The following is a 111,113-nucleotide window of genomic DNA, read 5'->3' as shown; positions in this document are numbered from 1 at the left end:
TGAAGAAGGGTCTTGCCCGCGCGCTGACCAAGTTCGACGCCTATCAGCTCGCCAAGTGGGACCGCGACGGCGCGGTGCGGATCAGGGACGTTCTGTTCCTGGTGCACGCCAAGCCGAAAGACGCCGATCAGGCGAAGGTGTGGAAGCAGCTCGTCGATGGCGAGCTCGCCTCCCCCGACACCTGGGAGGTTTCGCTCTCGGCCGGCAAGAACAAGCGCGAGACCTTCGAGCGGCTGATCGCCGAGCGAAAGCTCGGCGGCCTGGCGCTACTGCGCAATCTGCGCCTGATGCAGAATGCGCAGGTCCCGCGCGAGACCATCGCAGGCGCGATCGAGGCGATGCGGACGGATCGTATCCTGCCCTATCGCTTCATCACGGCGGCGCGCTATGCGCCGGACTTCGAGCCCGAGCTCGAGGCTGCGATGCTCAAGTCGATCAAGGACCATGTGCGGCTTCCGGGCCGCACCCGGCTCCTGATCGACGTGTCCGGCTCGATGTTCGCAACGCTCTCCGCGCAGTCGGAAATGACGCGCGCGGAGGCGGCGTGTGGCCTTGCCATTCTCGCCCGCGAGATCTGCGACGAGGTCGAGATCTTCACCTTCTCCAACGAGGTCGTGAAGGTCCCTCCCCGCCGCGGTTTCGCGCTGCGGGATGCGATCATCAACTCGCAGCCGCATGGCGGAACCTATCTCGGCAAGGCGGTGACGGAGATCGACTGCAAGGGCGATCGCCTCATCGTCTTCACCGACGAGCAGAGCCACGACCAGGTGCCCGAGCCGAGGGCGCGCGGCACCATGGTCAACGTGGCCTCGTATCAGCACGGCGTCGGTCACGGCGCCTGGACCCGCGTCAACGGCTTCTCCGAGGCCGTGGTCGCGTGGATCGCGGCGTCCGAGACGGCGTTGACCTGATGCGCAACAACAATGGCCCCGGACGCGAGATGCGCCCGGGGCCAACGAAATCTCTGAAATGATCCGCCCGCCCCCGTTATGGTGCGCGCGGAATGACAAGGATCTACGACCATGCGACGACCCGATCCCTACATGGAACGCGCCCGCGAGCTCTGCCTCGCCGCCGGTGTCGATCCCGACTCGCGCGTCGGCGAAGGCCGCGGCCAGCCGGCCTGGTGCCTGTACAAGGACGCAGCGCGCAAGGAGCATCTTGCCCGCGAGGCCAATGCGACCGCGAGCTCGATTGCCGCGTTCCGGACGCAGGACGCCCGCTTCCAGAATGCGCCGCTGAAGGTGTTCGGCCCGCATGAGGAGGCGACGATCGCGCAGATGCGCAATTGCATGGCCATCGGCAATGTCGTCTCCGGCGTGATCTGCGCCGACGGCCATCTCGGCTATGCGCAGCCGGTCGGCGGGGTGATCGCCTATGAGAAGCAGATCAGCATCTCCGGCGTCGGCTTCGACATTGGCTGCGGCAACATGGCGGCTCGGCTCGACACGCGCTTCGACGACATCGCGGGGATCGCTCCCACGATCATCCGCGACGTCGCCAAGGTGATCTCGTTCGGCGTCGGCCGCGCCAACGCGGAACGGGCCGAGCACGACCTGTTCGACGACGGCGACGCCTGGCGCGAAAGCGATATGGAGGACTATCGTCAGAAGGCGGTGAAGCAGCTCGGCACGGTCGGATCGGGCAACCACTATGTCGACCTCATGCGCGACGAGGAAGGCTTCGTCTGGATCGGCGTCCACTTCGGAAGCCGCGGCCTCGGACACACCTCCGCGACGCGCTACCTCAAGGCCGCCGGCGGCAAGGACGGCATGAACGTCCCGCCCGCCGTGGTCGACGAGGACAGCGAGCTCGGCCGCCGCTACATCGCGGCGATGCAGCTCGCAGGGCGTTATGCCTATGCGGGCCGCGAGTGGGTGGTCGAGCGCGTCCGCCGGATCATCGGCGGCAGCGTGACCGAGAGCGTGCACAACCACCACAATTATGCCTGGCGTGAGACCCACGACGGCAAGGATTTGTGGGTGGTGCGCAAGGGCGCGACACCGGCGTTTCCCGGCCAGAAGGGGTTCGTCGGCGGCTCGATGGGCGACGACGCCGTCATCCTCGAAGGCGTCGACAGCCCGGAAGCCAAGGCCTCGCTCTACTCGACCGTGCACGGCGCCGGCCGCCTGTTCGGACGACGGGAGGCGAAGCGGCGCTTCTCGCGCGACGAGATGGACCGTTGGCTGAACGAGCGCGGCGTCACCTTGATCGGTGCCGACCTCGACGAGAGCCCGATGGCCTATCGCCGCCTGCCGGACGTGCTGGCCCAGCACGCCGGCACCGTGCGGGTGCTGCACACGCTGCGGCCGTTCGCCGTCGCCATGGCCGGCGAAGGCGAGTTCGATCCGTGGAAGGACTGACGCGAATTTGCAGGCGGGAGGCCACGCCTCTCGCCTGCATCCGTGCTTCACTCATCTCGTCAGATATTCGCGCATCAACGCGCGGGCGCGATGCAACCGCGCCTTCACGGTCTGCCTGGTCGCGCCGAGCGCAGCGGCAATCTCATCGATCGTCATCTCCTTGACGTCGCGCATCAGCGCGACGTCGCGATAGTGCGGCGGCAGCGCCTCGAACGCCGCGGCGACGTCGAGCCGCAGATCGGCCTCGGGGCGCAGCAGCAACGCGGCCTCCGCCTCGCCGCCATCGACAGCCGGCACGAGGCCGGCCCGGCGCGCGAGCCGCAGGCATTCGCGCCGGACCACGCTGAACAGCCAGGCCGACAACGCCAGCAGCGAACGGATCGTGCCGACGTGGCGGAACAGGATCCACATCGCCTCCTGCGTCGCATCCTCGGCGTCCGCCGAGCTGCGGCAGGTCGCGCGCGCATAGCGACGGATATCCGGCTGCGTCGTCTCGAGCAGACGCGCGATCGCCGCGGCATCGCCGAGCCGCGCGGCCTCGAACAGATTTGGCGAGATCGCCGCCGCGCTCACGACGCCCCTCCCCTGCCGATGCCCGCCATCGCGCACATCGGGCAATAACCGACGAGACCGGTCAGTGCGAAACCGGCGCCACCGAGCGCGACCAGCCATACCGTCGCGCCGGCAAGATAGACGAACGCCGCAGCCGCCACCGCAATACCCAGAACGACCCGCACCGCCTGATGCAGTCCGCCGATGTTCTTTCTATAGAATCCCATCACATCCTCCGATATGGGCCGAGACCGATTGCCTCGACCAACAAGAGGACGCGACGGCCAAGAAGGATTCGCGCTGACCGAAGATTTTTTTGATCAGCCTCCGACCGCCTGATAGGCCAGGCGCTTGAACTCGAAGAAGAACGGATTCCAGAAGCCCATGTAGCGCTGGGCCATCAGGACGCCCGCCGTGTTGGCTTCCGGACAGATCCACCAATGGGTCCCGGCCAGGCCGCCCCATTGGAATTCGCCGATCGAATTCGGCGGGTCGAACGGCGTCGGCGCGAAGGTGACGGCGCCGCCGAGGCCAAAGCCCTTGCCGGGAATCGGCCCGAGATTGGCGAAGCGGATGGTCTGGCCTGCGGGCAGCTGGTTCGTCATCATCTGCCGCAGCGTCTCCGGCTTCAGCAGCGCATCTGACCCGGGCAGCAGCGCACGCAGCAGTGTGAGCATGTCCGGCAAGGTCGAAACCAGACCGCCGCCGCCCGAGAGCCGCGGCAGCGGCCGCCGATAGGCTTGCGGGTAAGGCAGATGGTCGGCCCGCGTGAGGCCGGGCTTCATGGGGTCGAGCACGTCGGCGCCGTTGTAGAGCGCGACCAGCCTGCCCTGCTGGGCCTCGGGGACATAAAAGCCGGTATCTATCATGCCGAGGGAATCGAAGATGCGCGCCTTCAGGAAGGCGTCGAGCGGTTGGCCCGAGACGACCTCGACCACACGGCCGAGCACGTCGGTCGCCACCGAATATTCCCAGGCCGTGCCAGGGTGATAGGACAGCGGCAGGTCGGCGAGCTTGTCGATCATGTCGCTGAGCGGCGTCAGCGGATTGAGCACGCGCGCCTCGTTGTACCCCTTGAACAGCACAGTGCCGGGATCGAAGATGCCGTAGCTGAGGCCGGAGGTGTGGGTCAGCAGCTGGCGGATCGTGATCGGACTCTTCGCCGGCTCGACATCGGCAAGGCTCGAAGCGCCCTGCTTCAGCACCTTGCGGTTGCCGAGCTGCGGCAGGAATTTTTCGACTGCGTCATCGAGGCCGATGCGGCCTTGCTCGACCAGCAGCATGATCGCGCAGGTGACGAAGATCTTGGTGTTGGAAAACGCGCGGAAGATGTGGTCGGGCCGCAGCGCAGTGCTGGCCTCGCGGTCGGCAAAGCCGACGCATTGCTGATCGACCACCTCGCGGCCGCGCAGCACGGCCCAGGATACGCCGGGAACGATCTCCTGATCGACGTAGCGTTGCATCGCCGTCCGTACGGCGGAAAAATCAGGCGTTCTGGCGTCCATGTGCTCCCCCCAATTGTGGTTGGAATCGATATAGCGCGATTTCGCAGGATATGAAGCCCACAGTGCAGCTCATCCCTGCTTCATCAGCACGGTGACCTGCAGGCGGCGCCGAATCCGCATGCCCTGCCGCTGGTACAGCGCAATGGCAGACGTATTGCTCGAGAACACGTGCAGGAACGGAATTTCGCCGCGCGCCTCGAGCTGGCGCGCGATGGCGGCGAGCAACGCCTGTGCGTAACCGCGACCGCGATGATCGGGATGCACGCAGACCGCCGTCATCTCGGTGAAATTGCCGGGCTTCATCCGCTCGCCGGCCATCGCGACCAGCTCGCCGCGGGCACGGATGCCGAGGAAGGTGCCGAGCTCGTGCGTCCGCGCCGCGAACGGCCCGGGCTTGGTCAGCTCGGTCAGCGCCATCATGGCGGGAACGTCAGTCGCGCCGAGGCGGACGATCTCGGCATCGCGCGGCGAGGTGTCGGCGGGCGAGCCGATCAACTGCTCGCCGGGCTCGGCGAGCAGCACCTTGAAGCCGGCGGGAACTTCGATCGGCTCGGGCGTGAACAGCACCGCGACTTGCGAGCCCGACATGAGATCGCCGAGCGCCGCAAAACTTGCCGCGGACATGTCCGCCATATCGGCAAACGGCGTCATGTCCACGGGATAGCGCAGAGCCCGCGGGCCGCCCTCGGCCAGATGCTTCTGGCTCGTCGTCAACGCGCTCCAGATCGGGCGATCCAGCAGCGCCTCATCGCTCGCGGACATCGGCCTAATCCTTGTCGAAGCTGACGATGACGGCGGCATTGGCGATCAGGATGGGATCGTTGGCCACTTCCGTGGCCGAGGGGATCTCCAGCCCGCCCTTGACCGCGGTGACGGTCACGGTGCCGTAAGGCAGCTCCTTGGCGACGGCTTCCTTGTCGACGGCTTCTGGATTCGGCACGCCGATCGTGACGTCCACGAACATGTCGTTCGCGGTCTTGCCGATCATCCGGAAGAAGCCGAGGCTGGAATGCCTGATGGCATCGGAGACCGCGCGCTTGGCCGCCTTGGTGGCGTCCCTGCCGTGGACGTCGACGCCCATGCCCATCTCGGTGACACAACGAACGCGAGGCATGCTTTATTCCTGTGGCTGGTTGGGTAGTGGAGAGTTTCGACGATCGGCACGCCCAACACAAGTGTGGTTGTCATGTTGAACCGAGACGTGCGCCACAGGCTCCGTCATTGCGAGCGCAGCGAAGCAATCCAGAATCTTTCCGCGGTGACAGTCTGGATTGCTTCGTCGCAAGGGCTCCTCGCAATGACGAACGGTGAGAGCGTCGCACAAAATTCACGCCTTCACCTTCTCGTGCGCCCGCAGCTCGTCGACCAGCACCCGCACGTTCTCCGAATAATCGATCGGGACCACGACCAGATGCACGCCGCCCTCCCTGAAGGCGGCATCGAGCGTCGTGCCGAAGCTGTCGATGCTTTCGATGCGATGACCCTTGGCGCCATAAGCCTTGGCGTATAGTGCAAAATCCGGATTGCCAAACGTCATGCCGTAATCGGCAAAGCGGTCGACGGCCTGCTTCCAGCGGATCATGCCGTAGGCCTTGTCCTCCAGCACCAGCACGACCAGGTTGAGCTTGAGGCGGACCGCCGTCTCCATCTCCTGGCTGTTCATCATGAAGCCGCCGTCGCCGGCAACCGCAAGCACGCGGCGGTCGGGATAGAGCATCGCGGCCATCATCGCCGACGGCAGGCCGGCGCCCATGGTCGCCAGCGCATTGTCGAGCAGCAGCGTGTTGGCGACGCGGGTGCGGTAGTTGCGCGCAAACCAGATCTTGTACATGCCGTTGTCGAGGGCGACGATGCCGTTCTCCGGAATCACCTGGCGGATGTCGTGCACGATGCGCTGCGGCGTCGGCGGCCAGCGCGCTTCGGTGGCGCGGTCGGCGATGTGCTTCAGTATCTCTTCGCGCAGCGGCAGCAGCGCCCCGGCCTGCGGCAGCTTGCCTTCGAGTCGATCCGCCAGCAGCTCCAGGCTCGGGCCGACGTCCCCTACGACCTCGGCATCGGGGAAATAGACCTGCTCGACGCTCGCCGGCGTGTAGCTGACGTGAATGACCTTCGGGCCCGAGGGCCCCATGATGAAGGGCGGTTTCTCGATCGGGTCGTGACCGATCGCAACGATCAGGTCGGCAGCGTCAATGGCATCATGCACATAGTCGCGCTCGGATAAGGCGGCAGTGCCCATGTAGAGATTGGTGCCGCCGGGCACGGTGCCCTTGCCCATCTGAGTCGTGAAGAACGGAATGCCGGTCCGCCGCACGAAGCTTGCGATGCCGTGTGTCGACCGCGGCCGGCTGGTCGCAGCGCCCATCATCACCAGCGGGCGCCTGGCGGCCATGATCATCTCGGCGGCGCGGTCGAGCGCGGCGCGATGGGCGACCGGGATTTCGATCGGATGGACCGGGATCACGGGGACCGCAGGCACCTCGTCCCCGGCAACGTCCTCGGGCAGTTCGAGATGCACCGGCCCGGGCCGCTCCTCCATCGCGACGCGAAAGGCGTCGCGCACCACGGTCGGGATGCTGGAGGCGCTGACGATCTGCCGCGACAGTTTCGTGAGCGGCTTCATGGTCGCCACCACGTCCACGATCTGAAAGCGGGCCTGCCGGCTGCTCATGATCGGCTTTTGACCGGTGATCAGGATCATCGGCATGGCACCGAGATGCGCATAGGCGGCGCCCGTCGACAGGTTGAGAGCACCCGGGCCGAGCGTCGACAGACAAACGCCGGGCTTGCCGGTCAGCCGCCCGTGGGTGGCGGCCATGAAGGCCGCGGCCTGCTCGTGGCGGGTCAGGATCAGCTCGATCCTCGAAGCACGCAGCGATTCGACCAGATCGAGATTCTCTTCGCCGGGGATGCCGAAGATGCGGTCAACACCCTCATTCTCCAACGCCGCGACAAACAGGTCCGATCCCTTCGCTTTGCGTTCCATCCCGCCCAATGCCGCCTCCGCTCGTTGTGAATTCAGACTCCCCGGGCGGCCGCATGGTAACGGCTCCCGACACGGGAACAACTCACAAAGAGGCGCGCAACTGCAACTCGATCAGCTCTCGCACGATTGACAAGCCGCGATATCTGACTAAAGTCAGATATCATGCTCAATCCCGTCTCCCGCGTTCGCCGCTTCAACCGCGCCGTCACCTCTGCGGTCGGAGCACTCGATACGTCGTTTCTCGGGCGCGGCCGGCCGCTGGGTGCCGCGCGCGTGCTCAATGCGATCGGGCACGGGCGATCGGACGTGGCGGAGATCCGCGACTATCTCGGTCTCGATTCCGGGCTGATGAGCCGGTTGCTCCGCAGCCTCGAGGACGAAGGGCTGATCGAGACCGCCGCACGCGAGGACGATGCGCGGCGACGCATGGCAACGCTCACACGGGCGGGCCGGCGCGAGTTCGCAGCCTACGAGGCGCTGTCCAACGCGCAGGCCGAAGGCCTCCTCGCGCAACATTCGCAACGCGAGGCGTTGCTGGCGGCGATGGACCTGATCGCCTCCGCGCTGACGCGCGAGCGCGTCGCGCTGGAGGAGACGGATCCGCGCTGCGAGCAAGCGCGCTACTGCCTCGGCGAGTACTATGCCGAGCTCGGCCGCCGCTTCAGCCAGGGCTTTGAGGTCTCGCTGTCACGCGACCCCGACGCCAAGGACATGCGCCGGCCGCGCGGCACATTCCTCGTTGCGATGTCGGATACGCTGCCGATCGGCTGCGTCGGCTTGAAGGGCACCGATCACGGCTACGCCGAGATCAAGCGGCTGTGGGTCGCGCCCGCCGCGCGCGGGCTGCGGCTCGGCCGCCGCCTGATGGATGCGGCCGAGAGCGCCGCGCGCGAGCTCGGCATCGCACTGCTGCGGCTCGACACCAACAGCGCACTGCCCGAAGCCGGTCAGCTCTATCGCAGCACGGGCTGGCGCGAGATCCCGCGGTTCAACGACGATCCCTATCCGGACCTCTTCTTCGAAAAGCGCCTCTGACGCTGGACCGGTTCGCGGTCCTCGCGCGTTGGTCGAGGCCGTGGGAGCTTCGATATGATGAGAGACGACCTCGCCGACATCTACCGCGCCTACATCGCTTGCCTGAATCGGCGGGATTGGCCGGCACTCGGACAATTCGTGCATGAGGAGGCCACCCACAACGCGCGGCCCCTTGGGCTTGCGGGCTATCGCGCGATGCTGGAACAGGATGTTTGGGAGATCCCCGATCTGCAGTTCCAGATCGAGATGCTGATCTCCGATGCTCCCCGCATCGCCGCCCGATTGAAGTTCGACTGCACACCAGTCGGGACATTCCTCGGTCTTGCCGTCGACGGGCGGCGCGTGTCCTTCTGCGAAAACGTGTTCTACGAATTTCACGACGGCAAGATCCGGCAGGTCTGGTCGGTGATCGACAAGGCCGCGATCGAGGCGCAGCTGCGACGCCGCGCCTCGATCTCAATTTACGCTGCCGCCGGCGCCACCTCGCCTTGCGGCTTTGCGAAGGGGCGGAACGTCATGGCCATCAGGAAGGCCCCTAAGCCCATCGCCCAGGAGGCGATGTAGAGCCAGGCATAGCTAGAGAAGGCATCGTAGATCAGGCCGCCGGCGAGCGGGCCGGTCGCCATGCCGAGGCTGCCGGCCATCGCCGTGCCGCCGATCACCGTGCCCATCATCTTGAGCGGGAAGTTCTCGCGGATCAAAACGGCATAGAGCGGCATGGTGCCGGCATAGATGAAGCCGAAGATCGCGCCGACCGCATAGAACGTCGTGAGCTGTTGCGCGAAGACATAGGCGAGCGCGCCGAAGGCCTGCAGCAGCAGGCCCGAGACCAGCACGCGCTTGGCGCCGAAGCGGTCGCCCATCAGGCCGAAGGCGATGCGCCCGCCGAGGCCGGCAAATCCCTCGATGCTGTAGATCGTCACCGCTGCGACAAGCGGGATGCCGCAACTCACGGCATAGCTGACGGTGTGGATGATCGGGCCGGAATGCGTCGCGCAGCAGAAGAAGTTGGTGGCGAGGAGGATCAGGAATTGCGGCGAGCGCAACGCCTCGCCCATCGACATCTCGTTTTGTCCGGCGGTTTCGCCGGCGGGCGCGGCCGGACCTTGCGCGAGTGCCGGCGGACGGCGCACCAGGAACGAGACCGGGATCATGATGGCGCCGACCACGAGCGCTATGATCTGCATCGAGGTGCGCCAGTCGTGGCCGGAGACGAGCCAGGCCGCTAGCGGCGACATCGTCATCGGCGCCATGCCCATGCCGGCGGAGACCAGCGACACGGCGAGGCCGCGATTGGTGTCGAACCAGCCCGTGACGGTCGCCATCATCGGCGCGAAGATCGCAGCGCAAGCGGCGCCGACCAGCAGGCCGAACACGATCTGGAACACGAGAAGCGAGGTGGCGTAGCTCGCCGCAAACAGGCTGAGCGCCAGCACGACTGATCCCGTCAGCACCACCGGCAGCGGCCCGAACCGGTCGGACAGCGTGCCCCAAGCCATGCTGGTGAAGGCCATGGCCAGAAAGCCGATCGTCATCGCGCTGGAGATGCCGGTCACCGACCAGCCGGTGTCCTTGGTGATCGGCTGGAGGAACACCGGCAGCGAAAACATGCCGCCGATCGCGACGCAGCCAAGCACGCCGCCGGCGGCGACGATCACCCAGCGATAGTTGGACGAAGTCATTTCAGTCTCCCGTCAAGTCTGTCTCGCGTGAAAGACGAACGGGAACTGCGCCCGCCGACAGGCCGACGTCATTTTTGCCGCACGCTTTCGTGAGCGGCCAGCAAAACTCGAAAAACAACCCCATGCACAGTAGCCGGCGCTAGCGGGATCAATGACTTACCTACCAGGAACGACAGCTCAGCGGCTCCCTGTCCTCGCGCGACATCATCACAGATCGGTTTGACACGTCGGGCAAAACAGCCGCAGAATGACAGCATCCCACACATATTGATCTGGTCCGCGATGTTCATCGTGATGATGCTTCGCGCCGCCGGTCTGTTGGTGGATTGCAGGGAGTCCTACATGCCAAAGATCGACGTCGCCACCGTGCCGGCTCGCAAGGGCTCCGGCTATCCGGCGCCTTTCAATGCGCCTTGCGCCGAGCGCATTCGCAAGCGGCTCGGCGATGCCGGAGGCTTGTCGGATTTCGGCGTCAACCTGATGCGCCTGCCGCCGGGCACCTGGTCGAGCCAGCGGCACTGGCATTCGCACGAGGACGAGTTCGTCTACATTCTCGAAGGCGAAGTGACGCTGATCGAGGATGGCGGCGAAACCGTGCTGCACGCCGGCGATTGCGCCGCCTTCCCCAAGGCCAGCGGCAACGGCCATCACATGATCAACAGGTCGAGCGTGACGGCGGTCTATCTCGAGATCGGCTCACGCTCGCCAGCCGACCTCATCACCTGCTCCGACATCGACATGATGAGCCCGGCATCGGACGGCCGCTTCCTGCACAAGGACGGCACGCCCTATCTGTAAGTGACATTGCGGCTCACAGGGCCGCACTACGGCGCCAGTCGCCGACCGTGAGCCAGACCGCCGAGACCAGGAAGTAGATCGCGCCGACGGCGGCATAGCCCGCGACATTCGCAATCGACGGCACCGCAGGCGTCGCGGCCTGGAAGATGAAGAAGCCGCCCGCCAGGGCCGACTGGCCACCGCTGAGCACCATGGCCCATTGCGCGCCGAGACGCTTCCAGCGCCGCACGGCCGTGCCGAGCTGGAGCAGTCCGGACAGGATCGCCCAGGCTCCGAAGATTCCGAGCACCCAGTTCATACTGACCTGCAAGGCCAGGATGACCGCAATGGTGGTGGCGAGGCTGACCAGCACGTTCAGGCCCTGCGTGCGGTTCTGGTTCAAGCCACCGCTCCAGAGCGCGTCGAGATAATTGGCGGCAGCGTCCCAGGCCGGATAGGCAACGAGCAACGTCGCTGCGATCACTGCCGACGACGGCGCGATCGCGAGGGCCGCAATGACCCAAGCGACGGAAAACGCGGCACGCATGAAGTAGTACTGCTTCAGCCATTGCGTCTGGTCGGCGCCCAAAGCCATCTCGCTGGTTCTCATTTTCTGCTCCTTACCTACTAGTTGGTAGTTTACGTACGACGCCGAAGCACCGCCCTGCCCGGCCTGTGCCGATCTCGTCAGTGCCTGGTGGAAAGCCGCTCCAGCAGCGGCCGGGTGATTGTCCCGAAGATTTTTGGATCGCCATAGGCCCGCGCCGACAGCATCGCGCCGTGAACGGTTGCCATGAATCCCTCCGCCTCGGCCCGCGCGGTGCCGGAGAGATGGAGCCGGCCTTGCCGCTTGCCGCGCTCCATCACCGAAGCCAGCCACGACGACACGGAGCGGAAATGCGCGCGGACTTCGAGCGCCACTTCCTCGGGCAGAATCGGAAGCTCACTGGCAAGGAGCGCGCAGACGCAGAAGGGAGCCGTCGCATCCTTGATGCACGCCTCCCAATAGGCGATGTAGCTTTTGAGCTGCTCGGCGGGGTCGGCGACATTGCGCTCGAGCGCCGACAGCCCTGCCTGGGCCTCCTCGCGATAGCGCGACACCAGGGTGCGGACCAGATCGACCTTGCTGGCAAAGTGGTGGTGGATGCTCGGCTTGCGGATGCCGACGACATCGGCGATGTCGGCGTAACTGAAGCCGTTGTAGCCGCCCGCGATGATCAGCGTGCGGGCGCAGCCAAGAATGTCGTCGGCGGTCGAGGAAGCGGTGCTCATGCGCTTAGCTACCTTCCAGTAGGTAGGCGGTCAAGCGAGGATGCTTCAATGATCCGTGAGTGAGTGAGTGGTAGGAGCCCTGCATGACCATCCGCCCGATCGTGCGCTATCCCGACCGCCGGCTCGCGCTGCCGGCCCGCCCCGTCACCGCGTTCGACCATTCCTTGCGCGAGCTCGCGCAGGATCTGCTCGACACAATGCGCGCCGCGCCCGGCATCGGCATCACCGCGCCGCATATCGGCGTGCCCTTGCGCGTCGTGGTGCTGGAGCTCGATGCGAAGGACGGCCCGCAGACCTACGTCAATCCGGAGATCACATGGGTCTCGCCGGAGATGATCATGCACCGCGAAGGCAGCGTCTCGATGCCGGGGATCAACGACGAGGTGCAGCGACACGCGCGGGTGCGGATCAGCTATCGGGATCTCGACGGCAACATGCACACCGAGGAGTCCGAAGCCCTGCGAGCTGTCTGCCATCAGCACGAGATCGACCAGCTCGACGGCATGTTCTGGATTCAGCGGCTGTCGCGGCTGAAGCGGGAGCGGCTGGTGAAGAAGTTCGAGAAGATGTCGCGGAATTCGTAGGGTGGATTAGCGCAGCGTAATCCACCTGAGTACGACAAATGAGAGAGATGGTGGATTACGCCGCCCGCTGCGCTTCGCGGCGGCCTGCTAATCCACCCTACGCTACTGCCTGTGTGGGACACCCCGGATTACGCTGCGCTCCATCCAGGCTACGGAGCCCGATTACGCCCTCTTCCCACCCCGCTTGATGATCGGCGCCTTGCGACGCTCGCGCTTGCCGCGCGCGATCTCGGTGGCGAGCGCGTCCAGCTTCGGCTCCCAGAAAATCCTGAACTGGCCGACCCAGGCATCGACCGCTTGCAGCCCGGCGGCGTCGACCGAATAGAGGCGCCTTTGCGCCTCCGCCCGGACGCTCGCAAAGCCGCTCTCGCGCAGCACCTTGAGGTGCTGCGAGACGGCCGCCTGGGTGATGCCGAACTCGGCCCCGATGACTTCGACGACCTCGCCGGACGCCATCTCCTTGAGGCCGAGCAGCTCGAGGATGCGGCGGCGCACGGGATCGGCGAGGACCTCGAAGGCGTGCATCAGCTTCCGGTGCCGGGATGAACGATGTCGGGCGGCATCTCGCCGCGATAGAATGCGATGGTGCGGTCCGAGCGCTGCTTCGCCTCGTCAGGATCGACCCCGCTTGCGACATGCGCCGCACGCCAATATTCGCCGCTCGTCGTCATGAAGTCCTTGCCCTCGGGCGAGACCATCCACGCCTCCGCCGTTTCATGATCGACCGATGCCCCGGTCGCAAGATATCGCTCAAGTCCCGCAAGCGCGAGGTCCCAACCGATACCGACCGCACCCGGACCGAACTGATTCCAATGATCCTCGATGATCGCGGTGTGCTCAAGCGTCAGGCGCGCCTGGCTCCGCTCGGCTTTCAGGCTGACGTCGATCCAGCTCGTGGCGCCGCCGAATTCCCAGGTCGCGGCGAAATGGGTGGGCGGCGTGCAGGACGTGATGGTGCCGCCGGCATTGCCCTTGACCTGGTAGCGTCCGCCGAGCCGGAGGTCGCCCTCGACCGGCGCAAACCAGCGCGGGATCCGCTCCCTGCTGGTCACGGCGTCCCAGAGATCGTCGACGCTGGTGTCGTAGAGCCGCGTTAGCGTCACCGCGCTAGCCGGCTTGCCGTCTCTCTCCAAGCTCCTCACCGAGCGCGTCACAAGCCCCAAGACCCTGGCGACGTCGATCTGCATTTTCGGTTCTCCCTGTGGTTCATCCGCCGAACAAATATCGATCGCCACTAATATAAGTCAATACTTATATTGCGCGACGTTCCGCTGCGTCAAACCGCCCGCGAGGCGGAACCAAACAACGGCCACGGAGTCTATCGGTGCCCTCCCCCAGCCCCACAAGACGGAATGACCTCATGAAAGTTCGCAAATTCGCCATCGCCGACGCCTCGCTCGAGCGCTCACCGGGACAGGACGGCGATATTTTCGTCGCCAACATGGTCGACCAGCGCCAGGGCGGACCTATCACGATCGGCTTCGGCCGCTACGCGCCGAACCAAAATCTCAAGGAGACGATGAAGGTCGACGATGTCATGATCGTCCTCGAAGGGAAGCTGTCGGTCACGAGCGACGGCAGCACCGTGACCGCGGGGCCCGGCGAGATCGTCCATATGCCGAAGGGCGAGACGGTCACGATCCGCTCGCACGAGCAAGGCGCCGTCACCGCCTATGTCACCTATCCGCATTGGCAGGAGGCGCATGAGTGAGGCACGAGCTGCGACGCCCTACCCGCCGGGCATCAGCGCCTTCGCCGGCTCGTAGGGCGGATTAGCCGAAGGCGTAATCCGCCATTGCCGACACGGCGCGGCGAGAGATGGTGGATTACGCCGGCGGACTGCGCTTCGCGCAGCCGCAGGCCAATCCACCCTACGCACCGACCACTAGCGCTTTGGCTAGCGCCCTGTAGGCCGGCAGCGTCACGGGATCGTTGGCGGCGTTGCCTGCCATGGGATGCGAGGCGTAGCGTGCGATCACCATTTCGGCCTTGGGATCGATGTAGATGCCCTGGCCGTAGACGCCGCGCGCCATGTAGGCGCCGTGCTCATTGTGCGTGATCCACCATTGATTGCGGTAGGAGGCGCCCGGCAGTGTGGTGTAGCCGGCCGGCTTGAATTTTTCGGGATCGCCGCCGCGCGCGATGTCCTCGACCACCTGCGACGGCACGATCTGGCGGCCGTTGAAGCGGCCGTGGTTGCGCATGGTCTCGCCAAAGCGAGCGAGATCGCGCAATGTCGTGGAGAGACCGCCGCCGCCGCTCTCGGTGCCTATGCGGTCGACGTGATAATGCGCGTCCTCCTCAGCGCCCATCGGCTGCCAGATCCGCTCGGACAGGAGCTCGGACAGCGTCAGGCCGCTGGCGCGCCTGATGATCCACGCGAGCACGTCGGTGTTGACGGTCTTGTAGGCAAAGGCCTTGCCGTGCTCGCCTTGCTTCTTCTGCGCGATGAGGAAATCGAAGATGGTGGTGGGGCCGTCATAGCCCGGAGGGATCGGCGCCATGCCGTTGGCGCGCCGCAGGCCCCACACGTCGGAATTCTTGTCGGTGTAGATTTCGGTGTAGGCGAGCCCCGTGGTCATATCCATGACCTCGTGCACACGCGCATCGCCGAACGCGCTTGGCTTCAGCTCCGGCACATAGTCCGTGACGGGCGCCTGCGGGTCGATCCTGCCCTCGGCGACCAGAATCCCCGCGAGCACGCCGGTGAACGACTTCGTCACGGACATCGCGATATGCGGCTTGTGCGGCTTCAACGCGCCGAAATAGCGCTCATAGATCAGCTTGCCCCGGTGCAGCACCGCGATGCCGTCGGTGTAGGTCTCCTCCAGCATCTTCTCGAAGGTCATGGGACGCCCGTCCATCGTGGTCGAGGCGACCGCGCCGATGTCATGCTCCGCGCGCGGCAGCACCGATGCCGGCCCCGCCCCGCGCCAGACGTTCACGGTTGGCACCAGCTGGCGGATGTTGCTCCAGGCCCAGCGCAACTCGGGGAAGCTGCGGAACGAGCCGTCCTGGAAGGTGATGAGGCGGTCGGGGGATGGCGGGAAGCCGCGCATATAGCCGAGGGTTTCGGGGTCGGTTTCAGCGGCAGCAGGCTGCTGGCTGGCGGCAGTCGCGACGGACATTAAGCGGGCTCCTTGGAGACGATGCGGATGTCGTATCACGGGAGCAGAGGTCGGGCATCCGACGTTTGTGCCGGGGAGCTACGCACAGTCGGGATGACGTGGCCAAGCATGGCACGCGAGGGGCTCGCAGCGCCGCACTATGCCGAGAGGAGTGGCAGCCTGCCGATCCTGCCCGCTCCGGATTCCTCATCCCGCCTTGAGCAACCACCGGATCGGCAATGCGATCACGAAGAGCGTGGTGACACCTGCAGCCCACAGCGTCGCGAACCATAGCAGCTGCCTCCAAGTCCGCGATGCGCGCAGCATCAGTGATACCCCTCGCCGTGCCGCACCTTGCCGCGGAAGATCCAATAGACGTAGCCGGTATAGACAAGGATCACCGGTACCAGCACCGCCGCGCCGACGAGCAGGAACAACTGGCTGCTGGGATGCGTGGCTGCCTGCCAGATCGTAATCGAGGGCGGCACGATCATCGGCCACATGCTAATGCCCAGCCCGGCATAGGACAGCAGGAAAAAGCCCAGCGCGCACAGGAACGGCATCCCATCCTCGCCCTTTGCGAGCGCGCGGTGAAAGCGCCATGCCAACAGGGCCAAGAGAACTGGCACAGGCGCTGCGTAAAGCATGTTCGGCAGCGTCAGCCATCGCTCCCGGAACGCAGGGCTTTGGATGACCATCATCAGTGATATGAGGGCGATGAAGCCGAGTGTCGCAAATCCGAGAACGCGTGCGTAGTTGCGGCAGCGTGCCTGAAGCGCGCCGTCGGTCTTCCAGATCAGCCAGCATGCGCCGAGCAGGCCGTAGCCGACGACAAGGGCAATACCGGTCAAAACCGAGAAAGGCGTCAGCCAGTCCCACCACCCGCCGGCGTAAGCACGCCCCTCCACGCGGATGCCCTGCACGATGGCACCAAGGCAAACGCCCTGGAGCAATGCGGCCGCAAAGCTGCCCCACGAGAAGGCGCGGTCCCACCATATTTCACCAGCCGACGTCCGCGCTCGAAACCGCATTTCGAAGGCTACTCCGCGGAACACCAGCGCCAGCAGCATCAGAATGAGCGGCATATAAAGCGCAGGAAAAATCGTCGCGTAGGCCAGTGGAAACACGGCGAACAATCCGCCGCCACCGAGGACGAGCCAGGTTTCGTTGCCGTCCCAGACCGGTGCCACCGAGTTGACCATGACATCGCGATCGGGCCTCGCCACCTCGGCCGGAAACAGGATGCCGACGCCGAGGTCGAAGCCGTCCATCACGACGTAGAGCAGCACGGCCGTGGCGATCAGCAGCGCCCAAATCAATGTGAGGTCGATGCTCATGGCCGGATCCCCGCTTGCCGCGGCTCTGCTCTGTGCGTGTCTGACCCTGCTATCAAGGCTGGCGCCGGCGTGATGCCGGCCGTGCGGACCGGCTGGCCTTGTGGCGGTCCGTGCTCGCCGGCTTCAGGGGTCTGGCGGAAGAGGTGAAACAGATAAGCAATCCCCGCGCCGAACACGACAAAGTACACGACAACGAATGCCGCCAGAGACGCGGCCACCGCCGGCGCTGCGATCGGCGCCACGCTATCGGCGGTCCTCAGCAGTCCATAAACCGTGAATGGCTGGCGTCCCGCTTCCGTCACTGTCCATCCAGCCGTCACAGCGATCAGCCCCGACGGCCCCATGGCCACGGCAAAGCGGTGCAGCCATGGCCTGTCGTACAGAGCGTCGCGCCAACGCAGAACGAGCGAGGCCATGCCGAGCACGATCATCAGAATCCCCAAGCCGACCATGATGCGGAACGCCCAGAAGACGAGCGGAATGTTGGTCGGCCAGGTGTCTTTCGGGAAAGCCTTGAGCCCCTTGACCTCTCCATCAAGGCTATGCGTGAGATAGAGGCTCGCAAAGCCAGGAATGGCAATTTGGCCGCGCGTCACCCCGGCTTCGGCGTCCGGCATTCCGAACAGGATGGAAGGCGCGCGGCGCTCGGTCTCGAAGTGACCCTCCATGGCGGCGACCTTGGTGGGCTGGTGGTGATACGAATTCACCCCATGCAGATCGCCGATCAGAAGCTGTAGCGGGGCCACGATCGCGGCCATCCACATCGCCATTGAGAACATGATGCGAGCGCGTTCGTTCATCCTGTTCCGCAGCAGGTGCCAGGCGCCCACGGCTCCCACGATCATCGCGGTGGTCAGGTAAGCCGCGGTGACCGTATGGGCGAACCGATAGGGGAACGACGGATTGAAGATGATCGCGAGCCAGCTCTCGGGGATGAATTGGCCGTCCGCTCCCATCGCGTGTCCTGCCGGCGTCTGCATCCAGGAATTTGCGGCTAGAATCCAGAAGGCCGAGAGCAAGGTGCCGCCCGCGACGAAACAGGTCGCGACGAAATGCAGGCGCGGGCCAACGCGTCCCAGGCCGAAGAGCATGACTCCAAGGAAGCCGGCCTCGAGAAAGAATGCCGTCAGCACCTCGTAGCCGAGGAGCGGCCCGAGCACCGGGGATGTCTTGTCGGCAAACACCGACCAATTCGTGCCGAACTGGTATGACATGACCAAGCCCGACACCACGCCCATGGCGAAAGCGACGGCGAAAATCTTCAGCCAATAGCGGTAGGTATCTAGATAGGCGCCGCGGCCCGTCCACAGCCACAGCCCTTCGAGCACGGCAAGATAGCTCGCCAGCCCGATGGTGAAGGCCGGAAATAGGAAGTGCCAGACCACCGTGAAGGCAAACTGGAAGCGCGCGAGATCCAACGCGCTGGGTAATAAGTCGGACATAGCTCCGCCCCCGACATCAAGTGCGGCCCGCAGCTAACGCTTTCAACCTACGCTTGTTCCAGCTGCCTCGAACATCCGATGTCGAGGGTTTTGAGCATTCTGCGGGCGCTGTCCTTGAAGGCTATCCTCGGCACATTACCATCTCAATATGCCGGAATGTCCTACCCCGCGCACGGCCTGCAACGGACGAGTTGCGGTTGACGCGCTGCCGTTGGGCAAGCCTCACAAGAGGCCATTGTCCTTGAGCAGTTGAACTTCATCACCCGTAATCCAGCCGAAAACCTTCAGCAGCCCATCATTCTGCTCAAGCAGATAGGCATTGGTAAAAGGCACGTCGATACGCCTGCCATCTTTCTCGAATTCGCTGCTCCAGCCCACGTGGACGAGGCAATGTGTTTCATCGATCGAATGCATCTCGATCTCGGAGACGGTGACCGCCTTGTTTCCGATCTGACGGTAGCGCTCGTATCCTTTTGAAATCCGCTCGACAAAAGCGTGATCGTTGTCCCCTGCCATGACACCCTTTGGTCCTGCAGCGATATATTGGTTGAAAAAAAGCGAACGAAAAAACTCCTCATCAAGAGTACCGTCCAAGCCATCTCTGAAGGCTTGGGCATATCGTTCAAAGAACTGTTCCACTTCGCTTGTCGAGATGGTCATCGCAACTCCTCCTTCGACTTCGAGAAAATGTTGCCAGATCCGCCGCAAGCTGACGGTGCGCTACCTATCGATCTTGGCAAAGATGGACCCTGTGCCAGCGACGCGAGTCTTGCCGGCGCTCGCAAGCACCAGCTTGAAAACGAAGAAGCCCGCATCTCTGCGGGCGTTCCAGGGTTTCACCTTTCTGGTTCCGGGCCGTGCCAACCAACCAGATCACTCCCACTCGATCGTCCCCGGCGGCTTGCTGGTCACATCATACACCACGCGGTTCACGCCCTTCACCTCGTTGATGATCCGCGTCGCGGTCTCCCCTAAGAACTTCATGTCGAACTGGTAGAAGTCCGCGGTCATTCCGTCGGTCGAGGTCACGGCGCGCAGGCCAACGACGTAATCGTAAGTGCGGCCGTCGCCCATGACGCCGACGGTCTTCACGGGAAGCAGCACGGCGAACGCCTGCCAGATTTCGTCGTAGAGGCCGTGCTTGCGGATCTGGTCGATGTAGACGGCGTCGGCTTTGCGCAGGATGTCGAGCTTGTCCCTGGTGATGTCGCCGGGGCAGCGGATGGCAAGGCCCGGGCCCGGGAACGGATGGCGGCCGACGAAAATTTCGGGCAGGCCGAGCTCACGGCCGAGCTTGCGCACCTCGTCCTTGAACAGCTCGCGCAGGGGCTCGACGAGCTTCATGTTCATGCGCTCAGGAAGGCCGCCGACATTGTGGTGCGACTTGATGGTGACGGAAGGTCCGCCGGTGAAGGAGACGCTCTCGATCACATCAGGATAGAGCGTGCCTTGCGCCAGGAAATCGGCGCCGCCGATCTTCTTGGCCTCAGCCTCGAACACCTCGATGAAGAGGCGGCCGATGGTCTTGCGCTTGGCTTCGGGGTCGGTGACGCCCTCTAACTCGCCGAGGAATTGCTTGGAGGCGTCCACGTGCACGAGCGGGATGTTGTAATGGTGGCGGAAGAGGTCGACGACCTGCTCGGCCTCGTTGAGGCGCATCAAGCCGTGATCGACGAACACACACGTCAGCTGATCGCCAATGGCCTCGTGGATCAAGACGGCCGCAACGGCCGAATCGACGCCGCCGGAGAGGCCGCAGATCACCCTGCCCTTGCCGACCTGCTGGCGGATCTTTGCAATCTCCTCCTCGCGGAAGGCGCGCATGGTCCAGTCGCCGGTGAGGCCGGCGATCTTGCGCACGAAGTTGCGGATGAGCTTTGCGCCGTCGGGCGTGTGCACCACTTCGGGGTGGAACATCAGGCCGTAATATTTGCGCTTCTCGTCCTGGATGATTGCGAAGGGCGCATTCGGCGAGGTGCCGGCGACGGAGAAGCCCGGCGGCATCCTGGTGATGCGGTCGCCATGGCTCATCCAGACCTGGTTCTTGCTGCCTGACGACCAGACGTCTGCGAACAGCTGGCTCTCGGCCTTCACCTCGACATCGGCGCGGCCGAATTCGCGGTGATGGCCGCCCTCGACCTCGCCCCCTAACTGGGCCGCCATGGTCATCTGGCCGTAGCAGATGCCCATCACCGGCACGCCGGAATCGAAGATGAGTTGCGGGGCGCGGGGCGAGCCGGCCTCGTGCACCGATTCCGGGCCGCCGGACAGGATCACCGCTTTCGGCTTCATCTCCTCGAAGGCGGCCTCCGCCTTGTTGAACGGGACGATCTCGCAATAGACGCCGTCCTCGCGCACGCGGCGCGCGATCAGCTGCGTCACCTGGCTGCCGAAGTCGACGATGAGAATCTTGTCGTGCGCCGAGGCCACCGAGGGCGTCGACGCGGAGCGGTCGTTCTGTGCTGCTGTCATGGCCAGCCAATACGCTGGCGGCGCGCGGGCCGCAACCGCGGTGGTGGCGCGCCCACATGCTTCTTTGGGCATAGACACGAGGCGCTTAGGTAAGTGATATTTACCTAATTTGGTCAACGCAAACGTCGTCGCAACGCCAACGAGCGCTCCAAGAAAAAGCGGCCACATCGGGGCGACGATCAACGCCTCGCGCCCGCAATGACGGAGGCAACAGCGTGCGCTAACAAAAGCGGCGCCGGCTCCGAGACAGGATCGCCCCCATGAAACTCCCCACCTCCCCCTTCACCGTCACCGACTGGAGCAAGGTTGAGCCGACCACGCATCCCGGCGAGAGCGGCGAGGCCACATGGCGCACGCTCAACATCGGCGAACTCCGCGTGCGGATGGTGGAGTACTCGCCGGGCTATCTCGCCGATCACTGGTGCGATCGCGGCCACGTGCTCTATGTGCTGAAGGGCGAGCTCGACTCTGAGTTGCGCGACGGGCGCAAATTCAAGCTCACGGCGGGGATGAGCTACCAGGTATCGGACTTCGGCGACGCCGCGCACCGGTCCTCGACGACGACGGGGGCGACGCTCTTCATCGTCGACTGAAGCGCGCCGACGGTTAATTTGCACCGCGAAATAGCAAAGTGGCGGGACGTTTCGGGCCACGGGTGGTGCCTTGAAGTGGCCCCAAATTCTCGCTATATTGTGATCATCGATACTTGGCCGAACGACTGGGCCGCTTCGCTTCGTTGCTGACGGGCGCGCACGCTTCAGATGAATTCTCCAAACATCGACTCATCAGGGACTATGGGCGCAATGCTGCGTACCGGTCTGCGTGCGTACCTCTCTAACTAAACAAGGAAATTCCCATGGCTATGGGCACCGTGAAGTGGTTCAATACCCAAAAGGGTTATGGTTTCATCCAGCCGGATGACGGCCAGAAGGACGTGTTCGTTCACATCAGCGCCGTCGAGCGCGCTGGCCTCTCCTCCCTCAACGAGGGTCAGAAGGTCTCGTTCGACATCGTCGCCGACCGCCGCAGCGGCAAGTCGTCGGCTGACAATCTCCGCGTCGGCTAACGCCCTCGCACCGTTCTGACCGCGGACGTACCGGCAGAACGTTGGAACTCGAAAGCCCCGCGACCGGGATCGGTCTGCGGGGCTTTTGTTTTTGATGTCATTCCGGGGCGCCCGCAGGGCGAACCCGGAATCGATGGATCCGCGGCCGCCGCTCGATGGATTCCGGGCTCGCGCTACGCGCGCCCCGGAATGACAACGTCGATCAGCCCGTCTTTTTCAGCACCGACACGAAAAACCCATCCGTCCCGGTCCGGCGCGACGTCATCAGCCAGCCCTCGGCTGACTGCAGCGCAGCCTCGCCAAAGGCTTCCGCCTTGTCCCAGAGCACGCTTGCGGTCTGCTCGGGCGGGACAACCGAGAACTCGCCGTGTCGGCCGACGAACGCCCTCACCTGCTCGCCGTTCTCCTCCGCCAGCACCGAACAGGTGATGTAGGCGATGCGGCCGCCCGGCTTGACCAGCGGAACCGCGCGCTCCAGCACCTCGGCCTGGTCACGCAGGCGGATCTCCAGCGCACCGGGGCGCATGCGCCATTTGGCATCGGGGTTGCGGCGCCAGGTGCCGGTTCCGGTGCAGGGCGCGTCGATCACGACGAGGTCGGCGGTGCTGCGGATGTCGGCAAGCGAATCGGCCTCGCCCTTGGGCGTGCGGATTTCGGCGTTGTGGACGCCGGCCCGCGACAGCCGCTCATGGATCGGCGCGAGCTGGCGCTTGTCGCGGTCGGTCGCGATCAGCCGGCCCTTGCCCTGCATCAGGGCGGCCAGCGCCAGCGTCTTGCCGCCGGCGCCGGCGCAGAGATCGATCACCTGCTCGCCGGGTTTTGCCGCTGTAAACTGGGCCGCAAGCTGCGATCCCTCATCCTGCACTTCAATCGCGCCCTTGATGAAATCCTCCTCCGCCTGGATGCCGGGGTTGCGCGCATCGGCCGAAAGCTCGATGCGCAGGCCGGTTGCGGACCAGGGCGTCGGTTTTGCATGAAGATGAGAAAGCGCCTTCAGCGCCTTGTCGCGGTTGGATTTTAGCGTGTTGACGCGCAGGTCCAGCGGCGCCCGGCTCGCCATCGCGGCCGCCTCCGCGGCGCGATCCTCGCCGAACACTTTTGCAAGGTGCGGGTCGAGCCATTCCGGGTAGTCCCCGGCGACGGCGGCAGGTGCGTCCTGGAGGGAGCGCGAGGCGAGCGCAGCCTGCTCGGCCTCGGTCAGCGGCGCCGGCGCAAAGCGGCTGCCGTCGAACAAGGCGCCCATGGTCGCCGTGTCCATGTTGCGCTCGAGGCGGAGCATGCCGATCAGCCGGGCCCGCGCGGTATCGGAATCCATCAGCCAGGCGCTCGAGGCGTAGCGGCGCAGCACATCCCAGACGAGGCCGGCGATGGCGGCGCGGTCGCCGGAACCGGCGAAGCGGTGCGCGGTGCCCCACTCCTTCAGCGCCTTCGCCGCGGGCACGCGGTCCCTCTCGATGGTGTCGATCAGTTCGATGGCTGCGGACAGCCGGGCAGCGGGGGTCATTTGGGTTCTTTCAAGTGGTGCGCAGCGCCTAGATCAGCAGCAAAAGCTTCAGCGCGAAGTAAATCCACATCGCGAGCAGCACCAGCACGCCGGCGAGCCAGACCGTGGAGCGGCGGCCGAGATCGTTGGAGGAAACGAACACGCCGGCATGGGCAAAGCGCGTCACCACGAACACCCAGGACATCAGCACGATGAAGAGATCGGCGCGGCGCAAGGGCAATGCCAGCGCAATCAGGACATAGAACAGCACCGGCAGCTCGAACTGGTTGCGGTAGCAATTGGCGATTTGTGTGGCGCCCTTCGGCCAGTTCGGCTCGCCGAGCGCAATGTCACGGATCTTGGTCTCGCCGGAGACCAAGGTCTTGCGGCGCGCCAGGACCATGCCGATCAGCAGCGCGAAGGTGAGAGCGACCTGCACGAAGACCGGCAGCAGGACCATTTGAACGGACATCGGAACTTTCCCGGGAGGCGAAATGCCGCCGACGTCATTAGCCGCGACTTTTGGCGCTGACAATGAACGACTTGAACCGGCATTCCCGCTTCCCCGACCAACCCCAGATTGTTGAAGCGATTTCGGCCCCTTGGGCCCCGAGGCGAGACAGCCATGAATTCCTTGTCCAGCTTGTTCAGCGAAGCCGCCGCGGGCCAGCTCGGCCTCCTGATGTCGGCACTGTCGGGGATCGCGGCAGCGCTCGCGGTCGCGTTGGCCATGACGGTCTACTTCCGCCTGAGCTATCGGACCTGGCGGGACGTCGCCCGGCATGGCCTGGCGACCTTGGCCGCGCTCGCGCTGTTCGCCTTTGCCGCCTACGACATGCGTCACGCGGCGCTCGCCTATCTCGGTCTCAACCCCTCCAAGCCTGCCGTCGAGTTCGAGATCCGCATGCCCCGGGAGATGCTGGCGGCGGTGGGCGACAGCCAGATCGAGCTGCACACCGACCGCAACCAGACATTGGCGCTGGTGGACGGCGTGCGCGACCTCTCGGACGGCCGGGCCGTGCTGCGCGGCGCAGTGGTGCTTAACCACCGCACGGCCGATCGCGTTCTGGTCGTGAACCTCTCAGGCAAGGGCGTCTTCGAGTTCCGCCTCCGCCTGCCGGCCGAGCCGCATCGCTCCGGCCAGTTCGGCCCCTGGCACCTCGCCGACCGCATCGCTTCCCCGCTCGCCGCTGCCGTCGCCCCGCAGGACGGCTACACCATCCGCTATCGCGTGCTTTAAACTTTGTTCGTTGCGATCCATGCCCGGCCCGTCATCGTTCCGACGCGCGGCGACGGGTAGGATGATCGCATGCCCGAATTTCGTCTCACGCAGATTTCCGACACCCATCTCGGCCGGCGCTTTCCCGGCCTGATCGCCAACTTCCATCGCATCAGCGAGCACATCGGCGCCGGCAGACCCGATCTCGTCGTCAACACCGGCGACGTCTCATTCGACGGGCCGACCAGCCGCGACGACCTTGAATTCGCGAAAGGCCTGCACGACGCCCTGCCGGTCACCTGCCGCTATCTCCCCGGCAATCACGATATCGGGGACAATCCGACCGCGATCGGGCCGGCGCCGAAGCCGCCGGTCAGCGAGACCCACCGCCGGCAGTTCTGCGACATCATCGGCGAAGACCATTGGTCGTTCGAGGCCGCAGGCTGGTGCTTCATCGGCCTCAATTCGCTGGTGATGAATTCGGGCCTCGCCTTCGAGGCCGAGCAGTTCGACTGGCTGTCTGGCGAGATCGCGCGCACGAACGGCAAGCCGATCGCGCTGTTCCTGCACAAGCCGCTGTTTCTCAACCTGCCCGACGATCCCGAGACGCCGGAGACGTCGATCCGCTACGTGCCGCAGCCGGCGCGGGCGCGGCTGATCGAGATGTTCGGCAAGGTCGACCTGCGTCTCATCGCCAGCGGGCACGTGCACCAGCGCCGCGACTTCACCTTCCGCCACACCCGCCACGTCTGGGCGCCGTCAGCGGGCTTCGTCATCAACGATCAGCGCCAGGACCGGATCGCGATCAAGGAAGTCGGCCTGGTCGAATACCGCTTCCAGGCCGACAGTCTCGAGGTCCGCCACATCAGGGCGGCCGGCCAGGTCGATGTCGATATCGAGGAGCTGCTCATCCAGATGGGCGACGGGCACTGATAAAATCGGCTGCGTGCAGTAGGCGCGCTTGATGTCCGCCTGTCACTCAACACCTAGCGCAGAGCCGGACACGCGTGCTCCACATCCCGACCCCGTAAGCGAGGCCTGTCTCGTGGTTCTGGAGCTTCGGCTTGCGACCAACAGGAACATCGCTGGCTCCGCGCGCATTGAAGGACGATCAGACTACGTCGATGGAGGCCCCATGACCAGGACAACGCTGAATGAAGCGAGGCTGACCAATTTGGCCACGGCTTGCGCGGCCTTGGCACTCGTCCTCACGATGGTTCCGGCAACGGCGCAGGAGGCTGGGCGCTCGAGAGTCGGCACACTCACGTGCAACATATCGCCCGGAGTCGGCATGATTGTTGCGGGACAACGGCAGCTGAGCTGCATCTATGCATCGGCACGAGGCAGGGCGCGCGAGGCTTACGAAGGCACCGTCAGCACGCTTGGTCTCGACATAGGAGCCACGTCCGGCGGTCAGCTCGTTTGGACCGTGTTTGCGCCAACGACAGTTCGCCGGGCAGCCTTGGCCGGAACTTATGCGGGCGCGACCGCCGGCGGCACTGTCGGCGCCGGAGTTGGTGCCAACCTCCTGGTGGGCGGCTCGGATCGTACGATCGCCTTGCAGCCGGTGTCCGTCCAGGCGCAGACAGGTGTGAACGTCGCAGCAGGCATATCAAGAATGGAATTGCGGCCGGTTGCTGCGCCTGCACGCGGCAAGGCCCAGTGACGGCCGTCGCTGCCGATCTCAGGAGTTCGTCATTGAGTTGACGACCTCCACGATGGCGGCGGGGTCTGCGTACGTGACCATGTGCCCGGCATTTGGAACAAGGTGAAGATCGGACCGAGGCAGTGCTTGATGTAAATCCTGCGCTTGTCTGAATTCGATCACTTGGTCCTCTGTTCCGTGGAATATCTGCACTCGCTCGCCGATGGCTGGATAATAAGCTTGGAATTGTGTTGCAGTTGGAATGAGGAGTGCACTTTCCTCCGCAGCCGCCCTCAACTGTGTGGGCCTGAGCACCAAAGACGCTGGAAATTCATTCCTGAACGTCTGCGGGACAGAACGGGGCGCAAAGATCTTGCGGAGAGCTCCTGGCAGGACGGCCCACGAAACGATCGGCGCGACAGTGTAACTGACCAGGTCGCCCAGGACCGGTATGGCTGGACCTGACATCAGCCACACGTCCAATCGGCCGGTCGGGAAATAGTACCCTGACGCAAGCACAAGACCCTGGGTCGGATAATCCTTTCGCACGGCGAGAGCGATAGCGACCAAGGCGCCCCAAGAATGGCCGAGCACAACCGGATTGCGGATTCCAAGTTGATTGAGCGCCTTCGCCAACAGAGCGGCTTGAGCTGCCGCGGTCCATATTCGGAGCCGCGGCCGCTGACTATAGCCAAAGCCTGGGCGATCGAAGCACACCACGCGATTGGTGCGGGCAAGAAGATCGACCAGACCGCTGATCGTGAAGTCCTGGATCATGGATCCGTTGCCATGGAGCAGCACGACGCAAGGAGCGGCCGGATCCCCTCGATCGACATAGTGGAGCACTACGCCGTCGCATTCGAGGAACTTGCCGATTGGTGGGTTCCTCCACTCGGCCAGTTTGGAGAAGCCGATGTTACCGACGATGAGAAGCGCCAATAACAAGGCAGCGATGAGCAACACGGTTTCAGCGGTGGTCATTACTGACCCTTGATGATCGAGGGTATGAACATGAGACCCGCGGTGCCAAGCAAGTGAACCAATCCATGGAGTAATTGGAAGTTGAAGCGCTCGTTCCTGCGCGCGATCGCGGAGGATTGATTAAAAATCACGTGCCCCGGAACGGTCCAGAAATGCCCACGTTGGCCGCTAAGGATCGCACCTGTGACGGAGAGGATCCGACGTCACCAACAATAATCAAGGAGCAACAGATGGCTAATCCACGCCAGGAGGAAAAGTCTACGCAAAGCCCTGAGGACACAATGCGCCGCGCCGCCGAAAGGACCGCTGAGCAAACCAGACGGATCGGCTTAGCTACCGCTGAGGCCAGCGAGGAGGTGGCCCAAGCCAGCAGTCACCTGCTGCAACAGAATGCCGAGATGTTGCAAAACAGTTGGCGCTTCGGCGTCGACATGGCCACTGTGATGTTGGGCCGGTCTGCTGATCAGCTTGGTCGCACGTTCGGTGTGACGGGCAATGAAACGGAGCAGGCAACAGAACGATCGGTCCGCAACGCTGAAGCAATCATGTACTCTACAACCGCGGTCGTCAAAGGAATGAACGGCGTCTCACGCGAGTACTTCGATTTCGTTCGACAGCAGATCGAGAGGACCATGGACCGTATGAATGAACTCTGGCGCTGCCGAACTCCGCAGGATTTGGCGGCTGTGCAGACCGATCTGATGCGCGATTCGATCAGAAGCGCCCTCGATACCAGCCGCCGGATGGCGGACATGTCTTTGAAGGTCGCTGACGATGCAGGAAACCATATTACTCAGAGTATCGAACGCATGCGGCACGCCGCCTAAAGCGCGATGCGACTAAGATGAATCGTCATCGCGCTTTGGGTTACTGTTTGAGCATGAGCTTTTCGGAAAACCGCTACCCACTTTTCCGAATCATGCTGTAGCGGGCTGTCACAGCCATGGCGCACATGTGCGGCTGAACCTCAGCCGCTCTTGTGTTGCGGCCTCGCGGAAGACTCAAGCCACGCTTTTGAGATCCTGCTGGATCGCGGCGAGCAGCGATTGCAGCGCGGCGCTGTTCACCGGCTTGGCCTCGGTGCTGGCTGGCTGGGCAGCGGGGCGCTGCGCAGCTTTCACGGGACGCTTCGGGAATGGCGGAGGCGCAGGCATTGCGGCCGGGGCGAATTCGCCCTCGTCCTCGGCGTGAACGAACTTGCCATGGATGACGTCGTCGCGACGGCCCATGATGAACATGGTCGCCCAATAGCCGACGGCCAGGAGGATGACGCAGAAAATACCAATCTCTAACATCGCAGCACCTAAAATATGCGCGATGATTCAATGCCTTCGTCCGGCCGTCAATGAACCGGCGGTCACACCTGCGGCTTTTGCGGACAGGTGTGACCATTTGGTGACTCTTTGTTAACTATCCCCACGCGGCGTGTGCCCGCGGGGCCACGTAAGGCCCAGTCCCTGTCGCCTAAAGCGCGATGAATGCGCTCGCGCTTTAGGTTGTTGTTTTGGCATGATCTTTCCGGAAAACCGCTTCGCACTTTTCCGGATCATGCCTAGGCCTTGTCCGGCCCGACCCGGACCAGCTGCTTGCCGAAATTGGCCCCCTTCAGCAGGCCTATGAAGGCGCCGGGGGCGCTTTCCAGGCCCTCGGTGACGAACTCCTTGTACTTGACCTTGCCGTCGCGAACCCAGCCGGACATGTCGCGCAGGAAGTCTCCGTGGCGGGCGGCGAAGTCGGAGACGATGAAGCCGCGGAAGGTCAGCCGCTTGGTCAGCGTGGCGCGCATCAGGCTGGCGGCCCATTTCGGCGGCTTGGCCTCGGTGTCGTTGTAATGGGCGATCAGGCCGCACACCGGCACGCGCGCAAACGGGTTGAGCAGCGGGAACACCGCCTCGAACACGGCACCGCCCACATTTTCGAAATAGACGTCGATACCCCCAGGGCAGGCGTCCTTCAGCTTGGCGGCGAGAGCGGGATCGCGATGATCGATGCAGGCATCGAAGCCGAGCTCCTTCATCACGTAGTCGCACTTGTCCTTGCCGCCGGCGATGCCGACCGCACGGGCGCCCTTGATCTTGGCGATCTGCCCCACCGCCGAGCCGACCGCGCCGGAGGCACCGGCAACGACGACGGTCTCGCCCTGTTGCGGCTTGCCGATGTCGAGCAGGCCCGTATAGGCGGTCATGCCGGGCATGCCGAGCACACCGATCGAGGTCGAGATCGGCCCGAGCTTGGGGTCCACCTTAATCAGGCCCTTGCCGTTCGAGATCGCATGAGTCTGCCAGCCGGAGCGGATGCGCACGATGTCGCCGACCGCGAAATCAGGATTGTTTGAGGCCGCGACCTCGCTGACCGCCTCGCCTTCCATCACGCCGCCGACCGGCACCGGAGCTGCGTAGGACGGCCCTTCGCTCATGCGCCCGCGCATATAGGGATCGAGCGACAGCCAGATCGTGCGCAGCAGGACTTCGCCCTGCCCTGGCGTCGGAACGGCGAATTCCTCCAGGCGAAAATCAGACGGCTTGGGTTCGCCGACGGGACGCGCGGCGAGAACGATGCGTTTGGCTTGGGCCATGGCTTCCTCCTTTTGTCTTTCGATACGGACGGAAGCGGAGGCAGCGAGGCGCGTCAACACAAAAGCGGTGAGCGGTTGGCCCCTCGGAGCCGAGGGCGCGTCGGCGTCTAATCAAGGCCTATCGCCGATCAAGCCTGTTCAGATCTGTTGTCGCCGTTTCCAGCACTTGTGCCGACACGGCGTCCTTCATTCGGGTAGCCCGGCCATCCGCATGCCCTCCGAGGCGAGCGCGAAATCCTGCGGGCGGCGGACAAGCAGCCAATCGTCCAAAACGCCGACCCGTAAAGTCGGATCCAGCCTGCGGACGTGGGCCATCGCTTCACGGGCTTCGTCCATCCGCCCGGCCAGCGCGTGGCTCGCCGCCATGAAGGCGGCCACCCGCAGGACGTTCGGCATCTGCCGCGATGCCCGCTGCAGTGACGCCACCGCCTCGTCGAAGCGGCGGCAATACAGATGTCCCATCGCGATCCCGGTCTGCATCTGAAATATCTCGGGGTCGAGCGGGCTGAGCCGCATGGCGCGATTGAAATAGTCGATCGCGCTGTCGTGTTCGCCCATCGAGATTCGTTGATACCCGCCGAGATACCAGATCGTCGACGAATTCGGATTGAGCACCAGCGCGCGGTCTACATGGGCGACGCAGGTGTCCAGATCGCCGCCGAAATGGGGCCATGCGTGGCCGCCACGGCACAATGCAACTGCGTCGTTCTTGTTCAGCGTCACCGCGCGCTGGCACAACCGCGCCGCCTCGGCGCCATCGGCGGCGCGGTCTGCGAGCCAGCGATTCATCTTGCGCCAGTAAAAGCACCACGCCGCCATGCCATAAGCCGCAGCAAAGTCCGGATCGCGATCGATCGCCCCGTAGAACAGTGGCAACGCCGCATCGATTCCGTCGCGGGTCGCGGTGTGGAATTGCGCCAGCCCGCGGAGATAATAGTCGTAGGCATCGAGGCTTTCGGTCGGCTTGCGCTTGGCGCGTTCGATTTCGGCGAGCTCAAGCTGCGGCGCAATCGCGCCGACGACGCTGGCGGTGATCTGGTCCTGCAGTTCGAAGATGTCGTCCATCGCGCTCTCGAACCGCTCAGCCCACAGATGAGCGCCGGTAGAGGCGTCGATCAATTGTCCGGTGATGCGCACGCGGCCAGCGGAGCGGCGCACGCTGCCTTCCAGGACGTAGCGCACGCCCAGTTCGCGGCCAATTTGCTTCACATCGACCGCGCGGCCCTTGTAGGTGAAGCTGGAATTGCGGGCGATCACGAACAGCCAGCGGATTCGCGACAGACCGAAGATGATGTCTTCGACGACGCCGTCGGCGAAGTAGTCCTGAGCGGGGTCCCCGCTCAGGTTCAGAAACGGCAGCACTGCGATCGAGGGCCGGTCGGGCAGGTCGAGCGCGGCAACCGGCTTCTCCGCCGACGGCACGATCGCGATGCGCTGATCGCCCGCTACGTGCACCTCGCCGACGAAGCGGAACCCCTTGCGCGGAACGGTTCGAATCAGCCGCTGTCCCTCTCCACTGTCTTCCAGCGCCCTGCGCACAGCGTTGATGTGGCTGGCCAGCGTCGATTCCGAGACGATCCGCCCGCCCCAGACCCTGTCGAACAGATCATTCTTGCTGACGACGTGGCCGCGGTTGCGCACCAGATACAGCAGCAGATCGAAAGCCTGCGGCGTGAGGCTGACCGCCTCGGAGTCCCGCCGCAACTCCCGCCGGTCCTCATCGAGGACATAGGCTTCGAAGGTGAACCGCACCACAAAGACCCTGATTGAAACCCGAGCGGCATCCCGCTCTCGGCGCACCCCAGCCGAGGCTGCTGCGCCCTGTTTGGACGAAACTCCAAGTAGATTTCAAGCGAAAACCAAGGGCGCTGCACGTCCATACCAAGGTCTTGGGCCGGATTCCGGCGCATCCTGCCGCATCTGGAGCGAACGAGACGCGAGGGCACAATGAAGATCGTGGTGATCGGCGGCAGCGGCCTGATCGGAAGCAATGTGGTGCGCAGGCTTCAGGCCAAAGGCCACCAGGTGGTCGCGGCCTCGCCCTCCTCCGGCGTCAACACATTGACCCGCGAGGGCCTCGCCGAAGCAGTCGACGGTGCACAAGTCGTAATCGACGTCTCGAATTCGCCCGCCTTCGACGACAAGAACGCGATGGATTTTTTCCGGACCTCGGGCCGCAACCTGCTGGCGGCCGAAACCGCCGCCGAGGTGAAGCATCATCTCGCGCTGTCGGTGGTGGGTACCGACCGACTGCAGACGAGCGGCTATTTTCGCGCAAAGCTTGTGCAAGAGGAGCTCATCCAAGCATCAAGCCTTCCATACACCATCCTGCGCGCGACCCAGTTCTTCGAATTCATCGACGCGATCATCGCAGGCGGCGCCGAGGGCGACGTGATCCGGCTGTCGCCTGCGCATCTCCAGCCCGTCGCTGCCGACGACGTCGCGGCCACACTGACCGAATTGGCGCTTGGTCCGCCTCGCAACCGCATAATCGAGATCGCTGGTCCCGAAAGGCGTGGCCTCGATGAGTTTGCACAGCAGGTTCTGGCCGCCAGGGGCGACACACGCCGAGTGATCCCCGATATCCGGGCGGACTATTTCGGCCTGCCCCTGAACGATCAGTCGCTGACGCCGGGCGACGAGCCACAGCTCGGGCGGACCCGGCTCGCCGACTGGCTCCACAACCCTCTCCTCACCCCAAAGGACGCAAAACGATGAGCACGATCACCACCAAGGACGGCACCGAGATCTATTACAAGGACTGGGGCCAAGGCCCCGTCGTGACCTTCTCGCACGGCTGGCCGCTGAATGCAGACGCCTGGGACGGCCAGATGCTGTTCCTTGCCCAGCACGGCTTTCGCGTCGTCGCGCACGACCGGCGCGGTCATGGTCGCTCCAGCCAGGCCTCGGAGCACAACGACATGAACGGCTATGCGGACGATCTCGCCGCGGTGATCGAAGCGCTTGATTTACGCGACGCCACGCTGATCGGCCATTCCACCGGCGGTGGCGAGGTCGCACGCTATATCGGCCGCCATGGTACCGGTCGCGTCGCCAAGGCGGTACTGATCGCGGCGGTGCCGCCGATCATGCTGAAGACCGAAGCCAACCCGGAGGGACTTCCGATCGAGGTGTTCGACGCCATTCGTGCAGGCGTCGCCGGCGACCGGTCGCAATACTACGAGGATCTGGCGATTGCCTTCTACGGCGCAAACCGGCCTGGTGCAAAAGTCTCGCAGGGCACGCTCGACCAGTTTTGGCTGTGGAGCATGCAGGCAGGCGCCAAGAATGCCTATGAGAGTGTCAAAGCCTTTTCGGAAACTGATTTCACCGAGGATCTGAAGAAGTTCGATGTGCCGACCCTAGTCCTGCACGGCGAGGACGACCAGATCGTGCCGGTCAAGGACTCCGCGCGCAAATCGGCGAAGCTCATCAAGGGCGCCAAAGACGTCTACTACCCGGGGGCCCCGCACGGCCTGACGGCCACCCATCAGGATCAGATCAACGCCGAGCTGCTGAAATTCATCCGGAGCTAGCGATCTCGTTCACCTGAATTGCAGATCTCAACGAGAAAGACAGCAGCATGGACAAACCTGCCCACCGCACCCTCGCGGGCGTCGTCGTTCCCGACGCTCCCATAGTCGATGCCGCAATCGAACATGCGCGGCAGCACTGCGCGCCGTATCTGTTCAACCACGTCGTCCGCTCGTGGCTGTTCGCGGCAAGGCTCGGACAATTGCAGAACGTGGTGCACGATGAGGAGGTGCTCGCGGTCGGCACCCTGCTGCACGACATCACGCTGAATGAAAGCTTCGCCGGACCGCGCCGCTTCGAGGTCGAAGGCGCGGACCAGGCGCGGCACTTTGCCGCCGAGCGCGGCTTCGACCGGCGCCGCGCCCAGCTGATCTGGGACAGCGTCGCGCTGAACTCGACCCCGTCGATCGCTCTCTACAAAGAGAGCGAGGTTGCACTCGCCACAGCCGGCATCTGCTTCGACGTCATCGGGCTGCAATACGACGTCATTCCCGCCGCCGAAGTGTCGCGGATCGTCGCCGAATTCCCGCGAATGCAGATCAAGCGGCAATTCCGCCGCTGCTTCTGCCATATTGCAAGCACCAGGCCGGAAACAAGCTACGACAATTTCATCCGGGATTTCGGCGAACGCTTTGTCGAAGGATACAGCGCGCCTTCGGTGGTTGATCTGGTGGATGCAGCGCCATTCGCCGAGTAGGATTGCATCTCAACCTTACCTGAGCGACAGCGACGACGAGCTTATCCGAAATCCGGTCGCGGGCCGCTCCGATCGAATTAAGCACGGCAGTATCTTATCGCGCGCAAAACGCGCGCGCGACCGAAGCGCCTAACCCCCGCCCGGATAGTTCGGGCTCTCGCGCGTGATGGTGACGTCGTGGACGTGGCTTTCGCGCAAGCCCGCACCGGTGATGCGGACGAACTGGGCCTTGTCGTGCAGCTCCTTCATGTCGCGTGCGCCGACATAGCCCATCGCGGCGCGCAAGCCGCCGGCGAGCTGGTGCATGACGTTGCCGACCGGGCCCTTGTAGGGCACCTGCCCCTCGATGCCCTCGGGCACGAGCTTGAGCGTGTCCTTGATGTCCTGCTGGAAGTAGCGGTCGGCAGATCCCCGCGCCATCGCGCCGACCGAGCCCATGCCGCGATAGGCCTTGTAGGAACGGCCCTGCCACAAAAACACTTCGCCGGGCGTCTCGTCGGTGCCGGCGAGCAGCGAGCCGACCATGGCAATGTCGGCGCCGGCCGCGAGCGCTTTCGCAAGGTCGCCGGAAAATTTGATGCCGCCATCGGCGATGACGGGGATGTCGGCCTTCTTCGCCGCTTCGACCGCATCCATGATCGCGGTGAGCTGGGGCACGCCGACGCCGGCGACGATGCGCGTGGTGCAGATCGAGCCCGGGCCGATGCCGACCTTGATGCAATCCGCGCCCGCATCGATCAGCGCCTGCGCGCCTTCCGTGGTGGCAACGTTGCCGGCGACGACCTGCACCGAATTGGACAGGCGCTTGATGCGGTTCACCGCCTGCAGCACGTGACGGGAATGGCCGTGCGCGGTGTCGACGACGACAAGGTCGACGCCGGCATCGATCAGCCGCTCGGTGCGCTCGAATCCGGTATCGCCGACCGTGGTGGCGGCAGCGACGCGAAGACGCCCCTGCCCGTCCTTGCAGGCGAGCGGATGAGCAACCGCCTTCTCCATGTCCTTCACGGTGATGAGCCCGACGCAGCGATATTGATCGTCGACCACCAGCAGCTTCTCGATGCGGTGCTGGTGCAGCATCCGCCGCGCCTCATCCTGGTTGACATTCTCACGGACCGTGACGAGCCCTTCACGGGTCATCAGCTCGGAGACTTTTTGCCGGCGGTCGGTGGCAAAGCGCACGTCGCGGTTGGTGAGGATGCCGACCAGCTTGCCGGGCGTGTTCTTGCCGGCGCCGGTGACGACGGGAATGCCGGAGATGCCGTGATCGCTCATCAGCTTGAGCGCGTCGTCGAGCGTGGCGTCGGGGCTGATGGTGAGCGGGTTCACCACCATGCCGGACTCGTAGCGCTTGACCTGCCGCACCTGGGCGGCCTGCCCTTCGGGATCGAAATTGCGGTGGATGACGCCAAGGCCGCCGGCCTGCGCCATGGCGATCGCCATGCGGGCCTCGGTGACGGTGTCCATGGCCGAGGCCATGATCGGGATGTTGAGCGGAATGGCGCGGGTGACGCGAGAGCGAATGTCGACCTCGCCCGGCATGACGTCGGACAGGCCCGGCTTCAACAGCACGTCGTCGAACGTAAAGGCTTCGCGGATGCCCTGAAGTTGCACCGTGGCCATCTGCCAACTCCTTCCTGCGGCCCTGCCGCAAATGGTAATGGATGAGCGCCGCCCTCGGCGTCCCTTGCGGCAACGCCTTGAGAATCGGAGCCCATCGGTGGGGTTGACGCGGGTCGATAGCACGGCCGCGTGACGAATCAAAGCAATTCGGGCCGCTGGCCAGCCATGCACAGGGGTTTTTTGGTCGATTCAGCGGGGTTGGGCTCGGTACGCCGTCCCTCCACCGGTCATTCCGGGGCGCGACGAAGTCGCGAGCCCGGAATCCATCGCGCAGCGGATGCTGCGGTCCGATGGATTCCGGCTTCGCGCCAAGTGGGCGCGCCCCGGAATGACGAAAGACGGTCACACCGTTGTTACGCGGGATTTAGGTGCCATGCATGGATCCGCAATGGTCGGCGGCGGACGGCGGTGATAAGCCGCAACTCCACTCCTCCTTCCGATTTCATTGCCCTCATGGTCGACAAGCAACGCGTCATTCCGCTGATCGTGGCCACGGCTCTCTTTATGGAGAACATGGATTCGACCGTGATCGCCACCTCGCTGCCGGCGATTGCGGCCGACATCGGCACCAGCCCGCTGACGCTGAAGCTCGCGATCACCTCCTATCTGCTGTCGCTCGCGGTGTTCATTCCGGCGAGCGGCTGGACCGCCGACCGGTTTGGCGCGCGGATGGTGTTCGCGATCGCCGTCGGCGTGTTCATGGTCGGCTCGGTCGGCTGCGCGCTCTCGACCTCGGTCACCGACTTCGTGTTCGCGCGCATCCTGCAAGGCATGGGCGGCGCCATGATGACGCCGGTCGGGCGCCTCGTGCTGCTGCGTTCGGTCGATAAGAGCGCGCTGGTCAACGCCATGGCTTGGGTGACGGTCCCTGCCCTGATCGGTCCCGTGATCGGCCCGCCGCTCGGCGGCTTCATCACGACCTATGCGTCCTGGCACTGGATCTTCCTGATCAACATCCCGATCGGGCTGCTCGGGATCTTCATGGCGCTGAAGTACATCGACCCGATCAAGAGCGAGGAACGCGAGCCGTTCGATCTCTACGGCATGGTGCTCTCTGGGCTGGGGCTCGCAGGCATCGCCTTCGGCCTTTCCGTCGCCGGCCTCAACCTGCTGCCGTGGAGCACCGTCGCCGCGTTGATCGTGGGCGGTGCGATCTCGATGACGCTCTACGTCATCCATGCGCGGCGGACCGGATCGCCGGTGCTGGACTTCTCGCTCCTGAAGCTGCCGACGCTGCGCGCCGCCGTGTTCGGCGGCTTCCTGTTCCGGCTTGGCATCGGCGCGCTGCCGTTCCTGCTGCCGCTCCTGATGCAGATCGGCTTCGGCCTGTCGCCGTTCCATTCCGGCCTCGTCACCTTTGCCTCCTCGCTCGGGGCGATGGGCATGAAGACGCTGGCGGCGCGCATCATCCGCACCTTCGGCTTCCGCAATTTGATGACGGTGAACGCGATCGTCAGCGCGTTCTTTCTCGGGGTCTGCGCGCTGTTCACGGTGACGACGCCGCTGCTCATCATCATGGTGATCCTGGTGGTCGGCGGCTTCTTCCGCTCGCTGCAGTTCACCGCGATCAACACGGTCGCCTATGCCGACGTCGAGACCGCGCAAATGAGCCGCGCCACAACCCTCGTCAGCGTCAACCAGCAGCTCGCGATCTCGGCCGGCGTCGCCGTCGGCGCGGCCTGTGTCGAGACGACGATGTGGTTCAGCCACGTCAGCGAGCTCAACGCCACGGTGTTCGCGCCCGCCTTCGTCGTGGTGGCGCTGACCTCGGCGGCCTCGAGCTGGTTCTTCTGGCAGATGCCCGCGGACGCAGGCCACGAGATTTCGGGGCGCAAGGCGGTGGAGATCGCGAGCCGCAAGGGCGCCGGCAAGGGCGCAGAGAAGGCCGCGGTCAAGGCGGCGTCCGAGGATACGCAGGACGTGCGGGATCAGCGGCTGGGGTGAATACCTCCTCGGTCATTCCGGGGCGATGCGCAGCATCGAACTATGATGCGCAATTGCGCATCTGAGAATCCATCGCACCGCGGAACGCGTCGAGACATGGATTCCGGGCTCGCCTCTTCGAGGCGCCCCGGAATGACGGAGTGCGAGGCTACGCCGCTCCCCCGCCGCGAAATCCCGTCGCCAGCACGTAGCGTTCCGAGGAATCCTGCCGGCTCGCCGCCGGCTTGACGTGACGCACGGTGGCGAAGTCGCGCTTGAGCTGGGCCAGCAGCTCAGCGTCGGCGCCGCTCTGGAACGTTTTCGCCAGGAACGTGCCGCCGGGTTTGAGCACGTCGCAGGCAAAGGCCGCCGCCGTCTCGACCAGGCCGACGATGCGGAGCTGGTCGGTCTTGCGGTGGCCGGTGGTGTTGGCGGCCATGTCGGACATCACGACGTCGGCCTTGCCGCCCAGCATCGCGGTGAGCTTCTCCGGCGCGTCGTTGTCCATGAAGTCGAGCTGCGCGAAATCCACGCCCGGAATCTCGGGCATCTCCAACAGATCGATGGCGACGACCTTGCCCTTGCCTTCCAATGATCCGACGCGCTTGGCGGCAATCTGGCTCCAGCCGCCGGGCGCCGCGCCGAGATCGACCACGGCCATGCCAGGCTTCAGAAGCCGGAACTTGTCGTCGATCTCCAGCAGCTTGAACGCGGCGCGGGAGCGATAGCCCGCCGCCTTGGCTTTGGCGACGTAGGGATCGTTGAGCTGCCGCTCCAGCCACAGCTTCGACGACAATTTGCGCTTGCCGCCGGTCTTGACCTGAACGTGCAAGCGGCCGGTGGTGTCCTTGGCCATACTCACCAGCTCCTGAGCGCACCGTCCTCGCGCATCATCTCGACCAGCATGCCCTCGCGCAAGCCGCGGTCGGCGACGCGCAGGCGCGGCAGCGGAAAGGCGCGGCGGATAGCGTCGAGGATGGCGCAGCCCGCCAGGACGAGATCGGCGCGCTCGACGCTGATGCAGCTGTTGGCGGCACGCTCCTCGTAGCTCATGCCGAGCAGCTTGTTGATGGTCGCGGTGATGTCGGCATCGTTCATCCAGATGCTGTCGATGCGGCGGCGGTCATAGCGCGCGAGGTTGAGATGGATGCCGGCCAGCGTCGTCACCGTGCCCGACGTGCCGAGCAGGTGCATGTCGGCGAGATCGCGGCCGTGCTCCTCGGCGAATGGCGCGACGTGGCTTGCGACCTCCTGCTCCATGGCGGCATAGATCTCTGGCGTGACGTCGCGTCCGCCGAACTGCTCAGCGAGCGTGACCACACCATAGGGAATCGACATCCAGGCTTTTATGCGCGGCTCCGGATTGGTGGCGTCGCGCTCGATCCGCACCAGCTCGGTGGAGCCGCCGCCGATGTCGAACAGGATCGCGCCCCGCCCCCTGGGGTCGACCAGCGGCGAGCAACCCAGCACGGCGAGCGCGGCCTCGGTCTCGCGGTCGATCACCTCGAGCTCGATGCCGGTCTCGGCCGCAACGCGGCTGCGGAAACCTTCCGCGTTCGAAGCCGCGCGGCAGGCTTCGGTCGCGATCAGCCGCAGCCGCCGTGCCTTCCGCAGATTGATCTTGTCGCGGCAGATGCTGAGCGCGGCGATGGCGCGCTCGATCGCGGCGTCGCTGATGCACCCGGTCGCCGAGACGCCCTCCCCGAGCCGGATGATGCGCGAGAAGGAATCGACCACACGAAAGCCGTCCTGAGTCGGACAGGCGATCAGCAGCCTGCAATTGTTGGTGCCGAGGTCCAGCGCCGCATAGACGCCGGTTCCCGGCGCCTGCGCGCCGACGGCCGGATTGGTGGCCAACGCCACCGCCGCCATCGACCCCTCCAGCTCGCTATGCGGCGCATGGCCGTCGCGGAGCCGCGTGTGGTCATTCATACAAACTGTCTTTCCGCGGCCGGTCGGGCCGGTCTGGAATTGATTATTCGCCTGAAACATTAGCAGCGCGGCAGGCCTGCGCAACAACGCATCACATGGGACCATGTCCAATCGTGCGTTGTCGTGAACGGGGGTGGTGGGTTATTTGAGGGAGTCCGGTGCTCCGCTGCCGCGAAAATGCGCAAATGCCGGCTTTTCAGGTCAATTCCCATGCAAGAACACACCAAATCGTCGACGCTCGAGAACGCTATTGCACTGCAAAAGTATGGCGTCGGGCAACCGGTCCGCCGCAAGGAGGATGATACGCTGGTGCGCGGCAAGGGCCGCTACACCGACGATTTCAACCTGCCGAACCAGGCCTATGCCGTGATCGTCCGCTCGACCCATGCCCATGGATTCATCCGCAGCATCGGCCTCGATGCCGCCAAGGCCATGCCGGGCGTGCTGGGGGCGTGGTCCGGGAAGGATCTTGATGCCGCCGGCTATGGCCCCTTCACCTGCGGCCTGCCGCTGAAGAGCCGCGACGGCTCGCCCCTGCTCCAGACCAACCGCCAGCCCCTGGCGACCGACAAGGTCCGCTTCGTCGGCGATCCCGTCGCCTTCGTGGTGGCCGAGACGCTGGCTCAGGCGCGCGACGCGGCCGAGGCGGTCGAGCTCGACATCGAGCCGCTGCCGGCGGTGACGGACCCGGAGCAAGCCGCCAAGCCCGGCGCGCCGCAGCTCTATGACCACATTCCTGGTAACGTCGCGCTCGACTACCACTATGGCGACATGGACAAGGTGAACGCCGCCTTCGCCGGCGCCGCTCATGTGACCAAGCTCGACATCGAGAACACCCGCGTTGCCGTGGTCTCGATGGAGCCGCGCGTGGGGCTTGCCTCCTACGACAAGAAGACCGAGCGCTACACGCTTCAGGTGCCGACGCAGGGCGTTGCCGGCAACCGCGCCAATCTCGCCAAGAACCTGAAAGTGCCGAACGAGAAGGTGCGCATTCTCACCGCCAATGTCGGCGGCTCCTTCGGCATGAAGAACATCAACTATCCCGAGTACATGTGCATTCTGTATGCGGCGAAGGCACTGGGACGCCCGGTGAAGTGGCTCGACGAGCGCTCCACCAGCTTCCTCTCCGACAGTCACGGCCGCGCGCAGAAGATCCATGCCGAGCTCGCGCTCGATGCCGAGGGGCACTTCCTCGCCGCAAAGCTGTCCGGCTACGGCAATCTCGGCGCCTACATCACCGGAGTCGCGCCGGGGCCGCTTTCACTCAATACCGGCAAGAACTTCTCCAGCGTCTATCGCACGCCGCTGATGGCGGTCGACATCAAGGTGGTACTGACCAACACCACGCTGATGGGGGCCTATCGCGGCGCCGGCCGGCCCGAGGCGAACTATTACATGGAGCGGCTGATCGACCGCGCCGCCGACGAGATGGGCATCAACCGGCTGACCTTGCGCAAGCGCAACTTCATCAAGCCGAACCAGATCCCGTTCGCGGCCTCCTCCGGCGTCACCTATGACAGCGGCGACTTCCAGGCCGTGTTCAACAAGGCGCTCGAAATCTCCGACCACGAGAACTTCGCCAAGCGCAAGAAGGAGAGCAAGAAGGCCGGCAAGCTGCGCGGCATTGCGGTCGGCTCCTACCTCGAGGTCACGGCGCCGCCGAGCCCCGAGCTCGGCAAGATCGTGTTCGATCCTGACGGCACCGTGCAGCTCATCACCGGCACGCTCGATTACGGCCAGGGCCATGCCACCCCGTTCGCGCAGGTGCTGTGCGAGCAGCTCGGCGTCCCCTTCGAGAGCGTGAAGCTCGTGCAGGGCGACAGCGACATCGTCCACACCGGCAACGGCACCGGCGGCTCGCGCTCGATCACTGCGAGCGGCCAGGCCATTGTGGGCGCCGCAAAGCTCGTCATCGAGAAAGGCAAGCGCGCCGCTGCACATATGCTGGAGGCGTCCGAGGCCGATATCGAGTTTGCCGACGGCAGCTTTACGATCGCCGGCACCGATCGCAGCATCGACATCATGGAGCTTGCGAAGAAGCTGCATGACGGCAAGGTGCCGGAGGGCGTGCCTGACAGCCTCGATGTCGACCACACCAGCGAACCGGTCGCCTCGGCGTTCCCGAACGGCTGCCACGTCGCCGAGGTCGAGATCGACCCGGACACCGGTGTGGTGCAGATCGTGCGCTACAGCGCGGTCAACGATTTCGGCACGGTGATCAACCCGATGCTGGTCGCGGGCCAGCTCCATGGCGGCGTGGTCCAGGGCATCGGCCAGGCCCTGATGGAGCACATTCGCTACGACGACAATGGCCAGCCGATCACGGGCTCGCTGATGGACTACGCCCTGCCCCGCGCGGAGGACGTCCCCAACATGACGGTCGGCGACCACCCGGTGCCCGCCACCACCAACCCGCTCGGCAGCAAGGGCTGCGGCGAGGCCGGCTGCGCCGGCAGCCTGTCGACAGTGGTGAACGCGGTGCTCGATGCGCTGTCGGAGTACGGCATCAAGCACATCGACATGCCGCTGACCCCCGAGCGGGTGTGGCGCGCGATCCAGGAGGCGAAGGCCAAGGCGGCGTAAGGGGCACTATCGTCGCCACAAACTCTACTGTCATCGCCCGGCTTGACCGGGCGATCCAGTACTCCGAGACGGCAGCGATTGACCGAGAAGCTGCGGCGTACTGGATTCCCCGCCTTCGCGGGGAATGACGACGTCCTTGATTGACGGGCGTGGGCTTTCCCAACTGTCCGCTACGCCGCCGCCTGCTCGCGCGGCTGGTAGATCGCGGTGTGCTGGCAATGCGCGAGCGGCGTCGTGCCGTTGGCGACGACCAGCGCGTCGAACTCGACGAAGCGGTGGCCCTTCTTCTCGTAATTCGCAGTGACCTTGGCCCGCGCCGTGATCTCGTCGCCGGCGCGCGCCGCGGACAGCAGCTGCATGCGGCTGCCCACGTGGATCCAGGGACCCAGGATGGTGTTGTCCACCAGGACGCGGTTCATGACGCGCTGGATCAGGCCGGGATGGCCGAGGCTCTCGCGGGCAAAAATCGGATCGGCCTCCCTGACGTCAGTGAGATAGTCGGCCGCATCCTGCCCGGCCCACCGGCGCGGCGTCGTGCCCAGCCATTTGCCCAGCTCGAATGTCGCAGGACTGACAGGCTTGCGCTCGGCGGCGGCGGGGACTTCGACATAGTCGCTCAACGACAATGCCGGCACCGCCGCCGGCAGCGACGCCGTTCCCGTGGCACACAGCTCGGTGCGACTGAACACCTCGATGGTCAGCAGGCCGTTGTGCTCGGTGGCATCGACATCGGCGGTCTCGCCGTCATAGACCGGCTTGATGAAGCGGGCCTCGACCAGCCCGCGCGACAGGAAGTCCCGCCCCCAGCGCGCGATCGGCACGTGCATCATGTAGGCGAAGACGTCGACGCCGGGGACCAGCCCGCCGGAAAAGCCGAAGCGGCGGGCCACATTGTCGTCGTGCATCTTGTTTTCGGACTGCCTGGCGGTGTTGTAGGCCTCGACGCGGTAGGTTTCGAGCCGGTTCGGCATGACTGGCCTTTCCCTGTTCTTGTTGTTTCGGGAGCGATCGTAGGGCCTGAGGAACTGGGGTCAATCCCCTCGCCTTTGCGACCCGAATGCGGTACCACGCGGCGGAATGACCGAGACCCCGACCCGCATCTATGTCGACGCCGACGCCTGTCCGGTGAAGGACGAAATCTATCGCGTGGCGCTCCGGCACGGCGTGCCCGTGAGCGTGGTCGCCGGCAATTTCATCCGCGTGCCGCAGGACCCTCTGATCGAGCGCATCGCCGCGGGCAGCGGCATGGACGCCGCGGACGACTGGATCGCCGAGCGCGCCAGGCCCGGCGACGTGGTTGTGACCTCGGACATTCCGCTGGCGAGCCGCTGTGTGAAGGCGGGCGCCGACGTGATCGCGCCGAACGGCAAGCCGTTCACCGAAGAATCGATCGGGATGACGCTGGCGGTGCGCAATCTGATGACGGACCTGCGATCGGCCGGCGAAGTCACCGGCGGCCCGCGCTCGTTCTCGCCGCGAGACCGCTCCAGCTTCCTCTCGGCGCTCGACCAGACACTGCGCCGGATCCAGCGCCGCCGCGCAGATCAGGCCGCAACGAGCCAAAGTTAGCCATGGCCCCGCCGCTGATCCAACTCAAAGACATCAGGCTGACCTTCGGCGGCACGCCGCTGCTGTCGGGCGTCGAGCTCAACGTCGCGCCATCCGAACGGGTCTGCCTGATCGGCCGCAACGGCTCCGGCAAATCGACCCTGCTGAAGATCGCGGCCGGCCTGGTCGAGCCTGACGCCGGCACACGCTTCGTGCAGCCCGGCGCAACGGTGCGCTACCTGCCGCAGGAGCCGGATTTCGGCGCGCACAAGAGCACGCTCGCCTATGTCGAGTCCGGGCTCGCGCCGGGGGACGACCAGCACCAGGCGCGCTATCTCCTGGAGCAGCTCGGCCTCACCGGCGAGGAGAACCCGCACAACCTCTCCGGTGGCGAGGCGCGCCGCGCGGCGCTGGCCTTCGTGCTGGCGCCCTCGCCCGACATCCTGCTGCTGGACGAGCCGACCAACCATCTCGATCTCGCCACCATCGAATGGCTGGAGCAGGAGCTCGACTCCAGGCGCAGCGCGCTCGTCATCATCAGCCACGACCGTCGCTTCCTGACCAATCTCTCGCGCTCCACCGCTTGGCTCGATCGCGGCCGGATCAAGCAGATCGATCGCGGCTTTGCCTCGTTCGAGAGCTGGCGCGACGAGGTGCTGGCCGAGGAGGAGCGCGACCAGCACAAGCTCGACCGCAAGATCGTCGACGAGGAGCACTGGCTGCGCCACGGCGTCTCCGGCCGCCGCAAGCGCAACGTCAAGCGGCTCGCCAATCTGCATGCGCTGCGCGCCCAGCGCCGCAACTATCGCGGCACCGCCGGCAGCGCCAACCTCGCAGCCAGCGAAGCCGAGCAGTCCGGCAAGCTGGTGATCGAGGCCAAGGGCATCACGAAATCCTACGGCGAGCGCAAGATCGTCGAGAATTTCTCCACCCGCATCCAGCGCGGCGACCGGCTCGGCATCATCGGGCCGAACGGCGCCGGCAAGACCACGCTGGTCAACCTGCTCACCGGCGGCATGCAGCCGGATTCCGGGACGATACGTCTCGGCGCCAATCTGGAGATGGCGACGCTCGACCAGCATCGCGAAAGCCTCGATCCGAAATCGACACTGGCGGAAGCGCTCACAGGCGGCCGCGGCGATCAAATCATGGTCGGCGGCAAGCCGAAGCACGTCGTCGGCTACATGAAGGACTTCCTGTTCGCGCAGGAGCAACGCGGCACACCGCTGGAGGTACTCTCGGGCGGGGAGCGCGGCCGGCTGATGCTGGCGCGGGCGCTGGCAAAGCCGTCGAACCTCCTGGTGCTGGACGAGCCGACCAATGATCTTGATCTCGAAACGCTCGACGTGCTCGAGGAGATGCTTGGCGACTACGAGGGCACCGTCATCCTCATCAGCCACGACCGCGACTTCCTCGACCGCGTCGTCACCTCCGTGATCGCGCCCGAGGGGAACGGCAAGTGGATCGAATATGCCGGCGGCTACAGCGACATGCTGAGCCAACGCGGTGCGGACCTCAAGCGCGAGACAGCGAAGGCGCAAGCTCCCGTGGAGAAGAAAGAGGAGCGCGCCGCGGCCCCCTCGTCCGCGCCCAAGCGCAAGCTCAGCTTCAACGAGAAGCACGCGCTGGAAACGCTGCCGAAGAAGATAGAAACGCTGCACTCCGATATCGCAAAATTGCAGCGTGTGCTCGACGACCCCGGTCTCTATGCGAAAGATCGCAAAAAATTCGACGACACCTCGGCTGCCATCGCCAAGGCGCACGAAGAACTGTCCGCCGCCGAAGAGCGCTGGCTCGAACTCGAAATGCTCCGCGAAGAGATTGAACAGGCATAACTCATGACAACAACTCTTGCAGCCAAGATCGCCCGCGAATACGGCACACCCTGTGCCGTCATCGACATGGACAGGGTCGAGCGCAACATCGCGCGGATCCAGAAGGCCTGCGACGACGCCGGAATCGCCAATCGCCCCCACATCAAGACGCACAAGAACCCGACCATTGCCAAGATGCAGGTCGCGGCCGGCGCCAAGGGCATCACCTGCCAGAAACTGGGCGAAGCCGAGATCATGGCCAATGCCGGCATCGACGACATCCTGATCAGCTACAATCTGCTGGGCGATGAGAAGATGGCGCGGCTCGGCGCGCTGCAGGCGAAGGCCAACATGACGGTGGCGGCCGACAATTCGACCGTCGTCGCCGGCCTGCCTAAGGCGGCTGCGGCGTCAGGCCGCCCGCTCTCGGTCGTGGTCGAATGCGATACCGGGCGCAAGCGCGCAGGCGTCGAGACCCCGGCCGAGGCCATTGCGCTGGCGCGCGAGATCACGGCCTCCAAGGGCCTCGAGTTCGCCGGCTTCATGCTGTATCCGACCGAGACCGGCTGGGCTGAGGCCCAAAAGTTCTACGACGAGGCGCTGGCTGGCGTGCGCGCGCACGGGCTCGACGCCAAGATCGTCTCGACCGGCGGCACGCCGAACCTCGTCAATATCGGCAAGCTCAAGGGCGGCACCGAGCACCGCTTCGGCACCTACATCTACAACGATCGCATGCAGGTCGCCGCGGGCTCGGCGACCTGGGACGATTGCGCACTGCACATCTATTCGACCGTGGTCAGCCGCGCCGCGCCCGAGCGCGGCATTCTCGATGCCGGCTCGAAGACGCTGACCACGGATACCGGCGGGCTCGACGGCCACGGCCTGATCCTGGAGCATCCCGAAGCCAGAATCGCCAAATTCGCCGAGGAGCACGGCTTCCTCGATCTCTCCCGCAGCAATACCCGGCCCAATGTCGGCGATGTCGTCCGCATCGTGCCGAACCATGTCTGCGTCGTCGTCAACATGATGGACGAGGTGGTGATGGTGCGCGGCGAGGAGATCATCGGCACGCTGCCGGTGGCCGCGCGTGGGAAGCTGCGGTAGGTGTACGCGCGCCGTTGCCACGGCCGTCATTGCGAGGAGCTCTTGCGACGAAGCAATCCAGACTTCCGCGGAGGAGGGATTCTGGATTGCTTCGCTGCGCTCGCAATGACGGGGTTAGCGTTTGAGCCACTCCAGCACGCCCCTGCCCGCGGCAGCCCCAGTCGCGAAGGACGCCTGCAAGAGATAGCCGCCGGTTGGCGCCTCCCAATCCAGCATCTCGCCGGCGGCGAACACACCTTGCAATTTGCGCAGCATGAATTGCTCGTCGAGCTCGTCGAACATAATTCCACCCGCGGTCGAGATCGCGCGATCGATCGGCGCCACTCCGGTGAGCTGAACTGGAATGGCATTGATCAGCCCTGCGAGCTCCGCCGGCGAGTACGATGCGAGCGGGCGGCTGGAGGCGATGGCGGCCTCCTGCATGAGGCCGATGCCGACCGGCGACAGCTGCGCCGCCTTGCGCAGGAAGTTCGCCAGCGATTGCTTGCCGCGCGTGCCTGATAGCCGCGTGATCAGCGCGGTGGCGTCGAGATCGGGCCGCAACACGATCATCAGCGTCGCCTGCCCGAGATTCAGCACAGCCTCGCGCAGTTCCGCCGACAACGAGTAAATCGCGCCGCCTTCGATGCCGCTGCGGGTGATCATCGCCTCTCCGCGCACCGTGTGTGCGCCGATCGTCAACGCCACGCCCTTGAGCGGCTGGCCCTCGAACCGGTCGCGGAACAGTTTGGACCAAGCGACCGTGAAGCCGGAATTGGCCGGCCGCAGTTTTGAGACGGCAATGCCCTTTGCGGCGAGGATGTCGACCCAATGTCCGTCCGAGCCCAGGCGTGGCCAGCTTGCGCCGCCGAGCGCGAGCAGCGTGGCGTTCACTTCAATAGCGGAGACGCCCTTCGGCGTCTGAAAGATCAACTGGCCCTCGCCGTCCCAGCCGATCCAGCGATGGCGAAACGCAAAGCGGACACCCGCGGCATCGAGCCGCCGCAGCCAGGCGCGCAGCAAGGGCGAGGCCTTGAACGCGTTGGGAAACACGCGTCCGCTGCTGCCGACGAAGGTGGGCTCGCCCAGCGCCGCGCTCCAGTCGCGCAGTGCGTCGGGCGAAAATGCCTCGACCGCCGCCTGCAGCTTCGGTGCGGCCTCGCGATAGCGCGCCATGAATTGGGACAGCGGTTCGCTGTGAGTGAGATTGAGCCCGCCGCGGCCGGCCATCAGGAATTTGCGTCCCGCTGATGGCATCGCGTCATAGACGGTGACGGGGGCGCCGCCTTGCGCCAGCACTTCCGCCGCCATCAGCCCGGCGGGACCGGCGCCGATCACGGCGATATGGGGGGCGGTAATGGTCATGGCGTGAGTTTAGGCCGAGCCGCGTGCCAAACCAAAGGTCGTCATGCCCGGGGCTTGTCCCGGGCATCCACGAGAGCGATGTTCGCGGATACGAAGACGTGGATGGCCGGGTCAAGCCCGGCCATGACGACTGAGACTGAGATTATGCCGCGCTTAAAGCTTGATCCCCGCCCGCGCCGCGGCCTGGGCGACGTATTTCTGCGTCTGCTCGAACGCGCCCTGCAGCGCCCTGGCCTTCGACATGTCGCTGATCTCGGCGAAATGCGCGGCGATCGCATCCGGCGTCCACTCGCTCTCCGGCAGGTTGATGCCTTCGCTCTCCAAAATCTTGATCACCGCAAACGAGCCGGCACCGGCGCCCATGATGGTGCGGCTCGGCGCATCCTCGCTCAGCATGTACTCGACCGCGGGGGTGATCGCGTTCGGCTTCATCAGCTGCAGCGCCTGCGGCGGCAGCAGCTCTTCGGTCATGCGCGTCGCCGCGGTCGGCGAGATGATGTTGACGCGAATGTCGTTCTTGCGGCCCTCCTCAGCGAGCACGTTCATCAAGCCGACCATGCCGGATTTCGCGGCGCCGTAATTGGCCTGGCCGAAATTGCCGTAGAGGCCGGAGGACGACGTCGTCAGCACGATACGGCCGTAATTGCGGTCGCGCATGCCGGCCCAGGCTGCCTTGCAGCAATAGAAGGTGCCGACGAGATGCACGTCGAGCACCTTCTGGAAATCGGCCACCTCCATCTTGCCGAACGACTTGTCGCGCAGGATGCCGGCATTGGCGCACAAGAGATCGACGCTGCCCCACTCCTTGGTAGCGCGCTCGACCATGGCGGTGACCTGCTCGAAATTGGAGACGTCGGCGCCGTCGGCCATCGCGGTGCCGCCGGCCTTGCGGATCTCCTCGACCACGGCCTCGGCCGGCGACAGCGAGCCGCCGGTGCCGTCGCGCGCGCCACCGAAATCGTTGACCACGACCTTGGCGCCGCGGCTCGCCAGCCCCAGCGCATGCGCGCGTCCGAGACCATTGCCCGCGCCGGTGACGATGGCGACGCGTCCGTCGAACCTGATTGGCATGAGTAAAGTCCTTGTTCTTCCTTCTCCCCTTGTGGGAGAAGGTGGCATAGGCGGCCTACGGCCGCCGTACCTAAAATGGACGCCGACGCGTAGCGTCGGCTACGGCGCCGGATGAGGGGTTTGCTTCTACAAGCGAGTCCGCGGAGAGAAACCCCTCACCCGGCTTCGCTTCGCGAAGCCACCCTCTCCCACAAGGGGAGAGGGTGACACCGCACTTTGGGTGGCTTTTTGAGCAGCGATGGGTTGCCGGGTCAAGCCCGGCAACGACGCCTCAGATCAAGCGAAATAGATCAACCCAAGCCAGTCCGCGACCAGCGCCGGCTTGTCCTCGCCCTCGATCTCCACCGTAACGTTGGTGCGGGACTGCAATTCGTTCGGCTTGCGGAGCTTGGCTTCCGCCAGCACGAAGCGGCCGCGCACGCGCTTGCCCGAGCGCACCGGCGAGATGAAGCGCAGCCTGTCGAAGCCGTAATTCACGCCCATCGTGGTGCCCGCAATCACGGGCATCACCTCGTAGGACATGATCGACAGCAGCGACATCGTGAGAAAACCATGCGCAATGGTAGTGCCGAACGCGGTTTCCTTCTTCGCGCGTTCCGGATCGACGTGGATGAACTGGTGATCTTCGATCACGTCGGCATAGCTGTCGATGCGGGGCTGATCGATCAGGTGCCACGACGATACGCCGATCTCCTTGCCGATCATGGCCTGATAGGCCTCGAGCGTAACAGGCGGCTTCTTCCAGACTTCGTTCACTTAGGTCTCACTCCGTGTCTTCGCCAGCTCCGGAAAATCCTCCTCACGGAATTCCCGGCCGCGCAAGGGATCGCTGCGATCGTCGTCGCGTTCGAGCCGTCGTAGCTGGACGCGGCGGATCTTTCCAGAGATCGTCTTCGGCAGCTCGGTGACGATTTCGAGGCGGCGGATGCGCTTGAACGGGGCCAGACGCGCGTGCAGGTGCTTGAAGATCGATAGCGCGGTTTCCGGCGAGCGTTCTGCACCCGCGGTCAGCAGCACGAACGCCTTGGGGATCGCGAGCCGGATTGGATCCGGGCTCGGCACCACCGCAGCTTCCGCGACCAGCTCGTGCTCGAGCAGGACGCTCTCCAGTTCGAACGGGCTGATGCGATAATCGGAGGATTTGAAGACGTCGTCAGAGCGGCCGACGAAGGTCAAGTAGCCGTCCTCATCCGCGAATACGACGTCGCCACTGCGATAGAGCGCGCCTGCGGCGCCGGACAATTTGCCGTCGTCGCCCTGATAGCCCTGCATCAGGCCGGCGGGGCGGTCGGCGCCGAGCACCAGCGTCACCTCGCCCTCCTTTGCGGGATGGCCGTCGGCATCGCTGATCTGTACGCGATAGCCCGGCAACGGACGGCCCATCGAGCCGATCTTGATCGGCTGGCCCGGCGAATTGCCGGCGAGCGCCGTGGTCTCGGTCTGGCCGTAGCCGTCGCGAATGGTGAGGCCCCAGGCCGCCTGCACCTGATCAATCACCTCGGGATTGAGCGGCTCGCCGGCGCCGCAGACCTCGCGAAGCGCCACCTTGAACGAGGCGAGGTTCTCCTGGATGAACAGCCGCCACACCGTCGGCGGCGCGCACAGCGTGGTGACGCCGCAGCGGCCGATGGTGGCAAGCAGCGACTTGGCATCAAAGCGCGGCTGGTTGACCACGAACACGGTCGCACCCGCATTCCACGGCGCGAAGAAGCAGCTCCAGGCATGCTTGGCCCAGCCGGGCGAGGAGATGTTGAGATGGACGTCGCCGGGCTTCAGCCCGATCCAGTACATCGTCGAGAGATGGCCGACGGGATAGCTGCGCTGACTGTGTCGCACCAATTTTGGTTTTGCTGTCGTACCCGAGGTGAAATACAGCAGCATCGGATCGTCGGCATTGGTCGGACCATCAGGCGCGAAGCTTTCGGAAGCTTTTGCTGCTTCGTCATATGCCAGCCAACCGTCGGAGGCCGCGCCGACGACGATGCGAACGACATTCTCGGCGCCTAGGCTCGTGAATTTCGCGACCTGGTCCTGCGCGGCGACCACTGCCCTTGCCTTGCCGCGATCGAGCCGGTCGCGCAGCTCGTCGGCGGTCAGCAGCGTCGTGGCGGGAATGACGACCACGCCGAGCTTCATCGCGGCAAGCATCGTCTCCCACAGCGGAACCACGTTGCCGAGCAGCAGCAGGAGATGGTCGCCGCGCCGGAGGCCCTGCGCGCGGAGGAAGTTGGCGACCTGGTTGGAGCGGCGCGACAGCGCCGCGAAGGACAGCTTCGTCTGCTTGTCCTGGGCGGCATCGACGATCCAGAGCGCGGGCCGATCCTTGCTGTCCGCATTGGCCGCGAGCTCGGCGTCGAACCAGTCGAGCGCCCAGTTGAAAGGAACCGGATCAGGCCAGCGGAAATCTTTGACCGCAGCCTCGTAATCCGTGCGATGTTGCAGAAGGAACGCGCGTGCTTCCTGGAATGTGGTCATCAAGCTTTCCCGGCTAAACTCCTAACGTGCTTGATAATTCCGGAAAAATCCACCCCGCCCTGGCCGGCTGCGTCGAAAGACTGATAGATCTCCTGCGCATGCTTGCCGAGCGGCGTCGCCGCGCCCGCAGCCTTGGCCGCATCCTGCGCCAGGGTGAGGTCCTTCACCATCAGCGCCGAGGCAAAGCCCGGCTTGTAATCGTTGTTGGCCGGCGAGGTCGGCACCGGGCCCGGCACCGGGCAATAGGTGGTCAGCGACCAGCACTGGCCGGACGAGGTCGAGGCCACATCGAACAGCGCCTGATGCGAGAGCCCGAGCTTTTCACCGAGCGCAAAGGCCTCGCTCACCGCGATCATGGAAATGCCGAGGATCATGTTGTTGCAGATCTTTGCGGCCTGGCCGGCACCGGCGCCGCCGCAATGCACGATCTTCTTGCCCATATTCTCGAGCACGGGCTTTGCCGCGGCAAATGCCTTCTCCTCGCCGCCGCACATGAAGGTGAGAGTCGCACCCTTGGCACCGCCCGTGCCGCCGGAGACCGGCGCATCGACCGAGAGCACGCCGTGCTTGGCGGCGAGCGCATGCGCGGCCCGCGCGCTTTCGACATCGATGGTGGAGCTGTCGATGATCAGCGCACTCTTGGTCATGGCGGGCACGACCTCGTTCCAGACGCCGAGCACGTGCTTGCCTGCGGGCAGCATGGTGACGACGACATCGGCGCCCTTCACCGCGGCCGGGGCGCTGTCGGCGATGCTGGCGCCATCGGCCTTGGCCTGATTGCGCGAGGCTTCGACAAGATCGAACGCCACCACCTTGTGGCCGGCCTTGACGAGGTTGGCCGCCATCGGGCCGCCCATGTTGCCGAGACCGATGAATGCGATCGTCGCCATTGTCGTTTCCTCCGCTACAGCGTTGTTAATTGAACTTCAATTCGTCCGCGCCGATCTCGGCGAGATAGGGCGCAAGCATCTCCGGCGTCACATCCTCGATCCGCGGCGGCGACCAGGTCGGGTTGCGGTCCTTGTCGATCACGGCGGCGCGCACGCCCTCGCGAAAATCATCGCTCCGAAACACCTCCAGCGCGGCGCGGTATTCGCGAACCAGGCACTCTTCCAGGCTCGATCCGCGCGCAAGGCGCAGTAGCTTCAGCGTGACCACCATGCCGCGCGGCGATTTTTCGTTCAGCGTCTTCAGCGTGGCCAGCGCGAACTCGGAACCATCGCGCTTCAGCGCAGCGACAATGTCCTCCATGCGGTCGAAGCCGAACAACGCATCGATGACCGGCTCCCTGGCGGCGACCGGCCCCGCAGTCTCGCCGGAGGCGAAGCCGTCGATGAGCTTGCTGACATCGGCTGCGGTCGCACCGGACCGCAGCTTGGTCAGCGCCTCGCGCAGCTCCGGCAATCTCACGGCCGGCACCACCCAATCGGCAAACTTCGCGTAGATCGCGTCCGGCCCGTTCATGGTCTGGCCGGTCAGCCCGAAATAGGTGCCGATCTCGCCCGGCGAATGCGACAGCAGATAGGTGCCGCCGACATCGGGGAAGAAGCCGAGGCCGACTTCGGGCATCGCGAGCTTCGTCCGATCGGTGACGATACGGTGGCTGGCATGGGCGGACAGACCGACACCGCCGCCCATCACGATGCCGTCCATGAAGGCGACATAGGGTTTTGGAAATTTCTTGATCCGGGCATTGAGGATGTACTCCTCGCGCCACAGGATCTTGCCGAGGTTGCCATTGACTTTCGAGCTTTCCCAGAGCGCGCGGATGTCGCCACCGGCGCAGAGGCCGCGCTCGCCGGCGCCTTCCAGCAGGATCACGGCAATTGCAGGATCAGCCTCGAAGCGGTCGAGCGCCTTGTCGATGTCGCGAAACATCTCCAGCGTCACGGCGTTGATCGCCTTGGGACGATTGAGCCTGATGATGCCGGCCGCGCCTTCGACGCGCGCGACCAGATCGCCCTCTTCCGCTCCGCTCATCGCGCGCCCTCGATCAGTTTGCGCGCCACGATGAGCCGCATGATTTCATTGGTGCCTTCGAGGATCTGGTGCACGCGTAAGTCGCGCACGATCTTCTCGATGCCGTATTCGCTGAGGTAGCCGTAGCCGCCGTGGAGTTGCAGCGCATGGTTGGCAACCTCGAACCCGACATCGGTGCCGAAGCGTTTAGCCATGGCGCAGAGCATGGTGGCGTCGGGGTCTTTGCGATCGAGCGCCGCGGCGGCGCGCCACAGGAAGGTGCGCGCGGCCTCCAACTCGATCGCCATGTCGGCGAGACGGAATTGCAGCGCCTGGAATTCGTCGAGCCGCTTCCCGAACGCCTTGCGCTCCTTCATGTAGGCGCGCGCCTTGTCGAGTGCTGCTTGCGCGCCGCCGAGCGAGCACGCCGTAATGTTGAGACGGCCGCCGTCGAGGCCGGCCATCGCGATCTTGAAGCCTGTGCCCTCCTCGCTCAGGCGATTGGCCACAGGCACGCGGGCGTTCTCGAATATCACCGCGCGGGTCGGCTGCGCGTTCCAGCCCATCTTGCGTTCATTGGCGCCGAAGGAGACACCCGGCGCCTTGCCGTCGATCACGAGCGTCGAGATGCCGCCGGGACCGTCGCCACCGGTACGTACCATCGCGACCAGAATATCCGTTCCGCCAGCGCCGGAGATGAATTGCTTCTGGCCGTTTAGGACGTAGTGGTCGCCGTCGCGCACGGCGCGCGTGCGCAGCGCCGCGGCGTCCGAGCCGGCACCCGGCTCGGTCAGGCAGTAGCTTGCGATCAGCTCCATGGTGCAGAGCTTCGGCAGCCATTGGTGGCGCTGGGTGTCGCTGCCGAAGGCATCGATCATCCAGCTCGCCATGTTGTGGATGGAGATGAAGGCCGAGGTGGTCGGGCAGCCCGTCGCCAGCGCCTCGAAGATCAGCGCTGCGTCGAACCGCGTCATGGCGGAGCCGCCAACATCGTCGCGGATATAGATGCCGCCCATGCCGAGCTTGGCGGCTTCGCGCATCACCTCGACTGGAAAATACTTCTCCTCGTCCCAACGCAGCGCGTGCGGCGCGATCCTTTCCGCCGCAAACGCCAGCGCCATGTCGCGAAGGACGACCTGATCCTCGTTCAGAGCGAACTGCATGCTGGGCTGCTCACTATTCTCGTCATTGCGAGGAGCGAAGCGACGAAGCAATCCAGAGTAGTTCCGCAGTGACAGTCTGGATTGCTTCGCTGCGCTCGCAATGACAGGCTGGGCTACAGCCTTACTTCATCAGCGGGATCGAGAACTCCGCGCCTTCCTTGACGCCGGACGGCCAGCGCGAGGTCACCGTCTTGGTCTTGGTGTAGAAGCGGATCGAATCCGGTCCGTGCTGGTTGAGATCGCCGAAGCCCGATTTCTTCCAGCCGCCGAAGGTGTAATAAGCGATCGGCACCGGGATCGGCACGTTGATGCCGACCATGCCGACGTTGACCCTGGCCGCGAAGTCGCGCGCGGCATCGCCGTCGCGGGTGAAGATGGCAACGCCGTTGCCGTAATCGTGGTCGGACGGCAGCGCCAGCGCCTCCTTGTAGTCGTGCGCGCGCACCACCGAGAGCACCGGGCCAAAGATCTCTTCCTTGTAGATCCGCATGTCCTTGGTGACGTTGTCGAACAGCGAGCCGCCGAGATAGAAGCCGTTCTCGTAGCCCTGCATCTTGAAGCCGCGGCCGTCGACGGCGAGCGTCGCGCCTTCCTTGACGCCGATGTCGATGTAGCTCTTGACCTTCTCGACCGCCTCGCGGGTCACGAGCGGACCGTAGTCGGCCGACGGATCGATCGAGGTGCCGATCTTGAGCGACTCGACGCGCGGGATCAGCTTTTCCATCAGGCGGTCGGCGGTGGACTTGCCGACGGGGACCGCGACGGAAACGGCCATGCAGCGCTCCCCGGCCGAGCCGTAGCCGGCGCCGATCAGCGCGTCCACGGCCTGGTCCATGTCGGCGTCGGGCATGACGATGGCGTGGTTCTTGGCGCCGCCGAAGCACTGGCAGCGCTTGCCGGTCTGCGCGGCGCGCTCGTAGATGTATTGCGCGATCGGCGTCGAGCCGACGAAGCCGATGGCCTTGATGTCGGGATCGTCGAGGATGGCGTCGACCGCCTCCTTGTCGCCGTTGACGACGTTGAGGATGCCGGCCGGCAGGCCCGCTTCCATCATGAGTTCAGCGAGCAGCATCGGCACGCCGGGGTCGCGCTCCGAGGGCTTGAGGATGAAAGCGTTGCCGCAGGCGATCGCCGGCGCAAACTTCCACATCGGGATCATCGCCGGGAAATTGAACGGCGTAATGCCTGCGACGACGCCGAGCGGCTGACGCATCGAATAGATGTCGATGCCGGGGCCAGCGCCTTCGGTGTACTCGCCCTTCATCAGATGCGGAATGCCGCAAGCGAATTCCGCGACTTCTAGGCCGCGCTGGATGTCGCCCTTGGCGTCGGGGACGGTCTTGCCGTGCTCGCGCGCGAGCAGCTCGGCGAGCTTGTCGTAATCGCGCTGTACCAGTTCAACAAATTTCATCATGACGCGGGCGCGGCGCTGCGGGTTGGTCGCGGCCCATTCGGGCTGTGCGGCGCGCGCGTTCTCGACGGCGGCGCGGACCTCGGCCTTGGACGCCAGCGCCACCTTGGCCTGAACGTCACCGGTCATCGGCTCGAAAACGTCGGCGGTGCGGCCAGAGGTGCCCTTGACCTCCTTGCCACCGATGAAATGTCCGATTGAACGCATGGAATGGTCTCCTTCAGGCCGAGCGTGGTCGCTTTGACAAATCCTATTGACCTGCATTTTATAGGATTCAAGTCTGAGATAATGCACCATAGATGTGCGAAAATGCTGGATCAAGGCGCTATCGATTGGGACGACTTTCGCTTCGTGCTGGCCATCGTGCGGGGCGGCTCGGTGTCGGCTGCGGCAAAACAGCTGGGGGTCGACCATGCCACCGTGATCCGCCGCGTCGACCGGCTGGAGAAGCACCTCTCGGCCAAGCTGTTCGACCGGCGCAAGACCGGCTACCTCCTCACCGAGGCCGGCCAGCGCGTCGCCGACAGCGCCGAAGCCATGGAATCGACCATCGTCGCCAACCAGGAGCAGGTCGGCGGCTCCGTGGCGCGGCTGACCGGCACGGTGCGGATCGGCGCGCCTGATGGGTTCGGCACCGCCTTCCTGGCGCCGCGGCTGACGCCTTTCGCGGACCGCTATCCCGATCTCGACTTGCAACTTGTAGCAACCGCGCGGCTGTTCAGCCTCTCCAAGCGCGAGGCCGACATCGCCATCAGCCTGACCATGCCCAAGGAAGGCCGCATCGTCGGCCGCAAGCTGCTCGACTATCGCCTTGGGCTCTACGCGGCCCCCGCCTATCTGGACCGCTTCCCGAAAATCGCCTCGCGGCAGGATCTGACGCAGCACCGCTTCGTCGGTTACATCGAGGAACTCCTGTTCACGCCGGAGCTCGACTATCTGCCACAGGTGTCGCCGCGAATCTCGGCGCGCTTCCGCAGCGCCAATCTGATCGCCCAGCTCAACGCCACGCTCTCAGGCTTCGGCATCGCGGTGCTGCCGCATTTCATGGCGAGCGACTATCCGCAGCTCGTCGCCGTGCTGCCCGACGAAATCTCGATCACGCGGACGTTCTGGATGCTGATGCACGCCGACAGCAAGGACCTGGCGCGGATCAGGGCCGTGGCGGATTACATCTCGGAGATTGTCGAGCGCGAGCGGGCGTTGTTTGCTGGGCGGTGAACGGCGGTCTCTTAGGGGTCTCGTAGGGTGGGTTAGCCGAAGGCGTAACCCACCTCTTCCGTCTCCGCGGACGAACACAGTGGTGGGTTACGCCAAGCGAATACGCTTCGCGCAATCGCATGGCTAACCCACCCTACACGGCATTTCGCCTAGTTCTGTTTCGCCTTCTTCGCGGCCGCCACCTTCGACTCACGCTTCGCTCCCTCGAGCGCGTGGTCCCGGCCGGCCTTCAGCATCTCGTCGGACAATTCGCTCGAGCCGGCGATGCGCGCCAGCAGCATGGTTCCGGCCATCGTCGCGAGCGTCGCGATCGCCTGCTTGCGTGCCGCCTTGCGGGGCATGTTCGGGATGGTGTCGGTCAGCGCCTCGATCATCTCGTCCAGCTTGCCGGCAAAGGCCTTGCGTGTCTTCGGGCTCTCGCGGGCGATCTCGGCTCCCAGCGCGGGAATCGAGCAGCCGTGACCGGGATTGTCGCGATGGAGCGTGGACAAATAGCTTTCCGCGATCAGCGCCAGCCGCTTTTCCGGAGCGACCTCGCCGGTGAGCTTGCGCCAGTGTTCCATCGAACGGTCCATCGCGTAGGCAAAAGCCTCGATCACCAGCGCCTCGCGGGAATCGAAATGCGCGTAAAAGCCGCCGTGGGTCAGGCCCGCCTCCTTCATGAGGTCGGCGACGCCGATACCGTGGGCGCCCTTCTCCCGCAGCCGCACCGAGGCCTTCTTCACGATGCGATCGTGGGTTTCCTGCTTGTGTTCCCGGGAATAGCGCATGCGGATCTCATTGAATGTCGGAGATCATCTCATAACACGCAAATGCCGCGATGGGTGCATTAATTCATGTCAAGTTGCTTCCGATCATGGAGAACGTTGCAGTTGCGTGCACCGCGAGGGCCCCCTTCCCGTCGCGAACGAAACCCTCGGTATAGCTGGTCTGCCGCCCCAGCTTGATGATCTTGCCCTCGGCCGAGATCAGCCCCGAGCGAACCGACAGGGGGCGGAGAAACGTCAGCTTCAGATCGAGGGTCACCGAGCTTTGTCCGGCCTCAAGCCGGGTCGAGATGGCACATCCCATCGCGGTATCGAGCAGCGCCGCGGCGGTCGCGCCGTGGAGAAGACCGATGGTGTTTTCGAGATCCTCGCGCGGCTGCAGTTCCATGACGATACGGCCCGGCTCGACCACGGCCATGATGAACCCGATCAGCTTGGCGAAGGGCGGCGGCGGCAGGCGGCCGTCACGGATGCCCAGCATGGCATCCATGCCCGACAGGCCCATCGCCGCCCGCGCCACCGGCGCAGGCACCTGCCAGTCCACTACGCGTTCCCGCCTCTGCGCGGGCGAAAACAGGTCGGGTTGATCGTCACCGGTCATGGCAGCCTCTTTAGATGATATTCGTCATACTATGCCACGGACTTCACGCTGGCAACCCGCCCTCCCCGCCGCTTGACAAGACGTACGTTTCGGCCCGGAAGTGATCCCGACCGGCGCGCCCCGCGCATGTCCACGAAACCTTTCGAGATCCCACGATGGAAATGCTCAACAATCATTGCGGCGTGACGCGCGATGCGCGCGGCGTCGTTCATGTCGCGATCTGCAACGCCGGCCCGCTCAACATCCTCGGCTCGCCCGTGACCGACGCCGTGCGCGAAGGCCTGCAGCAGCTCGCATCCGACCGCAGCATCCGCGTCGTGGTGCTGCGCGGACAGAGCGAGAAGAGCCTGATCGGCGGAGCCGACATCAAGGAGATGGCCGGGCTCGACCAGACATCCGCCGAGGCATTCATCAGCCGCCTGCGCGATCTCTGCGAGGCGGTGCGCGCCTTCCCTGCCCCGATCATCGCACGCATGCCGGGCTGGTGCCTCGGCGGCGGGCTCGAAGTGGCGGCGGCCTGCGACTTCCGCGTCGCCGCGCATGATGCCCATTTCGGCATGCCCGAGGTGCGTGTCGGCATCCCCTCGGTGATCCATGCCGCGCTGTTGCCGCGCCTGATCAGTTGGGCCCGCGCGCGCTGGCTGGTGATGACGGCGGAGAACATCAATGCAGCCACGGCGCTGGCATGGGGCCTGGTCGACAAGGTCGCTGCGCCCGGCGAGCTCGATGCCGAGGTCGAGCATCTAGTGAAGGCCTTGCTCGAATGCGGCCCCGAGGCGCTGCGCTCGCAAAAGGCGCTGCTGCGGCAATGGGAGGAACTGCCGCTGACCGAGTCGGTGAATTTGAGCGTGAAAGTGTTCGGCGAGTCATTCCTGACGGACGAGCCGACGCGGCTGATGGGCGCGTTTGTCAACCGGAAGCGGTAGGATGCAGGTTGCCGTGCCCCGGACGCAGCGCAGCGCCCGCTTGGCGGTGCGCTGCTGAGCCGGGGCCCATGCACCGATGAGGTCGGCGCGATCTGGGTCCCGGCTCTGCGTCGCAACGTTGCACGTCGCGCCGCGTCCGGGACACGGACGAGGGAGTGACCAAATCTCATCCGACCCACGACATTTTCTCATCCCAACCGCGGTTGCATTTTTTGCGCCGCATCATATGATGTTCATCATCTTACACGTCATCGCCAGGGAGTTCTCGTCATGGCCGAAGCCGCCGATCCCGTCGTCATCGTCTCCGCCGCACGCACCCCGCTCGGCCGCTTCATGGGCGAGTTGTCGCCGCTCCCGGCCCACAAGCTCGGCTCACACGTAATCGGGGCGGTGCTCGAACGCGCCAAGCTCGCGCCCGCGAAGGTCGACGAGGTCTTCATGGGCTGCGTGCTGCCGGCAGGCCAAGGCCAGGCGCCGGCGCGCCAGGCCGCACGCAGCGCCGGTCTGCCTGATGCGACCGGTGCCACCACCGTCAACAAGGTCTGCGGTTCCGGCATGAAGGCGACCATGCTGGCGCACGACATCATCCGCGCCGGCTCGGCCGACATCGTCGTCTCCGGCGGCATGGAGAGCATGAGCAACGCGCCCTACCTGCTCGCCAAGGCGCGCGGCGGCTATCGCGTCGGCCACGACCGCATCATCGACCACATGATGATGGACGGCCTGGAGGACGCCTACGAGACCGGCCGTTCCATGGGCGATTTCGGCGAAGCCACGGCGGAAGCCTATCAATTCACCCGCAAGGATCAGGACGCCTATGCGATGGAGACGCTGAGCCGCGCCCGCAAGGCCGTCGAGGGCGGCGCGTTCAAGGCCGAGATTGCGCCGATCACGCTGACCGAAAAGGCCGGACCGCGCGTGATCGCCAATGACGAGCATCCGCTCAAGGTCGACCCCGCCAAGATCCCCGGATTGAAGCCGGCATTCCGCGCCAACGGCACCATCACGCCGGCCGCCTCCTCCGCCAATGCCGACGGCGCCGCCGCGCTGGTGCTGACGAAGCGCGCGCTTGCCGACCGGGGCGGCCTGCCTGTTCTCGCCGAGATCAAGGGCCACGCCACCCATAGCCAGGAGCCGCAATGGTTCACCACGGCGCCGATCCCGGCGATCCGCAAGCTGCTGGACAAGGTCGGCTGGAGCGCGGGCGACGTCGACCTGTTCGAGATCAACGAGGCCTTTGCCGTGGTGGCGATGGCGGCGCAGCGCGACCTCGGCATTCCCCGCGACAAGCTGAACGTCAATGGCGGCGCCTGCGCGCTGGGCCACCCGATCGGCGCCACCGGCGCGCGGCTGATCGTGACGCTGCTGCATGCGCTGGAGGCCAACAACCTCAAGCGCGGCATCGCCGCACTCTGCATCGGCGGCGGTGAAGCCACGGCCATCGCGGTGGAACGCCGCTGACGCGGACGTCCGGAAACGAGGGAACTCTGTCATTTGCGACAGATACATCCCGTGTCATTCTCTAGACTGACGCAGGTCTGTCTCGGCCTGCCCATCAATGTTGAGGCCCAATGATCTCGAACTGGCTCGCGGCAGCACTGTCCCGCCGTAACATTCATTACGGTTGGGTGATGGTCGGCGTGACTTTCCTCACCGCGCTGATCAGCGCCGGCACGGTCGGCGCGCCCGGCGTGTTCATCGTTCCCCTGCAGAAGGAGTTCGGCTGGAGCACGGCGGAGATCTCGTCCGCGCTGTCGATCCGCTTCATCCTGTTCGGACTGATGGCGCCGTTCGCGGCCGCCCTGCTCAACCGCTATGGCCTGCGCAACGTCACGCTGGCCGCCCAGCTGATCGTGGTCTCGGCGCTCGTGCTCTCGCTCGGCATGACGGAGGTCTGGCAGCTCATTGCCCTCTGGGGCGTGGTGATCGGGATCGGCACCGGCATGACGGCCTTGGTGCTCGGCGCGACCATCGCCACGCGCTGGTTCGCGGCACGACGCGGCCTCGTCATCGGCATCATGACGGCGAGCGTTGCCACCGGCCAGCTCGTGTTCCTGCCGCTGCTGGCAAGCCTCACCGAGCGCTATGGCTGGCGCCTCGCGCTCGGCCTCGTCTGCATCATGCTCGGTGTTTCCGCGCTGGCCGTGCTGCTCGCGATGCGTGACCGCCCCAGCGACGTCGGCCTGCGGCCGTTCGGCGACGAAGGCACCGCACCCTTGCCCGCGCCGCCCGTCAGCCACGGCTCGATCACGGGCGTTGCACTCGGCACGCTGCGCGACGCCTCGACGTCGATGACGTTCTGGATCCTGTTCGCGACCTTCTTCATCTGCGGCGCCTCCACCAACGGGCTGGTGCAGGTGCACCTGATCCCGATGTGCCTCGATTTCGGCATCCCGCAGGTGCAGGCGGCGAGCCTGCTGGCGGCGATGGGCATCTTCGACTTCTTCGGCACGATCATGTCGGGCTGGCTGTCCGACCGCTACGACAATCGCTGGCTCCTGTTCTGGTACTACGGCCTGCGCGGGCTCTCGCTGATCTTCCTGCCGTTCAGCGATTTCTCCTTCTACGGCCTCTCGGTCTTCGCGATGTTCTATGGTCTCGACTGGATCGCGACGGTGCCGCCGACGGTGCGGCTCACCGCGCAAAAGTTCGGGCCCGAGCGCGCCAATCTGGTGTTCGGCTGGATCTTCGCCGGCCATCAGCTCGGCGCCGGCGCCGCGGCGTTCGGCGCGGGGTTCTCGCGCACAGTCTACCAGAGCTACCTGCCCGCCTTCTTCATCGCCGGCGCGCTCTGCGTGTTCGCGGCCCTGATCGTGCTGGCGCTGTCGCGGCAGCCGAAGCCGCAAGTGGCGATGGCGTGAGAAGGAACCACGTCTTCTGCCTTCCGGTTTGACAGAAGAAACAGAGCCCCGCAGTGTCGTGAAGGCGGGCCAAATCGTTCCGACATGACCACGCCGCAAAGATGCCTCCTATGCTGTGGCGATGACAGACAGGCCTGGACGGACGCGCAAGCATGCCCTTCGGATTGGCACGGCGGGATGGAACGTGCCGTCCCAGCATGCGGATGCGTTCAAGGCCGAGGGCTCCCACCTTGAGCGCTACGCCTCAGTGCTGAACTGCACCGAGATCAACACGTCGTTCTATCGTCCGCATCGGCGCACGACATATGAGCGATGGAGCGCTGCGGTGCCGGCCGGCTTCCGTTTTGCGGTCAAGGTCCCGCAATCGATCAGCCATGCGCCGGAGCTGAGGTTCGATCGCGCGGACGTCGATCGGTTCTGCGAGGAGATTTCCGGCCTTGGGCAAAAGCTCGGCGTGCTGCTGCTGCAATTGCCTTCGTCGACAATCTTCGCAAGGCGCGGCGCCGGGAAGCTCGTAATAGCGCTGCAGAAAGGGGGGCAGGTGCCGGTGGTTTGCGAGCCACGGCACGCGAGCTGGTTCACCAGGCCGGCCGACGACTGGCTGGCGCAACGAGGCGTCGCGCGGGTGGCCGCGGATCCACCGCGTGCCGCCAATGGCGCTGCGCCCGGCGGCTGGACCGGGCTGGCCTATTTTCGGCTTCACGGTTCACCGAGGGTCTATTATTCCAGCTATGACGCGGCTGCCTTGGCGGCGCTCAAGGTGCGGCTGGCCGGATGCGCGGCGGCCTCGGTCTGGTGCATTTTCGACAACACCGCTTCGGGCGCAGCCATGGCCAATGCCCGCCAGCTGGTTGAAGCCCGATAGCGCCAGACCGTTCGCTCGCGGATTACTCCGTGAAAGTCTTTGAGGATTCTTCGGCATTTGCGCCGGCGTCGTTTGATAATTCGCGCTCGGCTTCTCGCCAGAACTCGTCCTGGCGGCCCTCCGGCTTGCCTGCGAGTTCCCAAAGCTGGTGGGCTCTCACCCGGATGGGCTCCTCGTCAACCTTCGCCATGCGGCTCTCCTGTTGTGCCGAGAAGCAAACGTCGTGCTGCTGCGGACCGTTCCAAGCGGTCAGGCCGACCCAAACTCCCCACACGCGTGGCGCATTGCCGTTAGACTCGGCAGCGTAAACGTGGACAATGGCTGCGGCGCTTCGCGCGCTCAGTACACACAAAGATGTGCCAGAGGAAACAAATGCCGCTCCCGACGTCCCTGCCCACCATCCCGACCGCTCCCGTGACCGAACCATTGCGCGATGCGTTGCGCGCGATCGTCGGCGACAAAGGCCTGATCGAGGACGAGCATGGCAAGCAGCCGTTTGTGACGGATTGGCGGGGATTGCTGGTCGGCAACGCCGGAGCCGTCGTTCGCCCTGGCAGCACCGAGGAGGTCTCGAAAGTGGTCCGGCTCTGCCACGAGCACGGCGTCGCGATCGTGCCGCAGGGCGGCAACACCGGCCTGATGGGCGGGGCGACGCCCTGGCCTGCGCACACCGGCATCGTGCTGTCGCTCGGCCGGATGAACCGCGTGCTGGATGTCGATCCCGTCGGCTATTCGATGACGGTCGAGGCCGGCTGCGTGTTACAGACACTTCAGGAGACCGCAAGCGAGCACGACCGCTTCCTGCCGCTGAGCCTCGGTGCCCAGGGCTCCTGCATGATCGGCGGCAATCTCTCCACCAACGCCGGCGGCGTGCAGGTGCTGCGCTACGGCAATGCCCGCAATCTCGTGCTGGGGCTCGAGGTCGTGCTGCCGAATGGCGAGGTCTGGGACGGATTGCGCGCGCTCAAGAAGGACAACACCGGCTACGACCTCAAGCACCTGTTCATGGGCGCCGAGGGGACGCTGGGCATCATCACCAAGGCCGTGCTCAAGCTGTGGCCGGCACCGAAGGACGTCTGCACGGCGTGGCTGGCGATCCGCGATCCCCGCGCGGCGCTGGAAATCCTGTCCGAGGCGCACGCGGCATCCGAGGACAATGTCGGCTCCTGCGAGCTGCTCAGCCGGGCGGCCATCGACCTTTCCCTGCGCCACATTCCCGGCACGCAGGATCCGCTGAAGGCGGATACGCCCTGGTACCTGCTGCTGGAATGGTCGTCGGCGCGCCCGCGGCAGGACGGAACCGAGGGCATGTCCGGCAAGATGGAGCAGTTTCTCACCGATCAGCTCGAAGCCGGCCGCGTGCTGGATGCGACGATCGCGCACACATTCGGTCAATCGCGCAACATGTGGCGCATCCGCGAAGCCATGGCGGAGGCCTCCCGCGCCGAGGGACCGGGGATCAGTTTCGACGTGTCGGTGGCGATCTCCAGAATCCCGGAGTTCATCGACAAGGGCCTCAAGGCCGTGCTCGACATTCTCCCGACCATTCGGCCCTATCCGCTCGGCCATATCGGCGACGGCAATCTGCACTTTTCGTTCATGGGGCCGAAGGGCATGGACCAGCAGACGCTAAACCAATACGCGGCCGCCATCACGCGCGCTGTGAACGATCTCGTCACCTCCATGGGCGGCTCGATCTCGGCGGAGCACGGCATTGGCATCGACAAGCTCGACGAGCTCAGCCACTACCGCTCGAAGACCGAGCTCGACATCATGCGCACCATCAAACGCGCGCTCGATCCGCACAACATCATGAATCCCGGCAAGGTGCTCCGGCTGTGATCGGCTCGGCGTTCGGCGTTGGCGGGTCGCAAAGATGTTGCGACCCGTCCGCCGTTTTTGGAGTGCTATCCGCTGGCCTCAAGCCACCGAGCCACCGCGCGGGTTGACAATCGTATACCCTCGCAGCGAACGCGCGTGGATTCGCGTCGCGCGCCCACCCGAGTTGGCGTCATAGGCCATCCAGACGTCGCCTCCGAGGTGCTGCTCAAGGACGAACACGTGTCCTCGTCGCGCAGCAACCATTCCCGGTGCGGGTGTTGTCCGCGGAAAGCGGAGCCAATTGGACGCAAGATTTAATTCCGGCACGATACGGCCGAACACGCGCAGAGCCGCGCCGCAGCCGCAGAACGACGAAGGGCAACCGGCCGGACGGCCACCGACAATGCGAGTGCCGTGGGCACCGGAGACGGCCGCCGGCGTGGTCGTGCTCCCAGCATCAGTCACCGTCAGTTGTGTCGAGCGATACGCTTGCAGTGAGGGCCTGGAAATCAACGAAGATCTGGAAGCCAGTGAGGGCCTGGCAGCCCGCTCGCGTCGCGTCTGCGAATAGGAGAAGTCGCAGGGCATGGTGACGTTGCATTCGGGAGCTTGATGAATGCGATAAGGGCGCGCTTCCGAAGCGACAGAACCCAGGGCAACGAAGACGCACGCAGAAAATACGCGCTTGAACATTGCAGGACTCCAAATGAGAGACCCTGCCCCGGGCAAAGAGACCAATAACAGTTTGGCTGAAATGGGCCTAAAGCGCGGCTGAAACTGGCTGCGATCGCGCGCCACGACTGCACGATCTCATAGCCTACACGTAGCGCCTGAGATGATTAACTCGCAGCGCTCGAATGCGCGATTAGCGCGTCAAGCTGGCGGCATGCAACCAAGTCGGACCGCGCGAGGCAAGTATCCATCAGCGCTCCTCCTCCCCGCACTGCCAGGATCGCCAGAACTCGCTGCCGCTCATTGCATCATTGCGGCCGCGATCTTCTCCGCTGACATCAACACCGGAAAGTTGGTGTTGGCGCATGGCACCACCGGGAAGATCGAGGCATCGACGACGCGCAGGCCCTGCACGCCCTTGACGCGGCCCTGATTGTCGACCACCGCCATCGGATCCTCAGTGCGGCCCATGCGGCACGAGCACGAGGCGTGCCAGACGCCGATCGTCGCCTTGCGCACGAAGGCTTCCAGCGCCTCGTCGTCGTTCATCACCTGATCGAAGGTGAAGCCTTCGACGACGAAATTGTCGATCATGTAGTGACGCAGCGCCGCCGGCCCGTCCATCAAGGTCGCGGCGATCGTGGTGAGAATCTTGTTCCTGGTGTTGACCACGCCGATCTTGCGGACGCGATCGGTATAGGCGGCCGGAAACGGCTTGTCCGTCACCTTCCTGACCACCTCGCTCATCTGGATCGCCGCCATCTTGCGGAAACCGCTCATCAGGCGATCGAGATCGCGGCGGTCGGACAGCAGGTTGAACTCGACGATCGGCTCTGCCGAGGGATCGCGCGAGGCGAGCTTGACCTGTCCGGTCTCGGAATAGGTCTTGTTGACGAAGGTCAGGAGCGAGCCGATCTGCGCGCCGACGGCGTGCCAGGCCGATTTGCTGATGACGACGACGAACATGTCGCCCTTGGGCACATCAGGCAGCCCGGAGGAGTACCGCAGACCGAGCTGCATGTGACGCCTGGTGTGCTCGTTCATGCGCGCGCCGCGGCGGACAAACGACGACAGCGAGATCGAGGGATGGTCCATCAGGCGCTGGCCGACGCCCGGCAAGGCCGCCAGCACGGGAATGCCCAGATCCTTGAGGTGACCGACGGGGCCGATGCCGGCGCGGAGCAGATGCGCCGGCGAATGAATGGCGCCGCTGGAGAGGATGATCTCGCGCCCGCGGAATTCCTGCTCACGTCCGTCGACCATCGCCTTTACGCCGACGCAGCGCGTGCCTTCGAACAGCAGCTCTCGCACCTGCGTGTTGGTCGAAATCGCAAGGTTCGCACGCGCGCGGGTGTCGCGATCGAGATACCCCATCGCGGCCGAGACGCGCTGCTCGGCCTGATTGGAATGCGTCACCGGGAAAAAGCCGTCGACGAATTCGCCGTTCTGGTCGGCCACGAATTGATGGCCGGCCTGCTGGAAGGCCTGCGCGAACGCCTCCGAATGCCGCGTCCAGTGCTCGCGCGGGATGCGGCGGACAGGGATCCTTCCGTCCTTGCCGTGATACGGTCCGTCGAAATCGAGGTCGCGCTCCACCTTCTTGAAGAACGGCAGCACGTCGGCCCACGACCACCCCTCGGCGCCGCGCGCCTCCCATTCGTCGTAGTCGGTTGGGGCGCCGCGGTTGGCCATCTGCCCGTTGATCGACGAGCCGCCGCCCAGCACGCGTGCCTGCTCGTATTTGCGCAAGGGCGGCCGCGATTCCTCGGGATTGTTGTGGCTGACGACCTGGGTCGTCACCTTGAGCTCGGTCCAGTGAAAGCGCGGATCGAAATAGGCGGTGCCGGGATAGCTGTCCCTGATCTCGGCTGGCTCGTTGCCGGGTGGCGTGTCCTGACCGGCTTCGCAGAGCAGGACCCTATTGGCGCTCCTGGCGGAGAGTCGGTGGGCCAGCACGGACCCCGCCGAGCCGCCGCCCACGATGATGAAGTCGTACACGATTGGCGCTTCCTCTTGTTCTTGTTGGGGGAACGTAGCGCGTTCCTGTTGTGAGGTCACGCCATCGCTGCCGCGACAAGATTGTCGCGGCAGTCGGATGATGGCCGATATCAAGGCCTGATCGTCATATTCTCCGGCGGCCCCGGCTTTCGCAGCGGCTCCGCCAGCCGGGCGAACTCGCACAGCAGCGAGCGCGTCTTCCTGGGATCGATGATCTCCTCGACCCAGAATTTTTCGGCCGAGCGGAACGGCGAGCGGAGCTTGTTGAGCCGCTCCTCGATCTCCTTCAGCTTAGCCGCCTTGTCTTCCGCCGCGTCGATGTCGGCGCGGTAGGCGGCTTCGATGCCGCCTTCGAGCGGCAGCGAGCCCCAATAGGCCGAGGGCCAGGCATAGCGGATCGAGAAGCGGTCGGCCGGCTGGTGCACGACACCGGCGACGCCGAACGCGTTGCGCAGGATCACGGTGCACCAGGGCACGGTGGTCTGGTTCACCGCCGCCATGGCACGCACGCCGTGGCGAATGGTGGCCGCCTTCTCCGCATCGAGGCCGATCATGAAGCCGGGGCAATCCATGAGATAGACGACCGGCAGGTGGAAGGTCTCGGCGAAGTCGACCCAGCGCACCACTTTCTGGCAGGCATCCGCGGTCCAGGATCCGCCATAGTGGAAGCTATCGCTGGCGAGCAGCAGCACCGCCCTGCCCTCGAGCCGCGCGAGGCCGACGATGATCGGCTTGCCGAAGTTTTTTGCGACCTCGAAGAACGAGCCCTTGTCGACGACGGACTCGATGATGGGCCGCATCTTGTAGACCTGCTTGCGGTTGCGCGGCACCGCGTTCATCAGCGCTTCGTCGCTGCGTTCAGGACTGTCCGTGCAGGGCAAGGTCGGCGGCAGCTCGTAGACCGATGACGGCAGGTAGGAGAGGAAGCGCCGCGCGCAGGCGAACGCCTCCTCCTCGGTGTCGACCGCATGATCCACCGCGCCGGCGCGGGTCTGGATATCGGCGCCGCCGAGCTCCTCCTTGGTAAGGTCCTGCCCCAGCGCCTTCACCACCGGCGGACCCGCGACGAACATCGCGGACTTCCGCGTCATGATGGAATAGTGGCTGGCGGCAAGACGCGCGGCGCCCAGGCCTGCTACCGAGCCGAGGCCGAGCGCGACCACCGGCACGCGCGACAGATTCTCCGTCGTGAAGCGATACCAGCGCGTGCCGCCGATGCCGCCGGGCAGATTGGCCGCGCCCTTGGTCTCGATGGTCTTGACCGAGCCGCCGCCGCCGGAGCCTTCGATGATGCGGACGATGGGCAGCCGGAAATCGTGCGCCATCTCCTCCGCCATCAGCGGCTTGGCCGAGATCGACGCATCCGCCGAGCCGCCGCGCACGGTGAAATCGTCGCCGACCACGACCAATGTGCGGCCGTCGACGCGCGCGCGGCCAAACACGCAATTGGCCGGCGTGAGCTTCTTCAGATCGCCGCTGGAATCGTACTCGCCGATGCCGGAGACGGCACCGATCTCGTGAAAGCTGCCTTTGTCGATCAGCTTGTCGATACGCTCCCGAACAGTCAGCCGGCCCTGGTCATGCTGTCGCTTGACCTTGTCAACGCCGCCCATCTCCCGCGCGAAGGCTTCGCGCCGGGCGAGCTCGTCGAGTTCCGGCTTCCAGTTCATTCACTCCCTCCGAATGGATCGGCTTGTTATTGTTGTGCACGGCCATGGCGACCGGCTTACGCGAGATACGGTTGTTGAAGGCGTCGCCTTCCGCGCCTTCCATCAGGCTGCCGAGCGAGCGGCCAAGCTGGAGCATCATCGGCGCGACTTCCTCGTGCAGACGCTGCTCGTCATACATCGCCGACAGAAGACCGATCGTGATGACCACGAAGGTCTGGTACTGCGGCGACCAGATCGGCACCGCGAGACCGTTGATGTGCGGGCTCCAGAGGCCGCAGGCGACGACATAGCCGCGCTCGCGCAACATCTGCCGGTTGGCCTCGATGCGGGGCTTGAGAATCTTCGCAGCTTCGGGGGCTTCCCGCTCCATGTCCGCGACGAAGGCATCACCGACTTCCGGCGCGAGCGCCGCGGTGTAGGCCGCGCCCGCGGCGGTCGAGGCCATCGAGATGCGGCTGCCGGTGCCCTCGTGCAAGCCGAGCGCCGTCGCCGAACGCGCGAACTGGAGATAGACGAGATGGAAGCGGTCGGGGACGACGAAGCCGACCGTGCCCGGCAGCTGCTCGGCGACTTCCTGCAGCCGCTGGCGAATCATGCTGCGCAGCTGCGCGCCCTTCATCATCGAAGCACTCATCGCCACCGCGCTGGGGCCGATGCGATACTTCTGGTCGCGCGGGAGATACACGAGCTGGCCCATGCGGGTCAGCGTATGCGTGAGCCGCGATACCGTCGAGCGCGGCAGACCGCAGCGATTTGAAATCTCGAGATTGCCGAGTCGCGCCTCGTGGCCCTCGAAGCATCGCAATACGTCGAACGCGCGCGACACCACCTGGATCACATCACCCTCACCGGCTTCGCCAGCGAGCGCACCTTGCCTGCTCAACCGCTCCGAACGTCGTCCCATGATCCCTACCGTTGTGTTCCGCTGTGCGGAATTAAATTCCACTTGCAGACGACGCTACCTCAGGCATTTTGCGACGACAACAAAAAGGCGATGGCATGCCAGAAATTAAGATCGTCACGGAGGTCGCGGGACGCATCTGCGCAACTCCCGTGCAAGTTGGAGGAACCGTCGCGGATGGCGATGACGTTGTGGTGGTCGAAGCGATGAAGATGGAGATCCCAGTGCCCTCGCCCGCAAACGGCACCATCACATCGCTTCTGGTAAAGGTCGATGACGTCGTTGCGGAGGGACAGGCGATAGCGATCGTCGCGAACTGAGCGTCTTATCCGGTCTTTTCCGCGACAATGTGTCAGTCGCATTCCCACGCGCGCTGTATGGCGTTGCCATCGCTTGATCGCGGTGACATGATCGGTTTCAAACAAAACGTTGTTTCAACAAAGAATGAAAATCTTCGCGGCAAAGCGAAGATCATTGGAGGGAAACATGCTTCGTGGGCTGCTCGTGCTCGCGCCTGCTCTGGTGGCGGGCATTTCTTTTGCGTCTACACGCTATTCGTTCGCCGAAGACATCAAGCTGCCGGCGACATTGACCTTCACCGCCTATGACACCGGCACCGCCGGATTCAACATCGCGGTCGGCGTCGGCAAGATGATGAAGGACAAGTACGGCACCGACGTGCGCGTGCTCCCCGCAGGCAACGACGTCGCGCGCCTCGCGCCGCTGCGCGCCAAGCGCGCGGTTTCCGCGGCGATGGGGTCGGGCACCTACTTCGCGCAGGAAGGCGTGTTCGAGTTCGGCTCGAAGGAATGGGGTCCGCAGCCGCTGCAGACCCTGCTCTCGACCGTCGACTGCAATTGCGCCTCGCTTGCGGTGGCCGCCGACACCGGCGTGAAGGAGCTGAAGGACCTCAAGGGCAAGCGCGTCGGCTTCGTGGTCGGCTCACCCGCGCTGAACCAGAACTCGCTCGCGGTGCTCGCCTTCGCCGGGCTGACGCAGAAGGACGTCAAGGCTGTCGAATTCGCCAGCTACGGCGCGATGTGGAAAGGGCTGATCAACAACGACGTCGATGCCGCCTTCGGCACCACCATCACCGGTCCCGCCAAGGAGGCCGAGGCTTCGCCGCGCGGGCTGATCTGGCCGCCGCTGCCCGCCAAGGACGAGGAAGGTTGGGCGCGGATGCAGAAGGTCGGCTCGTTCTTCTTCCCGCAGCTTGCGACTTGCGGTGCCGGCATCTCGCCGGAGAAGCCGATCGAACTCGGCAATTATCCCTACCCGATCTTCGTCGCCTACGCCTCGCAACCGGCCGACCAGGTCTATGCGATCACCAAGGCGATGATCGTCAACTACGACGCTTATAAGGACTCCGCGCCCGGCGCCGGCGGACTCGCGGCCAACCGCCAGACCAAGAACTGGGTGGTGCCGGTGCATCCCGGCGCGGTGAAGGCGTTGAAAGAGGCCGGCCAATGGAGCGACGCTCAGGAGGCACACAACAACCAGCTGATCAAGCGGCAGGAGGTGCTGGCGGCCGCCTGGGCCAATTACGGCAAGTCCAACCCGCCGTCGGACGACAAGGCGTTCCTCGAAGGCTGGACGAAGGCGCGTGCCGCGGCGCTAGCGAAAGCGGGCATGCCGAACGGGTTCGAGGAATAGAGTGAGATGTTGTTAGGCGTGATCGTTGCCTCGCGAGAAGTGCGCCCCCTCTCCCGCTTGCGGGAGAGGGTTGGGGAGAGGGTGCCTCCGCGGTGGGATTCCCCCAGAGGAGAAAGCCCTCACCCGGCGCTTCGCGCCGACCTCTCCCGCACGCGGGAGAGGTTGAGCGCGCGGCCAGAGCGGTTCAAACAACTGCCGTTTGCCTGATTGCGTTCACCAGCCCACGCGCGGGATCGATGATGTCCTCTTCCACTTCCACCGTCCCGCAAGACGAGCCCAAGCGCGTCGTGTTCGATGATCCCCATGGCGCCGCCGGCAACATGCAGGAAGCGGAAGTCACGCGCGTTCGCACGTTGCGCGGCGCGTGGCGCTGGACGCTGATCGTTGCGACCGCGGCGACGATCCTGCTCTGCATCAACCAGCAATTCTCGCTGCGCTTCTTCGTCGGATACACCCAGCTCAACACGGAATATTTCTATCTCCTGATCGCGTTGATGCTGCCGTTCACCTTCCTGATCTTTCCGGGCACCGAACGCGCGCCGCTCGACCGCATGCCCTGGTATGACCTCGTCCTGTTCGTCGTGACCTTCGCGGCGGCGATCATACTGATGGTCAACGTGCGCAAGGCGGCGGAGGCCGGCTGGGAATTCGGTGGCGCGCCCAACACGGTGATCGCCGCAGGCCTCGTGATGTGGGTGATGCTGATGGAAGCGTTGCGCCGCACCGGCGGCTGGAGCCTGCTCCTCAGCGTTCTGCCCTTCACTGTCTATCCCCTGTTCGCCGAAGCCCGCTGGCTCGGGCCGTTTCGTGGCACGCAATCGACGCTCGAACAGGCGACCGCCTATCACGTGCTCTCGGGCGAGAGCCTGCTCGGCATCCCCATCCAGGCCTTCGCCGACACCGTGATCGGCTTTTTGGTGTTCGGCACCGCGCTGATGATGACGGGCGCCGGAAAGTTCTTCATCAACCTGGCCTTCGCGCTGTGCGGCACCTTTCGCGGCGGCGCGGCAAAAGTCTGTATCTTTGCCAGCGGCCTGCTCGGCATGATGTCGGGTTCGATCATCTCCAACGTGCTCACCGCCGGCACCATGACCATCCCGGTGATGAAGAAGAGCGGCTTTCGCGCCTCCTATGCCGCCGCGATCGAGGCCTGCGCCTCGACCGGCGCCGTGCTGGCGCCGCCAGTGATGGGTGCGACCGCTTTCGTGATCGCCCAGTTCCTCAATGTCAGCTACGCCGATGTCGCGCTCGCCGCAATCATTCCGGCCGTGCTCTATTACGCCGGCCTCTTCATGCAGGTCGACGCCTACGCGGCGCGCCACAAGCTGAAAGGTATTCCCCGCGCCGAGCTGCCGCGGATCATGGATACGATCAAGGACGGCTGGTACTACGTCTTCGTCATCGCGCTTCTGATCGTGATGCTGCTCTACTTCAAGCGCGAGAGCCACGCGCCGTTCTACGCCACCGCGCTGCTTCTCGTGCTCAACCAGTTCTTCTCGAAGGACACGCGCTGGACATTTGCGACGATCGGCAAGTTCCTGGAGGTCAACGGCCGCACCTTCGTCGAGTTGGTCGGCATCCTCGCCGGCTGCGGCCTGCTGATCGGCGCGTTCTCGATGACGGGCGTGGTGTCGAGCCTTGCCAACGACCTCCTGCACATCGCCGGCGACAATGCCTTCCTGCTGCTCGGCATGTGCGCCCTCACCAGCCTCATTCTCGGCCTTGGGCTGACGACGACGGCCTGCTACATCTTCCTCGCCATCCTGGTCGCGCCTGCGCTGGAGAAGCTCGGGCTCAACCGCATGGCGGTGCACATGTTCATCTTCTATTGGGGCATGCTGTCGTCGATCACCCCGCCGGTCGCGATCGCTTCCTTCGCAGCTGCCGGCATCGCCGGATCGCCGGCCATGAAGACCGGCTGGGAATCGATGTGGGTCGGCAGCATCATCTATTTCCTGCCGTTCTTCTTCGTGCTCAATCCGGCGCTGGTGCTGCAGGGTTCGAGCCCATACCTCGCCGGGCTCGGCCTGATGGGCCTCGCCGCCTTCGGTACGCTGTTCATCTGCGGCGGCATCCAGGGCTACCAGCCTTTCGTCGGGGACTTGCGCGGCACAGGCAGCCTGGAATGGCCCATTCGCGTGCTGCTCGTGATCGGCGGCTTCGTGGTGGCGACCCCCGGCGGCGGCATCATGCCGTTGTCGCAGATGCAGGTGACGTTGCTCGGCCTTGGCATCCTGCTGCCGACGATCCTGATCGCGCTTCTCTTGGTCCGGCGCCCGCCTGTGATGCCGGACGGGTTGCGCGTGCTCTGATTGCGTTGCACAAGGGAGGCGATGAAACCGCTCTCGCCTCTCGCCACCGCCTGGACCCGCTCGAAGCCGCCCTTGCTGCGGTTCCTGGACAATTGCCTCAGCGAGTTCTCCGCCGAAACGTCGGGCCATGTCGCCGATTACATTCCCGAGCTCGGCAAGGCCGACCCTGCCTATTTCGGCATCAGCCTGGCGACGCTGGACGGCCATGTCTATGAAGTCGGCGACTCCAGGGTGCCCTTCACCATCCAGTCGATGTCGAAACCCTTCGTGTTCGCGCTGGCGCTGGACCTGCTCGGCGCCGGCAAGGTCGAAGGCGCGATCGGCGTCGAGCCCTCCGGCAATCCCTTCAACTCGATCCGGCTCAATTCCGAGAACCATCCGTTCAACCCGATGGTCAATGCCGGCGCGATCGCCTGCACCGGGTTGATCTACGACAGCAAGGGCGCGGAGGCTTTCGAGCAGATCCGCCTTGCACTCAGCCGTTTTGCAGGCCGCGACCTTTCCGTCGACGACGCCGTCTATTCTTCCGAGAGCCAGACCGGCGACCGCAACCGCGCCATCGGCTATCTGCTCAAGACCAACGCGGTGATCTCGGACAACGTAGCCGGCGTGCTCGACGTCTATTTCCGGCAATGCGCCGTGCTGGTGACCGCGCGCGATATCGCGGTGATGGCGGCAACGCTCGCCAATCGCGGCATCAATCCGGTCACCGGCGAGCAGGTGCTGAGCGCCTACGCGATCTCGCGCACACTTTCGGTGATGACGTCGTCGGGCATGTACGACTATGCCGGCGAGTGGATCTACCGCATCGGCATCCCCGCCAAGAGCGGCGTCGGCGGCGGCATCCTGGCCGCGCTCCCTGCCCGCCTCGGCCTCGGCAGCTATTCGCCAAAGCTCGACAAGCACGGCAACAGCGTGCGCGGCATCAAGGTCTGCGAGGCGCTGTCCTCGCATTACGACCTGCACATGCTCAACCGCAGCGACGACGCACGCAACGCCGTCATCGCCGACTACGACATCGGCAAGAGCCCGTCGCGCCGCGTGCGCCGCCCGCAGGAGCGCGAGATCCTGGCGGCCCACCAGCAGGAGGTGCGCATCATCGAACTGGTCGGCACGCTGTCGCTGTCGGCGGTGGATTACGTCTCGCGCCGGCTCGCGGGACGACCGCGGCCGCAATTCGTAATCTTCGACCTGCACCGCGTGACCTCGACTACGCGGGCCGGCGCACGGCTCGTGGCCGAAGCGTTCGAGGAATTGGCCGCGCTGAACGTCACGGTGGTCCTGTCGGGCGTCCGGCGCGCCTCCAAGGAATGGAATACGTTGCGCGAATGGACCGCCGAGCTGAAGAACGTGCGCGACTTCTATCTGCTCGATACCGCGATCGAATGGACCGAAGACCAGATCGTCTATCGCTACGGCGGCTCGATCGATTTTCACGAGACCACCGAGCTTGCCGAACAGCCGCTGCTGACCGGGCTGAGCGAGGAAGAGCTGACGGATCTCGCCTCGCTCTGCACCATCAGGACCTATCAATCCGGCGCGAAGATCCTCACGGCCGGCGACCCCGCCGATGCCCTGTACTTCCTGCGCAGCGGCGCCGTGCACGTCACACTGCCCGACGGTGTCAGGCTGGCGACGCTCACCGCGGGCATGGCCTTCGGCGAGATGGCGCTGCTGGAAAAGACCCGCTCCGCCGACGTGTTCGCCGACATGGCCGCGACGGCATGCGAGGTGCCGCTGAAGGATTTCGAGCGCTTCCGCAGGCGGCACCCCCGCGCCAGCGAATGCATCATGCGTAACCTGGCCCAGCTCCTGGCCGACCGCCTGATCGTCGCCAACGCCAAGGTGGATATTCTGACCTCGACGTGAGCGCAGAGGTCTTCACCTCTCCCCGACGGGAGAGGTGTAACGGCTTCCCTGTCCGCACCTGACCTACCGGCTCGCCGCTTCGCTGATGCGTCGCCTGATCTTGGCGGCACTCGCATCGAGCAACGCTGATGGCTGCTGGCCGGTGGCGGCGCACAGGCAGGCCCAGTAGTAGACGACATCGCCGAGCTCTTCCACGAGACCCGCCTTGTCGAGCCAATCGTCGCGCAAGAGCTTCTTGATGTGCTCGGCGACTTCGCCGGCCTCGCCGGCAAGGCCGAGGCCGAGATAGGACAGCCGCTCGTTGGACGGATGCTCTTCGACTTTCGCAATGGTTGCGGCCCAGGCCGCATATTCGTCGATCGTCATCGGCATCCCTCGCGCCTTGCGTCTGGAGATTCGGTTCTGATTGAATCAGAACCGAATCTCTAGATTCTTGTTTTGACGCGTTTTCTTGACGCGAACCGGTGCCCACTTCGCTCGAAAACGCTTTAGTCAGCCCACCACTTCGGTGACGGGCTGAAGATCGATCTCGAATGTCTCCAGGAACTTCGACGTCATGATGTAGAAGCCGACCGAGAGCTGGAGCTCGACCAGCGCGGCCGGTGTCAGCTTCGATGCGATCGCCTTGAAGGTCGCTTCCGTCGGCTTCTTCAGCTTCACGATCTCGTCGGTGAAGGCGAGCGCGGCGCGCTGCACCTCATCGAAGCAGGATGCGGCCTGCCAATTCTCGAGCGCCTCGTTCTGCTCGTCGGTGACGCCGACATTCTTGCCGATGCGCTTGTGCGCGACGATCTCATAGGGTGCCTCACACAGGATGCCGGTGCGGGTGATCGCAAGCTCGCGCACGATGGGGTCGAGCTCGCCCTTGTGCCTGATCGCGCCGCCGAGGCGGCAATATTGCTCAAAGTAGCTCGGCGAATGCGCCATCATCCGGAAGATGTTGGCATGGCGGTTCTTGTCGAGGATTTCGCGGGTGCGGTCGGATGCCTTGGACGGGTCGCTGTACTGAATGCGGGCCATGATTTTCCTGAAGTTTTCCCTGATCTTTTGATGCTTTTTGTCGCCACTGGCGAAGGTTCCCTAGGACTCTATTCGCGCGGGGACGCAGGAGCAACATCATCGAGTCAAATTGCCGCCGCATTGCTGATCGACCCTGACACAGTCGATATTCGCCGCGGGGGGACAAATCGCGGCGGATACTCGCAAGGGGTGTTCCGAGTCAAAACAATCGGCCGTCGCGTGCGCTTAACCGCGCAACGATGAGACATGCCCAAGTCTAGGGAGAAAACGGCATGAAGGAAGCCACCAAGGGGGCGGCCGCGGAAGCGCTCGCGCATATGCTGGCGGTGACGGCGATGCTCGTCATCGCCAGCATCTTGTTCTACGGGCGCTAGCTAGTTCGAGTTCTAAGAGTTTTCGTCATTCCGGGGTGGCTCTCGCACAGGCCAAGCCCAGAATACCCGTTCCAGGCTCGGTCACATGACCGCCCCCGAATGACGGATCCACACTATTTCAGTTTGGCAAAGAACGGCACCAGCTTGCCGGCAAATGGTTTGAAGCTCGCAATGACCGAATCGCCGATGGCGAGGTCATTCTCGCCATGGGCCATCATGCGAAAACCCTCGGCGCAATCGACCAGCAGGATGTTGTAGGGCACGTGGGCGCGCGTCTCCGGCGTTGCGGCGCGGCAGACCAGCGAGGTCGCGTATACCCTGCCCTTGCCGCTGGCGTGCTGCTCGTGCGGGCCGGGTACACCGCAGGCCGCGCAGAAGGCGCGGTGAAAATACTGCACATGGCCGCACGAGCCGCAGGTCTGGTAGGTGATAGCCTCCTCGCCCTTGGTCCAGTCCGCCAGTCGCTCGCTCATCTGACGCGCTCCAGAAACATGCTGACGTGAGACGACAGCACGCCGCCATCGCCATGCAGCAGCGCAATCGAGGCATCGCGCACCTGGCGGTTCGCCGCCCGCCCCGTCATCTGCAGATGCGCCTCGACCAGATGCGCCATGGCGCCGCCGACGCCGCAATGGCCGTAGCTGAGCAGGCCGCCATGGGTGTTCAGCGGCATCGCGCCGTCGCGGCTGAAATGGCCGGCGCGCACGCGCGCGGCCGCCTCGCCGCGGCCGGCGAGCCCGAGATCTTCCAGAAGCATCGCGAGCGTGATCGTAAAGCTGTCGTAGATCGCGGCATGGCGCACGTCGGAGATCGCGAGACCCGTGGCCGCCTTTGCACGCGCGATGGAGATCTCGGCGCCGAACTCGCTGAGCGCCGGCGCTGCCGTGACGTGCTGATGCGTGTGGGCCTGGGCGCAGCCGCGGATGCGCACGCCCGCTTCCCCGGTTCGCTCGCGGCTGACGACGAACGCCGCGCCGCCGTCGGAGACCGGGCAGCAATCGAGCAGCTTGAGCGGCATCGCCACTGGCTTGGAGGCCATGACGTCGGCGACATTGATGGGATCGTGGAATTGCGCGCCGGGATGAGTGCAGGCGTGGGCACGCATCAGTACCGCGAATTCGGCGAGATCCTCTTCGGTCACGCCGTATTCGTGCATGTATCGGCTGGCGACCAGGCCGTAATAAGCGGGAATGGTCGGTCCTAACGGCACCTCGTAGTCGGGATGGCCGACTTGCGCCAGCGCCTGGATCGAGGCATCGCGGCTCTGCCCGGTGAGCCGGTTCTCGCCGGCAACGACCAGAACGTTGCGGCAGACACCTGACGCGACGAGATGATGTGCGAGCATCGTCATCGCAAGACCCGTGGCGCCGCCGACCTGGACGGCATGGGCGTAGGACGGACGGATGCCGAAATGCTCCGCGAACACGGTCGCCAGCATGATGTGCGGCGAGACGGTGGAATAGCCGCAGAGGATGCCGTCGATGTCGGTGCGCGCGAGGCCGGCATCGTCGAGCGCGGCTTGTGCCGCTTGGCTCATCAGGTCAAGCGAGGAGGAGCCCTCGTGCTTGCCGAACGACGTGAGGCCGACGCCGGTGATGAAGCTCATGGTGCCCCCCTACTCCGGCGCGTCACGCGTGACGCCGTCGCGCACCATGGCGTCGATTTCATCGTCCGAGTATCCGATCTCGCGCAAAATCTCGGCGCCGTGCTCGTTGAGCCGCGGCGCCAGGCGTACCGGCTCGGCTTCGGTCTCGGACCAGGTCGCCGTCACCTTCATGCTGCGGATCGGGCCTTCGGTCGGATGTGTCACCACCGGGAAAAAGCCGGTCGCCTCCAGATGCTCATCGTGCAGGATCGAGGCGAGATCGTGCATCGGCATGACCGGCACGTCGGCTTTCGTCAGCAGGTCGATCCATTCCACCGTGGTCCGCGTCTCGAAGATGCGCGCGAGCTCGGCGTAGACCACATTGATATTGGCGGCGCGGCCGGCGAAGGTCGCGAATTTGGGATCGGCGCGCAGGTCGTCGCGCCCCGTAGCCTTGAAGAAGTTCTCCCACTGCTTGTCGTTGTAGACGATGACGCTGAGATAGCCGTCCGAAGTCTTGTAGGGCCTGCGGTCGCGCGAGAGATGGCGGGCATAGCCGCCCTTGTCGAGCGGCGGCTCGAAGGTGAGCCCGCCCATGTGATCGCCCATGACGAAGCCGGCCATGGTCTCGAACATCGGAATGTCCAGACGCTGGCCGCGGCCGGTGCGGTCGCGGTGCACCAGGCTGGCGCAAATCGCGCCGACCGCGGTGAGGCCGACGATACGATCCACGAGCGCGTTCGGCACGTAGCGCGGCACGCCGTCGCCGGTCTGCGCCATCAGCGCCGGCAGGGCCGTGGCGCCCTGGATCAGGTCATCATAGGCGGGTTTCGCGGCATAGGGCCCGTCCTGTCCGAATCCGAACACGCCGGCATAGACCAGGCGCGGGTTGATGGCGGAGACGACGTCATAGCCGAGCTGAAGCCGCGCCATGGCCTGCGGGCGGACGTTGTAGACCAGGACGTCGGCGTCCTTCAAAAGCCGCAGCACGGCTTCGCGGCCCGCCGGCTTCTTCAGATCGAGGCAGATCGAGCGCTTGCTGCGGTTGGTGTTGAGGAACACTGGCCCCATGCCGGCGTGTCGCATCGGGCCGATCAGGCGGGTGACGTCGCCGTCCAGCGATTCCACCTTGACGACGTCGGCACCGTAATCGCCGAGCATTTGGGTCGCATAAGGGCCCATCAGCACGGTGGTCATGTCGACGACCTTGATGCCTTTCAGCGGCCCCATCGTTCGCTCCCGATTGCGCCGAGCCCAACTGCCCACGCGATTTCGGTCCAGCTAACGGCAGTGCCGCCGCTCGCGCAAGGGCGAGCGGCGTATGGCGGCATGCGCCGCGGGGCGACGTCGGCCGCTATTTCTTCTGACGGGATTCCCGGATCTTCAGGAGCCGGTCGAGTTCGTCATTCTGCTGGTTGATCCGGTCAGCGATGCGCGACTCGTTCTGCTCGCCGGAGGCGGCAGCGGCCTGCTCGATGAGTTGGCGTATATTGTCTTCGAGGATCGCGATACGATCGTTGAGTGCGTCCATCGACAGTGAATCTTCGTAGTTAGTGCTCATGATGCATTTCCCGCAAAATCAATCAGAGCATTAAGGGGGGCCGCGCGAGCCCACCATGATCTAACGCAAAGAAATAAGGCGGGCATGGCGTATGGCGCCTTTGCCCACCCTACAGGATCAAACTACTTCAGCGGCTCCAGGACGGAGACGTAGTTGGCGACGGCCGCGCCACCCATGTTGAAAATGCCGCCGAGCTTGGCGTTCTTGAGCTGCATGCCCTCGGGCGCCTGGCCCGCGAGCTGCATCGCGGTCATCACATGCATGGAGACGCCGGTGGCGCCGATCGGATGGCCCTTGGCCTTGAGGCCGCCGGACGGATTGACCGGCAGCTTGCCGTCCTTGAGCGTCCAGCCTTCTTTGATGGCGCGGGCGCCCTGCCCCTTCGGCGTCAGACCCATCGCTTCGTACTCGATCAGCTCGGCGACGGTGAAGCAGTCATGGGTCTCGACGAAGGAGAGATCGGACAGCGTGACACCGGCCTTCTCCAGCGCCCGCTGCCAGGCGACCGTGCAGCCCTCGAACTGCAGGATGTCGCGCTTACTCATCGGCAGGAAGTCCTGGGCGTGCGCAGTGGCGCGGAAGCCGATCGACTTGGTCATGCCCTTGGCCGTCTCGGCATCGGCCAGCACCAGCGCAGCGGCGCCGTCGGAGACCAGCGAGCAGTCCGTCCGCTTCAGCGGGCCGGCGACATAGGGGTTCTTCTCGCTCTCGGCGCGGCAGAAGTCGAAGCCAAAGTCCTTGCGCATCTGGGCGAAGGGATTGGCGACGCCGTTCTTGTGGTTCTTGGCCGCGATCAGCGCCAGCGCATCGGACTGGTCGCCGTATTTCTGGAAGTAGGAGCTGGCGATCTTGCCGAACACGCCGGCGAAACCGCCGACCGTGTCGCCGTCCTCAGGGAGGTAGGAAGCCTTGAGCAGGTTCTTGCCGATCTCGGCGCTCGGCGTGCGCGTCATCTGCTCGACGCCGACGACCAGCACAATCTTGGCCGCCCCTGCGGCAATCGCGCGCAGGCCCTGATGCACGGCGGCAGATCCCGTGGCGCAGGCGTTCTCGACACGGGTCGCCGGCTTGAAGCGCAGCTTGGGATCGGCCTGCAGTACCAGCGACGCCGTGAAATCCTGCGGCGAGAAGCCGGCGTTGAAATGGCCGAGCACGATCTCGTCGACATCACCGGCCGAGATGCCGGCATCCGCCAGCGCCTCATTGGCGACGCGGGTGACGAGGCTTTCGACGGTTTCGGTGTCGAACTTGCCGAACGGCGTATGCGCCCATCCGACGATGCTGGCGGTCATGGTCATTTCTCCCTGGAGGCCTCTTCCTGAGCTAAGTCTTAGCCCAGGGATGGCAAGACTTCACGCGGCTTTCAGCGCCTTGAGGGTCCGCTCGCAGATGGCAGTTATGCCGGCCCAGTTCCCGGCCCGGATTTCCGCCGTCGGGCACAGCCAGGACCCGCCAACCGCAACGACATTGGGTTCAGCCAGCCACGTCGCGGCATTGGCCTCGCCCACCCCGCCGGTCGGGCAGAACCGCACGTTCGGGAACGGCCCGCCGAGGGCGCGCAGGCCCTTGATGCCGCCGGCCTGCTCCGCCGGAAAGAACTTTGCGACGTCGAAACCGTAGGACAGCGCCATCATCAGTTCCGAGGCCGTGGCAATCCCTGGCGCGAACGGCAAGGAGCTGTCGGTCGCGGCCTTGAGCAGATCGGGGGTCAGGCCCGGGCTGATGCCGAACGCGACGCCGAGCTTCTCGACGCGGCTGAAGTCGGACGGGTTGAGAATGGTCCCGATGCCGACGACCGCCTCGGGGACCTCGGTCATCATCGCGCGCGCCGCCTCGATCGCAACGGGGGTGCGCAAGGTCACCTCCAGCGTGCGGACCCCGCCGGCAACCAGCGCGCGCGCCAGCGGCACCGCATCCTGGATGCGCTCGATGGTGAGGACGGGAATGACAGTCGCAGCCTTGAACAGCGCGACGAGGTGGTTCTGTTGGGCAGCCGTGGTCATGGGTCTCGATTCATTTGGTCGCTGTCTAATTGTTGGCCTGGCGGGACGCCGCCGGCCGGTGCCGCTTCTTCGGCGGCATGGCATAGCCCGGAATGATGGCGCCGGGATAGCAGATCACGAGGCTGGCGAGCCGATGTCCTGATAGGGCCGCCTCCACCGGCTCGGCGCCGGCGAGCCGGGCCGCGATATAGGCCGCGGCGAAGCTGTCGCCGGCGGCGGTGGTATCGACCACGGGCTTGGTCATGGGCTCGGCGCGGACCTCGCTGGCGCCGCCGGGGTAGCGCAACAGGCTCACCGGCTCGGGCAGACGGAACACCAGTTCCGGGGTTGGGATGCGCGCCATCAGCTGGTCGTGACTTTCGCCGGGATGGAGCGCGAGCAGATCCTCGGTCGAGGTCAGCACGATGTCGGCGGCCGCGAAGGCGGTCGCAAACACCTCCCGCGCGATATCGCGGTCGGGCCAGCCGCGCGCGCGGAAATTGGTGTCGAACACGAAGCGAGTGCCGAGCAGGCGCGCGCGCTTGATGGCGCCGAACAGGCGCTCGCGCCCGGCCGCGTCGTAGATCGAGAGCGTGATCGCAGAGAGATAGACGACGTCGTAGCTCATCAGCGAGTTGAGCAGCTCGTCCGTCTCCGGCAGGCTCATCAGCTGGCGCGCGGCCGCACTGTCGCGCCAATGGAAGAACTGGCGCTCGCCCTCCGCATCCGTCTGGATCATGTAGAGGCCGGGCAGCTTGCCCGCGAGCCGCACGACACGCCGCGTGCCGACGCCTTCCGCATTCCAGGCAGCGACCATCTCGTCGCTCAGGGCGTCATCGCCGAGCGCGGTGAGATAATCGACCTTGACGTCCAGCCGCGCCAGATACACCGCCGTGTTGAGGGTGTCGCCGCCGAAGCCGCGTGAGTACAGGCCACCGCCCTGCCCCTGCCCGGCGGACGCGCCGCCCTGGGCCTGCCGCAGCTCGACCATGCATTCGCCGATGCAAGCAACGCTCGCCATCATCAGGGCCCGCTCAGTCCGAGCTCAGGCGACGAAATTGCCGCCGAGCTCGTCTTCGATGTGAATGCGGATGATTTCGTCGAACGTCTTCTCGGCGGTGGTGAAGCCGAGTTCGCGCGACCGCCTGGCATCGAAATTGCGCGGCCAGCCGCCGACGATGCCGACGATGAAGGGATCGGGCTCGCGCTTGATGCGCGCGGCGACCTTCTCGCCCGCAACCCGCTTCAAGGCGGCGATCTGCTCGCCGACCGTGGCCGATAGGCCCGGCATGGTCAGGTTGCGGCGCGGGCCGACAGTGGCGAGATCCATGGTGCCGGCGTGAAGCAGGAAGCCGACGGCCGAGCGAGGCGTCGCGTGCCAGTGGCGGACGTCCTCGGAGACCGGGAGGATCGCTTCCTTGCCGGCGAGCGGTTCGCGCAGAATGTTGGAGAAGAAGCCCGATGCCGCCTTGTTGGGCAGGCCCGGCCGGATGCAGATGGTCGGCAGGCGGATGCCGATGCCGTCAAGGAAGCCGCGGCGGGAATAATCGGCGAGCAGAAGTTCGCCGATCGCCTTCTGCGTGCCGTAGCTGAGCAGCGGGGTATGGAAGAACTCGTCGCCGATCGCATCGGGAAACGGCGCGCCGAACACTGCGATCGAGGACGTGAACACCACGCGCGGCTTGTAGCCGCCGCCCGCAAGGCGGATCGCATCGAGCAGCATCCGCGTGCCGTCGAGATTGATGCGATAGCCCTTGTCGAAGTCGAGCTCGGCCTCGCCGGAGACGATCGCGGCGAGATGGAAGATCACGTCGGGGCGACCTGCGATCAGTTTCTCAGCCGCGCCCGGGACGGCGAAATCGCCCGAGACGGTCTCGACGGCAAAACCGGCCTGCTCCGGCTTCTTCGGCTCGACCACGTCATGCATGGTCAGCTTGGTGATATCGCTCTTGCCGAGCCGGCCGTCGCGCAGCAGCCGTTCACAGAGCTTGCGGCCGACCATGCCGGCGGCGCCGAGAACCAGAATGTGCAAGAGCTCAACTCCTTCTTATTGGCCGGACTTATTGGCCGGAGCGCGCCGCTCTTGAAACCATTGGCGCGCCCTCGGCAAGCCCCGCGATCATTCCTTCACGGCGCCGGTCATCGCCGACACATAATGCTCCACGAAGAAGGCGTAAAGGATCACGAGCGGCAGCGAGCCGGCCAGCGCGCCCGCCATCAGCGAGCCCCAGCGGTAGATGTCACCGTCCACGAACTCGTTCACGATCGCGACCGGCACCGTCTTGTTGCTGGTCGATTGCAGGAAGGTCAGGGCGTAGATGAACTCGTTCCAGCACAGCGTGAAGCAGAAGATGAAGGCCGAGATCAGGCCGGGAATGGCCAGCGGCACGACGATCTTGATCAGGATCTGCCAGCGGCTCGCCCCGTCGATCAGCGCGCATTCCTCGAGCTCGAAGGGGATGGTCTTGAAATAGCCCATCAACAGCCAGGTCGAGAACGGGATCAGGATGGTCGGATAGGTCAGGATCAGCGCCAGCGGCGAATCGAACAGGCCGTACTGATACACGACCGTGGCGAGCGGAATGAACAGGATCGACGGCGGCACCAGATAGGCGAGGAAGATCAGCCCGCCGACGAGATTGGCGCCCTTGTAACGCAAGCGCACGATGGCGTAGGCGGCGAACACCGAGGCGATGATCGAGAGCACCGTCGCGCAGATCGCCACGTACATCGTGTTCCAGAGCCAGTACGGATAGTAGCTCTCGAACAGCAGCTTGTGGAAGTGCTTGAAGGTCGGATTCCAGGTCCAGAACGGATTGTACTTGTCGAGGTCGAGCAGCTGCTCGTCGGGCTTCACCGAGGTCAGCGCCATCCAGTAGAACGGGAACAGCAGGACGACGACGATGATGGCGAGCGGCAGGTACAGCGTCACCAGCCTGCGCGGCACCGACTGCAGATAGCTCATGCCCTCGCTGTGATCATCCTTCGCGACTGTCGGAGCCGAGCTATGCAGGACGGCCTTGAGATCGATCCGCGAGGTGGGGAGATCAGTCATTGTTTTCTCCCTGCTGCCACTTGCGACGCTGCAGGCCGAACCAGGACACCATGATGGCGGCGAGCAGGAACGGGATCATCGCACTGGAGATCGCGGCGCCCTCGCCGAGCTGCCCGGCGATGATCGCACGCTGATAGGACAGGGTCGCCATCAGATGAGTGGCGTTGACCGGGCCGCCACGCGTCATCGCCCAGATCAGCTGGAAGTCGGTGAAGGTGAACAGGACCGAGAAGGTCATCACGACGGCGATGATCGGCGTCAAGAGCGGATAGGTGATGTAGCGGAAATTCTGCCAGCGCGTGGCGCCGTCGAGCGTCGCGGCTTCATAGAGCGACGGCGAGACGGTCTGGAGGCCTGCGAGCAGCGTGATCGCGACGAACGGCACGCCGCGCCAGATATTGGCGAAGATCACGCAAATGCGTGCCCAGGTCGTGTCGCCGAGGAAGTTGATGTTCTGGTTGATCAGGCCGAGCTGCTTCAGCGACCAGGAGATGATCGAGAATTGCGAGTCGAAGATCCACCAGAAGGCGAGCGCGGAGAGCACCGTCGGAACGATGAAGGGGATGAGCACCATCGCGCGCAGCATCGCCTTGAACGGCATGTGCTCGTTGAGCAGCAGCGCGAGGTAAAGGCCGATGCCGAATTTGAAGGCGCTGGCGACGAAGGTGTAGAGCAGCGTGTTGAACACCGACAGCCAGAAGATGGAATCGTCCCACAGCCATTCGTAGTTCTCGAAGGCGATGAACTGTCCGACCCTGCCGATGCGCGTGTCCGTGAAGGACAGCCAGATGCCCAGCCCCAGCGGATAGGCCAGGAAGAAGATCAGGAACACCATGGCCGGCACCATGAACCAGAAGCCGAGCCAATTGCGATTGTGTTTAAGCTGGGCCCAGGCGCCAGCCTCGGTCATCTGAGGCTTGGCCCGGGGAATTGCGACATCAGCCATGCCCGATATCCCTGATCGAAATGTTGACGAGCGGGCGACCCAAGAGCCGCCCGCCCCGTGACTGTTCAGCGATAGATGCGCTTCAGCTGGCGCTCGGCTTCCGCCATCGCGCCCTTCGCATCCTTGGCGCCGGTGCAGTAATTGGCGAACATGTCGACGACGATGAAGTCGGCGATCGCGGTTGCCGCCTTCTCGCCGACGGTGCCGATGCCCGACGCCGGCAGCGTGCGCTTGGAGGCCTGCGAGAACACGGCGTTCTTGGGATCGGCCGTCCAGATCGGCGCCGATTCATAGGCGTTCAGGGTCTGCGTCAGATAGCCCTGCGCGCCGGCCAGCCACTTCTCGTAGTTCTCCTTCTCCAGCATGAAGGCGACGAAGGCCTTTGCCGCATTCGGATATTTGGTGAAGTTGAAGGCGAGGATCGGCAGCGCCAGCTGCAGCTCGGTCGGCTTGCCGACCGGACCGACCGGCCAGAGCGCGTGATAGGTGTCCTCGGTGAGCTCCTTCTTGCTGGGATCGGTCTTGGCGGCGACGTAGATCGAGATGCCGTTCGCCGTGCAATAGAGCTCGCCGGCGAGATACGCCTTGTTGTTGGAGGAATCGTTCCAGGACGCCGTGCCCGGAATGAAGTTGTCGTACAGCGCCTTGCAATATTCCAGCGCCTTCGCCGTCTCCGGCGAATTGATGACGATCTTGTCGTTCTGGTCGACCGTGTAGGCACCGTGGCCCCACAGCACCCAGTGCAGCCAGGAATTGCCGTCGCCCGAGGCGTGACCGAGCGCAAAGCCGGCCGGCGTGTTGTTGGACTTGAGCGCCTTGCACATCTCGAGGAAGCCGGGAAAGTCCTTCGGGAATTCCTTGAAGCCAGCCTTGTCGAGCGCCGACTTGCGGTAGGTCATGTAACCGCCGTTGGTCGCGACGGGAATGCCGAGCCAGTCGTTGCCGAGCTTGCAGGTCTTGGCCGCCGCATCGGTCCAGCCGCCGTATTTGTTGCCGAGATAATCGGCGACATCATTCATCTTCAGCACTTTGGTCGGGAACAGCTGCGGCAGGGTGTGCAGACCCCAGGCGAGATCGAGGCCGGAGCCGGTGTTGGCTGCAACCGAGGCCTTCGGCTGCACGTCCTCGAAGGACTCGCTGAAGGTGTTCATCTCGGTGCCGGTCGCGGCCTTGAACGCCGCCACCATCGCGTTGAACGCATCGTCCTCCGCCGGCACGAAGCGCTTCCAGCGCATCACCGTCAGCTTGGCGCCGGGTTCGGCCTTCCAAGGCGCGCTCTGCGCCCAGGCCTTGGCGAAGTCGAACAGTGCCGGCCCCGTCAGCATGCCGGTCGCAGCCAAAGCGGTGCCGCCTTGAAGCAGAGACCGGCGGGTAAAGTCTTGCATGTTGTCCTCCCTGTGATGCTTTTTTGTTGTCTATGCCTTGTCGTCTGATGCGTTAGGCGTTCATGCGTTTGCCCGTCGCATCGTCGAACAGATGGACCAGCGATGGCTCGGGCTTCAGCCGCACCTTGTCGCCCGGATTGAACTGGTGACGCTCGCGGAAGACCGCGACGACCTGCTCGCCGCCGAGCTTGGCAAACACCTGCGTCTCCGAGCCGGTCGGCTCGACGACGATGATCTCGGCCTCGGCGCCGTCATCGGCGATGGTGAAGTGCTCCGGCCGCACGCCATAGACCGCAGGACGGCCGTCGGAATTGGCGGGCGCGGTCTTGAGCGGGAGCTTGACGCCGTTCGGTCCTTCGAAGCTCGCAACGCCGTTGACGCGCACATGGCCTTTGAGGAAGTTCATGGCAGGCGAGCCGATGAAGCCGGCGACGAACTGGTTGTCGGGCTTGTCGTAGAGCTCGAGCGGGGTGCCCATCTGCTCGACGATGCCGTCATGCATGACAACGATCTTGTCGGCCATGGTCATGGCCTCGATCTGGTCGTGGGTGACGTAGACGGTCGTCGTCTTCAGCCGCTGGTGCAGCTCCTTGATCTCGGTGCGCATGGCCACGCGCAGCTTGGCGTCCAGGTTCGACAACGGCTCGTCGAACAGGAACACCTGCGGATCGCGCACGATGGCGCGGCCCATGGCGACGCGCTGGCGCTGACCGCCGGAGAGCTGTCGCGGATAGCGGTCGAGCAGCGGCGACAGCGCGAGGATCTCGGCGGCGCGCTTGACGCGCTTGTTGATCTCGTCCGAGCTGGCATTCCGCAGCTTGAGCGAGAAGCCCATGTTGTCGGCGACCGTCATGTGCGGATAGAGCGCGTAGTTCTGGAAGACCATCGCAATGTCCCGCTCCTTGGGCTGGACATTGTTGACGACGCGGTCGCCGATCGAGATCGTCCCGGAAGTGATGTTCTCGAGGCCGGCGAGCATGCGCAGAAGCGTCGACTTGCCGCAGCCGGAGGGGCCGACCAGGACGACGAACTGGCCGTCCTCGATCGGAATCGTCACGCCGTGCAGGACTTCAAAATTGCCGAACGATTTCCGCACGTCGCGGATTTGCACAGACGACATCTAGCTCCCTCCTCGAAAGTCCACGGCGCCTCTCGCGCCGCGACCGTCTTGTTTTTCGGACTTTACCGAACCAGGCCCGATATTAGCGGGCAACATTGTCGGTAGTTTGTGCGGTTTTGGCAATTTGTCTTTGGTTAGTCGTTGCTGGTAGCGCTGTCAACGTTCCTTTGTTTGCGGGACTGACTGTGTTAAGAGCAGCAGATGGGTCGAAAACGCACCAAGTCAGGCAAAATCCGGCTGGCCGAAGTGGCCGAGCTCGCCGGCGTCAGCCCGATTACCGCGTCGCGCTTTTTCCGCAATCCGGAGGCCCTGTCGGTCGCCAAGCGGACGCGGGTCGAGAGCGCCGCCAAGGAGCTCGGCTATGTGCCCAACCTTGCCGCGCGCGCCCTCGCCTCGCAACGCACCGAGGTCATCGGTGTCCTGATCCCATCGCTCACCAATAACGTGTTCTCGGACGTGCTGCGCGGCATCTATGACGCCTCCGAAGGCAGCCGCTACTCGATCCAGTTGTCAAACACGCGCTACAGCATTCTCCAGGAAGAGAAGTTGCTGCGTCTGTTTCTGGCGCAGAAGCCGGCCGGGCTGATCGTCACCGGGATCGACCAGACCGCGGAGTCGCGCGCGATGCTTCAGGCCGCGGACTGTCCGATCGTGCAGATCATGGAGATCGGCCCGGACCCGGTCGACATGATGATCGGCTTTTCGCACTATGATGCGGCCCGCGGGGCGATCGCGCATCTGTTCGAGCAAGGTCACCGCAAGGTCGGCTTCGTCGGCGCGCGGATGGATCCCAGGGTGCAGCGGCGGCTGGACGGATATGTCTCGGCCATGAGGGACGCCGGATCGTTCGACCAGCGCCTGGTGGTCACGACGGCGACGCCGACCTCGGTGACGCTCGGCGGCGCCCTGTTCACCGATCTGCTGGCGCGCGAGCCGGACATCGATGCGGTGTTCTGCGCCAACGACGACCTCGCGCTCGGCGTGCTGTTCGAATGCCGGCGCCGGGAGATCGCAGTCCCCGGGCAGATCGCGATCGTCGGCTTCAACGATCTCGAATTCATGGCCGCCGCCGTCCCCACCCTCACCAGCGTCCGCACCAACCGCTATGAGATGGGCAAGACGGCCGCCACCATGCTGATCGACGCGATCGAGGGCCGCCGCCCGGAGCAGCCGGTGCTCGATCTCGGCTTCAAGGTGATCGAGCGGCAAAGCTCGTCGGCGCGACGTTCGGACAGCAGGCCAGCCGTATCAGGCGCGGGCGCGGCGAACAAAATGATAGCGTTACCAAGCAGCCACGACTAGTATCGGAATCGTGAGGAAACGACCCGCCAGCGGGAAGGCAGATCATCGCGCGCGCCGTTGGGCACCGCACATGCCGACACCATGAGACGGACGGTAGTCGCGTTTGCATTGCAGGAGAAACCAATGACAAAGAAACCAACCAACGGGCATGCCGCCGGCAGCAACGGTACCCGCCGCCATCTTCGCTCGCAGGAATGGTTCAACAACCCGCACAATCCGGGCATGACCGCGCTCTATATGGAGCGTTACCTGAATTACGGCCTCACCCGCGCCGAGCTGCAATCCGGCAAGCCGATCATCGGCATCGCCCAGACCGGCAACGATCTGTCCCCCTGCAACCGCCATCATCTCGAGCTCGCGCACCGCGTCCGCGAAGGCATCCGCGAGGCCGGCGGCATCGCCATGGAATTCCCGACCCATCCCATTCAGGAGACCGGCAAGCGACCGACCGCGGCGCTCGACCGTAACCTCGCTTATCTCGGCCTCGTCGAAATTCTCTACGGCTATCCGCTCGACGGCGTGGTGCTGACCACCGGCTGCGACAAGACCACGCCGGCCTGCATGATGGCGGCGGCGACGGTGAACCTGCCCGCGATCGTGCTGTCGGGCGGCCCGATGCTGAACGGCTGGCACAATGGCGAGCGCACCGGCTCCGGCACCATCGTCTGGAAATCGCGCGAGCGGCTCGCGGCGGGCGAGATCGACTATGAAGAGTTCATGGAGATCGTGGCCTCCTCGGCGCCCTCGGTCGGCCATTGCAACACCATGGGGACGGCCTCGACCATGAACGGGCTTGCCGAAGCGCTCGGCTTCTCGCTACCGGGCTGCGCGGCGATCCCGGCGCCCTATCGCGAGCGCGGCCAGATCGCTTACGAGACCGGAAAACGCATCGTCGAGATGGTCTGGGAGGATTTGAAGCCTTCCGACATCCTGACCCGCAAGGCGTTCGAGAACTGCATCGTGATCAATTCGGCGATCGGCGGCTCGACCAACGCGCCGATCCACATCAACGCCCTCGCCCGCCATATCGGCGTCGAGCTGTCGATCGAGGACTGGCAGAAGTTCGGCCACGACGTGCCGCTCCTGGTCAACATGCAGCCGGCCGGCTTCTATCTCGGCGAGGAATTTCACCGCGCCGGCGGCGTGCCCGCCGTGGTGCGCGAATTGATGAAGCACAAGCGCATCCATGAGGACGCGGTCACGGTCAACGGCCGCGGCATCGGCGAGAACTGCAAGAACGCGCCCGCTCCCGACAACGACGTGATCTGGGCTTACGACAAGCCGCTGGTGAAGGACGCCGGCTTCCTGGTGCTGAAGGGCAATCTGTTCGATTCCGCGATCATGAAGACAAGCGTAATCTCCAAGGAATTCCGCGACCGCTACCTCAGCAACCCGAAGGACCTCAATGCCTTCGAGGGCCGCGCCATCGTGTTCGAGGGGCCGGAGGATTATCACGAGCGGATCGACGATCCCTCGCTCGACATCGACGAGCGCTGCGTGCTGTTCATCCGCGGCACCGGCCCGATCGGCTACCCCGGTGGCGCCGAGGTTGTGAACATGCAGCCGCCGGCGGCGCTGATCAAACGCGGCATCCTGTCCCTGCCCTGCATCGGCGACGGTCGCCAGTCCGGCACTTCTGGCTCGCCCTCGATCCTCAACGCCTCGCCTGAAGCGGCCGCCAATGGCGGGCTTGCCGTCCTCAAGACCGGCGACAAGGTCCGCATCGACCTCAACAAGGGCAGCGCCAACATCCTGATCCCGGACGAGGAGCTGAAGAAGCGCCACGCCGAGCTCAAGGCCAGCGGCGGCTTCAAGCATCCGCCGAACCAGACGCCGTGGCAGGAGATCTACCGCAACACCGTCGGCCAGCAATCGACCGGCGCCTGCATGGAGCTCGCCACAAGGTATCAGAACGTCGCCGGCACGTTCGGTGTGGCGCGGGACAATCACTGACACGGTCATTCCGGGGCGCGACGCAGTCGCGAGCCCGGAATCCATTCATCCACCGGCGCTGTGGCGCGATGGATTCCGGGTTCGCGCCAAGAGGCGCGCCCCGGAATGACGAAGGAAAATTCGCAGGAGAAACAACATGGCAGACCGCCTCAAGGGAAAGCGCGCCGTCGTCACGGCTGCCGCGGCAGGCATTGGGCGCGCTTGCGCCATCGCGTTCGCGCGTGAAGGCGCAACCGTCATCGCCACCGACATCAACGAAGCCGGCATCGCGAGCCTGACGAAGGAAGGCATCGCCGAGGTCGCAAAGCTCGACGTCCGCAACACCGCCGACGTCAACGCCTTCGCCAAGCGCGTCGGCAAGATCGACATCCTGCTCAACGCCGCCGGCTTCGTGCACCACGGCACCATCCTGGAGTGCTCGGAAGAGGATTTCGATTTCTCGTTCGACCTGAACGTCAAGTCGATGCACCGGACCATCAAGGCCTTCCTGCCCGACATGATCGCCGGCGGCGGCGGCAGCATCGTCAACATCTCGTCCTGCGCGGCCTTGCGGCCGCCGGCGAACCGCTACGTCTACAGCTCGTCGAAGGCGGCGGTGTCGCTGCTGTCGCGCGCGGTCGCGCTCGACTTCATCACCAAGGGCATCCGCTGCAACTCGATCTGTCCCGGCACCGTCGAGACGCCTTCGATGCTCGACCGCGCGGCAGCCCAGGGCCCGCAGGGCAAGGAGATGTTCATCTCGCGCCAGAAGATGGGCCGGCTCGGCACCGCCGAGGAGATCGCCGCGATGGCGGTCTATCTCGGCAGCGACGAGAGCGCCTTCACCACCGGCGTCGATCTCGTCGTCGACGGCGGCTACATGCTCTGACGCAGGAAGGCCTCCGGCATGAACAAGATCGATCTCAACGGCCGCATCGCTATCGTCACCGGCGGCGCGCAGGGCTTTGGCCGCGCCATCACCGAGCGCTTCGTCGCCTCCGGCGCCAAGGTCGCGATCTGGGACTTTGACGCCGCGCTGGCCGAGAAGACGGCAAAGGAGATCGGCGGCGAAACGAAAGTCTTCAAGGTCGACGTCACCGACACGGCGGCCGTCGAGCAGGCACGCGATGCGACGCTCAAGACCTTCGGCAAGATCGACATTCTCGTCAACAACGCCGGCATCGCCGGGGTCAACAAGCCGGTGTGGGAGACGGACCTGGAGGAATGGCGGAAAGTTCTGCGCATCAACCTCGATGGCCCCTTCATCGTCTCCAAGGCGATCGTGCCCGAAATGCTCAAGCAGAAATACGGGCGGATCGTGAACATCGCCTCGATCGCCGGCAAGGAAGGCAACCCGAACGCCGCGCATTATTCGGCGTCCAAGGCCGGCCTGATCGCGCTGACGAAGTCGCTCGGCAAGGAGCTCGCCGCCCATGACATCCTCGTCAACGCGGTGACACCGGCGGCGGCGAAGACCGCGATCTTCGACCAGATGACGCAGCAGCATATCGACTTCATGTTGTCGAAGATCCCGAAGGGGCGCTTCGTGCTGGTGGAAGAGCTCGCCGCGATGGTGAGCTGGCTCGCGTCGGAGGACTGCGCGTTCTCGACCGGCGCGGTGTTTGATATTTCCGGTGGGCGGGCGACCTATTGAGGACATCATGATCCGGGAAGGCGGCTGCCTGTGCGGCGCGGTACGGTTCAAGGCGGAGGGCGAGCCGCTCAACGTCCGCATCTGCCATTGCCGCATCTGCCAGAAGGCGATGGGTTCGCCCTATTTCGCCCGCGCGCAGTTCGACCAGCGTGCGCTGAGCGTCGACGGCGAGACTGCACGCTACGCCTCCTCGGAGAATATCGATCGCGTGTTCTGCAAGCGCTGCGGCACGCGGCTTTTCGCCTGGCGCCGCAACGGCACGCTAGCGGGCGTTGCGCTCGCCACCTTCGATGATCGTAACGCCTTTGCGCCGACCGAGCACATCTGGGCGTCGGAAAAGCTCGCCTGGGTGAAGCTCGACGACGGCTTGGTGCAATATCCCGGGACGATCCCGGCGTGACTTTGCGCGACTGCACGGCGGCCGGCCGAAGCATCCATCTGCAGCGTGGCAATTCGGAACCGGCCACCCTATGTTGAGCCGAAGCGTTGCTGCGCCGGTTTGGTCAGGACGGTTGCAAGGCCGCTAGCTAACCGAAATGGATGAGCTGTGAACATTTCCTTGTACGACCTGTCGGTGTGGGTGCTTCCCCTCGTGCTCGCCATCACCTTCCATGAGGCCGCGCATGCCTTCGTCGCGGACCGGCTCGGGGACAACACGGCCGCGCAGCTCGGCCGCGTCAGCTTCAATCCTATCAGGCATATCGACCCGTTCGGCACCGTCATCCTGCCGGCGATGCTGCTGTTCGCGCATTCGCCGTTCCTGTTCGGCTACGCCAAGCCGGTGCCGGTAAACTTCCGCAAGCTGAACAATCCCAGGCTCGACATGGTCTGGGTAGCGCTGGCCGGACCCGCCACCAACATCCTGCTGGCGCTCGCCACCGCCCTCGCCTTCCATGCCCTGCCGCTGGTGCCCGCGAGCGCGGCGAAATGGGTTGCCGACAACCTCAAGAATGCCCTCATCATCAACGCCATCCTGGCCGTCTTCAACATGATGCCGATCCCCCCGCTGGACGGCGGCCGAGTTGCGGTCGGGCTGCTGCCGCGGGCCCTCGCCTTGCCGCTGGCCCGGCTCGAGCCGTTCGGTATGTTGATCCTGATCGGGCTCTTGATCCTGCTGCCGCTGGCGGGCTCGCAGTTAGGTCTAAATCTTGATGTTATTTCAGCAATACTGCGGACGTTGACCGGTTATGTGATTCAGGCTGTTCTCTTCCTGACCGGCAATGCGTAGTTGAACCGGAACACCCGAACACGAGCCGAAAGGCCAGAGGCCGACTTGGTCAAAGCTGCCGATATGCTGATCGCGCGACGCGCCGACACCCGCGCCCGCGCCGATTTCGCCACCTGGAAGATGATGGCTAAGCTCAACGGGGCGTCCGCGCTGCCTCCGGAAGCCCAAGAGTTCCTGAGCAGCTACAGGAACCTGTTGGCGCAGATGAGCGAGGGCGAAGCCACCGAGGCCACCATCGGTGCGATCTACAAGGCCTATTACGTCGAGATGGGTGGCGCTGGAACGCCGCCCGACGTCCGTCCGCGCGAGGCCGAGCCGGCAGCGGATAATGTTACCGCTTTCCGGCGCCCGGCGCCGAAGCCGAAAAGCGCTGGTTTCTTCGGGACAGGCGCGGCCAGCGGAGCCCAGAAACGGCCCCTGCCCGTGGCGCTGATCTTCGCCTGCCTGGTGGTGGTCTATGTCGGGATCCGGCTCTACTGGCGTTGAGCCGACTTCTTGTTGGCGGTCTTCTTCGATTTCTCAGGGGCGAAGCTGATCTCGAGGGTGCGCTCGAAACGCTCCTCGGTCAGTTGAACCGGAGGCGGCTCGAAAGGATCCGCCTTGCGAACCATCGAGATCGCAGCTGCATCGTAGGCGGCGTCGCCGGACGACGCGATCACGTCGACCGAGACCACATTTCCCTTTCGGTTGAGCGCGAAACTCACCGTGACCTTCTGATTGGCGTTCTCTCTGCCTTCCGGATTGATCTGGTGCTGCTTGATACGCGCACTGATTTTCTTGTTCCAGTCCACCGTGATCTTCAGGATGTCCTTGCCGAGCCCAACCACCGGCGCCAGGGCCTTTTCGGCCTCGCGCGTTGCGTCCTCGAACGTTTGCCGGGCCATATCAACCTGCTTTGGGGCAGCCTCCATGGCGGGCGTTTCAACGGCAGCCGCCTTTGGATCGTCGTCCTGCTCCTTCTTCGCAACCTTTTCGCTGACGATGCGATCGGGATCCTCGGCCTCTTGCGGTCGATCTTGAGGAAGTTCTGTCTCCTTCAGTTCGGCCTTCTGCTCCGGAAGCTCCGGGCGCTCCTCTTGTGCCGCGGAGTCGTTTGGTCCGGTCGGCAAATCGGATTCCTGAGCCTCCGGCGAAGCCATCTCGACGGCGAACTCGGCTCCGGCCGCGCCGAGACCATCGCCGTCGTCGTCGCCGTGCAAATGCGCCAGCGCGAGCGCAGCACCGCCGAGATGCAGGGCGAGCGCGGCCGCCGCCGCCAGGATCCAGAGCTTCCGGGATGGTCTCGGTTCGTCCGCCATCGTTCCGTCTTCTTAAGGCTGGGCGGCGCCTGCCACAGGCGCCCCCGGTGCGCCTTCCAGCGCGACCAGCTTCACCCGCGTATAGCCGCCCGAGCGCAAGAGCTCCATCACGCCCATCAACTCGCCATAGGGCACCGAGCGATCAGCGCGCAGGAAAACGTACTTGTCCTTGCTCATCTCGGAAAGGCCGTCGAGGGTTCCGATCAACTCGGCCCGGTGAACGGCGTTCTCCCCGATCGCGAGCGTCAGATCGGGCTTGATGCTGAGATAGGTCGGCTTGTCCGGCTTCTTCTGCGGCGTGGCACTCGACGTCGGCAGATCGATCGGCAGGTCGACAGTGGACAGCGGCGCGGCGACCATGAAGATGATCAGCAGCACCAGGATGACGTCGATGAACGGCGTGACGTTGATGTCATGCGTTTCCGAGAAATCGTCGTCGTCATCATTGTCAGCGAGCGAAACGGCCATGGTCTACTCCGCCGCGCGCGAATGCACGCTGCCGTGGCTGCGGTCGAGATCACGCGACAGCAGTCGCCCCGCCGCGCCCGAGGCGCGGCTGACGAGCTCGAGATAGCCTTTCGTCACGCGCGAGAAGTGGTTGTAGATGATGACGGCGGGAATGGCGGCGACGAGGCCGATCGCGGTGGCGAGCAGCGCCTCGGCGATGCCGGGCGCGACCACGGCGAGGTTCGTGGTCTGCGACTTCGAGATGCCGATGAAGCTGTTCATGATGCCCCAGACCGTGCCGAACAGGCCGACGAAGGGCGAGGTCGAGCCGATGGTCGCGAGCACGCCCATGCCGATCCGGATGCGCCGTTGCTCCGCGCGCACGATCTCGGAAAAGCTCGAGGCGGCGCGTTCCTTGATGCCGGCATCGCTGGACAGGCCAGCCGAGATCCGCGCTTCGCGCAACGCCGCCGCAAGGAACGACGGCAGGATGCCCTCCTTGGTGCCGAGCGCCATCTGCGCTTCGGCAAGCGAGCGCGCCTCCGCAATCTTCTTCAACGCCGCACGCAGCTTGCCGGAGGCGACCGACAGCTCGATCGACTTGGCGATGAAGACGGTCCAGGTCATCAGCGAAGCGAAGGCGAGCCCGATCATCACCGCCTTCACGATGACGTCCGCCGACATGAACATCACCCAGGGCGACAATTCCTTCATGGCCGCAGCCTCGGGCTTCGCACCCGCGGGATTGGCGGCCACCGGGGCGGCGCCCACGACGGCGGGAGCCGTCGAGGCCGCAGGCGCAGCTGCCGGGGGGACGGTCCCGGCAGCGGACGGCTGAGCCGTCGATGGGGCCGGTGCCGGCGGGCTCTGCGTCTGGGCGGAAACGGGGGATGCGAGCCAGGCAGACGCCAGCATCAAGGCTGCGGCAAGGCTTGCTTGAAAGGAGATGGTCTTCATACTTCGGCCCAGTAGCGAATGAGATTGTGATAGATACCCGTCAATTTGACCGTTTCGGGATCGTCACGCCCGAGCCGTTCCACCAGCGCCTGTATCGCGGTGTCGAGGCCATAGATCATGCTCCGGGCTTGATCGTCCCGTATCATGCTCTGAAGCCAGAAGAAAGACGCAACCCGCGTCCCCCTGGTCACGGGGGCGACGAGAGGTGCTGGAGGATAGAGCACAAGGCCCTCCAATTCCTGTCGTTCACACGCGTCGAACGAATGTCGCCTGTTGGTATCGGCCACGCAATTGCGGGTCAATGCGTGCCGTTCGCGAGAACCCTTGAATAGATCAAGATCAAAACGATTCTAAACTGCCCCGCTCTCTGAGCGAAGGATGCGTCCTAAACGCAAATCGATTGCTGGCCACTCGATCGCCGCTCTGGGTTTCATCAGCCACAGCAACTCGTCGACGGTCTTCGCAACGGCGCGCACGCGATCGGTGCTGTCCATGCCGGCGATGTTGGCGCCGTTGACAACGGCTTTGATTTCGTCGCGAAAGTCGGTGAGGAAGCACAAGGGATCGCGCTGCTCGTTGGCGACACGCGCGATCAACCCCTTGATCAGAATCTGGCACGCGATCAGCTTGCCGTTCAGCTCGTGCATGCTTTGCTCCGTCGCTGCGGCGCCGAAATGGACGATGCCGAAATCCATGGTAACCGAAACGGCTACGAGGCGACTTAGAACCGTTCTTGCGGCAGATCCGAAAGGCAGCGCGGCGCGGGGCCGATCGGTCCTGAGCACACTGCTCCGCGTGCTGCGCAAGACTTGCACGCCGGCCGGTCGCGGCGGGAAAACGCGGCATTGCACGTCGCCGCGCCAACGAGCTGCCTACACGGTGCAAAGCTTTCCAATTGTTTAGGATTCTCACCCGATAGTGCTGTTTACTCTGGAAGTTGGCGTGTATTATACATCATGCTGGAACCGTACGATTGCCCCGATATTCGTAGCCGAGGGCATACGAGCCGACACGAGACGACATGAACAAGTCCCGGCCGATCCTTTGGCTTCTGATCATCGCGGCCGTGGCTTCTGCGGGCTATTATGGTTGGCAGAAATTCGGCACGTCCGAGGCTGGAAAAACCCAGACCGCACAAAAAGGCCCGCCTCGCCCCTCCGCCGTCCCGGTCAGCGTTGCGCCGGTTCAGAAGACCGACTTTCCGGTCTATCTCACTGGTCTCGGCACGGTTCAGGGCTTTAACACGGTCCAGGTCCGAAGCCGTGTGGATGGCCAGATCGACAGGCTCGAATTTAGGGAAGGCCAGATCGTCAAGCAGGGCGATCTCCTGGTTTCGATCGATCCCCGCCCCTATCAGGCCACGCTTGACCAGGCCAAGGCCAAGAAGGCGCAGGACGAGGCCAGTCTCGCCAACGCCAATCTCGAGCTCCAGCGCGCCACGAAGCTCGGCGAATTCGCCACCGCCCAGCGCGTCGACACACAGCGCTCCACCGTCGCTCAGCTCACCGCCCAGATCGCCGCCGACGATGCCGCGATCTCCAACGCCCAGACCCAGCTCGATTACACCCAAATCAAGGCGCCGATCACCGGCGTGGCAGGCCTGCGTCAGGTCGACGTCGGCAACATCGTCAACGCTTCGTCGCAGACTGCCATCGTCACGATCTCGCAGGTCGAGCCGATCGCCGTGATCTTCACCGCGCCGGAAGACCAGCTCCCCTATATCAGCGAGGGCCAGAAGGCCGGCGCGCTCAAGGTGATCGCCTTCACCACCGACGGCAAGAGAACGCTGGCCGAGGGCAAGCTCGCGGTGATCAACAACCAGGTCGACGCGACCAGCGGCACGATCCGGCTCAAGGCGGTGTTCGACAACAAGGAAAGAACGCTGTGGCCGGGGCAATCGGTCTCGACGCGGCTCCTGGTGCGAACGCTGAAGGATGCGACGGTCGTTCCGGATGACGCGGTCCAGCGCTCCACCAACGGACTCTATGCCTATACGGTCAACCAGGACAACAAGGCCGAACTGCACAAGATCAAGGTCAGCTATGGCATCGACGGTCATTCGGTCATCGAGGAAGGATTGAGCCCCGGTCAGCAGGTGATCGTCGGCGGACAGTTCAAGGTGCAGCCCGGAAGCCTGGTGTCGACGGCGGTAGCAAGCTCGGATCCGACCCAGAACAAGGTTCGACAGCAATGATCGGGGGCGGGATTTCGGCGCCTTTCATCCGATATCCCATCGGCACCTCGCTGCTGATGGCCGGCATTCTCTTCGTCGGCCTGGTCGCCTATCCCCTGCTCCCGGTCGCGCCCCTGCCGCAGGTGGACTTTCCGACCATTCAGGTCACCGCCAATTTGCCCGGCGGCAGCCCCGAGACCATGGCTTCGTCGGTGGCGCAGCCGCTCGAGCGGCAATTCGCCCAGATTCCTGGCATCGCGCAGATGACCTCGACGAGCTATCTGGGCACGGCGTCGATCACCATCCAATTCGACCTCAACCGCAACATCGACGGCGCCGCCAACGACGTACAGGGTGCCATCAACGCGGCCAGCGGTCAGTTGCCGAGGAACCTGCCGTCGCCCCCGACCTACCGCAAGGTCAACCCCGCCGACGCGCCGATCCTGCTACTGTCGGCGACATCGGAGACGCTGCCGCTGACCAGCGTCAGCGATGCCGTCGACACCCAGCTCGCCCAGCAGATCAGCCAGCTCTCGGGCGTCGCCCAGGTCTTCATCGGCGGCCAGCAGAAACCCTCGATCCGCATTCAGGTCGATCCCGCAAAGCTGGTCGCCAAGGGCTTGTCGATGGAGGATATCCGCAGCCAGATCGCGATCACCACGGTTGACAGCCCCAAGGGCAATATCGACGGCGAGAAGCGGGCCTATACGATCTACGCCAACGACCAGCTCACCCACGCGAAGGACTGGAACGACGTCATCATCGCCTATCGCAACGGCGCTCCGTTGCGAATCCGCGATATCGGCCAAGCGGTCACCGCTGCCGAAGACGCCAAGCAGGCGGCGTGGGCCAACGGCAAGCGCGGCGTGTTCCTGGTAATCTTCAAGCAGCCCGGCGCCAACGTCATCGAAACCGTCGACAGGATCAAGGCGACCCTCCCTCGTCTCGTGGCGGCGATCCCGCCCGCGATCAAGATCGAGCTCATCAGCGACCGCACCGCGACCATCCGTGCCGCGGTCGAGGACGTTCAGTTCACGCTGCTCTTGACCATTGTGCTCGTGGTCATGGTCATCTTCATCTTCCTGCGCAGCTTCTGGGCGACGGTCATTCCCACCGTCACGGTTCCGCTGGCGTTGCTGGGCGCGTGCGCCCTGATGTGGCCGGTCGGCTATTCGCTCGACAATCTGTCGCTGATGGCGCTCACCATCGCGGTCGGTTTCGTGGTGGACGACGCCATCGTGATGCTCGAGAACATCACGCGCTACATCGAGGAAGGCGACTCGCCGATGGAGGCCGCCTTCAAGGGTTCCAAGGAAATCGGCTTCACGATCGTCTCCATCAGCATCTCGCTGGTCGCGGTGCTGATCCCGCTGCTCCTGATGGGCGGCATTATCGGGCGCCTGTTCCGCGAATTCGCCGTGGTGCTGGCGATGACGATCTTCGTTTCGATGTTCGTATCGCTGACGCTGACGCCGATGATGGCCTCACGCTTCCTGCGCGCCCATGGTGAGGTGCAGCACGGCCGCTTCTATCAATGGAGCGAGCGCGCCTTCGACGCGATGCTGCGCGGCTACGAATATGTGCTCGATCACGCCCTCGCCTGGCGGCGCACCACGCTCGCGATCTTCTTCGTCACGCTCGGCCTGTCGATCTACCTGTTCGTGCTGATCCCCAAGGGCTTCTTCCCGCAGCAGGACGTCGGCCTGATCACGGCCACGTCCGAAGCCTCGCAGGACATCTCGTTCAAGGAGATGGTGAGACGCCAGGAGCAACTCGGCAAGATCATCCTGGCCGATCCCGACGTTGCCAGCGTTGCCATGTCGATCGGCGGCAGCGGCCGTGCCGGCAACAACGGCAACCTGTTCATCACGTTGAAGCCGCGCAATGAGCGTGACGCTTCGGCCCAGCAGATCATCGCGCGTCTGCGTCCGCAGTTCGACAAGGTCCAGGGCGCCCGCCTCTACATGCAGGCGGCCCAGGACGTGCGGCTCGGCGGTCGACCCACGCGCACTCAGTTCGAATTCACGCTGCAAGACGCCAATCTGGACGAGCTGAACGAATGGGCGCCGAAGATCCTTGGCAAGATGCAGACACTGCCGGAGCTGCGCGACGTCGCGACCGACCAGCAGACGCAGGGCACGACGGTCCAGCTCAAGATCAACCGCGACACCGCCGCCCGCTACGGCATCCAGCCCCAGCTGATCGACGATACGCTGTATGATTCCTTCGGACAGCGGCAGGTCACGCAATATTTCACGCAGCTCAACACCTACAAGGTGATCCTGGAAGTCCTGCCGGAGATGCAGGGCGATCTCGAGACGCTAAACAAGCTCTACGTGAAATCGCCGCTGACCGGCGACCAGGTGCCGCTGTCGACCTTCGCGAGCTGGACCACCGATCCGGTCCGCCCGCTCTCGATCAGCCATCAAGGCCAGTTCCCGTCGATCACGATCAGCTTCAATCTCGCGCAAGGCGTCGCGCTCGGCCAGGCCACCGAGGCCGTGCAGAAGGCGATGGCGGAGCTCGGGACGCCGCCCACGCTGAATTCGAGCTTCCAGGGCACCGCGCAGGCATTCCAGCAATCGCTCGGCACCGTGCCGCTCCTGATCCTCGCCGCGCTGGTCGTGGTCTATCTGATCCTTGGCATTCTCTACGAGAGCTACATCCATCCGATCACGATTTTGTCGACGCTACCCTCGGCCGGCGTCGGCGCGCTCGCGATCCTGATGGCGGCCGGATTCGACTTCAGCCTGATCGCGCTGATCGGCATCATCCTCCTGATCGGCATCGTGAAGAAGAACGGCATCATGATGGTGGACTTCGCGATTGCCGCCGAGCGCGACGAGCACAAGACGCCGGAGGAATCGATCCGCCAGGCCGCACTGCTGCGCTTCCGCCCGATCATGATGACGACGATGGCGGCCCTGCTCGGCGGCGTGCCCCTCATGCTCGGCCACGGCACCGGCGCCGAAATCCGCCAGCCGCTCGGCTACGCCATGGTCGGCGGCCTGATCGTCAGCCAGGCGCTGACGCTGTTCACCACGCCGGTCGTCTATCTCTACCTCGACAAGCTCAACAACTGGTTCTCGACCTGGGGCCGTTCGGACGACGAAGGCGAGGAGACGCCCGAGCACGGCAGCGTCAAGGAAGCCGCCGAGTAAGCTTGCGCCGCGCCTGCCGCGACGCTACAGCGAGACCCCGGTTCGCAAATGCGGTTTCCCATGCCTGTGCAATCCAGACTTGTCGCCCTTGTCGCTGCTGTCCTGTTGTCAGCGGGCGCAGCACACGCCCAGCAGGGCGCCAAGAAGAACGCCGCCCCCGCCCCGGCCGCGCAGCCCGCGCCTGCCCCGACACAGGCGCAGGCTGACGGTGCTTCCGGACAGCCCGGCTGGATCGTCCGCTGCACCAGCGCAAGCCGCGACGCGCCGCTCGAATGCGCGATGGAGCAGAACGCGGTGCTGACCAAGACGGGCCAGACCGTCGTCCTGATCAACATCCGCATCGCGCCCGACACCCGCACGCCGATCGCGCTTCTGCAATTGCCGCTCGGCCTCAACCTTCCGGTCGGGGCCAAGCTCCAGGTCGACGAAGGCAAGACGTTCGATCTCCAGATCCAGACCTGCGAGAATCGCGGCTGCTACGCCTCGACCCCGGTTGCGCCGGACCTGCTCGCCGCCTTGCGGTCGGGCAAGCAGCTGAAGGTCTCTTTTCAGAACATGGCCAAGGAGACCATCGCGATCCCGATGCCGCTCGGCGATTTCGCGGCGGCCTACGACAAGATCAAGTAGCGGGCACGCCTCACGTCACGATGTCGCTCGCCCGAAGCAGCGTCGTGAAGCCGCCATAGATCATGCGCTTGCCGTCGAACGGCATGCCCTCGAACTTGATGCGCGGGTCCGCCATCACCTTCTTGTTGATGGCATCGCGGCTCTCGCGGTCCCGATAGACGATCCAGGCGAACACCACGATCTCGTCCTCCTTCGCGATCACCGCGCGCGGAAACGAGGTGAGCTCTCCATAGGGAACGTCATCGCCGATGCATTCGACATAATCGAGCGCGCCGTGCTCCATCCAGATGGCGCAGGCGGTTGTCGCCAGCGCCTTGTAGGCCTCGATGTTGGCCTTCGGCACGGCGAGAATAAAACCATCGACATAGGGCATTTGCGGATCTCCTTGGGTTGTCCAGCCCAAGGACGATACAGCGCGCGGCGTTCCGACTTGGAAATGCAAATGTCAGGTGAGGCAAACCGCCGCGTGTGGTGAGATGGCGATGCATGCCCCGAACGCCTTGCAATCAATCCTGGGAACACGCCCGGAACTGGCTGCCCTTCGTGGATGACTGCCGGCGCCCGGCGCTCAATCCAGCCTGTCGCTGACGATTGGCGGGACGATCTTGTCGGCCTGGGCGCGTTGGATCGCGCATTCGCGGACGAAAAAGTCGATCAGCGCGCGAACCGAGGGGAGAAGTCCCCGGCGCGACGGGAATACGGCGTGCACGATGCCCGAACGGGGCCTCCAGTCAGGAAGGACGTGGACGAGGCGTCCCGCCTTGATGTCGTCGGCGACAAAGATGGTCGGGAGTTGGACAGCCCCTGCGCCGGCAATCGCCGCATCGCGGAGGACTGACATGTCGTCGGTGATCAGGCGCGGTGTATGCGGCACCAAGGTCGCTAGGCCATCTGCATGGTGCAGGTCCCAGGCATGGACCCGATCCGGTCGCTCCTGGTCGAGGCTGGGAAGGCCGTGGAGATCCGCCGGCGATTTTATTGTGCCGTGGATGAGTGAGGATGCAGCCACGAGACACTGGCTGCTTTCATCGAGCCAGCGCATCACGAGATCGCTGGTCTCAAGCGGCGGAAATCGCACACGGATCGAGAGGTCGAATCCTTCGGCGATCACATCGACGCGGCGGTTCGTGCTCTCCAGCCGCACCTGCACGCCGCGCTGCTGCATCATGAAGCGCGCGATCAGTTCGCCGAACTGGAAGGAGAGCAGGCCGCTCGGGCAACTCATGCGCACCACGCCGCGCGGCTCCGCCTGCACCGCGGCGACAATCTGCTCGGCCGCCTCGGCTTCGACGATCATCGCGACGCAGCGCTCATAAAAGTCCTGCCCGATGTCGGTCACCGAGAAGCGACGCGACGAGCGATTGAGGAGGCGAACGCCAAGGCGCTCCTCAAGCAGAAGGATACGGCGGCTCAGTTTCGATTTCTGAATCCCGAGGGCACGGCCCGCCGGCGCGAAGCCCCCGTGCTCGACGACGGAGGCGAAATAGTAGAGGTCATTGAAGTCCTGCATCGTCCTAAGCATAGGACGCTGCGTCCCGTATGGCAATCTTTGAGCTTCATCGTCGCGCTTTTAGTCTTTTGTTGGTGAAGCGACGCAGCTCGACCGCGTCAGGAGGGCAACATGGCCAAGACGGTACTCGGCCGGTACGGCAATGACCGGCAGCATTGGGTGGGCGACGGTTTTCCAGTGCGCTCGCTCTTTTCGTACAACACACTGGGCGCGCATATTAGCCCGTTCCTCCTGCTCGACTATGCGGGACCGTATACCTTCGCGCCGACCATGCATCGGCGAGGCGTGAGCGAGCATCCCCATCGCGGCTTCGAAACCGTCACCATCGTTTACGAAGGCGAGGTCGAGCACCGTGATTCCGCCGGCAATGGCGGGGTGATCGGGCCCGGCGATGTGCAATGGATGACGGCCGCCGGCGGCATTCTCCATGAGGAATATCACTCGGCGGGCTTTGCCAAGGCGGGTGGACCGCTCCGCATGGTGCAGCTCTGGGTCAACCTGCCGGCCAAGGACAAGATGGCACCGGGCGGGTATCAGGGCATCGCGAAGGCGGACATTCCCAACGTCTCGCTCCCGCATGGTGCGGGGAAGGCGCGGGTCATCGCCGGCGCGTATCGCGGCATCAAAGGACCGGCCCGCACGTTCACGCCGATCAATGTGTGGGACCTGAGCCTGAAGGCCGATGCGGACCTCACGCTCGACCTGCCCGAGGGGCATACCGCGATGATCGTGGTGTTGACTGGGCATGTCACGGTCGGCCGCAGTCTGGACGCGGGTGCGGCGGAAATGCTGCTGCTCGACCGCAAGGGCAGCGATGTCGCCATTCACGCGAACGGAGTGGCGAAGCTGCTGGTCCTCACCGGCGATCCGATCGACGAGCCGATCGTGGGCTACGGGCCATTCGTCATGAACAGCGAGGCGGAAACCCGCCAAGCCATCGACGACCTCAACAGCGGGCGCTTCGTCACCGCCGCGGCGTGACTGTGGGGCCGGACTCACGTGTGGGTCCGGCCCCTTTTCCTTGCGGAAGGGTGTGCGCTCACTCGTCCGCGCGAGCCCGGGCTCCGGCCCATTCCCAGCGCAGAACCCCGACCGATAAGAGAGGCCCAGCAATGGCCAGTGAACCGATCCGCAATCCGCAGACCGACCATCTTCTGACGCCGCAGAACGCGGCATTCATCATCATCGACTATCAGCCGATTCAGGTGTCCTCGATCCGCTCGATTCCGCGCGACGAGCTGGTGTTCAACATCGTGAGCACCGCCAAGGCGGCCGTGCATTACAAGCTTCCGATCGTCCATTCGACGGTCAATGTTGCAACCGGCCGCAACAAGCCACCCATTCAGGAACTGCAGGCCGTCCTCGGGCACCTGCCGACATACGACCGGACCTCGATCAACAGCTGGGAGGACACAGCGTTCAAGCAGGCGGTGAAGGCGATCGGCCGCCACAAGCTGATCATGACCGCGCTCTGGACCGAAGCCTGCCTGACGTTCCCGGCGCTGGACGCGATCCAGGAGGGCTATGAGGTCTATGTGCCGGTCGACGCGGTCGGCGGGACGTCGCTGGCCGCGCATGAGGCGGCGCTGCGCCGCATCGAGCAGGCCGGTGCCAAGCTGATCAGCCGGGTGCAGATGTATTGCGAGCTCCAGCGCGACTGGGCGCGCGAAGCGACCGTCCCGGGATTCATGGGCGTCTTCGAAAGCTTCGACGGGTTCAACCCCGAGAAAGCTGCGGGAGCAGTTCGATAGCAGGCTACGACCAAGGGGCTTCGCCCTCAAGGGCCCGTGTCGCAGAGAGACACGGGCCGCGCCTGGACGGGACCAGATGAGCCGCCCTGCCCATACAAGGCGGAGCATATCGGGCGCCTGATATGAGGCCGTGCTCAAATTCGAAGATGAAAGAAAAGGACAACGATGATCCATCTGGACGGGAAGCGTGCGTTGGTGACTGGCGGGGCGCGGGGCATCGGAGCCGCAATTACCTTGGCGCTGGCTGAGAACGGCGCGCACGTGGCGTTCACCTTTCAGCGTTCGGTCGAACAAGCCAACGCGGTGGTCAAGTCCGTGGAGGCGACAGGACGGCGCTCGGTCGCAATCCAGGCCGACAGCGCGGACCCGGGCGCCATCGTACGCTCCGTGCAAGAAGCCGTCTCGGGGCTCGGCGGACTCGACATCCTCGTCAACAATGCGGCGATCGGTCAGTACGGACTGATCGCTGATCTTGACGTGGCCAAATACCAAACTCTGATGGACGTCAACGTGCGAGCGCCAGTTCTGTTTGCCAAGGCTGTCATTCCCCATCTTTCCGCAGGAGGTCGCATCATCTCGATCGGATCGGATCTCGGCGAGCGCGTCCCGTTTCCCGGAGTGACCGCCTATGCGATGTCCAAGGCTGCCTTGATCTCCTTTACGCGCGGCTTGTCGCGTGAACTTGGCCCTAGGGGCATCACCGTGAATCTTGTCCAACCCGGGTCGGTAGACACGGATGCCAATCCGGCGGACGGGCCGACTTCCGCTGTCCAGAAGAGTCTTACATCGCTGGGGCGATTCGCTGAGCCGCGCGAAATCGCGAATGCTGTGGTCTTTCTGGCCAGCCCTTCGGCAAGCGTGATCACTGGCGCCACCCTGACCGTTGATGCAGGCGCAATCGCGTAAGGGAGGTCAATTGAAGCAACACTGACGCCTCGATTCCTAGAATTTCCTAAAGGAGGAACCCACCATGTCCACTCGTGCGCCCGCTCTTGCCCAGAGGTCGTCTACAGCCGAACCCGCCTCGACGGCATCGCCTTTGGCGGTACTGCGGTCGATTTTGTCGAATCCGACCGATCTGGATTTCGTCAAACAATTTACGACTGATGACTTCATCTATGTATCGCTCAACTATGAACACGCGGAACTGAAGCAGATCATGCCTTGGGCCGGAACAAACAAAGGCACCGAGGGACTGGTTCAGACCTTTATCGACGTCAGTCGTTATTGGACGATAGACGACTTCCAAATTCAGGACAGTTTTGAAAATAAGAACGGCGCCGCGATCTTTGGCTCCTTTACTTACACGTCAAACATTCTGGGTAAAACCGTCACATCACCTTTCGCGGTTCTGGCGCGCGGCGAGAACGGCAAGCTGTCCTACGTGCAGTTTATGGAAGATACCTTTGCAACAGTTCGCAGTTTCAGAGAAAGCGGCGAGTATCTCATCAAAGCAAGTCCAGACGGATCGGAAACCCTCGTCTGACAGCTTATAGCTGCCTACGCGACGTGATCATCGCATTCCCGTTCAGCTGGCGCGCCAAGCGGCGGGCGCCCCGGCGTCGATCGGGCGATTCTTCCTGCCGAGCTAGGCCGAGCATGTGAGCCAGCACGAGCGGGCGACGAAGCACGATCATGATGTTCACGCCCGGACGCACCGATTTCGCGGTCAACTCCTCCATCGCGCAGATGTCTAGTCCGGTTTGGCAAAGCTGCCATTCGCGCGTCGAGCGAACCTCTCCGCGAGGGCTCGGATTGGCTTACGCTTGGCTCTTGGCTGTCCCCATCCGGAGAAAATTGTCGGACAGATCGCTGAGGTCATCTCAAAGTGAGCAGAATCGACCGGGTGCCGGGAATAGTAGATCGTAGATGTGCGTACGTGGGAGTGCGTGGCTGGGGAACCTGGATTCGAACCAAGACAAACAGAGTCAGAGTCTGTTGTGCTACCGTTACACCATTCCCCAACGGAATAGTCGAGCAAATTCAAAGACTTAACCGATTTGCTCGACTGTGGCCGGGAAGCGCATCGCGCCAATCGCGGCTCAGGCGTGGCAGCCTTCTACCCGCTCGCATCTGGGCTGGCAAGCGCTGCGGTGGATGGATCGGGGGTCAGAGCAGGTTTGATCAGACGACGATGTGGTCGAAGTCTGCGGCGATCCGGGTGTTCGGGAAGATTTTTGCCGCCTCGGCGAGAATCTCTGCGTCTTCGTAGCGTCCCGACATATGCGTCAGCACGAGCTGTCCGACCTCGTTCGCGGCGGCAAAGGAGGCCGCTTCTGCCGCGGTGAGATGGCCGTAATTCCGCGCGGTCGGCGCGTCGCGATCGAGGAACGTCGCCTCGATCACCAGCATGTCGGCGCCGGCCACGTATTGCGACAATCCATCGGTGGTCTCGGTGTCGCCGATCACGACGAGCTTGCTGCCGCCGCTCGGCGGACCGAGGACGTCTTCCGGATCGATAGTTCGGTCGGCAACCACGATCGGTCGGCCGGCGGCCAACTCGCCGCGCAACGGACCGTCGGGGACACCCAGCGCGATGAGGCGATCAGGCCGCAGATGACGGCGCGCGGGGCTTTGGAAGATGAAGCCGAAGCTGTCGGTGTCGCGGTGGCGGACCGGAAAACAGTCAACGGCGAATTCACCGGTATCGATAGCTCGTCCCTCGGTCAGCGCTTCGAACTGGACGGCGATCGGCGCCCTGCCCGCGCCCCACAGGCCGGCGAGCATGCGGGTGACGAGGTCGAGCGTGCCCGCGCCGCCGTGAACGGTCATTATCTCGGACGTCTGCCGCAAGCCGAGCGTCGAGAATAATCCGGGGATGCCGAGCACGTGGTCGAGATGGGCGTGGGTGAGCAGGATGCGGTCGAGCCGCCGGAAGCCGGCGCCGCTGCGCAGCAGCTGGCGCTGCGTGCCCTCGCCGCAATCGACCAGGACGCGCTTGCCTGCGGCTTCCACAAGGAGTGCCGGATGGTTGCGCTCCGCCGAGGGAACGCTCGCCGATGTCCCGAGAAACGTCAGGGCGAACATGGTCGTCGATGTCCAGCGACCGTCCTCCTCCGCGTCGATACGGTTGACGGTCTCACCGTCCCCAATGCCACGCGAGCAGCAGCGCGTACAGGCCCATCGACCCGGCATAGAGCACGGCGAGCAGCACGTACCCCGCGATCTGGCGACTGATCGTCGCCTTCGGCGTCACCCACCAGTCGAGCGCCTTGAAGGCGGCGGGCACCAGCCACCAGCCGAGCAGCTGCGTGCTGACGAGATTGCCGATGAACAGCGACAGCCAGACCGGCACGCCGTTTCGGTCGATCAGGGGCGCGCTGATGAAATAGCCCCAGAGGTAGACTACGGGATAAAGGACCAGGAGAACGATCAGGTTGCTCTTCCAGATGAAACCGGGCCCTTGCTCCGGGGCCGACGTCTTGCCGGCCGGGAACCAGAAATTGAAGCCGTAGCTCGCCCGCCTCACGTGCATTCCGGCATTGAAGCGCGCGCCCTCCTTCAGCAGCGTCTGCCGCAACGGCGAGTCGAGCCACGCATTGAGATTGGCATCGCTGTCGAAAGACAGGATGATGATCCATTCGTCGTGCAGGCCCGGAATCGGCCGCTCGATCTTGTGCCGCAGAAATCCCTTGAACTCGGCCTCCGCC

107 protein-coding genes, 1 tRNA gene and 2 pseudogenes (2 of these 110 running past the window's edge) are annotated in these 111,113 nt (G+C 64.6%); 45 read left to right on the top strand and 65 right to left on the bottom strand.

The features are described 5' to 3' along the window. Positions 1-911, top strand: the 3' portion of a protein-coding gene (locus I6F31_RS18535; RefSeq protein WP_225185914.1) for a TROVE domain-containing protein. The gene continues 415 nt to the left of window position 1, outside the view; only the last 911 of its 1,326 coding nucleotides appear in the window; its start codon lies beyond the left edge, outside the window; its stop codon occupies positions 909-911. A gap of 111 nt (positions 912-1,022) precedes the next feature. Continuing rightward, the gene (locus tag I6F31_RS18530) at positions 1,023-2,363 is read left to right on the top strand and encodes an RtcB family protein (RefSeq protein WP_225185913.1); all 1,341 of its coding nucleotides are present in this window, start codon (positions 1,023-1,025) and stop codon (positions 2,361-2,363) included. Between the two features lie 51 nt (positions 2,364-2,414). On the opposite strand, the gene I6F31_RS18525 is transcribed toward I6F31_RS18530, so the two are convergent. From I6F31_RS18525 to I6F31_RS18500, 6 genes are all read right to left on the bottom strand, one after another. Beyond that, on the bottom strand, positions 2,415-2,936 hold the full coding sequence (locus I6F31_RS18525; RefSeq protein ID WP_225185912.1) for a sigma-70 family RNA polymerase sigma factor: 522 nt from the start codon (positions 2,934-2,936) through the stop codon (positions 2,415-2,417). Beyond that, positions 2,933-3,142: a DUF2892 domain-containing protein gene (locus I6F31_RS18520; protein WP_225185911.1), complete on the bottom strand. Its 210-nt coding sequence runs from the start codon at positions 3,140-3,142 to the stop codon at positions 2,933-2,935. Before I6F31_RS18520 ends, I6F31_RS18525 begins: the two co-directional genes overlap by 4 nt. Before the next feature lie 93 nt (positions 3,143-3,235). Next, positions 3,236-4,420 (bottom strand): serine hydrolase domain-containing protein, encoded by a 1,185-nt coding sequence (locus tag I6F31_RS18515; RefSeq protein WP_225185910.1) that lies wholly within the window; start codon positions 4,418-4,420, stop codon positions 3,236-3,238. Positions 4,421-4,489: 69 nt separating this feature from the next. Further along, the gene (locus I6F31_RS18510; protein ID WP_225185909.1) at positions 4,490-5,182 is read right to left on the bottom strand and encodes a GNAT family N-acetyltransferase; all 693 of its coding nucleotides are present in this window, start codon (positions 5,180-5,182) and stop codon (positions 4,490-4,492) included. Between the two features lie 4 nt (positions 5,183-5,186). Beyond that, complete coding sequence (locus I6F31_RS18505; RefSeq protein WP_036000921.1) at positions 5,187-5,534, bottom strand: Lin0512 family protein; 348 nt, start codon at positions 5,532-5,534, stop codon at positions 5,187-5,189. Positions 5,535-5,747: 213 nt separating this feature from the next. Beyond that, positions 5,748-7,403 (bottom strand): acetolactate synthase large subunit, encoded by a 1,656-nt coding sequence (locus I6F31_RS18500; protein WP_225185908.1) that lies wholly within the window; start codon positions 7,401-7,403, stop codon positions 5,748-5,750. A gap of 162 nt (positions 7,404-7,565) precedes the next feature. Between I6F31_RS18500 and I6F31_RS18495 the strand changes: the two genes are divergently transcribed. Beyond that, entirely contained in the window at positions 7,566-8,438 is an 873-nt protein-coding gene (locus tag I6F31_RS18495) for a bifunctional helix-turn-helix transcriptional regulator/GNAT family N-acetyltransferase (RefSeq protein ID WP_225185907.1), read from the top strand. Between the two features lie 54 nt (positions 8,439-8,492). Further along, positions 8,493-8,876: pseudogene (locus I6F31_RS18490) on the top strand (ester cyclase); the annotation flags it as partial. A 23-nt stretch (positions 8,877-8,899) separates the two neighbouring features. Here I6F31_RS18490 and I6F31_RS18485 read toward each other — a convergent pair. After that, positions 8,900-10,120: an MFS transporter gene (locus I6F31_RS18485; RefSeq protein WP_036000938.1), complete on the bottom strand. Its 1,221-nt coding sequence runs from the start codon at positions 10,118-10,120 to the stop codon at positions 8,900-8,902. Positions 10,121-10,462: 342 nt separating this feature from the next. Here I6F31_RS18485 and I6F31_RS18480 point away from each other — a divergent pair, with 342 nt between their 5' ends. After that, a complete protein-coding gene (locus I6F31_RS18480) occupies positions 10,463-10,918 on the top strand; it encodes a cupin domain-containing protein (RefSeq protein ID WP_036000949.1) in 456 nt (151 codons plus the stop codon). Between the two features lie 13 nt (positions 10,919-10,931). Here I6F31_RS18480 and I6F31_RS18475 read toward each other — a convergent pair whose 3' ends face one another. Further along, positions 10,932-11,507 (bottom strand): DUF308 domain-containing protein, encoded by a 576-nt coding sequence (locus I6F31_RS18475; RefSeq protein ID WP_036000941.1) that lies wholly within the window; start codon positions 11,505-11,507, stop codon positions 10,932-10,934. Between the two features lie 77 nt (positions 11,508-11,584). After that, positions 11,585-12,169 carry a TetR/AcrR family transcriptional regulator gene (locus I6F31_RS18470; protein WP_036000944.1) on the bottom strand — a complete coding sequence of 195 codons (585 nt, stop codon included), beginning with the start codon at positions 12,167-12,169 and terminating at the stop codon, positions 11,585-11,587. Between the two features lie 83 nt (positions 12,170-12,252). Between I6F31_RS18470 and I6F31_RS18465 the strand changes: the two genes are divergently transcribed. Next, positions 12,253-12,753, top strand: coding sequence for a peptide deformylase (locus I6F31_RS18465; protein ID WP_225185906.1), 501 nt, complete (start codon positions 12,253-12,255; stop codon positions 12,751-12,753). 162 nt (positions 12,754-12,915) lie between these two features. Here I6F31_RS18465 and I6F31_RS18460 read toward each other — a convergent pair whose 3' ends face one another. Both I6F31_RS18460 and I6F31_RS18455 read right to left on the bottom strand, forming a co-directional pair. Further along, entirely contained in the window at positions 12,916-13,278 is a 363-nt protein-coding gene (locus I6F31_RS18460; protein WP_036000960.1) for a metalloregulator ArsR/SmtB family transcription factor, read from the bottom strand. Continuing rightward, complete coding sequence (locus I6F31_RS18455; RefSeq protein ID WP_036000961.1) at positions 13,278-13,940, bottom strand: SRPBCC family protein; 663 nt, start codon at positions 13,938-13,940, stop codon at positions 13,278-13,280. Before I6F31_RS18455 ends, I6F31_RS18460 begins: the two co-directional genes overlap by 1 nt. A 173-nt stretch (positions 13,941-14,113) precedes the next feature. Between I6F31_RS18455 and I6F31_RS18450 the strand changes: the two genes are divergently transcribed. Beyond that, positions 14,114-14,464 carry a cupin domain-containing protein gene (locus I6F31_RS18450; RefSeq protein ID WP_036000964.1) on the top strand — a complete coding sequence of 117 codons (351 nt, stop codon included), beginning with the start codon at positions 14,114-14,116 and terminating at the stop codon, positions 14,462-14,464. 160 nt (positions 14,465-14,624) lie between these two features. Here the strand turns inward: I6F31_RS18450 and I6F31_RS18445 are convergent, their stop codons facing one another. From I6F31_RS18445 to guaA, 5 genes are all read right to left on the bottom strand, one after another. After that, positions 14,625-15,881 (bottom strand): serine hydrolase, encoded by a 1,257-nt coding sequence (locus I6F31_RS18445; RefSeq protein ID WP_036000967.1) that lies wholly within the window; start codon positions 15,879-15,881, stop codon positions 14,625-14,627. 305 nt (positions 15,882-16,186) lie between these two features. Then, positions 16,187-17,197 (bottom strand): cytochrome d ubiquinol oxidase subunit II, encoded by a 1,011-nt coding sequence (gene cydB, locus I6F31_RS18440; RefSeq protein WP_036000973.1) that lies wholly within the window; start codon positions 17,195-17,197, stop codon positions 16,187-16,189. Continuing rightward, on the bottom strand, positions 17,194-18,639 hold the full coding sequence (locus tag I6F31_RS18435; protein WP_036000976.1) for a cytochrome ubiquinol oxidase subunit I: 1,446 nt from the start codon (positions 18,637-18,639) through the stop codon (positions 17,194-17,196). Before I6F31_RS18435 ends, cydB begins: the two co-directional genes overlap by 4 nt. Before the next feature lie 222 nt (positions 18,640-18,861). Beyond that, positions 18,862-19,299, bottom strand: coding sequence for a hypothetical protein (locus I6F31_RS18430; protein WP_036000978.1), 438 nt, complete (start codon positions 19,297-19,299; stop codon positions 18,862-18,864). A 213-nt stretch (positions 19,300-19,512) separates the two neighbouring features. Next, positions 19,513-21,111: a glutamine-hydrolyzing GMP synthase gene (gene guaA, locus I6F31_RS18425; protein WP_036000981.1), complete on the bottom strand. Its 1,599-nt coding sequence runs from the start codon at positions 21,109-21,111 to the stop codon at positions 19,513-19,515. Positions 21,112-21,371: 260 nt separating this feature from the next. Here guaA and I6F31_RS18420 point away from each other — a divergent pair, with 260 nt between their 5' ends. Next, complete coding sequence (locus tag I6F31_RS18420; RefSeq protein WP_036000985.1) at positions 21,372-21,704, top strand: DHCW motif cupin fold protein; 333 nt, start codon at positions 21,372-21,374, stop codon at positions 21,702-21,704. A 263-nt stretch (positions 21,705-21,967) separates the two neighbouring features. Then, on the top strand, positions 21,968-22,177 hold the full coding sequence (locus I6F31_RS18415) for a cold-shock protein (protein WP_008141931.1): 210 nt from the start codon (positions 21,968-21,970) through the stop codon (positions 22,175-22,177). Positions 22,178-22,379: 202 nt separating this feature from the next. On the opposite strand, the gene I6F31_RS18410 is transcribed toward I6F31_RS18415, so the two are convergent. Together I6F31_RS18410 and I6F31_RS18405 are read right to left on the bottom strand one after the other, a co-directional pair. Continuing rightward, on the bottom strand, positions 22,380-23,681 hold the full coding sequence (locus tag I6F31_RS18410; RefSeq protein WP_225185905.1) for an RsmB/NOP family class I SAM-dependent RNA methyltransferase: 1,302 nt from the start codon (positions 23,679-23,681) through the stop codon (positions 22,380-22,382). A gap of 28 nt (positions 23,682-23,709) precedes the next feature. Then, entirely contained in the window at positions 23,710-24,132 is a 423-nt protein-coding gene (locus I6F31_RS18405; protein ID WP_036000992.1) for an MAPEG family protein, read from the bottom strand. 153 nt (positions 24,133-24,285) lie between these two features. Between I6F31_RS18405 and I6F31_RS18400 the strand changes: the two genes are divergently transcribed. From I6F31_RS18400 to I6F31_RS18390, 3 genes are all read left to right on the top strand, one after another. Beyond that, positions 24,286-24,900, top strand: coding sequence for a hypothetical protein (locus I6F31_RS18400; RefSeq protein WP_036000995.1), 615 nt, complete (start codon positions 24,286-24,288; stop codon positions 24,898-24,900). Positions 24,901-24,969: 69 nt separating this feature from the next. Beyond that, positions 24,970-25,812: a metallophosphoesterase gene (locus I6F31_RS18395; RefSeq protein WP_225185904.1), complete on the top strand. Its 843-nt coding sequence runs from the start codon at positions 24,970-24,972 to the stop codon at positions 25,810-25,812. A 202-nt stretch (positions 25,813-26,014) separates the two neighbouring features. Continuing rightward, positions 26,015-26,545, top strand: a complete 531-nt coding sequence (locus tag I6F31_RS18390; RefSeq protein ID WP_050995857.1) for a DUF992 domain-containing protein — start codon at positions 26,015-26,017, stop codon at positions 26,543-26,545. An 18-nt stretch (positions 26,546-26,563) separates the two neighbouring features. Here the strand turns inward: I6F31_RS18390 and I6F31_RS18385 are convergent, their stop codons facing one another. Then, entirely contained in the window at positions 26,564-27,505 is a 942-nt protein-coding gene (locus tag I6F31_RS18385) for an alpha/beta hydrolase (RefSeq protein WP_225185903.1), read from the bottom strand. Positions 27,506-27,579: 74 nt separating this feature from the next. Here I6F31_RS18385 and I6F31_RS18380 point away from each other — a divergent pair, with 74 nt between their 5' ends. Continuing rightward, complete coding sequence (locus tag I6F31_RS18380) at positions 27,580-28,332, top strand: phasin family protein (protein ID WP_225185902.1); 753 nt, start codon at positions 27,580-27,582, stop codon at positions 28,330-28,332. 174 nt (positions 28,333-28,506) lie between these two features. Here I6F31_RS18380 and I6F31_RS18375 read toward each other — a convergent pair whose 3' ends face one another. The 3 genes from I6F31_RS18375 to I6F31_RS18365 form a co-directional block, all read right to left on the bottom strand. Next, the gene (locus I6F31_RS18375; protein ID WP_225125753.1) at positions 28,507-28,800 is read right to left on the bottom strand and encodes a hypothetical protein; all 294 of its coding nucleotides are present in this window, start codon (positions 28,798-28,800) and stop codon (positions 28,507-28,509) included. Positions 28,801-29,057: 257 nt separating this feature from the next. Next, positions 29,058-30,080 (bottom strand): NADP-dependent oxidoreductase, encoded by a 1,023-nt coding sequence (locus I6F31_RS18370; RefSeq protein ID WP_225185901.1) that lies wholly within the window; start codon positions 30,078-30,080, stop codon positions 29,058-29,060. Positions 30,081-30,266: 186 nt separating this feature from the next. Then, on the bottom strand, positions 30,267-31,832 hold the full coding sequence (locus I6F31_RS18365) for a winged helix-turn-helix domain-containing tetratricopeptide repeat protein (RefSeq protein ID WP_225185900.1): 1,566 nt from the start codon (positions 31,830-31,832) through the stop codon (positions 30,267-30,269). A 195-nt stretch (positions 31,833-32,027) separates the two neighbouring features. On the opposite strand from I6F31_RS18365, the gene I6F31_RS18360 reads away from it, so the two are divergent. The 3 genes from I6F31_RS18360 to I6F31_RS18350 are packed head-to-tail and all read left to right on the top strand — an operon-like array spanning position 32,028 to position 34,311. Next, the gene (locus I6F31_RS18360; RefSeq protein ID WP_225185899.1) at positions 32,028-32,798 is read left to right on the top strand and encodes an SDR family oxidoreductase; all 771 of its coding nucleotides are present in this window, start codon (positions 32,028-32,030) and stop codon (positions 32,796-32,798) included. Further along, entirely contained in the window at positions 32,795-33,616 is an 822-nt protein-coding gene (locus I6F31_RS18355; RefSeq protein WP_225185898.1) for an alpha/beta hydrolase, read from the top strand. The genes I6F31_RS18360 and I6F31_RS18355 overlap by 4 nt, the downstream gene beginning before the upstream one ends. 47 nt (positions 33,617-33,663) lie before the next feature. Next, complete coding sequence (locus I6F31_RS18350; protein WP_036001024.1) at positions 33,664-34,311, top strand: hypothetical protein; 648 nt, start codon at positions 33,664-33,666, stop codon at positions 34,309-34,311. 129 nt (positions 34,312-34,440) lie between these two features. Here I6F31_RS18350 and guaB read toward each other — a convergent pair whose 3' ends face one another. After that, positions 34,441-35,934, bottom strand: a complete 1,494-nt coding sequence (guaB, locus tag I6F31_RS18345) for an IMP dehydrogenase (protein ID WP_109144053.1) — start codon at positions 35,932-35,934, stop codon at positions 34,441-34,443. Between the two features lie 453 nt (positions 35,935-36,387). Between guaB and I6F31_RS18340 the strand changes: the two genes are divergently transcribed. Continuing rightward, on the top strand, positions 36,388-37,878 hold the full coding sequence (locus I6F31_RS18340) for an MDR family MFS transporter (RefSeq protein WP_225141541.1): 1,491 nt from the start codon (positions 36,388-36,390) through the stop codon (positions 37,876-37,878). A 148-nt stretch (positions 37,879-38,026) separates the two neighbouring features. On the opposite strand, the gene I6F31_RS18335 is transcribed toward I6F31_RS18340, so the two are convergent. Next, positions 38,027-38,713 (bottom strand): RlmE family RNA methyltransferase, encoded by a 687-nt coding sequence (locus I6F31_RS18335; protein ID WP_036022539.1) that lies wholly within the window; start codon positions 38,711-38,713, stop codon positions 38,027-38,029. Positions 38,714-38,715: 2 nt separating this feature from the next. Then, positions 38,716-39,789 carry a Ppx/GppA phosphatase family protein gene (locus I6F31_RS18330; protein ID WP_036001035.1) on the bottom strand — a complete coding sequence of 358 codons (1,074 nt, stop codon included), beginning with the start codon at positions 39,787-39,789 and terminating at the stop codon, positions 38,716-38,718. Positions 39,790-39,999: 210 nt separating this feature from the next. Between I6F31_RS18330 and I6F31_RS18325 the strand changes: the two genes are divergently transcribed. After that, positions 40,000-42,372, top strand: a complete 2,373-nt coding sequence (locus I6F31_RS18325) for a xanthine dehydrogenase family protein molybdopterin-binding subunit (RefSeq protein ID WP_225185897.1) — start codon at positions 40,000-40,002, stop codon at positions 42,370-42,372. Positions 42,373-42,542: 170 nt separating this feature from the next. Here I6F31_RS18325 and I6F31_RS18320 read toward each other — a convergent pair whose 3' ends face one another. Further along, a complete protein-coding gene (locus I6F31_RS18320) occupies positions 42,543-43,343 on the bottom strand; it encodes a hypothetical protein (protein WP_225112215.1) in 801 nt (266 codons plus the stop codon). 106 nt (positions 43,344-43,449) lie between these two features. Between I6F31_RS18320 and I6F31_RS18315 the strand changes: the two genes are divergently transcribed. The 3 genes from I6F31_RS18315 to I6F31_RS18305 are packed head-to-tail and all read left to right on the top strand — an operon-like array spanning position 43,450 to position 46,838. After that, complete coding sequence (locus tag I6F31_RS18315; RefSeq protein ID WP_225112214.1) at positions 43,450-43,941, top strand: YaiI/YqxD family protein; 492 nt, start codon at positions 43,450-43,452, stop codon at positions 43,939-43,941. Between the two features lie 2 nt (positions 43,942-43,943). Then, on the top strand, positions 43,944-45,755 hold the full coding sequence (locus tag I6F31_RS18310) for an ATP-binding cassette domain-containing protein (protein WP_225125770.1): 1,812 nt from the start codon (positions 43,944-43,946) through the stop codon (positions 45,753-45,755). 3 nt (positions 45,756-45,758) lie between these two features. Continuing rightward, complete coding sequence (locus I6F31_RS18305) at positions 45,759-46,838, top strand: D-TA family PLP-dependent enzyme (RefSeq protein ID WP_225185896.1); 1,080 nt, start codon at positions 45,759-45,761, stop codon at positions 46,836-46,838. Positions 46,839-46,952: 114 nt separating this feature from the next. Here the strand turns inward: I6F31_RS18305 and I6F31_RS18300 are convergent, their stop codons facing one another. The 8 genes from I6F31_RS18300 to I6F31_RS18265 all read right to left on the bottom strand — a co-directional run bounded on the left by I6F31_RS18300 (position 46,953) and on the right by I6F31_RS18265 (position 56,468). Next, positions 46,953-48,182, bottom strand: coding sequence for a TIGR03862 family flavoprotein (locus I6F31_RS18300; protein ID WP_225185895.1), 1,230 nt, complete (start codon positions 48,180-48,182; stop codon positions 46,953-46,955). 153 nt (positions 48,183-48,335) lie between these two features. Further along, positions 48,336-49,253, bottom strand: a complete 918-nt coding sequence (locus I6F31_RS18295) for an SDR family NAD(P)-dependent oxidoreductase (protein ID WP_225185894.1) — start codon at positions 49,251-49,253, stop codon at positions 48,336-48,338. 276 nt (positions 49,254-49,529) lie between these two features. Further along, positions 49,530-50,009 carry a MaoC family dehydratase gene (locus tag I6F31_RS18290; RefSeq protein ID WP_225185893.1) on the bottom strand — a complete coding sequence of 160 codons (480 nt, stop codon included), beginning with the start codon at positions 50,007-50,009 and terminating at the stop codon, positions 49,530-49,532. Continuing rightward, a complete protein-coding gene (locus I6F31_RS18285; RefSeq protein ID WP_225185892.1) occupies positions 50,010-51,728 on the bottom strand; it encodes an AMP-binding protein in 1,719 nt (572 codons plus the stop codon). Beyond that, complete coding sequence (mmsB, locus tag I6F31_RS18280; protein WP_346656495.1) at positions 51,728-52,648, bottom strand: 3-hydroxyisobutyrate dehydrogenase; 921 nt, start codon at positions 52,646-52,648, stop codon at positions 51,728-51,730. The genes I6F31_RS18285 and mmsB overlap by 1 nt, the downstream gene beginning before the upstream one ends. Further along, positions 52,644-53,708, bottom strand: coding sequence for an enoyl-CoA hydratase/isomerase family protein (locus I6F31_RS18275; protein ID WP_225185890.1), 1,065 nt, complete (start codon positions 53,706-53,708; stop codon positions 52,644-52,646). The genes mmsB and I6F31_RS18275 overlap by 5 nt, the downstream gene beginning before the upstream one ends. Continuing rightward, entirely contained in the window at positions 53,705-54,850 is a 1,146-nt protein-coding gene (locus I6F31_RS18270; protein WP_057028900.1) for an isobutyryl-CoA dehydrogenase, read from the bottom strand. The genes I6F31_RS18275 and I6F31_RS18270 overlap by 4 nt, the downstream gene beginning before the upstream one ends. 121 nt (positions 54,851-54,971) lie before the next feature. Beyond that, on the bottom strand, positions 54,972-56,468 hold the full coding sequence (locus tag I6F31_RS18265) for a CoA-acylating methylmalonate-semialdehyde dehydrogenase (protein ID WP_036001072.1): 1,497 nt from the start codon (positions 56,466-56,468) through the stop codon (positions 54,972-54,974). A 102-nt stretch (positions 56,469-56,570) separates the two neighbouring features. On the opposite strand from I6F31_RS18265, the gene I6F31_RS18260 reads away from it, so the two are divergent. After that, entirely contained in the window at positions 56,571-57,479 is a 909-nt protein-coding gene (locus I6F31_RS18260; RefSeq protein ID WP_036034254.1) for a LysR family transcriptional regulator, read from the top strand. A gap of 149 nt (positions 57,480-57,628) precedes the next feature. Here I6F31_RS18260 and I6F31_RS18255 read toward each other — a convergent pair whose 3' ends face one another. Both I6F31_RS18255 and I6F31_RS18250 read right to left on the bottom strand, forming a co-directional pair. Beyond that, positions 57,629-58,249: a TetR/AcrR family transcriptional regulator gene (locus I6F31_RS18255; protein WP_036001077.1), complete on the bottom strand. Its 621-nt coding sequence runs from the start codon at positions 58,247-58,249 to the stop codon at positions 57,629-57,631. A 64-nt stretch (positions 58,250-58,313) separates the two neighbouring features. Then, on the bottom strand, positions 58,314-58,847 hold the full coding sequence (locus tag I6F31_RS18250; protein ID WP_225185889.1) for a PaaI family thioesterase: 534 nt from the start codon (positions 58,845-58,847) through the stop codon (positions 58,314-58,316). 155 nt (positions 58,848-59,002) lie between these two features. Between I6F31_RS18250 and I6F31_RS18245 the strand changes: the two genes are divergently transcribed. From I6F31_RS18245 to I6F31_RS18230, 4 genes are all read left to right on the top strand, one after another. After that, the gene (locus I6F31_RS18245) at positions 59,003-59,773 is read left to right on the top strand and encodes an enoyl-CoA hydratase (protein ID WP_225185888.1); all 771 of its coding nucleotides are present in this window, start codon (positions 59,003-59,005) and stop codon (positions 59,771-59,773) included. Between the two features lie 270 nt (positions 59,774-60,043). Further along, positions 60,044-61,234, top strand: a complete 1,191-nt coding sequence (locus tag I6F31_RS18240) for an acetyl-CoA C-acyltransferase (protein WP_225185887.1) — start codon at positions 60,044-60,046, stop codon at positions 61,232-61,234. A gap of 110 nt (positions 61,235-61,344) precedes the next feature. Continuing rightward, on the top strand, positions 61,345-62,634 hold the full coding sequence (locus I6F31_RS18235) for an MFS transporter (RefSeq protein WP_109144071.1): 1,290 nt from the start codon (positions 61,345-61,347) through the stop codon (positions 62,632-62,634). Between the two features lie 121 nt (positions 62,635-62,755). Next, positions 62,756-63,499, top strand: a complete 744-nt coding sequence (locus I6F31_RS18230) for a DUF72 domain-containing protein (RefSeq protein ID WP_051056846.1) — start codon at positions 62,756-62,758, stop codon at positions 63,497-63,499. A 22-nt stretch (positions 63,500-63,521) separates the two neighbouring features. Here I6F31_RS18230 and I6F31_RS18225 read toward each other — a convergent pair whose 3' ends face one another. Beyond that, on the bottom strand, positions 63,522-63,689 hold the full coding sequence (locus tag I6F31_RS18225) for a DUF2934 domain-containing protein (RefSeq protein ID WP_225185886.1): 168 nt from the start codon (positions 63,687-63,689) through the stop codon (positions 63,522-63,524). 182 nt (positions 63,690-63,871) lie between these two features. On the opposite strand from I6F31_RS18225, the gene I6F31_RS18220 reads away from it, so the two are divergent. Next, a complete protein-coding gene (locus I6F31_RS18220) occupies positions 63,872-65,341 on the top strand; it encodes an FAD-binding oxidoreductase (RefSeq protein WP_225140189.1) in 1,470 nt (489 codons plus the stop codon). Positions 65,342-65,419: 78 nt separating this feature from the next. Here I6F31_RS18220 and I6F31_RS18215 read toward each other — a convergent pair whose 3' ends face one another. The 4 genes from I6F31_RS18215 to I6F31_RS18200 form a co-directional block, all read right to left on the bottom strand. After that, positions 65,420-66,013 carry a hypothetical protein gene (locus I6F31_RS18215; protein WP_225185885.1) on the bottom strand — a complete coding sequence of 198 codons (594 nt, stop codon included), beginning with the start codon at positions 66,011-66,013 and terminating at the stop codon, positions 65,420-65,422. A 279-nt stretch (positions 66,014-66,292) separates the two neighbouring features. Further along, the gene (locus I6F31_RS18210) at positions 66,293-67,990 is read right to left on the bottom strand and encodes a GMC oxidoreductase (RefSeq protein ID WP_225185884.1); all 1,698 of its coding nucleotides are present in this window, start codon (positions 67,988-67,990) and stop codon (positions 66,293-66,295) included. Positions 67,991-68,100: 110 nt separating this feature from the next. Further along, positions 68,101-69,660 (bottom strand): carboxyl transferase domain-containing protein, encoded by a 1,560-nt coding sequence (locus tag I6F31_RS18205; RefSeq protein ID WP_036001111.1) that lies wholly within the window; start codon positions 69,658-69,660, stop codon positions 68,101-68,103. After that, positions 69,590-70,564, bottom strand: a complete 975-nt coding sequence (locus I6F31_RS18200) for a helix-turn-helix domain-containing protein (RefSeq protein ID WP_036001116.1) — start codon at positions 70,562-70,564, stop codon at positions 69,590-69,592. Before I6F31_RS18200 ends, I6F31_RS18205 begins: the two co-directional genes overlap by 71 nt. Positions 70,565-70,659: 95 nt before the next feature. Here I6F31_RS18200 and I6F31_RS18195 point away from each other — a divergent pair, with 95 nt between their 5' ends. The 4 genes from I6F31_RS18195 (at position 70,660) to glsA (ending at position 76,395) form a co-directional block, all read left to right on the top strand. Further along, entirely contained in the window at positions 70,660-70,881 is a 222-nt protein-coding gene (locus I6F31_RS18195; RefSeq protein ID WP_197947040.1) for a biotin/lipoyl-containing protein, read from the top strand. Positions 70,882-71,047: 166 nt separating this feature from the next. Further along, positions 71,048-72,214 carry a TAXI family TRAP transporter solute-binding subunit gene (locus I6F31_RS18190; protein ID WP_225185883.1) on the top strand — a complete coding sequence of 389 codons (1,167 nt, stop codon included), beginning with the start codon at positions 71,048-71,050 and terminating at the stop codon, positions 72,212-72,214. Positions 72,215-72,450: 236 nt separating this feature from the next. Beyond that, complete coding sequence (locus tag I6F31_RS18185) at positions 72,451-74,526, top strand: TRAP transporter permease (RefSeq protein WP_225185882.1); 2,076 nt, start codon at positions 72,451-72,453, stop codon at positions 74,524-74,526. A gap of 21 nt (positions 74,527-74,547) precedes the next feature. Then, positions 74,548-76,395, top strand: a complete 1,848-nt coding sequence (glsA, locus tag I6F31_RS18180; protein WP_225185881.1) for a glutaminase A — start codon at positions 74,548-74,550, stop codon at positions 76,393-76,395. 63 nt (positions 76,396-76,458) lie between these two features. Here glsA and I6F31_RS18175 read toward each other — a convergent pair whose 3' ends face one another. From I6F31_RS18175 to ugpC, 14 genes are all read right to left on the bottom strand, one after another. Then, positions 76,459-76,761 (bottom strand): nucleoside triphosphate pyrophosphohydrolase family protein, encoded by a 303-nt coding sequence (locus I6F31_RS18175; RefSeq protein ID WP_225185880.1) that lies wholly within the window; start codon positions 76,759-76,761, stop codon positions 76,459-76,461. A gap of 126 nt (positions 76,762-76,887) precedes the next feature. Then, positions 76,888-77,415, bottom strand: coding sequence for a carboxymuconolactone decarboxylase family protein (locus I6F31_RS18170; protein ID WP_225185879.1), 528 nt, complete (start codon positions 77,413-77,415; stop codon positions 76,888-76,890). Positions 77,416-77,902: 487 nt separating this feature from the next. After that, complete coding sequence (locus tag I6F31_RS18165; protein ID WP_225185878.1) at positions 77,903-78,262, bottom strand: OB-fold domain-containing protein; 360 nt, start codon at positions 78,260-78,262, stop codon at positions 77,903-77,905. Continuing rightward, positions 78,259-79,395 (bottom strand): thiolase family protein, encoded by a 1,137-nt coding sequence (locus tag I6F31_RS18160; protein ID WP_225185877.1) that lies wholly within the window; start codon positions 79,393-79,395, stop codon positions 78,259-78,261. Before I6F31_RS18160 ends, I6F31_RS18165 begins: the two co-directional genes overlap by 4 nt. A 9-nt stretch (positions 79,396-79,404) precedes the next feature. Then, the gene (locus I6F31_RS18155) at positions 79,405-80,604 is read right to left on the bottom strand and encodes a CoA transferase (RefSeq protein ID WP_225185876.1); all 1,200 of its coding nucleotides are present in this window, start codon (positions 80,602-80,604) and stop codon (positions 79,405-79,407) included. Between the two features lie 124 nt (positions 80,605-80,728). Next, positions 80,729-80,935 (bottom strand): hypothetical protein, encoded by a 207-nt coding sequence (locus I6F31_RS18150; protein ID WP_036001140.1) that lies wholly within the window; start codon positions 80,933-80,935, stop codon positions 80,729-80,731. A gap of 122 nt (positions 80,936-81,057) precedes the next feature. Continuing rightward, positions 81,058-82,227 carry an acetyl-CoA acetyltransferase gene (locus tag I6F31_RS18145; RefSeq protein ID WP_027571779.1) on the bottom strand — a complete coding sequence of 390 codons (1,170 nt, stop codon included), beginning with the start codon at positions 82,225-82,227 and terminating at the stop codon, positions 81,058-81,060. Between the two features lie 60 nt (positions 82,228-82,287). Continuing rightward, positions 82,288-82,938, bottom strand: coding sequence for a bifunctional 4-hydroxy-2-oxoglutarate aldolase/2-dehydro-3-deoxy-phosphogluconate aldolase (eda, locus tag I6F31_RS18140; protein ID WP_036022476.1), 651 nt, complete (start codon positions 82,936-82,938; stop codon positions 82,288-82,290). Between the two features lie 25 nt (positions 82,939-82,963). After that, the gene (locus I6F31_RS18135) at positions 82,964-83,938 is read right to left on the bottom strand and encodes a sugar kinase (protein WP_225146777.1); all 975 of its coding nucleotides are present in this window, start codon (positions 83,936-83,938) and stop codon (positions 82,964-82,966) included. Between the two features lie 24 nt (positions 83,939-83,962). Further along, positions 83,963-84,949 (bottom strand): D-erythronate dehydrogenase, encoded by a 987-nt coding sequence (denD, locus tag I6F31_RS18130; protein WP_225185875.1) that lies wholly within the window; start codon positions 84,947-84,949, stop codon positions 83,963-83,965. 87 nt (positions 84,950-85,036) lie between these two features. After that, positions 85,037-85,972 carry a carbohydrate ABC transporter permease gene (locus I6F31_RS18125; protein ID WP_036022472.1) on the bottom strand — a complete coding sequence of 312 codons (936 nt, stop codon included), beginning with the start codon at positions 85,970-85,972 and terminating at the stop codon, positions 85,037-85,039. Continuing rightward, a complete protein-coding gene (locus I6F31_RS18120) occupies positions 85,965-86,918 on the bottom strand; it encodes a sugar ABC transporter permease (RefSeq protein ID WP_085972022.1) in 954 nt (317 codons plus the stop codon). The genes I6F31_RS18125 and I6F31_RS18120 overlap by 8 nt, the downstream gene beginning before the upstream one ends. A 65-nt stretch (positions 86,919-86,983) precedes the next feature. Beyond that, positions 86,984-88,303 (bottom strand): ABC transporter substrate-binding protein, encoded by a 1,320-nt coding sequence (locus tag I6F31_RS18115; RefSeq protein WP_225185874.1) that lies wholly within the window; start codon positions 88,301-88,303, stop codon positions 86,984-86,986. A 52-nt stretch (positions 88,304-88,355) separates the two neighbouring features. Beyond that, positions 88,356-89,423, bottom strand: a complete 1,068-nt coding sequence (gene ugpC / locus I6F31_RS18110) for a sn-glycerol-3-phosphate ABC transporter ATP-binding protein UgpC (protein WP_036001178.1) — start codon at positions 89,421-89,423, stop codon at positions 88,356-88,358. Positions 89,424-89,624: 201 nt separating this feature from the next. Here ugpC and I6F31_RS18105 point away from each other — a divergent pair, with 201 nt between their 5' ends. The 7 genes from I6F31_RS18105 to I6F31_RS18075 all read left to right on the top strand — a co-directional run bounded on the left by I6F31_RS18105 (position 89,625) and on the right by I6F31_RS18075 (position 96,025). Beyond that, a complete protein-coding gene (locus I6F31_RS18105; RefSeq protein ID WP_225125795.1) occupies positions 89,625-90,725 on the top strand; it encodes a LacI family DNA-binding transcriptional regulator in 1,101 nt (366 codons plus the stop codon). Positions 90,726-90,848: 123 nt separating this feature from the next. Further along, positions 90,849-92,678 (top strand): IlvD/Edd family dehydratase, encoded by a 1,830-nt coding sequence (locus I6F31_RS18100; protein WP_109144084.1) that lies wholly within the window; start codon positions 90,849-90,851, stop codon positions 92,676-92,678. A gap of 136 nt (positions 92,679-92,814) precedes the next feature. After that, entirely contained in the window at positions 92,815-93,546 is a 732-nt protein-coding gene (locus tag I6F31_RS18095) for an SDR family oxidoreductase (RefSeq protein WP_036001186.1), read from the top strand. Positions 93,547-93,564: 18 nt separating this feature from the next. After that, complete coding sequence (locus I6F31_RS18090) at positions 93,565-94,311, top strand: SDR family NAD(P)-dependent oxidoreductase (RefSeq protein ID WP_225155867.1); 747 nt, start codon at positions 93,565-93,567, stop codon at positions 94,309-94,311. Between the two features lie 7 nt (positions 94,312-94,318). After that, complete coding sequence (locus I6F31_RS18085) at positions 94,319-94,711, top strand: GFA family protein (protein ID WP_225155866.1); 393 nt, start codon at positions 94,319-94,321, stop codon at positions 94,709-94,711. A 147-nt stretch (positions 94,712-94,858) separates the two neighbouring features. Further along, positions 94,859-95,539: a site-2 protease family protein gene (locus I6F31_RS18080; protein WP_036001193.1), complete on the top strand. Its 681-nt coding sequence runs from the start codon at positions 94,859-94,861 to the stop codon at positions 95,537-95,539. 63 nt (positions 95,540-95,602) lie between these two features. Beyond that, on the top strand, positions 95,603-96,025 hold the full coding sequence (locus I6F31_RS18075) for a hypothetical protein (protein ID WP_036034307.1): 423 nt from the start codon (positions 95,603-95,605) through the stop codon (positions 96,023-96,025). Here I6F31_RS18075 and I6F31_RS18070 read toward each other — a convergent pair. The 5 genes and pseudogenes from I6F31_RS18070 to I6F31_RS18050 form a co-directional block, all read right to left on the bottom strand. Further along, a complete protein-coding gene (locus I6F31_RS18070) occupies positions 96,013-96,837 on the bottom strand; it encodes a TonB family protein (protein WP_036001198.1) in 825 nt (274 codons plus the stop codon). The two genes, I6F31_RS18075 and I6F31_RS18070, sit on opposite strands and share 13 nt — an antisense overlap. Positions 96,838-96,849: 12 nt before the next feature. Then, entirely contained in the window at positions 96,850-97,305 is a 456-nt protein-coding gene (gene exbD, locus I6F31_RS18065) for a TonB system transport protein ExbD (protein WP_036001202.1), read from the bottom strand. 3 nt (positions 97,306-97,308) lie between these two features. After that, positions 97,309-98,241, bottom strand: a complete 933-nt coding sequence (gene exbB / locus I6F31_RS18060) for a tonB-system energizer ExbB (protein ID WP_225185873.1) — start codon at positions 98,239-98,241, stop codon at positions 97,309-97,311. Next, a pseudogene (locus I6F31_RS18055) lies at positions 98,238-98,465 on the bottom strand (PKHD-type hydroxylase); the annotation flags it as partial. The pseudogene I6F31_RS18055 and the gene exbB, both read right to left, overlap by 4 nt. A gap of 126 nt (positions 98,466-98,591) precedes the next feature. Then, positions 98,592-98,888 (bottom strand): hypothetical protein, encoded by a 297-nt coding sequence (locus I6F31_RS18050; RefSeq protein ID WP_225146776.1) that lies wholly within the window; start codon positions 98,886-98,888, stop codon positions 98,592-98,594. Positions 98,889-99,262: 374 nt separating this feature from the next. On the opposite strand from I6F31_RS18050, the gene I6F31_RS18045 reads away from it, so the two are divergent. From I6F31_RS18045 to I6F31_RS18035, 3 genes are read left to right on the top strand one after another with little or no spacing between them, the layout of a single operon-like run. Next, the gene (locus I6F31_RS18045; RefSeq protein WP_225125804.1) at positions 99,263-100,435 is read left to right on the top strand and encodes an efflux RND transporter periplasmic adaptor subunit; all 1,173 of its coding nucleotides are present in this window, start codon (positions 99,263-99,265) and stop codon (positions 100,433-100,435) included. Next, on the top strand, positions 100,432-103,575 hold the full coding sequence (locus tag I6F31_RS18040; RefSeq protein WP_036022406.1) for a multidrug efflux RND transporter permease subunit: 3,144 nt from the start codon (positions 100,432-100,434) through the stop codon (positions 103,573-103,575). Before I6F31_RS18045 ends, I6F31_RS18040 begins: the two co-directional genes overlap by 4 nt. A 60-nt stretch (positions 103,576-103,635) precedes the next feature. Continuing rightward, positions 103,636-104,202, top strand: a complete 567-nt coding sequence (locus I6F31_RS18035; protein WP_036034330.1) for an invasion associated locus B family protein — start codon at positions 103,636-103,638, stop codon at positions 104,200-104,202. A 10-nt stretch (positions 104,203-104,212) separates the two neighbouring features. Here I6F31_RS18035 and I6F31_RS18030 read toward each other — a convergent pair whose 3' ends face one another. Both I6F31_RS18030 and I6F31_RS18025 read right to left on the bottom strand, forming a co-directional pair. Next, positions 104,213-104,575: a DUF1428 family protein gene (locus I6F31_RS18030; protein WP_225185872.1), complete on the bottom strand. Its 363-nt coding sequence runs from the start codon at positions 104,573-104,575 to the stop codon at positions 104,213-104,215. Positions 104,576-104,770: 195 nt separating this feature from the next. After that, entirely contained in the window at positions 104,771-105,712 is a 942-nt protein-coding gene (locus tag I6F31_RS18025) for a LysR substrate-binding domain-containing protein (protein WP_225112276.1), read from the bottom strand. A gap of 111 nt (positions 105,713-105,823) precedes the next feature. Between I6F31_RS18025 and I6F31_RS18020 the strand changes: the two genes are divergently transcribed. From I6F31_RS18020 to I6F31_RS18005, 4 genes are all read left to right on the top strand, one after another. Continuing rightward, on the top strand, positions 105,824-106,693 hold the full coding sequence (locus I6F31_RS18020) for a pirin family protein (protein ID WP_225185871.1): 870 nt from the start codon (positions 105,824-105,826) through the stop codon (positions 106,691-106,693). 131 nt (positions 106,694-106,824) lie between these two features. Continuing rightward, positions 106,825-107,463, top strand: a complete 639-nt coding sequence (locus I6F31_RS18015; protein ID WP_225112189.1) for a hydrolase — start codon at positions 106,825-106,827, stop codon at positions 107,461-107,463. Positions 107,464-107,628: 165 nt separating this feature from the next. Beyond that, positions 107,629-108,369: an SDR family oxidoreductase gene (locus tag I6F31_RS18010; RefSeq protein WP_225112188.1), complete on the top strand. Its 741-nt coding sequence runs from the start codon at positions 107,629-107,631 to the stop codon at positions 108,367-108,369. Positions 108,370-108,433: 64 nt separating this feature from the next. Next, positions 108,434-108,949: a nuclear transport factor 2 family protein gene (locus tag I6F31_RS18005; protein ID WP_225141492.1), complete on the top strand. Its 516-nt coding sequence runs from the start codon at positions 108,434-108,436 to the stop codon at positions 108,947-108,949. A 404-nt stretch (positions 108,950-109,353) separates the two neighbouring features. Here the strand turns inward: I6F31_RS18005 and I6F31_RS18000 are convergent. The 3 genes from I6F31_RS18000 to I6F31_RS17990 form a co-directional block, all read right to left on the bottom strand. Further along, positions 109,354-109,427: transfer RNA gene (locus I6F31_RS18000), tRNA-Gln, on the bottom strand. 160 nt (positions 109,428-109,587) lie between these two features. Next, positions 109,588-110,490, bottom strand: a complete 903-nt coding sequence (rnz, locus tag I6F31_RS17995) for a ribonuclease Z (protein WP_225185870.1) — start codon at positions 110,488-110,490, stop codon at positions 109,588-109,590. A 52-nt stretch (positions 110,491-110,542) separates the two neighbouring features. After that, a protein-coding gene (locus tag I6F31_RS17990; protein WP_225185869.1) for an antibiotic biosynthesis monooxygenase crosses the window boundary here: on the bottom strand, positions 110,543-111,113 show its 3' portion. Its footprint extends 413 nt past the window's final position; only the last 571 of its 984 coding nucleotides appear in the window; the start codon falls outside the window, past its right edge; it ends in the stop codon at positions 110,543-110,545.

The sequence above is a fragment of the Bradyrhizobium sp. NBAIM01 genome, assembly GCF_020194115.1.
GTDB classification, from domain to species: Bacteria; Pseudomonadota; Alphaproteobacteria; order Rhizobiales; family Xanthobacteraceae; genus Bradyrhizobium; species Bradyrhizobium yuanmingense.
The sequence above is the reverse complement of the archived record's forward strand: the minus strand, read 5'-3'. Positions and strand labels throughout refer to the sequence as shown.

What these genes read in the sequence shown, in the direction of transcription:
- exbD (WP_036001202.1), bottom strand. Translation starts at nt 97,305, where the DNA reads ATGGCCGTTTCGCTCGCTGACAATGATGACGACGACGATTTCTCGGAA.
- I6F31_RS18170 (WP_225185879.1), bottom strand. Translation starts at nt 77,415, where the DNA reads ATGGCCCGCATTCAGTACAGCGACCCGTCCAAGGCATCCGACCGCACC.
- I6F31_RS18010 (WP_225112188.1), top strand. Translation starts at nt 107,629, where the DNA reads ATGATCCATCTGGACGGGAAGCGTGCGTTGGTGACTGGCGGGGCGCGG.
- I6F31_RS18160 (WP_225185877.1), bottom strand. Translation starts at nt 79,395, where the DNA reads ATGAGCTTCATCACCGGCGTCGGCCTCACGTCGTTCGGCAAGCACGAG.
- I6F31_RS18355 (WP_225185898.1), top strand. Translation starts at nt 32,795, where the DNA reads ATGAGCACGATCACCACCAAGGACGGCACCGAGATCTATTACAAGGAC.
- I6F31_RS18050 (WP_225146776.1), bottom strand. Translation starts at nt 98,888, where the DNA reads ATGCACGAGCTGAACGGCAAGCTGATCGCGTGCCAGATTCTGATCAAG.
- I6F31_RS18285 (WP_225185892.1), bottom strand. Translation starts at nt 51,728, where the DNA reads ATGACCACATTCCAGGAAGCACGCGCGTTCCTTCTGCAACATCGCACG.
- I6F31_RS18410 (WP_225185905.1), bottom strand. Translation starts at nt 23,681, where the DNA reads ATGACCCCCGCTGCCCGGCTGTCCGCAGCCATCGAACTGATCGACACC.
- I6F31_RS18190 (WP_225185883.1), top strand. Translation starts at nt 71,048, where the DNA reads ATGCTTCGTGGGCTGCTCGTGCTCGCGCCTGCTCTGGTGGCGGGCATT.
- I6F31_RS18260 (WP_036034254.1), top strand. Translation starts at nt 56,571, where the DNA reads ATGCTGGATCAAGGCGCTATCGATTGGGACGACTTTCGCTTCGTGCTG.
- I6F31_RS18505 (WP_036000921.1), bottom strand. Translation starts at nt 5,534, where the DNA reads ATGCCTCGCGTTCGTTGTGTCACCGAGATGGGCATGGGCGTCGACGTC.
- I6F31_RS18040 (WP_036022406.1), top strand. Translation starts at nt 100,432, where the DNA reads ATGATCGGGGGCGGGATTTCGGCGCCTTTCATCCGATATCCCATCGGC.
- I6F31_RS18320 (WP_225112215.1), bottom strand. Translation starts at nt 43,343, where the DNA reads ATGCCGAACCGGCTCGAAACCTACCGCGTCGAGGCCTACAACACCGCC.
- I6F31_RS18520 (WP_225185911.1), bottom strand. Translation starts at nt 3,142, where the DNA reads ATGGGATTCTATAGAAAGAACATCGGCGGACTGCATCAGGCGGTGCGG.
- I6F31_RS18135 (WP_225146777.1), bottom strand. Translation starts at nt 83,938, where the DNA reads ATGGCGAGCGTTGCTTGCATCGGCGAATGCATGGTCGAGCTGCGGCAG.
- I6F31_RS18265 (WP_036001072.1), bottom strand. Translation starts at nt 56,468, where the DNA reads ATGCGTTCAATCGGACATTTCATCGGTGGCAAGGAGGTCAAGGGCACC.
- I6F31_RS18155 (WP_225185876.1), bottom strand. Translation starts at nt 80,604, where the DNA reads ATGGGGCCGCTGAAAGGCATCAAGGTCGTCGACATGACCACCGTGCTG.
- I6F31_RS18215 (WP_225185885.1), bottom strand. Translation starts at nt 66,013, where the DNA reads ATGTTCAAGCGCGTATTTTCTGCGTGCGTCTTCGTTGCCCTGGGTTCT.
- I6F31_RS18300 (WP_225185895.1), bottom strand. Translation starts at nt 48,182, where the DNA reads ATGACCATTACCGCCCCCCATATCGCCGTGATCGGCGCCGGTCCCGCC.
- I6F31_RS18095 (WP_036001186.1), top strand. Translation starts at nt 92,815, where the DNA reads ATGGCAGACCGCCTCAAGGGAAAGCGCGCCGTCGTCACGGCTGCCGCG.
- I6F31_RS18510 (WP_225185909.1), bottom strand. Translation starts at nt 5,182, where the DNA reads ATGTCCGCGAGCGATGAGGCGCTGCTGGATCGCCCGATCTGGAGCGCG.
- I6F31_RS18445 (WP_036000967.1), bottom strand. Translation starts at nt 15,881, where the DNA reads ATGTCCGTCGCGACTGCCGCCAGCCAGCAGCCTGCTGCCGCTGAAACC.
- guaA (WP_036000981.1), bottom strand. Translation starts at nt 21,111, where the DNA reads ATGACAGCAGCACAGAACGACCGCTCCGCGTCGACGCCCTCGGTGGCC.
- I6F31_RS18375 (WP_225125753.1), bottom strand. Translation starts at nt 28,800, where the DNA reads ATGTTAGAGATTGGTATTTTCTGCGTCATCCTCCTGGCCGTCGGCTAT.
- I6F31_RS18185 (WP_225185882.1), top strand. Translation starts at nt 72,451, where the DNA reads ATGATGTCCTCTTCCACTTCCACCGTCCCGCAAGACGAGCCCAAGCGC.
- I6F31_RS18045 (WP_225125804.1), top strand. Translation starts at nt 99,263, where the DNA reads ATGAACAAGTCCCGGCCGATCCTTTGGCTTCTGATCATCGCGGCCGTG.
- I6F31_RS18085 (WP_225155866.1), top strand. Translation starts at nt 94,319, where the DNA reads ATGATCCGGGAAGGCGGCTGCCTGTGCGGCGCGGTACGGTTCAAGGCG.
- I6F31_RS18495 (WP_225185907.1), top strand. Translation starts at nt 7,566, where the DNA reads ATGCTCAATCCCGTCTCCCGCGTTCGCCGCTTCAACCGCGCCGTCACC.
- I6F31_RS18230 (WP_051056846.1), top strand. Translation starts at nt 62,756, where the DNA reads ATGACAGACAGGCCTGGACGGACGCGCAAGCATGCCCTTCGGATTGGC.
- I6F31_RS18245 (WP_225185888.1), top strand. Translation starts at nt 59,003, where the DNA reads ATGGAAATGCTCAACAATCATTGCGGCGTGACGCGCGATGCGCGCGGC.
- I6F31_RS18470 (WP_036000944.1), bottom strand. Translation starts at nt 12,169, where the DNA reads ATGAGCACCGCTTCCTCGACCGCCGACGACATTCTTGGCTGCGCCCGC.
- cydB (WP_036000973.1), bottom strand. Translation starts at nt 17,197, where the DNA reads ATGAGCATCGACCTCACATTGATTTGGGCGCTGCTGATCGCCACGGCC.
- I6F31_RS18090 (WP_225155867.1), top strand. Translation starts at nt 93,565, where the DNA reads ATGAACAAGATCGATCTCAACGGCCGCATCGCTATCGTCACCGGCGGC.
- I6F31_RS18390 (WP_050995857.1), top strand. Translation starts at nt 26,015, where the DNA reads ATGACCAGGACAACGCTGAATGAAGCGAGGCTGACCAATTTGGCCACG.
- I6F31_RS18330 (WP_036001035.1), bottom strand. Translation starts at nt 39,789, where the DNA reads ATGAATGACCACACGCGGCTCCGCGACGGCCATGCGCCGCATAGCGAG.
- I6F31_RS18295 (WP_225185894.1), bottom strand. Translation starts at nt 49,253, where the DNA reads ATGCCAATCAGGTTCGACGGACGCGTCGCCATCGTCACCGGCGCGGGC.
- rnz (WP_225185870.1), bottom strand. Translation starts at nt 110,490, where the DNA reads ATGTTCGCCCTGACGTTTCTCGGGACATCGGCGAGCGTTCCCTCGGCG.
- I6F31_RS18075 (WP_036034307.1), top strand. Translation starts at nt 95,603, where the DNA reads ATGCTGATCGCGCGACGCGCCGACACCCGCGCCCGCGCCGATTTCGCC.
- glsA (WP_225185881.1), top strand. Translation starts at nt 74,548, where the DNA reads ATGAAACCGCTCTCGCCTCTCGCCACCGCCTGGACCCGCTCGAAGCCG.
- I6F31_RS18015 (WP_225112189.1), top strand. Translation starts at nt 106,825, where the DNA reads ATGGCCAGTGAACCGATCCGCAATCCGCAGACCGACCATCTTCTGACG.
- I6F31_RS18200 (WP_036001116.1), bottom strand. Translation starts at nt 70,564, where the DNA reads ATGGGACGACGTTCGGAGCGGTTGAGCAGGCAAGGTGCGCTCGCTGGC.
- I6F31_RS18270 (WP_057028900.1), bottom strand. Translation starts at nt 54,850, where the DNA reads ATGCAGTTCGCTCTGAACGAGGATCAGGTCGTCCTTCGCGACATGGCG.
- I6F31_RS18325 (WP_225185897.1), top strand. Translation starts at nt 40,000, where the DNA reads ATGCAAGAACACACCAAATCGTCGACGCTCGAGAACGCTATTGCACTG.
- I6F31_RS18400 (WP_036000995.1), top strand. Translation starts at nt 24,286, where the DNA reads ATGAATTCCTTGTCCAGCTTGTTCAGCGAAGCCGCCGCGGGCCAGCTC.
- I6F31_RS18465 (WP_225185906.1), top strand. Translation starts at nt 12,253, where the DNA reads ATGACCATCCGCCCGATCGTGCGCTATCCCGACCGCCGGCTCGCGCTG.
- I6F31_RS18235 (WP_109144071.1), top strand. Translation starts at nt 61,345, where the DNA reads ATGATCTCGAACTGGCTCGCGGCAGCACTGTCCCGCCGTAACATTCAT.
- I6F31_RS18340 (WP_225141541.1), top strand. Translation starts at nt 36,388, where the DNA reads ATGGTCGACAAGCAACGCGTCATTCCGCTGATCGTGGCCACGGCTCTC.
- I6F31_RS18480 (WP_036000949.1), top strand. Translation starts at nt 10,463, where the DNA reads ATGCCAAAGATCGACGTCGCCACCGTGCCGGCTCGCAAGGGCTCCGGC.
- I6F31_RS18125 (WP_036022472.1), bottom strand. Translation starts at nt 85,972, where the DNA reads ATGACTGATCTCCCCACCTCGCGGATCGATCTCAAGGCCGTCCTGCAT.
- I6F31_RS18205 (WP_036001111.1), bottom strand. Translation starts at nt 69,660, where the DNA reads ATGAACTGGAAGCCGGAACTCGACGAGCTCGCCCGGCGCGAAGCCTTC.
- I6F31_RS18020 (WP_225185871.1), top strand. Translation starts at nt 105,824, where the DNA reads ATGGCCAAGACGGTACTCGGCCGGTACGGCAATGACCGGCAGCATTGG.
- I6F31_RS18415 (WP_008141931.1), top strand. Translation starts at nt 21,968, where the DNA reads ATGGCTATGGGCACCGTGAAGTGGTTCAATACCCAAAAGGGTTATGGT.
- eda (WP_036022476.1), bottom strand. Translation starts at nt 82,938, where the DNA reads ATGACCACGGCTGCCCAACAGAACCACCTCGTCGCGCTGTTCAAGGCT.
- I6F31_RS18165 (WP_225185878.1), bottom strand. Translation starts at nt 78,262, where the DNA reads ATGAGCGAGCGACTGGCGGACTGGACCAAGGGCGAGGAGGCTATCACC.
- I6F31_RS18070 (WP_036001198.1), bottom strand. Translation starts at nt 96,837, where the DNA reads ATGGCGGACGAACCGAGACCATCCCGGAAGCTCTGGATCCTGGCGGCG.
- I6F31_RS18485 (WP_036000938.1), bottom strand. Translation starts at nt 10,120, where the DNA reads ATGACTTCGTCCAACTATCGCTGGGTGATCGTCGCCGCCGGCGGCGTG.
- I6F31_RS18120 (WP_085972022.1), bottom strand. Translation starts at nt 86,918, where the DNA reads ATGGCTGATGTCGCAATTCCCCGGGCCAAGCCTCAGATGACCGAGGCT.
- I6F31_RS18450 (WP_036000964.1), top strand. Translation starts at nt 14,114, where the DNA reads ATGAAAGTTCGCAAATTCGCCATCGCCGACGCCTCGCTCGAGCGCTCA.
- I6F31_RS18455 (WP_036000961.1), bottom strand. Translation starts at nt 13,940, where the DNA reads ATGCAGATCGACGTCGCCAGGGTCTTGGGGCTTGTGACGCGCTCGGTG.
- guaB (WP_109144053.1), bottom strand. Translation starts at nt 35,934, where the DNA reads ATGGCCACGGTGCAACTTCAGGGCATCCGCGAAGCCTTTACGTTCGAC.
- I6F31_RS18030 (WP_225185872.1), bottom strand. Translation starts at nt 104,575, where the DNA reads ATGCCCTATGTCGATGGTTTTATTCTCGCCGTGCCGAAGGCCAACATC.
- I6F31_RS18220 (WP_225140189.1), top strand. Translation starts at nt 63,872, where the DNA reads ATGCCGCTCCCGACGTCCCTGCCCACCATCCCGACCGCTCCCGTGACC.
- I6F31_RS18360 (WP_225185899.1), top strand. Translation starts at nt 32,028, where the DNA reads ATGAAGATCGTGGTGATCGGCGGCAGCGGCCTGATCGGAAGCAATGTG.
- I6F31_RS18315 (WP_225112214.1), top strand. Translation starts at nt 43,450, where the DNA reads ATGACCGAGACCCCGACCCGCATCTATGTCGACGCCGACGCCTGTCCG.
- I6F31_RS18395 (WP_225185904.1), top strand. Translation starts at nt 24,970, where the DNA reads ATGCCCGAATTTCGTCTCACGCAGATTTCCGACACCCATCTCGGCCGG.
- I6F31_RS18115 (WP_225185874.1), bottom strand. Translation starts at nt 88,303, where the DNA reads ATGCAAGACTTTACCCGCCGGTCTCTGCTTCAAGGCGGCACCGCTTTG.
- I6F31_RS18195 (WP_197947040.1), top strand. Translation starts at nt 70,660, where the DNA reads ATGCCAGAAATTAAGATCGTCACGGAGGTCGCGGGACGCATCTGCGCA.
- I6F31_RS18500 (WP_225185908.1), bottom strand. Translation starts at nt 7,403, where the DNA reads ATGGAACGCAAAGCGAAGGGATCGGACCTGTTTGTCGCGGCGTTGGAG.
- I6F31_RS18460 (WP_036000960.1), bottom strand. Translation starts at nt 13,278, where the DNA reads ATGCACGCCTTCGAGGTCCTCGCCGATCCCGTGCGCCGCCGCATCCTC.
- I6F31_RS18225 (WP_225185886.1), bottom strand. Translation starts at nt 63,689, where the DNA reads ATGGCGAAGGTTGACGAGGAGCCCATCCGGGTGAGAGCCCACCAGCTT.
- I6F31_RS18175 (WP_225185880.1), bottom strand. Translation starts at nt 76,761, where the DNA reads ATGACGATCGACGAATATGCGGCCTGGGCCGCAACCATTGCGAAAGTC.
- I6F31_RS18145 (WP_027571779.1), bottom strand. Translation starts at nt 82,227, where the DNA reads ATGACCGCCAGCATCGTCGGATGGGCGCATACGCCGTTCGGCAAGTTC.
- I6F31_RS18275 (WP_225185890.1), bottom strand. Translation starts at nt 53,708, where the DNA reads ATGAGCGGAGCGGAAGAGGGCGATCTGGTCGCGCGCGTCGAAGGCGCG.
- I6F31_RS18255 (WP_036001077.1), bottom strand. Translation starts at nt 58,249, where the DNA reads ATGCGCTATTCCCGGGAACACAAGCAGGAAACCCACGATCGCATCGTG.
- I6F31_RS18240 (WP_225185887.1), top strand. Translation starts at nt 60,044, where the DNA reads ATGGCCGAAGCCGCCGATCCCGTCGTCATCGTCTCCGCCGCACGCACC.
- I6F31_RS18530 (WP_225185913.1), top strand. Translation starts at nt 1,023, where the DNA reads ATGCGACGACCCGATCCCTACATGGAACGCGCCCGCGAGCTCTGCCTC.
- I6F31_RS18405 (WP_036000992.1), bottom strand. Translation starts at nt 24,132, where the DNA reads ATGTCCGTTCAAATGGTCCTGCTGCCGGTCTTCGTGCAGGTCGCTCTC.
- I6F31_RS18475 (WP_036000941.1), bottom strand. Translation starts at nt 11,507, where the DNA reads ATGAGAACCAGCGAGATGGCTTTGGGCGCCGACCAGACGCAATGGCTG.
- I6F31_RS18035 (WP_036034330.1), top strand. Translation starts at nt 103,636, where the DNA reads ATGCCTGTGCAATCCAGACTTGTCGCCCTTGTCGCTGCTGTCCTGTTG.
- I6F31_RS18350 (WP_036001024.1), top strand. Translation starts at nt 33,664, where the DNA reads ATGGACAAACCTGCCCACCGCACCCTCGCGGGCGTCGTCGTTCCCGAC.
- I6F31_RS18105 (WP_225125795.1), top strand. Translation starts at nt 89,625, where the DNA reads ATGGGTCGAAAACGCACCAAGTCAGGCAAAATCCGGCTGGCCGAAGTG.
- I6F31_RS18150 (WP_036001140.1), bottom strand. Translation starts at nt 80,935, where the DNA reads ATGAGCACTAACTACGAAGATTCACTGTCGATGGACGCACTCAACGAT.
- I6F31_RS18430 (WP_036000978.1), bottom strand. Translation starts at nt 19,299, where the DNA reads ATGACCATCTCGACAAGCGAAGTGGAACAGTTCTTTGAACGATATGCC.
- I6F31_RS18515 (WP_225185910.1), bottom strand. Translation starts at nt 4,420, where the DNA reads ATGGACGCCAGAACGCCTGATTTTTCCGCCGTACGGACGGCGATGCAA.
- I6F31_RS18005 (WP_225141492.1), top strand. Translation starts at nt 108,434, where the DNA reads ATGTCCACTCGTGCGCCCGCTCTTGCCCAGAGGTCGTCTACAGCCGAA.
- I6F31_RS18025 (WP_225112276.1), bottom strand. Translation starts at nt 105,712, where the DNA reads ATGCAGGACTTCAATGACCTCTACTATTTCGCCTCCGTCGTCGAGCAC.
- I6F31_RS18310 (WP_225125770.1), top strand. Translation starts at nt 43,944, where the DNA reads ATGGCCCCGCCGCTGATCCAACTCAAAGACATCAGGCTGACCTTCGGC.
- I6F31_RS18435 (WP_036000976.1), bottom strand. Translation starts at nt 18,639, where the DNA reads ATGTCCGACTTATTACCCAGCGCGTTGGATCTCGCGCGCTTCCAGTTT.
- I6F31_RS18335 (WP_036022539.1), bottom strand. Translation starts at nt 38,713, where the DNA reads ATGGCCAAGGACACCACCGGCCGCTTGCACGTTCAGGTCAAGACCGGC.
- I6F31_RS18250 (WP_225185889.1), bottom strand. Translation starts at nt 58,847, where the DNA reads ATGACCGGTGACGATCAACCCGACCTGTTTTCGCCCGCGCAGAGGCGG.
- I6F31_RS18370 (WP_225185901.1), bottom strand. Translation starts at nt 30,080, where the DNA reads ATGGCCCAAGCCAAACGCATCGTTCTCGCCGCGCGTCCCGTCGGCGAA.
- exbB (WP_225185873.1), bottom strand. Translation starts at nt 98,241, where the DNA reads ATGAAGACCATCTCCTTTCAAGCAAGCCTTGCCGCAGCCTTGATGCTG.
- I6F31_RS18305 (WP_225185896.1), top strand. Translation starts at nt 45,759, where the DNA reads ATGACAACAACTCTTGCAGCCAAGATCGCCCGCGAATACGGCACACCC.
- I6F31_RS18100 (WP_109144084.1), top strand. Translation starts at nt 90,849, where the DNA reads ATGACAAAGAAACCAACCAACGGGCATGCCGCCGGCAGCAACGGTACC.
- ugpC (WP_036001178.1), bottom strand. Translation starts at nt 89,423, where the DNA reads ATGTCGTCTGTGCAAATCCGCGACGTGCGGAAATCGTTCGGCAATTTT.
- I6F31_RS18420 (WP_036000985.1), top strand. Translation starts at nt 21,372, where the DNA reads ATGAAACTCCCCACCTCCCCCTTCACCGTCACCGACTGGAGCAAGGTT.
- I6F31_RS18385 (WP_225185903.1), bottom strand. Translation starts at nt 27,505, where the DNA reads ATGACCACCGCTGAAACCGTGTTGCTCATCGCTGCCTTGTTATTGGCG.